The following is a 112,768-nucleotide window of genomic DNA, read 5'->3' on the forward strand; positions in this document are numbered from 1 at the left end:
TTCGAGCCGAAACTACCCGGGAAGTTCCCGATCGGCATACTCGCCCGATAGATCTTGCCGTTGTCACCGGCGAAGAACAGATACATGTTCGTACCGTCACCGATCACCGCCTGATCGATCGGACCCGTACCCGAACCCGTGATGCTCCCACTGAACAACGTCTGCGGCGACGACCAACCATTCGGGTTCGTCGGATCCGTCGAGGTCCGGTACGAGAACGCCGGCCCACCCCACTGATACGCCAACACCCAGATGTTGCGCGGCGCGAAGTAGAACAACGACGGCGCCACCGTCGCGCTGTTCATCGCGTTCTGACTCGCCGAAGCCATCTGCGAATAGTTCGAGAACAGACCGAAGTTCATCGAACCCCAGCTCGACCCGGTGTCGTGCGTGGTCGCGTAGACCAACTGCTGACCGTTGTACGGGGCGACGGTGAAGTCCTTCAACGACACCCAACCCGACCTCGGCGTCGCCAACTGGCCCGTCGACGACCAGCGGTACGTCGACGGAAGATCGCAGGTGCCGGACGGCGGCGGCGTCGTGGGGTTGCCCCCGCCGTCGACGCGGACGAGTTGCCACTGCTGGTTGGTGCCGTTCCAGTCGTCGTACTGCACGATGTTTCCGCCGTCGGCGGTCGAGGCGCCCTGCACCTCCATCACCTTGTTGCTGTTCCGGTTGATCAATCGGACGTAGCCGCTGTCCGAGTCGGCCAACCGGAACTGCTGGTTGGTGCCGTTGGCGTCGCTCCACTGCACGATGTTGGCGCCGTTGGCGGTCGAGAAGTTGTAGACGTCCAGCACCTTGCCGGACAGTCGCGACTTGAGTCGGTAGTAGCCACCACCCGAGTCGACGAACTGCCACTGCTGCTGGTTGCCGTTGTTGCGGGCCCACTGGGTGATCCGGGCACCGTCATTCGTGGCCAGGTTGTAGACGTCCAGGGCCTTGCCGCTGTTGCGGTTGATCAACACGTACCACGCGCTCGTGTCGACCGTCGCCGCGGCGGCGGGTGACGACACCACCGCTACGGCCGCGCCACCGACCATCAGCGCCGCCGCGCCGGCGGCGAGAACGCGGGGCAACCACCAACGTCGCCGCCGCGACGGCGGCGCGATCGATGGAGACCTATCGAGGGCAGACATGATCCTCCTTCAGTGACCAAGAGCCAAACGGCCTGCCCGAGGGTGGGCGTACCGCGACGCGTGGTCGAGCCCAGGCGCCGGAACGTTAGCGTTAACACGGCACCTGCGTGCCCGGACGCACGCCTGATTCGAGGTCGACGAAGCAGGGCTTGCCCGGAAAGCCAAGATGTCGTCGTCCTTAGGCATCGACTGTGAGCGATAACATGCCGTTCGTCAAGACGTAACGTGCTGGGAACATCGACCAGCTTCGCGTTGCGGCCCGCAGCACGACCGCTCCACACCGACCAGCCGCAGGCCAGCCCGCCGCCCGGCAACTCAGAGCGGTCGTTCGTTGACGTTAACATTGACAGCTATCCATGGAAACCTTCCGACGCCCACCCCGGCGACCAACGCGCCGCGACGATGCCGTCACCGCCTCGCGGCCCGGAAGACGGTGTCGCGCGCCGTACGGAACGGCCGCAGTCGCGCCATCGGTGCGGACGCCGGCCGGGGCGACAGACGCCGCCCGTCGTCAGCGGACGGCCGATGCGCCCGACGCCGGCGGCACCGTTCCTACCGATGCCCCTGGCCGGCTCCCGCCAGTTCGCGGTCGGTCGCGGAGGCGGAATCCCGACGGCGGGGTAGCAGCAGCGGGCTGGCGAGGATCAGCAGCCCGGCGACCGTGATGGCGGTGCGTGGGCTGGTGGCGGCGGCGAGCAGTCCGCCGAGCGTGCTGAGGATGGCGATGGAGGCGCTGCTGCTGATCGACCAGGCCGACAGGGTGCGGGCGACGCGATCTTCGGGGGTGCGTTCGAGCCGGTAGGTGGCCAGCACCGGGTTGTACAGGCTCATGCTGATGATGATCGCGAGTTCGACGACGATCACCGTGGCCAGACCTGCCAGCCCAGGCTGGACGAAGGCGAGGCCGACCAGCCAGACCGCGCGCAGTGTGCCGACGGTACGGATGATTCGGTGCTGGCCGTACCGGGCCACGGCGCGGCGGGCCAGGCGTGAGCCGACGAGCCCGCCGAGGCAGGGCGCGGCGAACGCGAGGCCGTACTGCCACGGAGGAAATCCCAACTCGCCGAGCAGGAGCACGGCGAGCAGCGGCTCGGTGGCCATGATCAGCCCTGCGACGAGCAGCTGGTTGAGGTAGAGCGCCCGCAGACCCGGATGAGCCAGGATGTGCCGCCAGCCGTCGAGCAGGTCGGCGAACCGGGTCCGGCGCCTGCCGGCACGCTGCGGGTGCTCCTCTCGACCGCCAATCGCGGTGATGCCCAGCGCGGACAGCAGGTAGCTGAGCGCGTCGACCGCCACGGTGGTGACCGGCCCGAACAGGCCGACCGCGGCCCCGCCCAGCGGCGGTCCGACGGCAATGGAACTCCAGTTCGTCGACTCGAAGCGCGCGTTCGCCACGAGCAGGTCCTCCGGCCGGACGAGGGCCTTGAGGTAGGCGCCACTCGCAGCACCAAAAGCGATCTTGGAGGTGGCGACCACGGCGGACACCGCCAACAGGTGGGCGAAGCTGAGCAGTTCGCAGGCGTAGGCGACCGGGATCGTCAGCATGGCCGCGAACCGGGCCAGGTCCATCGCGATCATGACGGGCCGCTTGCGGTGAAACTCCACCCACGGCCCGAGCGGCAACGCGACCAGCGCGCCCACCGCCGGACCCACCGCCGACAGCGCGGACACCTGGGCCGGGCTGGCGTCCAACACCAGCACGGCGATCAACGGCAGCGCCCCGAACCCCAGCCCCGAGCCGTAGGCGCTGACCGCGTACGACGCCCACAACCACCCGAACTGTCGGCCCAGCGATCGTCCGCCCAGCAAGCCCCACACCTTCCGACCCGAACAACGCAGCGTTGACCACGGCGATCCAAGCAATGCCTCGAACACGGATCAAACAACCAACTGGACGGCGAGCCACAACCAACTGTTGTATCTCTAGGCTTCGGGCGTGGATCTCAATGCCGTCCGTACCCTCGTCGCCGCCGCCGACGCCGGCCAGTTCCAGGACGCCGCCGTCGCGCTGTCGATCACCCAGCAGGGCGTGTCCAAGCGCATCGCCGCACTGGAGAAGGACCTGGAGGTACGGCTGTTCACCCGCACGGCCCGTGGAGCCCAGCTCACGATCGACGGCCAGGCGTTCCTGCCCCACGCCCGGGAGCTTCTGCGGGTGGCCGACCGCGCCGACGCCTCCGTACGCCCGGGTCGGCGTGCTCTCCGCATCGACGTCCACAGTCGACGGACCGCGCCCGCGGTGCTGCTCCAGGACTTCCACGGTACGTACCCGAGAATCGAGCTGGACGTCGTCACCCTCGACGCCGATGTCCACGCGGCGACAACCGCCGTCGAGGCGGGAACCGTCGACGCCACCTTCCACGCCGTCACCGTCGCCGCGCGCCACCTGCCGACCGCGATCAGGACCGCCCGCGTCATCGACGAGCACCACGAGCTCCTCGTCGGACCCCGCCACGCGCTCGCCGACGCCACGGCCGTCACGCCCGCACAGCTCGCCGAACACCGCATCTGGATGCCCGGGATGGCCCCCGGCACCGAATGGGCCGACTACTACGACGAGCTCGCCGCCGCGTTCGGTCTCACCATCGACCTGGTCGGGCCGGTCTTCGGCAACGAGGCACTGCTGGCCGAGATCGCCGACTCCGCGGAACTGGCGACGCTTGCCGGCGAACGCACCCGCTACCTGTGGCCGGACAGCTACGACCTGCGCCGCATACCGGTACGCGGCCCGGCACCGATCTACCCCATGTCGCTCATCTGGCGCGACGACAACCCGCATCCCGCGCTGCGCACCCTTCGGGACCACCTCGACGCCAGGCGGATGAGCATTCTCGACGAGGATGAGCAGGTGTGGCTGCCGACGTGGGGGTCGGAGCTGGGCGGGTTGCCGGAGTAGTTGCGGTCACCGATGCGGTGACGCGTACCGCGAGTCTTACCGAGGCGACGCCGACGGTCGGATCGTCACCGCCTGCTCGACGAGGCGATCCGACCGGCCGACGCCACCGGGTGAACTATCGGCGACTCCACTGCTGGTTGGTCTGGCCGGTGCAGGTCCAGAGAACCAGCTTCGTGCCGTTGCCGGTGCCCACGTTGTAGGGGTCCAGGCAGAGACCCGACTGCACCCCGGTGATGGTGCCGTTGGCGTTGACGTTCCACTGCTGGTTCGTTCCACCGTGGCAGTCATAGATGGTGACCAGGGTGCCCGGGGAGGTGCCGTAGCCGGCGGCGTCGAGGCACTTGTTGCCGTACACGGTGAGCGTCTTGGCGGACGTGTAGGTCCACTGCTGGTTGGTGCGGCCGTGACAGTCCCACAACTGCACCTGAGTGCCGTTGGTGGTGGACGAGCCGGGCACGTCGACGCAGCGACCGGAGAGGGCTCCCACGATCGCCGTGGTCTGTCCGCCGCCGCCGCTGCCCGGGTTGCCGATGCTGCCGGGCACCGACTGCAACGCGCTGTACCAGCGGGCCGCCATCTTGTCGTAGCCGCCGGACGTGGGGTGGACGCCGTCGATCAGGTCGGAGGTGGTGAGGGCGCTGTGCATGTCGACCAGGTGCACCCGCTTGCCGGCGTTCACCTTGCTCTGCACGATGCCCGGGATCGCCGCGTTGAAGGTACGTGCGGCCGCCTCCTGGTTGCTGTTGGAAAGCGGGATGATCTGCGCGACGAAAACCTCGGCGGTGGGAACGGTCGCGGTGATCCGGTCGATCAGGGTGGAGAGCCGGTTCGGCGCGCTGCTCACGTTGTAGTTCTGCAGGATGTCGTTGGTGCCGATGTGCAGCAGGACGGTCTGCGGCCGTTGGGTGTTCAGCCAGCCGACGATGTTCGCGTCGATCTGGTCGATGCGCCAGCCGGGATGCCCCTGGTGGTCGTGGTCGCCCAGGCTTGCCGGGCCGTTGAACTGCGAACCGACGAAGTCCACCGTGTACCCACCGCTGGCCAGACGCTGCCAGAGCCCGATGCGGTACCCGCCCGGCACCTGGGTGCCCTCGGTGATGGAGTCACCGAGGGGCATCACCCGCACCCCGCCGTTGGACTCCGCGCTGGCCGGACCGGCCGAGGTCAGCACCCCGGCGAGGACGACACCGAGTGCGGCGGTCGCCGCGAGCCATCTTGCCCTCGTTCGCATAGATTTCTCCCCTGCAGTGGTAGTGCTGACCGAGGAGTCAGGCCGTCGGGACCGGGCGCCACATCGGCATGACGACCGCCGTCGCAGCACCGGGACGGATTGTTAACGCTAACAGCGATCGTTGTAAATTCTTGTCGCTAACCTGACCCACGTCAAGCGCCGACCCTCGATCCCCGCGAGAACTCCGGCGCCGCTCGGACAGCACCGGACCAGCCGACCGCCCGTGCCACGTCGTCCACGAACAACGGTGCCGGCACGGGTGCGGATGGGCTCGCTGGTGCAGTCGGGGTGCGAGTGGCATGTACGCCGAATGTAGGGGTTTTTCGCATAAGACCGTTTGATGCGAGGATTGCTCGACTACCTTCGCCATGGGGGCGACAACCGATTTGTCGCTGTCTGCACTGATTACGGCGTGCAGAGACATGGTGCGCGGAGAAGGGCTAGGTAGCTCGATGTCCAACTATCTACACCCGAACATCAGCGAGGTAGCGGCAGATCAGTCACGTCGGCCGAAGCGGCGGCGGGCACGCTGGCTCGTCGCCGGGATGGCCGGGCTGACCGGAGTGGTCGGTCTGGCCGCCTTCACGTCGGCAGGAGTGAGCGGCGCGGCCGGAAAGAGCGGCGGCGACCCGTCGAACGCCGGCACGCAGATCCTCGCCGACGGCAACCGGGACAGCGGGGACGACCACGGAGGCCAGGACAGGGGCGGCCGCGACGGCAAGGACGACAAGAAGGACAACGACCGTCGGGACGGCAGGGGCGACGACTTCCGGTCCGTACCCTGCAACGCCGACGAGCTGATCGCGGCGATCGTCCGGGCGAACACCGGGTCCGGGGCGAAACTGCGGCTCGCCGAGAGGTGCACCTACACACTCACCAGGTCCGCGCCCCCTCCGCCCGTGCCCTACGGTGCGGTCGGCCTGCCGATCATCACCCAGCAGGTCACGATCGACGGAAACGGGTCCACCATCGTCCGCGCGGCCAACGCCACCCCGTTCCGGATCCTCGAGGTCGGCACCGGCGGTGACCTGACACTGCGCGACGTCACCATCAAGGGCGGCCTGGCCGAGGGCGGGCTCGGCGGCGGGGGCGGTGGCATCCGGATCGACGTGGGCGGCAGGGCCGTCATCGAGAACACCGACGTGGTCTACAACCACACCAACGGCCCGGGTGGCGGTATCGCCAACTTCGGTGTCACGAAGATCCTCGGCCGGAGCGACCACGGCGGCGACAAGGGCCGGGACGACAAGGACAAGAGCAAGAAGGACGGCAGCACCATCAGCAACAACAGCGCCGTGTTCGACGGCGGCGGCATCTTCAACAACGGCAACCTCACCGTGCAGAACACCCGACTGAGCTACAACAACACGATCGGGGTCTTCAACACCGTGCCCATCGGCGGCGCGGGTGGCGGGCTGTCGAACAGCAGCGTCGCCGTACTCGACAACGTCCACCTGGACAACAACACCGCCGGTTTCCGGGGCGGTGGCATCCGCGGCGGCATCGACTCCACCACCGAGGCCAGGAACGTCGAGGTCAACGACAACCGGGCCGGCAGCGAGGGCGGCGGAATCTTCACCGACGGCGTCTTCCACCTCAAGCACGGAAAGATCCACCACAACGAAGCCGGCCAACGCGGTGGCGGCGTCTACAACCAGATCGGCCAGTTCGTGGCCGAGGAGAGCCGGATCAGCGAGAACGTCGCCAGCACGAACAGCACCATCGAAAACGGCGGCGGCATCTACAACGGCAGCGGCACCGTCGTACTGCGGCGTAGCCAGGTCGACCGGAACAGGGCCATCGGCTCGAGCTCGCGGGCCGGCGGAATCTACAACAACGCCACGCTCAACCTCACCGAAACCACGGTCACCGACAACATCTCCACCCTGGCCCCCGGCGGGATCTTCAACGACGGCGGCCAGGTCACCGTGGACCAGAAGTCGGCCATCACCGGCAACCGACCCACCAACTGCACACCCAGCTCACCTCCGGTGCCGAACTGCTTCGGCTGATCATCCGATCGCCCCGGCACCCGGGTTGTCAGAGAGTCATCCGGTCCCGCACGGGTCCGATCACGAAGATCGGGCCTGCTGCGGGACCGGACGCCGTACGGCGGCGACGCGACACCGCTGACAACCGGTTCGTTGGGCACAAGGAAACGGAGGCGACGATGGCGGCGAGACCGGGTGCCGCACTGCTGCGTCCTCCCGAGAGCTCGGGCCGGGCCACGTTTTTGGAGCTCTTCTTCGACCTGGCGTTCGTGGTGGCCCTCACCCGGGTCTCGCAACGATTCGCCGGCCTGAGCGATGACACGGGCTGGACGCTCGCCGAGGGATTCGCCCGTACGCTGCTGCTGTTTCTGGCGCTCTGGCTGATCTGGTCGCACACCACCTGGATCACCAGTCGCTACGAACCGGAGCAGCCGCTCATCCAGGCTGTCGTGGTCGGCACCATGTTCGCCATCCTGGTCATGGCGGTCACGTTGCCACGTGCCATGGAGGAGCGAGCCGCGCTGTTCGCGGCCGCGTACCTCATAGTGATGCTGGTGCGGCCGCTGGTGGTCGCCGCCGCGCTGCGTGGCCATCCGCGGCGGCTGGTGCCGTTCCGGCTTGCCGCGTGGGCTGCGGCTACCGCGCCGCTCTGGCTGGGCGGCGCGCTGGGCCCGGACCACCTTCGCCTGCCGCTGTGGGCCGCGGCCCTCACCACCGACTACCTCGCCTGGACCCTGGGCTGGCCGCTTCCGGGACTCGGAGCATCGAGGATAAGCCGCTGGCGGATCGCGGGGACGCATCTCGCCGACCGTTACCAACAGGTGGTTCTCATCGCGCTCGGTGAGTCGATTCTGGTCATCGGCACGGTTTTCAGCGGCACGGACTACTCCGGGGAGCGGGCCGCCGCCTTCGCCGTCGCGTTCACGACCAGCGCGCTGATCTGGCGGATCTACTTCCACCGCGCCGGTCTGCTGCTGTCCGAGGCGTTGGACCGGGCGGCCATGCCCGGCCGGCTGGGTACGGCGTCGGAGCGGACGCATCTGCTGATCGTGTTCAGCGTGCTGGTCACCTCGGTCGGCTACGAACTGGTGATCGACGATCCGTACGGACCGCCTCGGCCGGGTTGGCTTCTGTTCGTGGTGGGCGGTCCGATGCTCTTCCTCGTCGCCCGAGCACGGCTGGAGTACGAGATCCTCGGCCGAGTTTCCCGATCCCGGGTGATCGGACTGGTGGCCCTGGTGCTGTTCACGGCGGCGTTGACCCGCTGGGCGCCGATGGTCGGGCTGAGCGTGGTGGCCGGGGTGCTGGCCCTGGTCGCGCTCCTGGACGCGCTGCGGGGTCGGGGACGGCCGCTGGAGGTGCCCGCCTCGCCGGTCGCGGGGGAGACACCTCGCGATCAAGACTCCGAGGCCTGACCCCTGGTGTCGTTACGAGCGGAACCCTGGTGTCGTTACGAGCGGGATCCTGGTGTCGTTACGAGCGGGCGGAATCGGTGGCCCGGCGCTCGGCACCGATCCGCAGGAGTTCCTCGATCCCGCGGAGGAAGGTGTCGGAGACCAGGGCGGGGTCGAAGAGGCATCCGGCCGCCATCGCGCCGTCGCGGAGCATCACGAAGTGACGCGCGGCGGGATCCGCCGTTTCGGGGTGGACCTGCGTCATCAATCTGGTGAGCGTGTCCAGGAACCATTGCCGATGGGCGATGATCTCCTGACGTACGGGGTGGTCCGCGTTCGGGTACTCCGCCGCGGCGTTGAGGAAGGCGCAGCCGCGGAACCCGGGAGACTGGATGTGCTGGGCGATGGTGTCGGCGATAGCCAGGAGAGGATCGACCGCCGAGGGGTTGGTGGCGATGGCCGCGTCGATCGTGCCGCGTTCCAGCTCATGGACTTCGCGCAGGTAGGCGAGGATGAGGTCTTCCTTGCTCGGGAAGTGCCGGTAGAAGGTGGCCCTGGTCACCTTCGCCTCGGCGATGATCCGGTCGACGCCCACGGAGTGGATGCCCTCCGCGTAGAAGATCCTGGTCGCCGTGGCCAGAAGCCGCTGTCGCGCCGCCGAGGGCCGGGTGTCGGTGTCGCCGCGCGTCATACCACCACTATAGCGGATAGAACGTTCGGTCTTTGTCTCTCCGAGCGTCCCCGCCTTCGGCGCGCCGGCGCTCCCCTGTGCAACAGATCACTCAGGAGGTAGAACGTTCGGTCTTGCATAGCTGGACCGGGGTGGCCATGCTGGGATCAGACAGAACGTTCGGTCTCCCGAGCATCCCCCTGGAAGGGCCACCGTGACCACCATTGCTGCTTCGCCCGGCATTTCCCAGACCGCTACCGCGCTGCGCCGGCTGTACTTCGTCCGCTTCGCGTTCGCCATCCTGTGGGCACTCGTGACGATCGCGACCGCCAAGGAGATCGGGCCGCTCACGGTGGTGCTCTTCGTGCTCTACCCGCTGTTCGACGTGGGTGCCGCCATCTACGACCTCCGCTCGTCGCGGACCACCGGCACAACGCCTACCCTGCTGTACGTGAACATCGCCGTCAGCCTGCTGACCGCGGTCGGCGTGGGTGTCGCAGCCGCGTCCGGCATTCCGGCGATGCTGAGGGTGTGGGGCGCCTGGGCGGTGGTGGCTGGTCTCGTCCAGCTCATCGTGGGTGTCACCCGTCGCCGGCTGGGCGGACAATGGCCGATGATCATCAGTGGCGGCATCTCGGTGCTGGCCGGTGGGTCCTTCATCATCGGTGCCTCCGCGGACATCCCGGCGCTGACCAACGCGGCCGGCTACGCGATCCCCGGCGCCATCTTCTTCCTCATCGCCGCCATCCGCCTCGGCCGCAGCGCGAAGGGCAACTGACATGACCACCAACGAGTACGACGTCGTCGTGATCGGTGCGGGCCCGGTCGGCGAGAACGTCGCCGATCGGGTCGTGCGGGGCGGCCTGACCGCCGCCATCGTCGAGCGGGAGTTGGTCGGCGGCGAATGCTCGTACTGGGCCTGCATGCCGACCAAGGCGTTGCTGCGCAGCGCGTCCGCGCTGCGGGCGGCGCGTCAGGTGCCGGGTGCCCGCGAGGCGGTGACGGGTGACCTGGACGTGGCGGCGGTGTTCGGTCGCCGGGACTCCTTCGCGTCGCACTGGAAGGACGACGGGCAGGTGGCCTGGCTGGAGTCGGCCGGCATCGCACTGCACCGCGGCCAGGGACGCATCCGTTCCCCCCGGGTCGTCGATGTGACCGGCGTCGACGGTGGCACGACGAGGTTGACCGCGCGACACGCGGTGGTCGTCGCGACCGGAAGCAGCGCCCTGTTGCCGGATATCACAGGTCTGCGGAAGGCGGCGCCGTGGTCCAGCCGGGAGGCCGCCTCGGCCGGGTCGGCTCCCCGCCGGCTCGCCATCATCGGCGGTGGTGTGGTGGCGGCCGAGATGGCGACCGCTTTCGCCGCTCTGGGCTCCTCGGTGACGGTGCTGGCGCGCGACGGTGTCCTGCCGTCGGTGGAACCGTTCGCGAGTGAGCTGGTCAAGGAGTCGTTGCAGGAGGCCGGCGTGGCGGTACGCGTCGGCGCGGAAGCCGTCTCCGTCCACCGGGACGACAGCGGAACCGTCCAGCTCACCACCGCTAACGGCGACCGACTGGAGGCCGACGAGGTTCTCGTCGCGGTCGGTCGTACCCCGAACACCCGGGACATCGGCCTGGAGAACATCGGGTTGGTGCCGGGCGGCTGGCTGGCGGTCGACGACACGTTGCGCGTCGTCGGCGGCGGGGAGTGGCTGTACGCCGCCGGTGATGTGAACCGGCGGGTGCTGCTGACGCATCAGGGCAAGTATCAGGCGCGTGCGGTGGGCGACGTGATCGTGGCCCGCGCGAAGGGCGAGGAGGTTCAGGACGGCCGGTGGGGTCGGCACGCGGCCACGGCCGACGAACGTGCGGTGCCACAGGTGGTCTTCACCGACCCGGAGATCGCGTCGGTGGGGCTGACCGCGGCGGCGGCCGAGGCGGCCGGACTGCGGATCCGGGTCGTGGACTACGACCTGGGCGCCGTTGCCGGCGCGTCCCTGCACGCCGACGGCTACAAAGGCCACGCACGCATGGTCGTCGACGAGGATCGGAAGGTGCTCGTCGGCTTCACCCTCGCGGGCCCGGACGTCGCAGAACTGATCCACGCCGCGACTGTCGCCATCGTCGGCGAGGTTCCGCTGGACCGGCTGTGGCACGCGGTCCCCCCGTACCCCACCATGAACGAGGTCTGGCTGCGGCTGCTGGAGACGTACGGCCGTTGACGGTGGCGCTGCGCTTCGCGCGTCCCGGATCAACGCTTCTGATCCCGCTCGACCGCCAGGGGCGTGCCTTTGGACGACGTGGTCAAGCGCCCCTCCCGGACCGCTCGCCGAATCAGATAGACGTCGACGGCCACGGCCCCGAACAGCGCGGCATTGGTGACCAACGAGATGGTCAACGGCTGGAGGAAGAGCAGTACGGGACTCAGCAGGCCGAGAATCGCCAGGCCCCGGAATCAGGTAACCGCGCCACAGCAGCACCACGTTGAGGAACCCCAGTCCGAAGGCGAGCGTGCGCAGCGCAGTGATCCCCGCGCTGGCATAGGCGAGGCCATTGACCAGGATCCCCTCGCCCAGGGCGATGATGAACACCTGCTGGTACCGCTCCGACAGATGCTCGCCGACATTACGCGGGCTTTCGTCCGGCACTCGGCCGAGCCCCGGAGTCGGCCAGCCGAGCCAGGCTATTCCGTAGTCGATGACCAGTGCGACCAGCCACAGCACCACCCGCTCGTCCTCCGGCCGGAAAGCACCGACCAGCCAGGGCACCGCGGAGATTGCGAACCAGATCATGATCAGCCACGACCGGCGTTGCAGCGGATGCCCGCGCAGCAGCGTAAGCAACACCGCACCCCGGATGACGTGGACGAGGACGTACGCCCCGGCAAACATGAATCCGTGCGAAGCGAACGCGGCCGGTATCGCGGCCACCATCACCAGGCCGACGAACATGATGGTGAGAACGAGCCCCTTGATGATCAGGTCGTTGGGGTTGTACCAGTCGGTCGCCGAGGCGGTCGCGATCCAGATCCAGTAGGTGCCGGCGAACAGAATCAACGTCTCGAACGTGTTGCCCCAATTGAGTTCGTGGAAAAGTCGCCTCGACAGCAGGGTCAGCCCGAGAATGAAGGACAGATCGAAGAACAATTCGAGAGCGGACGCCTGACGCGGATGCTCGCGCTTACGCAGCAGCCGCGCAATCCGGTTGTCCGCCACTGTTGATCCGCCTCACCCGATCCGTAGCACTCTTCGTATCACGGGGCCAGGATCGGGTGGGACGATACGGGGGGAACCCGAGGGAGACCTGGTGCGGGCGATCTTTGATCTTCGCCGTCGCCTGGACCGACCGGATCGAACGAGACCCGCGCCACACGGACACGGCGGGGCGGAGGTGGTGGAGCCGCCAGAGGTCCACAAGAGACGGGTACAGCAAAGGGCCCGACCCACGTTGCCGTGGGTCGGGCCCTCACGATCTTGTGCGCCCGAAGGGACTCGAACCCCTAACCTTCTGATCCGTAGTCAGATGCTCTATCCATTGAGCTACGGGCGCTTGTGCTCAGCCAGTGTACACACCCGGCTTTCGCGCGGAGACTCCGGGATTCGAACCCGGGAGGGGCTTTAAGACCCCAACCGCATTAGCAGTGCGGCGCCATAGACCAGACTAGGCGAAGTCTCCCATGGTGATCCGTAGACCACCGCGCCCGAGGATACAGGTCGGCACCCACCGCGAGCAAAACGACTTCCGGGGTACGCCCGGCAGGGCCCCCGGCCCCGTGTTTCGACGCTGTGCGCGGACGTGATCGGGACTACGCTCCATCGATATGCAGGAGCAGCCGCCCAGCGAGCCGACCCGTCGAGAGCCTGCTGAAAGAGCGCGTCGGCGCTCCCCACGGGCCACCTTCAGGCCGCCGACCGCCGCCGAGGAGCCGACCGAGACGACGGAGCCCGCAGCGACAGCGCCGCCGGCAGCGGCCCCGGCGAACCAGCGTCCTCGACGGGCCAAGGCTGCCCCGGCGGTGCTCTTCCAACCACCGGAACCGGACCGCCCGTTGCCCCGGCAGCCTCGACAGGCACCAGCCGACGTGACCACCGACCCGAGCGCGGAGCACCCAGGGCCGCCGCACAGCGACGAACCGGGCCCGCCCAACGGCGGAGCGGGCACCGGCCAGCCCTCCCCGCCACCCGGCGACCAGGCAAGCTCTCCGCCCGCGACAGCTGACGCCGGCCAGCCGGGCCCAGCGGAAGGCGTCGCGCCGGGGAATCTGCCACCGAAGGCCCGCACCACTCCCGTTCGCAAGGCTGCTGGCCGGAAGGCGGCCGAGCCGCCCACCGAGGTGACCCCGGCCACACCAGCACCGCGCAAGAGCGCCGCAAGCCCCTCCAGAACCGCGACGCCCTCCAAAACCGCGACGCCCCGCAAAGCCGCCAACCCGGCCAGAGCCGCGACGCCCGCCAGCACGACGGGTCCGACCAAAGCCGGGAGCCCCGCCAAGCGCGCGGCCAGCTCGCGCAGGAGCGCCACGCCGACCAAGCTCGCCCCCGAACCGGTGGTCGAGCAGATCCCGGCACCGCCCGCCGTCGCGCTGGCTTCGGGGCGTACCCCGGAATCGGAGCTGCGCGCGGTCGCCGCGCGCGTGCTCGACCACCCGGGCTTCGCGCCGGAGCTGTTGGCGTTGGCCGCGGTGCGGGCGCTCGGGCCGGGCGCGGCCGGGTGGGCCGCACGGTTGCGCACCCGGTATCCGGGCGCGTCGGCGGACGGCCTGGCCCGGTTGGCGACCCGGCGGTTCGTCCGCTCCGCGGGCGCCGGCGGAGCGACCGCTGCGCTGGCCGGTTTCTTCGCGCCGCTGACCGAGTTGGCCTCGGTGCTGTGGACGCACTCGGAGCTGGTGCTGCACCTGGCCGCGGCGTACGGCAAGGACCCGACACACCCCGACCGGGCCGTCGACCTGCTGGTGTTGACCCAGGTGCATCCGGACCGGGTGAGCGCGGAGGCGGCCCTGGCCGCCGCTCAGGCGGCGGGCGATCCGGTCGAGGGGGCGTGGCCGCGGGCGGCGGAGGCGGCCTGGCGGCTGGCCGCGCCGCTCACCGCGCAGGCCGGGGGTTGGGTGGCGTTGCGGCTGGTGGCCCGGTTGCTGCCGGGCGCGGCGGTGCTCGCGGCGGCGCTGGGTGACGCGGCGGCGGCCGACCGGCTCGCGGCCCGGACGGTGGCCGTCTACCGGCCCGGCCGGCGTTGACCGGTCAGAGCCAGTCGAACCACTCTCGGGGCAGCAGCGCGTAGCCGACGAAGGCGACCACGTCCAGCAGGGTGTGCGCGATGACCAGCGGCATCACCCGCCGGGTGCGCAGGTAGAAGAGGCTGAACACGACACCCATGATCGCGTTGCCGACGAACGCGCCGAAGCCCTGGTAGAGGTGGTACGAGCCGCGGAGCAGCGCGCTGGCCGCGATGATCGCGGCCAGTCGCCACTGGAGTTGGCGTAGCCGGGTGACCAGGTAGCCGACCACGATCACCTCCTCCAGCACGGCGTTCTGCACGGCGGAGAGGATCAACACCGGGACCGCCCACCAGACCGGTGGCAGCGCGGCCGGCACCAGCGTGGCGTTGAGGCCCAGGTGGGCCGCCACCCAGAACAGCGCCAGCCCGGGTAGGCCGATCAGCGCGGCCAGGCCGGCTCCGCGCGCCACGTCCTGGCCGGGCCGTCGGGCGTCCAGGCCGAGGGTCCGCGCCGGGTCGCCGGGGTCGCGGCTGAGCAGGTGTACGGCGAGCAGGACCGGCAGCAGCGCGAACGCGATGCCGAGCAGCTGATAGGTGAGGTCGAGCCAGGGTCGGGCCGACGCCGAGGTGTTCAGCGAGGCGGTCTGCTTGGACAGCGGACCCTCGGCGGTCAGCTTCGCGATGATCGAGACCACCGCGTAGACCGCGGACTGGCCGAGGGAGAGGCCGAGGACCAGCAGCGTCTCGGTGCCCAGTAGTCGGCGGGACACCGGACGGGTCAGCTCAACGGTCACCGCACCACTCTGCCCGACGGGTGGCACCGGCGGCACGGCCGACCGGCCAGCATGAGCCGATCGCACATTCTGTGCGACCAGTCGACACTCTCCGTGGAGATTCTATGGGCGCCCGATCCGATGCCGTCTGGAGAAGGAGCGTCCGTGGACAATCTCGCGCGGTTGCTGAAGGAGAGCTGGACCCTGGTCGAGGACGACCGGGTCCGGTTGAGCGGTCACTTCTACGCTCGGCTGTTCCTGCTCGACCCCGCACTGCGGCAGCTCTTCCCGGTGCAGATGACCGGCCAGGGCGACCGTCTACTCGAAGCGATCATCACGGCCATTCACACGGTCGACGACCCGGAGAGCTTCGACGAGTTCCTCCGGGCGCTGGGCCGCGACCACCGCAAGTACCACGTCGACGAGCGGCACTACGCCACCATGGGCGTCGCGCTGCTGGACGCCCTGCGCAGCACCGCCGGCGTCGGCTGGAACCTCGAGTACGACCAGGCGTGGCGGGAGGCGTACGCGGCGATCGCCGCACTGATGGTGGCCGGGGCGGCCGCCGACGACGACCCGCCGTTCTGGCACGCCGAGGTGCTGACCCACGAGCGGTACGGCCCGGACACCGCCGTGTTGACCTGCCGGGCGTTGCAGCATCCGCTGCGCTGGCAGGCGGGGCAGTACGTCAGCCTGGAGGTGCCGCGCTACCACCCCCGGGTGTGGCGCAACTACTCCGTGGCGAACGCCCCGAACGACGACAACGTGCTGGAGTTCCACGTGCGGTCTCCGGGCGCCGGTTGGGTGTCCGGTGCGTTGGTGCGGCGGGTGCGGCCGGGTGACCTGCTCCGGCTGGCGGCGCCGATGGGGTCGATGACCCTGGACCGCACCTCCGAACGGGACGTCCTCTGCGTGGCCGGCGGGGTCGGCCTGGCGCCGATCAAGGCATTGGTGGAGGAGTTGGCCAGTTACAACCGGACCCGCTGGGTGCACGTCTTCTACGGGGCCCGGCAGGCGGCGGACCTGTACGGCCTGGCCGGCTTGCAGGAGCTGGTGGCCGTACACCCGTGGTTGTCGGTGACCCCGGCGTGCAGTGAGGAGCCGGACTTCGACGGCGAGCAGGGCGACATCCCGGACGTGGTGGCCCGGTACGGCCCGTGGACCACGCACGACTGCTACGTCTCCGGCTCGGCCCGGATGGTCCGCTCCACCCTGCGGGTGCTCGCCGCGGACGAGGTGCCGCCGCCGCACATCCGCTACGACACCTTCGGTGACCTCTAGACGTTCCTCCCCCCACACCGGGGCGCGTGCCCCTGCCCCCTGGGGCACGCGCCCCGGTCCCCCCTCTGGTCAGTAGCGCCAGGGGTGCCCGGTCTCGCGGTATTCCTCCACCGGCACCAACGGCACTCCGGGTGCCATCCGGTCGACGTAGAGCCGACCCTCCAGGTGGTCGATCTCGTGGGCGACCAGTCGGGCCATTCCGAACTCGAACGAGGTGATGATCCGACTGCCGTCCCACTGGGCGTGTTCCACGTCGAGTCGGAGCGGCCGGGGCACCAGACCCCGATGGTCGAAGAAGGAGAGGCAGCCCTCGTACTGCTCGTCGGTCTCCAGGTCGGCGTCGACAACCCGGGGGTTGAGCAGCACGACCGGCTCCGCCGACCGGTCGGGGGGCCGCACCACGGCCGCCGCCCGGCCGATGCCGAACTGCGGGGCGGCGACACCCACCCCCTTGCTGAACGGGTGCAGTTCGTCGAGCCGGGCCAGCGCCATGGTGAGCCGGTCGACCACGTCCCGGGCGACCTGTTCCTCGCGGGGAAGGTCGAACGGGCGGGCACGCTGGCGGAGCAGGTCGTCGCCGCGTTGCACGATGCCCAGGCCGCGCATCCGGTCGCTGGGTCGGACCCGGGTACCGCCGGGGTCGTTGTCCGGTTCGGTGTCCGGGCGGGCGCGGAACCGCCACTGCATCCGGTAGCGGGCGTTCAGCGGCGGGTCGTCGGTCTGCCAGTCGTAGATCGCCCGGTCGCCCTCGTCGTGCCGCTGCGGCGCCCTGCGTAACGGGCCCTCCTCCGCCGAGAGCGAGGTTTCCACGCCCCAGACCTGCGGGTCGAGGGTCGCGGGCAGGTCCAGGCGTACGGCGAGCTGCCGGGTGGGCAGCCGGACGGCGCGCTGGAACCAGGGGCCCCATTTGTCGTGCCCGACGCTGTACGCGTACTCGATGGTGGCGCGGTCGCCCGGGTAGAGCGGAAAGCGCCGCTCCCCGTTCTCGAAGAGCAGCCAGATCTCCTTGAACGCGTCCCGGTCGTGTTTGGCTCGCCAGTGCATCGGCTCCGGGTCGCCGCCGCCGTCGTCCCGGTGAGCCTGTATCTGCAGCTCGGCGAAGGTCAGGGGGTGTTCGCGGTGGTGCCGGTTGGAGCGGCCGGGGTCGTTCGGGTAGCGGTCGACGGCGACCCGGACCAGGTAGCGGGTGACCGGTTCGGTGCCGGCGTTGTACAACTCGCGGTGGATGACGCACCGGTAGCCGTCCTCGGTGTGGGTGAGAGTGGCCAGCTCCCGTTCCACCACCAGGCCGGTGCCGGGTGGCAGCCACTGCCCCGGCAGGTACGGCTCACGGTGCCCCTGACCCACCCGGGCGTGCCGCAGGTCGTCGTACTCCCGGAAGCGCTGCCAGATCGCGCCGCTGGCCTCCAGGACGGCCTCGGCGCGGCGGGCGAAGTCCTCGGTCGGGCGGTGCCGGCGCCCCTCGACGTGACTCACGTAGGACGGGTCGAACCCCATCAGGACGGCCAGTTGTTTCTTGGAGAGCCCACGCCCGGTCCGATGACGGGCGAGCTCGGCCGCGAAGGAGTCGGCAGCCCGTTCGAGGGGTGAGGTCGTCATCAGCTTCCTCGTGGCCGGGGCTATAAGTTTCACGTTCTGTACGCGAGCGCACACGCATCTGGCACTTTGCCGACACTCTGCTTGACAATCCACCGACGACCATCGATCCTGCCGCCGTGTTTCCCAGCACATACGCCGGGTAGTACGCGGGGCACGCAGCGCTGCCGCACCGGCGGGCCGGGTGACCTGGGCCTCCAACCGAGCAAGGTGAGGCTTCCCTTAGACCCGGCGGCGTGGTTAGGCTAGCCTTAGCTCAGGACGGCGCTGGCCGTCCGCCGGGGCACACTCCTCGGCCACGCGGACGGGGGATGCTCAGGTGACAGCGGTGATGCCGAGGCGGGAGGCCGCCGCCATGCCGCTCGCCCCCGTCACCGCGGCGCTGCGGGCCATGTTCGGCACCGACGACCTTCCGGGTCTCGCCCGGGGCCTACTGGTCCACGACGAGTTCGGCTGGGCACCCGCGACCACCCTGATCGACGGCACTCGGCTGCCCGAGCTGCTGCGCGGCGCCGCCGTCCGCTGGGGCGGCACCCCGCACGCCTGCGCCGCGCTGGCCTGGAAGTCGTACAGCTACTGGACCGCCCTGCCGGTCGTGCTCGGCTGGGCCTCCGCCCGCCGGGTGCCGCTGCTCGACCCCGCCGACGTGCTGATCCACTTCGAGGACCACCGGCAACTGCTCACCCTGGGGCTCCGCCGGGGCACCACCGTGGCGGTGCTGCCGAACGACCCGCTGGCGCTCGCCGGCCTGCCGGAGGTACGCGTCGTCGCCGACGAGGCGGACCTGCTTGCCGCACTGCGCGGGTCACTGCTCGACGCCCACCTGGCACCGCTGATCACGGCGATCCAGTCCGAGGTCCGGGTGGGCACCCGGACGCTGCTCGGCTCGGTCGCCTCCGGCATCGCGCACGGCATCCTGCGGGCCGCTGACGGCCTGCCCGGCTCCACGGTGCAGAGCATCGACACCCTGCTCGGCGCACTCGACCTGACCGACCTGATCGAGCTGGTGCCCGGGCCGACCGGTGAGCCGACCGTGCAGCGGCGCACCTGCTGCCTCGCCTTCACGCTGCCCCGGCCGAAGGTCTGCCAGGGCTGCTGCGTCCGCTAGCCGGCACGACTCACTCGGTCAGCGGCCGGACGTCCCACACCCACACCCCGCCAGTGAAGACCGGTTGGATTCCGGTCAACTCGGTCATTCCCCGGCGGAGCGCGGCTTCGTGCTCGTGCGGGCCGAGGATGACCACCCCGGCCCGCCAGAACCGCAGGTCGTCGACGGCCTGGACCCGGCTCTGCGGGCTGATCGGTGGCACCGCCCCGGTACGGCGGATGGTGGCGAAGAAACTGCTGGTGGGGCGGGGCGGCGCACCGAACAGCGCCACCTTCGGTGGATCGGCGTTCGGGCGGGTGTCCGGGCCGAGGAAGTAGCCACGGGCCAGGGGCATGTCCAGCCGGGTCTGCGCGGACCAGCGCAGCGGGTCCGCGTACGTGGTGTCCGGCAGCGGCAGCGTCACCACACTGCGCCCACCGCTCACGTAGGGACGCCAGGCCCCACTGGTCACGAAGGTGGGAACCGGGTCGAGGCGGACCACCGGCAGCGGAGTGGGCACGATCGGCAACAGGGCCATGGTGAGCATGGTCGCGGTGACGAAGCGGATCTGCCCCCGGGCGGCCGGGTGCGCGCCGGCCAACTCCCGGGCACGTTCCGCGCCGAAGGCGAGCAGCAGCCCGATGATCGGGGTGATCGCCAACGCCCAACGCGTGGGCACCACCGAGTGCAGGATGGGCAGGTTCTCCAGCGCCGCCCAGGGCCCCGGCACACCCGTACCCCGGTTGTCGAAGCGGACCTCCCGGCCCAGCGACAGCACCGCGAAGAGCAACCCGAGCGCGGCCAGCGCGAGCACCACGACCGAGCGGCGCAGCCACCAGACCAGGGCGACCACCAGCACCGCCAGCGCCCAGCCGAAGAAGCTGTTCTCCTCGGTCGGGTTCTTGGCCAGGCCCGCGGCGGTGCGCGCGCTGCCGGCCAGGGATTCCCGGGAGTACGCGACGAACGAGGCCAGGTCGCTGGAGTAGCCGCGGATCAGGCGGGACAGCCCCGAGTACGCGCCCGGTCCGAAGAACTGGACGTACAGCGGGTAGGCCAGCAGCAGCCCGGCGACTCCGGCGGCGACGGCCAGACCGGCGAGGAAGGGCCGGGCTCGTGACCGCAGATCCGCGCGGCCGATGGCGAGTACGCCGACGATCACGCCGAGCCCGATCGCGGTCATCAGCAGGATCTCCAGGTTGAGGAACGCCTGCCAGACGATGACGAGCGCGAGGAGGACCCCGTTGCGCAGCCAGCGGCCCGGATCATCCAGTCGCAGCGTGCGCCAAATGATCAACGGGACGACGAACTGCGACACGATGTTCGGGTGCCCATTGGCGTGCGACACCATGGCCGGCGCGAACGCGCAGAAGCCGGCACCCAGCCAGGCCGGCCCCCGGGCGCCGATCAGGACCCGGGAGAGCAGGAAATACCAGGCGGCGGCGGTGGCAATCATGCCGGTGGTGAGAAAGACCAGGAATGACGCCCGCGGCCCGAACAGCAGGGTGATCGGCGTCATTGGCAAGGAAATGGATAATACGGACGTATTGGCCATCAGATTGACCCCGTCGGGGACGTTCATCTGATTGGTATGGAATGGATACGCAAAGTGCGTGACGACTCGCGCACCGTGGGCCATCATCCATTCGAACTGCGACTGATCGGACTGGTTGTCCCGCACATCGCTGCCCGGGTCCAACCAGAGTCGGCCAGTGATCCAGAAGCCGAGCGCCACGAAGCTCAGCACGGCGGCCAGATCGGCCCACCTCCCCCTGCGGGAGGGCCGCGCGGCGTCGGAGCCCCCCTCCGCCGACGACGCGGCGGCCGGGCCGCCGCTGTCGCTGGGCACGTCCGGTTCAGGAGTAGTCATGACAATTCATAGGGTAGTCAGCGTATGGCACCGCCGTGACATGTTTCGGGGTACTGCCGTACTATGTGCCGGGTTCGCCGACCGCCGATCACGAACCCACCCCCCGACCACAATTCGGCCACCCCGATGCCCCGATTCTTTCGCCGTCCCAGCGGATGATTCACACTGTCGGTCCAGGCACGGGTCGAGTTCATATCGTGAGGAATCGACGCATGGCAGAAATCACTGGGGATCAGCGCGTGCAGTCCGAGGTGCTCGAGGGCCTGGCAACCGCTGTCAACCACCGTCGCTGGTTCATCGAACTGGCCGTGCCGTACCTCGGCGACGACCCGATCGAGATCGGCAGCGGCCTTGGTGACTACGCGCTGGAATGGTCCGAGCGGCTGCCCCGGTTCACCGCCACCGAGGCCGACCCGGACCGGCTGGTGCAGCTCAAGGAGCGCCTCGCCGACCGTCCGAACATCAACGTCCGGCAGATGCTGCTGCCGCACAACGACCGGGGTGACTACAGCGCCGCGGTCTCGTACAACGTCCTGGAGCACATCGAGGACCACGTGGGCGCGCTGCGGAGCATGCGGGACCTGGTCCGGCCCGGCGGTGCCGTGATCATCATCGTGCCGGCGTTCCAGTTCGCGATGGGCCCGGCCGACATCGCCACCGGGCACGTCCGTCGCTACACCAAGAAGACGCTCGGCGCGGCGATGACCGAGGCCGGTCTCACCGTCGAGAAGATCCACTACGCCAATGCGCTCGGGCTGATCGGCTACTTCATGGCCACCAAGGTCTTCCGGCTGATGCCGAAGGAGGGCCCGATGGTGAAGGTGTACGACACCCTCGTCCTGCCCGCCACCAAGGCCGCCGAGCAGGTCGTCCTCCCACCCTTCGGCCAGTCCGTCTTCGCCGTAGCCCGAGTCCCAGCCTGACCCACCCCGGCTCCACCCCGGCCCCGCCCCGCGATCTTGCAGTTTCTGTGGTTCTTATGCCCTTTATGCCGGGCATGTCGGGACAGAAAGTGCAAGATCGCGGGAGCTGGGGGTGAAGGGGTTACTCCTTGACCTGGTACGTGGGGCGGATCACCGCTCTCGCCAGGGTGTGGAACGTGAGGTTGAAGCCGACGTAGGCGGGGGTGGCGTCCGGGGTCAGGTCCAGACGGTCGACGTCCAGGGCGTGCACCGCGAAGACGTACCGGTGCGGGCGGTCGCCGGCCGGCGGAGCCACCCCGCCGTAGCCCTTCTCGCCGTAGTCGTTGCGGACCGAGAACGCCCCACCGAGGTCGGTGCCCTTCGCCCCACCGGCGCCGGTGGGCAACTGGGTGACGGTGGCCGGCACGTTCACCAGCACCCAGTGCCAGAAGCCGCTGCCCGTGGGGGCGTCGGGGTCGTAGCAGGTCACCGTGAAGCTCTTCGTCTCCGCCGGGAAATCCGACCAGGTCAGCTGCGGCGAGAGATCGTCGCCCCCGATGCTGGCATTCGCGTGCCGCGCGTCCATCGGCTCGCCGTTCTGCACGTCGTCGCTGTGCAGCGTGAACGAGGGCACCGTCGGCAGCAGCTCGTACGGATCCGGGGCGATCGGTCGTTCCAGGGTCATGGGGACGTGTCCTTCCGATGTGCGGAGATGCCAACCCCTTCTTACCCCGCCGCGGCCCTCCCGACGATCGGAAGTGCGCGCTTACCCACAGTGGTTTCGCGGAGCTACGTTTGAGGTTCGGGCAGCGTTCCTCAGGGGGACATCGTGGCCGGCATCTGGCGGGACTTCGTGGTCGCCGTCTTCACCGCGTTCCGCCGCCGCGACGAGCGAGCCACCGCCGACGAGCGCCGACGAGCGGTGGAGCGACTGGCCGAGGAGACGATCCGCCGGCAGCGGCGGGCCACCGACCCGCCGAAGTGACCGGCACGCGGGGCCGGCGATCAACTCACGAGGCGGAGGGTGTGGGATTCGAACCCACGAAGACATCGCTGCCTTACCGGTTTTCAAGACCAGCGCCATCGGCCACTAGGCGAACCCTCCCGGGCCGCCACCCGTGGGTGTACGGCCACGCATAGTCTGCCACGGCTCACTCCAGGCGGCCCGGCGTCCCTCCCCGAAGCGCGGGCCCGGCGTTCTGTCGCGTCCACAGTGGGCCAGACGGTGCGCCTGCGGCACCTGGCGAGATCGGGAAGACTGGGCCCATGCGAGCCATCACGATTCCCCAGCCCGGTGGACCCGACGCACTGGTCTGGGCCGAGGTGCCGGACCCGGAGCCGGGCCCCGACGAGGTGATCGTGGACGTACGGGCCAGCGGGGTCAACCGGGCCGACCTGCTGCAACGACAGGGGCTCTACCCTCCGCCGCCGGGCGCGCCCGCGTACCCCGGGTTGGAGTGCTCCGGGGTCATCACCGAGGTCGGCGCGGAGGTCGCCGGGTGGGCGGTCGGTCAGCAGGTCTGCGCGCTGCTGGCCGGCGGCGGGTACGCGGAGCGGGTCGCGGTCCCCGCCGGGCAGTTGCTGCCGGTGCCGGCCTGCGACCCGGTCGACGCGGCGGCGTTGCCCGAGGCGGCCTGCACGGTGTGGTCGAACCTGGTCCAGGTGGCGCGGCTCGGCGCGGGCGACACGCTGCTGGTGCACGGTGGTGGCAGTGGGATCGGCACCTTCGCGATCCAGCTCGGGGCGGCCCTCGGCGCCACCGTGCTGACCACGGCGCGGGAGGCCAAGCACGCCCGGCTGCGCGAGTTGGGCGCGTCGCACATGATCGACTATCGGGAGCAGGACTTCGTCGAGGAGGTCCACCGGATCACCGACGGACGCGGCGTGGACGTCGTCCTCGACATCGTGGGCGCGTCCTACCTGGGGCGGAACGTCTCCGCGCTGGCCACCGGCGGTCGGCTCGTGGTGATCGGGATGCAGGGTGGGCGCAAGGGCGAGTTGGATCTCGGCGCGCTGTTGACCAAGCGGGCGAGCGTCGCCGCGACGTCGTTGCGCTCCCGGCCGCTCGCCGAGAAGACGGAGATCGTCCAGGGCGTCCGCGACGAGGTGTGGCCGCTCATCGAGGCGGGCCGGATCCGGCCGATCGTGGACCGGCGGCTGCCGATGACCGAGGCTGCGGAGGCGCACCGGCTCGTCGAGTCGAGCGATCACTTCGGCAAGGTGCTGCTCACCCGCCCGCCGGGTGGAGGGTCGGCCGTCAGTTGAGCGAGCTTGCCAGCGTCGGGTCGTCCGTCGGTCGGGGCAGCACCAGCCGGGCTCCCGGGCCCTCGCCGGCCAGCGTGTCCTCGGGGTTGTTGAGCGTGCAGCGCTGTAGGGACAGGCAGCCGCAGCCGATGCAGCCGTCCAGGTCGTCGCGGAGCCTGGTGAGCAGCCGGATCCGTTCGTCCAGCCGGTTGCGCCAGCTCGCCGAGAGCCGCGCCCAGTCCTGTGGGCTGGGGGTGCGGGCCTCCGGGAGCGAGTCGAGTGCCGCGCGGATCTCGTCGAGCGAGACGCCGACCTGCTGGGAGATCCGGATGAAGGCGACCCGCCGCAGCTCGGCGCGGGCGTACCGGCGCTGGTTGCCGCCGGTGCGGTCGGCGCGGATCAGCCCGAGCCGCTCGTAGTAGCGCAGCGCCGATGGTGCCACCCCGGAACGGGCGGACAGCTCACCGATCGTCAATGAGTCCGGCATCACCAGGTCCTTGAGTTGAAGTGCACTTCAACTCACACAGTAGTGGCATGACCACCACACTGACCACCGACCGCAGCGCCCGGCTGCCCGGGCTGATCCGACGACTGACCGGAGACGAGAAGCACGCGCCCAGCGCGCACTCCACCATCGACGTGCTCCAGGTGCTCTACGACCAGGTGCTGCGGGTCACCCCGGACACGGTCGACGACCCGGAGCGGGACCGGTTCCTGCTCTCCAAGGGCCACGGGCCGGCCGCCTACTACGCGGTGCTCGCCGCGCACGGCTTCATCCCGGACGCCTGGCTCGACGACCTGGCCGGGCCGGGCAGCCGACTCGGCCACCACCCCGACCGCATGCTGGTGCCCGGGGTCGAGATCAGCTCCGGATCGCTCGGGCACGGGCTCGGGCTGGCCGTCGGCACCGCGCTCGGCCTGCGTGCCCAGGGGCTGCACAAACCCCGGGTGTACGTGCTGCTCGGCGACGCCGAACTGGACGAGGGCTCCAACCACGAGGCGATCGCGTACGCCGGGGCCATTGGCCTGGACAACCTCACCGCGATCGTCGTCGACAACTCGTCGGCGAGCTACGGGTGGCCCGGCGGCATCGCCAGCCGGTTCACCGTCAACGGCTGGACCGCCGACACCATCGACGGACGGGACCACGGCGCCCTGTACACCGCGCTGACCGGGCACCGACCAGGACACCCGCACCTGGTGGTCGCCCGCACCGAGAGCAAGGGATGACCGACATGCGTGCCGCCTTCATCGACACCACCACCGCGCTTCTCGACGAGGATCCGCGTACCGCGCTCGTGCTGGCCGACATCTCGGCGAGCCAGTTCGCCACGGCAGGTCACCGACATCCCGACCGGGTGCTCAACGTCGGGATCCGGGAGCAACTGATGATCGGTGTGGCCGGCGGGCTCGCCCTGACCGGGTTGCGTCCGATCGCGCACTCGTACGCGACGTTCCTGGTGGACCGGGCGTACGAGCAGATCAAGTTGGACCTGGACCACCAGGGCGTCGGCGCGGTCCTGGTCAGCATCGGCGCGTCGTACGACGGGTCGGCGGAGGGGCGCACCCACCAGTCGCCCGGCGACGTGGCGCTCTTCGACTCCCTCGGCGACGGTTGGACAGTCCGGGTGCCCGGTCACCCGGACGAGGTCGCGTCGCTGCTCCGCGCGGCGGCGGCCACCGATGACCTGATCTATCTGCGGCTCACCGAGCAGCGCAACACCGGGGCGTACCCGGACGCCGACCGGCTACGGGTGCTCCGCCGGGGCGGGACGAACGCGCCGCTCGTGGTGGCGGTCGGCCCGATGCTCGACCCCACCCTGGCGGCCACCGAGGGGATCGACGTGACGGTGGCGTACACCCACACGCCCCGACCGTTCGACACGGCCGGGCTGCGGGCGCTCACCAACACCGAGGTGGTCCTGGTCGAGCCGTACCTGGCGGGAACGTCGAGCGCGGTCGTCAGCCGAGCGCTGGCGGACGTACCGCACCGGCTGCTGGCTCTCGGGGTGGGGCAGACCGACCTGCGACGGTACGGCGATCCGGCCGACCACGCGCGGTGGCACGGTCTGGACGCCGCCGGTCTGCGCCGGTCGATCAGCGCGTTCCTGGAATCAGTTGGCGGCTGAGGCGACGGGGCGGCGGCGAGCGCGCTCGCGCCCGAGGATCCAGATCGCCTCGACGCCGTCCTTCCAGGTGATCTTCTTGCCCTCTTCCCGGCCGCGAGCCCGGTAGCTGATCGGCACCTCGTACGGCCGGATGCGGCGACGCAGCAGCTTGCCGGTCACCTCGGCCTCCATGCCGAAGCCGCGCGAGCGCACCTCGAGCGACCGGTAGAGCGCCACCGGCATCAGCTTGAAGCAGGTCTCCAGGTCGCCGATGTACGAGTTGAACAGCACGTTGGCCGCCATCGTGACGCCCTTGTTGCCCATCACGTACCAGAAGCTGTAGGCGCTGTGGCTGCCGAAGGTGCGATTGCCGTAGACCACCGTGGCCCGCCCGTCGAGCACCGGGTCGAGCAGCTTGGGGATGTCCTGCGGGTCGTACTCCAGGTCGGCGTCGAGGATGACCATGTAGTCACCCTCGGCGCTGTCGACCGCCGTCTTGATGGCGGCACCCTTGCCGGCGTTGCGCTGGTGGGTGATGACCCGCAGGCGGGCGTCGTCGGCGCGACCGAGGACCTCACCGGTGCCGTCCCGGCTGCCGTCGTCGACGACGACCAGCTCGATCTCACAGGGGTAGTCCACCGCCAGTGCCTGCTTGAGGGCATCCGCGATGCGTTCTTCCTCGTTGTAGACCGGCATGAGGATCGAGAGCTTCACGGGAATCTCCACGGTGGCGGCAACACGTCGGCCATAGCCTAGCCTGGTTGGTTTGTTCACCGCGTACCGCCACCGCTGGGCAGTCGGCGCGGCAGGTTCAGGCCGATGGTGTTTACTTCCGCCATGTCGGCTGCCGGCTCCCTGCTCGCGGCGGTTCCTGCCGCCTCGGTGCTCCTGCTCACCGCTGCGGCGATGCCGCGCGACGCTGGCGCGTTGGCACCGCTGCGGCTTGCCGTGGTGCGCGCCGTCCTCATCAGCGGGGCGTACGCGGTGCTCGTCGTCGAGGTGCTCGGCGCGTCGCACGCGTTGACCCGACCCGCGTTCGCTATCGCCTGGCTGCTCTTCCTGGCCGCTGCCGCGACGGCCGCCGGTCTGCGCTGGCGACGGACGACCCGCCTCGGGCAGCCGCCCGCCGCCGCGTCGGTCGGTGCCGCGCCGCGACCAGTGCCGGTTGGCGCGGTGGTGTCCGGGGGTAGCTCCGAAACGCCGGCCCCGGCCGTCGAACACGGTGCGGACGAGCCCGACGCCGCGCCGACCCGGGCCGGCGGGGGGCCTGCCGGCCTGCTCGCCGCGGCGGTCCACACCTGGCGTACGGCCCATCGGGGCGAGCGCCTCCTCGCCGGCACGGTCGGCGGGCTGGTCCTGGTGGAGCTGCTGGTCGCCCTGTTGGCCGAGCCGAACAACTTCGACTCCCAGACGTACCACCTGCCGAAGGTGGAGCACTGGGTGGCCCAGGGCGACCTGGACTTCTGGCCCACCGCCATCCACCGGCAGGTGACCATCCCGCCGGGGGCCGAGTACCTGCTGCTGCACCTACGCCTGCTCACCGGCGGGGACCACCTGCACAACCTGGTGCAGTGGGCGGCCGGACTGGTCTGCCTCCTGGTGGCCGCGCGGATCACCGGGCAGCTCGGCGGTGGCCGCCGGGCCCAGTTGCTCACCGCTTTCGTGCTGGCGACCACCCCGATGGTGGTGCTCCAGGCGACCAGCACGCAGACCGACCTGGTCTGCGCGGCGTGGGTGGCCTGCGCGGCGACCCTGGTGCTGGACGGGCTGCGTCGGCGGACCGGCTGGGGCACGCTGCTCGGCTTGGGGGCGGCCACCGGGCTGACCGCGGTGACCAAGACCAGCGGCCTGATCGCGGTCGGCCCGCTGCTGGTGCTCTGGGGGGTGGCCCAGCTGAGGCTTTCCCGGACCGGGGGCACGGGTCCGGCTGACCCGGGAGTGACGGACCCGGCACCAGCCCATCCGGCAGCGGCGGGCGGGGGCCGGCGGTCCTGGCCGGTCGGCGGGCTGGCCCGCACCGTCGGCGGTTCGGTGCTGATCCTGCTGGTCGCGGCGGTGGTGGTCGGCCCGTTCCTGGCCCGGGTGACCGCCGAGTTCGGGCACCCGTTGGGGCCACCCCGGTTGCGTGAGTCCATCCCGATGGAACGGCACGACCCGGCGTCGATCCTGGTCAACGCGCTGCGGATCGGGCACACCGCGTTCGACACACCGCTGGCGCCGCTCCGTAGCGCCGGGGCCGACGTGATCATCAGTGGTGCGGAGGCGATCGGGGTCGACCCGCAGGACCGGGCGATCACCTTCGGGCGGGAGCTCTTCCCGGAGCCCGCCTGGTATCCGGACGAGGACCGGGTGGCGTTTCCGCTGGCCGGCGCGTTGGCGTTGATCGGCGCGGTGATCGCCCTCGCCCGACCACGGCGGGTCGCCCCCGGGCGGGCCGGGTCGCTGCGGGCGTACGCCGTGGTGGTGCTGACCGCCGTGCTGCTGCACACCGCGATGATCAAGTGGCAGCCGTGGGGGAACCGCCTGCTGCTCTACGCCGTGGTCCTCGCCGTACCTCTCGCCGGTCTCTGGCTGGACGCGCTCTTTCGCCGCGCCCACGCACGTCGTTCGGTGGCCACCGTGGCGGCTGTCACCGTGCTGGCCACCTCGGCGCTGGCCGGGGTGCTCGCCCTGTCGTACGGCTTCCCGCGCCGGCTGGTCGGCAACGGTTCGGTCTTCACCACCTCGGACTGGGACACCCGGTTCCTGCGCCGCCCGCAGTGGGCCGACGAGTTCCGCTGGGCGGCGACCGCGATCCAGGACAGCGGTGCCCGACGGATCGGGTTGGTGCAGCAGAACGACAACTGGGAGTACCCGTGGTGGCTGCTGCTGCGGCAGCCCGACGGAAGCTCACCCGACCTGGTGGCCTTGCAGTCGGTACTGCCGCAACGACCGCCGGAAGACCCGTCCTCGGTGGACGCGATCGTCTGCACCGGCAGCGAGGCGGCCTGCGCCAAACTCGTCCCGGCCGGCTGGAGGCTGGAGTTCCACGGCTACGTCGGCTACGCGCTGCCGCCGGGCCGCTGAGCCAGCGGGCCTGGCGGCCCTCGGGACCTGGGGCCCTCGGCCGACAGTCGACCGTCGTCAGGTCGAGGGCATGTTCCTGTTGACCGATATGACACACGGGCATAAATATGCCTGTGTGTCATAACGCCTCTCGTGGTGTCCGCGCCCACGGTCGATCCCCGCCGCGCGCAACATACGCCGACTGTCCCGTTCGCCCACCGACGGGCGGCAGCGCCGCGCGGGGATGGCGACGGCCACGCCCGCGCGGTGATCGTGCTCGATCCTTGTTGCAGTGGCCTCGCCTCTCGAAGAAGAGGGCCGACCGTCGTCAGGTCGAGGGCCGACTGTGGCCCGGACCGCCGGGCCGGGACGCCCGGATCGTCCGATCCGGGCGGTTCTGCATCCCGCGCGCAAGGACCTGAGGCGCATTCACATCTGTTGATCCGCACGTTACCGTCTGGTAACTCAATCGACGTCCCGCGATTGAGCCGAAAGGAGTGCGTCGATGCCTGCAATCCCCGCCAGGCCCGAACGCGCGACCCGACGACGGGCCAGCACCGTCGCCGTCGCCGTCGCCGCTCTCGTCCTACCGATGCTCGCCGGACCGGCTACCCCCGCCAGCGCCGCCGACCGGCCGGCTGTCCAACCACTCCCCGCCAACCTCGAAGCCGTCCGGGCCGCCGAGGCGACCGCCCTCTACGGCAGCCCGGCGATCCGCCCGATCGAACAACGCCGCACCTCGCTGATCACCATGGGCGACAGCGAGATATCCGGCGAAGGGGTCGGCAACTACGTCCCCGGCACCCACCAGGACGGCAACTGGTGCGACCGCTCGTACGACCAGGCGGTCTTCCGCACCGGCATCACGTCGGACGCGCAGTACAACATCGCCTGCTCGGGTGCGACCCCCTGGAACCTGATCGCCGGCGGCCCGACCCAGCACAACGAGCTGAACCAGGGCGACTACCTGGGCATCAAGGCGCGCAACACGCACGTGAAGCTGATCTGGGTGGTGGTCGGCGCGAACGGTGAGGGCACCATCCAGTTCGGTCCGGTGGCCACCGACTGCGCCGTCCGCCGGGTCTTCTTCCAGGGCGCCTGCTACCCCACCTACACCGACCAGTGGACGATCCGCACCGACGGCAGCCGGCAGGCCGTCGAGTCGGCACTGACCGACATTCGGCAGACCATGACCAACGCTGGCTACCTGCGGTCGGACTACGAGTTGGTGCTGATGTCGTACCCGAGCCCCGGCAGCCCCGACGTGGAGGACAACCCCAACTTCCCCGGCTGGTACTCCGGTGGTTGTCTGCTCTACCTCGCCGACGCCGCGTTTGCCCGGAACAAGGCGGTGCCGATGTTCGAGTCGGCGCTGCGCTCGGCCGCGGCGAACACGGGCACCCGCTACCTGGACGCCAGCCGCCTCTTCCACGGCCACGAGGTGTGCACCGACAACACCTCGGTCCGTGGCCTCTACATCGAGGTGGGGATCTGGAACGAGAACGCCGCCCGGCAGTCGTTCCACCCCAACGCCCGCGGACACGGCATGTTCGCCCAGTGCATCACCCAGTTCTGGAACTCCGGTCAGCAGCGGGCCAGCTGCGTCGACCCGGCCAGCACCGGCGGTGGAGTGCTCTACCCGGGGTTGCTTGAGTTCAAGCAACTGCGCAACCTGGCCACCGGCACCTGCGTCGACGGCAAGGGGTACGACTCCCGCAACGGCACCGCGCAGCAGCCGTACTCCTGCCACGGTGGGCGCAACCAGGGCTTCTGGTACGACTCGGCCCGGCGGTCGCTGCACTCGGAGCTGTCCCACGATCGCTGCCTGGACGTCGCCAACAGCTCGATGACCGCCGGCACCGCCGTCAACATCTACGACTGCAACGGCACCGGCGCGCAGCAGTTCGTCTTCGTGGGCAACCAGATCAGGCCGGCGAGCGCCGGCAACCTCTGCGTGGCGTTCGACAACCCGTTGCTGGGCAGTTCCCGCCTGCGGTTGGCGACCTGCTCCAGCAGCACCCGGCAGCAATGGTCGTTCGAGGCCCGGACCGCCGCCAACCCGGTCGGCTACGGTCACGACGACTTCATCGGCTCCCGCGTCTACTGACGAGAACGCGTTTGCTGACGAGCGCAGGGGGCCCTGGTCGACGCCAGGGCCCCCTGCGCTCACTTGGCGCGCGGTACGAGGATGAGCCGGGCCACGCCCTTGTCGCCGTCCTTCGCGCCGGCGACACCGAGCGTCGCGCCGACCTTGACCTCGCTCGGCTGCACGGTGGCACGCCGCTCGACCACCCGCAGGTCGTCACCGAAGCTCCAGGTCATGGTGAAGCCGTCGGTGGACTTGACGGTCATCGAGTCGCCGTCGATCGCGGTCACCTCGCCGCGTTGCACGGTGACGGTCTGCGTACCGCCGTCCTTCGTCTTCACCACCGCCTCGCCGTGCAGGGTGTTCTTGCGCAGCAGCACGCGGGCCTGACGGCGCTTGCGCCACTCTTCGCCGCGCTTCTCCCGGGCCTTCTCCCGGGCCGTGGGCGACGCGCCCGGCGTCGGAGTGGCCGGCGCGGCGATCGTCTGCACGTCCAGGTCGTCGGCGTCGAAGCCCATCGCGGCCAACGCCTGACCCTCGACCCCCATGGCCGCAGCGACCTCGACGGCGGCATCCCGGGCGGGCTGGCTGGCCACCTCGGCCGCGCCGCAGCCGCTGACGCCGAGCGCGACTGCCGCGAGCAGTGCCGTGGTGCCGGTGGCGATACCCCAACGTGGCATGACTCTCCCTCTCGTCCGTGGAGTCCTCAGCCTTCCCCGCGACGACGAGCGGAGCGTCAGGCCGATGTTCGGGCCAGGTAAGGATCACCGGGCAGCCGGACCGTGAAGGCGGCGCCGCCCTCCGGGGCGTGCCCGGCGGAGATCTCTCCGCCCAGCCGGCGGACCAGTCCGGCGGCCAGCGCCAACCCCAGCCCGCTGCCCACCTTGCGCACGCCCCGGTAACGCTCGTGCAGGGCGCCGCGCTCGAAGGCCACCGCCAGGTCGTCGTCGGTGAAGCCCGGCCCGCCGTCACGGACCTCCAACACGCCGCCGTGCGCCGGGTCCGCGCCGCCCGGCCGGACCGCGAGCACCACCGGCGACCCCGGGGGTACGACCCGCAGCGCGTTCTCCAGCAGCCCGTCCAGCACCTGCCGGATCCGCCCCGGATCGGTGTACGCGGGCACCGGCTGACCGGGCGTCTCCACCCGGAACGCCACGCCCACCGCCGCGCACCGGGCCGACCAGCTCGGCTCGGCGTCCAGGGCGAGTCGGGTGAGGTCCACCGGCACCGGTTCGAGGGGGAAGTCGGCGGCCTCCAGCCGGGCCAGTGCCAACAGGTCACCGATCAGTCGGTCCAGGTGTTGGGCCTCGACCAGCATCGTCCGACCGGTGTCCACCGTGTCGTCGGGGCCGAGCACGCCGTCGGCGAGCGCCTCGGCGTACCCCCGGATCGCGGTCAGCGGGGTGCGCAGCTCGTGCGAGACGGAGAGCAGGAACTCGCGCTGTCGGCCCTCGCTGGTGGCCAGTGCGGCGGCCAAGCCGTTCAACGCCTCGGCCAGGTCGGCGACCTCGTCCGGCGGCTCGACCGGCACCCGGACGGCGCGGTCACCGGCGCGCAGCCGGGCCGCGGCGGTGGCCGCGACGCGGATCGGCCGGGCCAGCCGACGGGCCAGCAGCAGGCCGGCCACCACACCTGCGGTCAACCCGGCCAGCAGCGGCAACCAGAGACTGAGCAGCACCCGGGCCCACAGCCCGTTGGCCAACGGACGGGACAGCACCACCCCGTTGCCGCCGGGCAGGGCCCGACCCTCGACCAGCGCTCGCTCACCGTTGACCGAGCGGCGGGCCGACACGTTGCGGCCCTGCCCGATGCGCTGCACCACCCGCTGTGGCAGACCCGCCCGGTCGACCGCCCCGCGCCGGATCAGGTACGCGTCGATGCCCTGGTCGCGCAGTTGCTGGATGAGCCGCTCCTCGTCGGCGGTGCGGCCCCGGTCGAGACGGGTCCGCAGCACCTCGGCCGCGAGCCGGGCCTGGGCGGCCAGCGCCTGCTGCTCGCTCCGCTCCGCCCCACGGATCGCCAGCGGCACCGCGACGATGGCGGTGACCAGCACCGACACCAGCGCCACCGCGCAGGTGACCAGCACCGCGCGGGCGGTCAGCGTACGGGCGATCCGGCCTCGTCGAGGTGTGCTGGGTGGGCCGGTGCCGACCACCGGCAGGGCCATGGTCGGCGACTCGACGGGCCAGGGGCGGTCAGGCATCGACCGCGTACCCCACGCCGCGATGGGTCCGGATCACGCTCGCCGGGCCGAGTTTGGCCCGCACCTGGGCGATGTGCACGTCCACGGTCCGGGTGCCGGCGTGCGCCGCGTAGCCCCAGACCCCGGCCAGCAACTCCTCCCGGGTGAAGACCCGGCCGGGCCGGGCCATCAGGTGGGCCAGCAGGTCGAACTCGGTCGAGGTCAGCTGCACCGGGGCACCGGCGGCGGTGACCGTGCGGCGAGCCGGGTCGAGCGTCACCGGGCCGACCACCCGGGGCCGGTCCGCGCCCTCCGGGCCGCCGGCGGAACGGCGCAGCACCGCGCGCACCCGGGCGACCAACTCCCGGGGGCTGAACGGCTTGGTGACGTAGTCGTCGGCACCCAACTCCAGGCCGACGATCCGGTCCACCTCGTCGTCGCGGGCGGTGAGGAAGATGACCGGGGTCCAGTCGCCGGCCTCGCGTAGACGGCGGCAGATCTCGGTGCCGGGCAGACCCGGCAGGGCGATGTCCAGGACGCAGGCCACCGGGCGCAGCCGGCGGGCCGCGCTCAACCCGGCCTCGCCGTCGCGTTCCAGGTGGACGCCGAACCCGTCCCGGGTGAGGTAGAGCCGGACCAGGTCGGCGATGGCCGGCTCGTCCTCGACGACGAGGACGAGACCGCGATGCGGTGGTTCGACGGTCACCGGCCCATGATTGCCGACCGGCCGGCTCGGCGCGATCGGTGCGTGTTCGAGTTCGGTAAAGGCGCCGCGACACCGGCGGTGGCGGCGTCAGCTCACCACGGCGGGGCGGAAGACGCCGGGCCGCACGGCGGCGGGCGCGTCGCCGATGGTGGCGACGATCCGCTCACGGGGTGCGCGCAGCCGGGTCCGGAAGGCGTGGTTGAGCAACGCGTCGAGCTGCCACACCTGCTTCGGGTGGCTGGTCCGGATCAGGAACCGCTCACGGATCCCGTCGATGGCGGTGGCCGCCATCTCGACCGAGTGCAGCCGCGGATCGGGGCTCCAGGTCACGTTGCTCAGCTCGCGTAGCTCGGTGTTGAGGTGCAGGCGCAGTCGGTGCAGCAGGCGGGTCTGCTGGGTCACCACCAGCCGACGGTGCGTGAGCAGCAGCAGGTAGTCGCCGGTGACCGGGCGGTCGGGGCGGCTGCATCGGGTGACCAGGATGGTGGCGTCACCGGAGCCGACGCAGCGTCGGAAGACCGGCATGTGCCGGCTCACCGTCTGCACGGCCAGGCCAGCCTCAGCGGCGGCCGGGAGGAACGTTCGGGAGAAGACGTCCATGATTTGCCCAACGACCTCGCCAGCGGGGTGACGTGGGTCACGCGGGTTTTTTGGAAGTTCCACGCGGCCTGTCGCACTGCCTGTCCGACTTCCGACTGGGACGGATCGTGGTCAGGAGTTGGGCTGAAGTGGACTGGCGGCGAACAGCTCCTCCAGCCAGCCCGGGACGGCGTCGGCGTACTCCGCGCGGGACTCCTCGGCGGTGTCCAGCGCACGACGCCAGGACAGCGACCGGCTGACCGGGCCCAGGCTGATCGCGAGGTCGGCGGCCTCGACGAGAGTGCGCCGGTCGTACCGGTCGGTCCACGCCTCCAGGTAGGCGTCGCGCAGCCGAACCAGCTGGGTGTCGTCGGCGGCGAGCTTCCTGGCGTGCCCGATGGAGCGCAGGGTCACCAGCAGCGTGCCGAACGGGTGCGCCACCGAGGCGTCGCCCCAGTCGAAGTAGCGGTACCCGGCCTCGCCGGCGAAGACGTTGCCGTCGTGCAGGTCGTCGTGTTGCACGGTGGCCGGAATGCCGATGTCGGCGAGCCGGCGGCACCGCTGCGCGTACGACGGCACCTCCGCCCGCAGCCGCTCGTACAGGTCCGGACCGAGCCCGCCCTCGGCCCCGATCAGCAGCGCCTCGCGATCGTCGAGCAGCTCGGCGAAGAGGCCGGGCAGCACCTCGGCCCGCTGGTCCGGCACGCCCCGGGCGACCAACTCGTCGGCCCGCGACGCGCTCGCCAGTTGCAGCGCCGCGTACCCGGGCAGCGCCCGCTCCCAGTGCGCCAGGTCGGGGTCGCGCGCCAGCACGTCCCGCAACGACTCGCCGCCGTCGGGCAGCAACGACCAGCCCTGCGCCGGGTCCACCGCGATCGGTGTCAGCACCCGGTCGGGTGTCAGCTGGGCGAGCGTCGCGATCAGGACGGCCTCGTGCGCCGTGCCCGGGTTGTTGGCCTTGAACCAGACCGGACCGTCGTCGGTGGGCACCCGCCAGACCAGGGACCAGGGACGCAGCCGAGGCTCGACCAGCCCGGTCACCCGCCGGCCGGCCCGACTCAACTGCGCGTCGACCCAGGACCGGGCGCGCACCTGCCACTGCTCGCTGGACCAGTCGGGGGCGGCTTCACCGGCGATCGTCGTCACGCTGGGCACCCTAGGCGGCGGTCACGCGGCGAGCGAGGAGTTTTCCCGCCGGTCAGACCAGCTCGACGATTGTCGCGTTGGCCATGCCGCCGCCCTCGCACATCGTCTGCAGGCCGTAGCGGATCCCGTTGTCCCGCATGTGCTGGAGCATGGTGGTCATGATCCGGGCACCGGAGCCGCCGAGCGGGTGCCCGAGGGCGATCGCCCCGCCGCGCGGGTTGAGTCGCTCCGGGTCCGCCTCCGTCTCCGCCAACCAGGCCAGCGGCACCGGGGCGAACGCCTCGTTCACCTCGTACACCCCGATCTCCTCGATGCCCAGCCCCGCGCGGCGCAGCGCCTTCGCGGTGGCCGGGATGGGCGCGGTGAGCATGGTGACCGGGTCGTCGGCGGCGACCACGGCGGTGTGGATCCGGGCCAGCGGGCGAAGGCCGTGCCGGCTGGCCCAGTCGGAGGTGGTCACCGCGAGGGCGGCGGCACCGTCGGAGATCTGGGACGCGGACCCGGCGGTCACCACGCCGTCGGCACGGAACGGGGTGGCCAGCTCGCCGAGCTTGTCCAGCGAGGTGTCCCGGCGGATGCCCTCGTCGGCGGCGAACTTGCCACCATCGCCGAGCGGCACCGGGGTCAGCTCCGGGTCGAACGCGCCGGCGTCCTGCGCGGCGGCCGCCTTCTCGTGGCTGGCCAGCGCGAACTCATCCAGCTGGGTACGCGAGAGGCGCCACCGCCGGGCGATCAGCTCGGCACCGACCCCCTGGTTGAACGGCAGCGGCGCGTCGTCGGCGAAGCCCTCGACGCCCCGGTAGCGGGCCCGCAACTGATCGCTGAACGGCATGCCGCCGGCCACACTGGCGCCCATCGGCACCCGGGTCATCGACTCGACCCCGCCGGCGACCACCAGGTCGGCCTGGCCGGAGAGCACCGTCGCGGCGGCGAAGTGCAGGGCCTGCTGGCTGGAGCCGCACTGCCGGTCCAGTGTCGTGCCGGGCACCGTCTCGGGCCAGCCGGCGGCGAGCACGCCGTTGCGGGCGATGTTCCACGACTGCTCGCCGACCTGGGACACGCAGCCCCAGAAGACATCGTCGACCTGTGCCGGGTCGAGCCCGGTGCGCTCGGCGAGAGCGCGCAGCACGTGCGCCGAGAGGTCGACCGGGTGGACGCCGGCGAGGCTGCCCTTGCGCCGCCCGACCGGGGTACGTACCGCGCCGACGATGACCGCGTCACTCATGTTTACTCCCCGGTAACTTGGGCTGACCCGATCCTACGTCGTCAATCGACCGGTCGTCGGCGAGGCTGCCCGGACCCGCCAGCGTCGATCATGGAGTGGTGGTGGGCAGAAGGTTCCGCTTCGCACCATATGCGAGGCACCACAACTCCATGATCGACCCAGGCGGCGCGGCGATCCGGCGGACCGCTGGCATGCTGGGCGGGTGGATGAGACCTCGGTCCGACAGTGGCGGGTGCCGTCGAGCCTGCCGGCGGCGAAACTGGCCGGCGCCGTCCTGCTCGTCGCGCTCGGGCTGCTCTTCGCCGACGGCGACCCGGTGCGCCTGGCGGTGGCCGTGCTGGCCGCCGCCGCGCTGGCCGCCTGGGCGGTACGCGACCTGGTCGCGCCGGTCCGGTTGGCGGTGGACCCGGTGGGGCTCACCGTCATCCACGGCTTCGCCGGCCGACGGTCGCTGCCCTGGTCGGCGGTCGAGGCGATCGACGTCGACCGGCGGCCCCGGCTGGGCCTGACCAGCGAAACCCTGGAGATCGACGCGGGCGACTCGCTGCACCTGTTCGGCCGGTACGACCTGGGAGCCACCCCGGAGGAGGTGGCCGCCGCGCTGCGGGCCGCCCGCCCGGTCAGCTGAGCAGTGGGCGATCGCCCGCCCGGCCCGCCCGGTCAGGTGAGCAGTTGGGCGGTCCGGAAGAGCACCAGCGCGAGCAGGACCGCCAGAATGATCGCCGCACCGGCGACCTGCACCAGCGTGCGCCGACCCCGCGGCGCGTACGCGAGCACCAACGCCATCAGCGCGCCGACCACCAGACCGCCCAGGTGCCCCGGGATCGAGATGCCCGGAACGGCCAGCGTGAACACCAGGTTGATCACCAGGATCGGGATGATCCGGGAGATGTCCCGGCCCAGCCTGCGCTCGATGATGATCAGCGCGGCGAAGAGCCCGAACACGGCGGTCGACGCGCCGACGGTGGCCGCCCTCGGGCTGCTGAACAGGTAGGCGGCGACGTTGCCGCCGAGGCCCGCGATCAGGTAGAGTGCGGCGAACCGCACCCGCCCGAGGTTGGCCTCCAACGAACGGCCGAGCACCCACAGCGCCCACATGTTGAGCAGCAGGTGCAGCACGCCGTAGTGCAGGAACATCGCGGTGATCAGCCGGTACCACTGACCCTCGGCGATCCCGCCGAGGGTGTAGTCGGAGAGGTAGGCCCGGCCGAGCACCGCACCCCACTCGGTCAGCGGCGTGCTGCCACCCATCAGGCCGCCGAAGCCGGACCCGCCCACCGCCGCGTCCCCACCCCGGGCCGAGGCGATGGAGAGCAGCAGGAGCAGCACGTTCACGGCGATCAGCGTCTTGGTGACATAGCCGTGCCGGCCGGCCGTACCGCCGCCGAAGGCGGTACGCGCCGGCCGGACACTGCGACGTCCCTCGTTGACGCACTCCGGGCACTGGTGCCCGACGGACGCCTCCCGCATACAGTCCGGGCAGATCGGCCGGTCGCAGCGGGTGCACCGGACGTAGGTCTCCCGGCCGGGGTGCCGGAAGCAGACCGGAGTGGTCGGCGGAGACTCGCTCACCGGGTCGACCCTCCGTCCACCGCCGCGCGATCCACCGGCACCGGCCGGTGCGGTGCTCCGGAGCGCTCAATCATGCGAGCAAAGGTACCTCGCGAGTCGCTCAGGAAGCGGACCGCTCGATCTCGACCCGCTCGATGACGACGTCCTGGAGCGGACGGTCGCTCGGACCGGTCGGGGTGTTCGCGATCGAATCCACGACCTTCACCGACTGCTCGTCGGCGACCTGGCCGAAGATGGTGTGCCGGTTGTTCAGGTGCGGCGTCGGGGACACGGTGATGAAGAACTGCGAACCGTTGGTGCCCGGTCCGGCGTTCGCCATCGCCAGCAGGTACGGACGGTCGAACCGCAGCTCCGGGTGGAACTCGTCGGCGAACTTGTAGCCCGGCCCGCCCCGGCCGGTGCCGGTCGGGTCGCCCATCTGGACCATGAAACCGCTGATCACCCGGTGCGAGATGGTGCCGTCGTAGTACGGACCACTGCCCGGCTGACCGGTGCGCGGGTCGGTGTACTCACGGTTGCCCTCGGCCAGGTCGACGAAGTTGCGGACGGTCTTCGGCGCGTGGTTGGGGAAGAGCTCCAGCCGGATCGGGCCAGCGTTGGTGTGCAGGGTGGCGTAGACAGCCTCGGCCACGGGTACTCCTCACTCGTTGGTCAGTTCCATGCGGATCCTCCCATGTGCCCGATCTGGCATCGCGGAGGCATCCGAAGGTGGAGGATGACGAAGGAACAACTCCCAGGAGGTAGGACCGTGTTTGGATTCGGGCGGCGTAAGTCCCAGGGGCAGTTGGCGAAGGCCGAGCTGAACCAGAGCATCAGTCACCTGATGCTGGCAGCCAACCACGCCGCGAAGGGCGCCGGCGCGACCGTCGGCCCGCGGGTCCAGGTGGCCCGGGGCTACGTCGGGCCGACCGCGGCGAAGGTACGCGACCACGCGTCGACCGGCTGGGGGACGACTCTCACCACGCTGGCACCGCTGGCGGCGGCGGCCCGTGACGGCGCCGCGCAGGCAGGGCCGCTGACCAGGAAGGCCAAGTCGAAGACCATGCGGATCACCGGTAAGAAGAAGCAGTCGCGCCGTCGCGGCCCGATGATGACCGGCCTGTTGGCGGCGGGTGCCATCGCCGGCCTGGCCGGCGCGGTCGCGCTGCGTCGCCGCCGCGAGCAGCAGGAGTGGGCCGAGTACGACCCGACCCGCGGCACCCTGGAGCCGATGCGTGACGACGTCGACTCGATCGAGGTACGCACGCCGTCCTCCGCCAAGGGATCCGACGGGTCCGCCATGACCGGCGCGGCGGGGATGACCGGCGCGGGCAGCTCGGCGGTGGCCGGCGGCAGCAGCACCAGCACCAGCACCACCGGCACGGCCAAGCAGACCGGTGTGCGCCCGACCGACAAGGTCCCCTCGGTCGCCGAGGGCGCCACGGACGTCTCCGGTCGACCGACCGACGACCTCACCAAGGCGCTCGGCAAGGACACGGCCCGCACCAACGGCCGCCGCTGAGGTCAGCAGCGCGTTCGGACGCCGGCGAGTGGGTTCCCCCGCTCGCCGGCGCTTCCGCGTCAGCGGCGGCGTCGGCGCTTCCGCGTCAGCGGCCCCCACCCCCGGGCCGATGCTCCCGCCGGCCGGTCAGAGCCAGCCGTTGCGGCGGAACCAGCGATAGAGGGCCAGCGAGACGCCGAGCATGAGGGCCAGGGCCACCGGATAGCCGTACGTCATCTTCAGCTCGGGCATGTTGTCGAAGTTCATGCCCTCGACGCCGGCGATGGACGTCCAGACGGCGGCGATGGCCGCCCAGGCGGCGATCTTGCGCATGTCGTTGTTCTGGTCGACGGTGACCTGGGCCAGCCGCGCCTGGAGGATCGAGTTCAGCAGGTCGTCGTACGAGTTCACCTGCTCAACGGTGCGGCTCAGGTGGTCCTGCACGTCCCGGAAGTAGCGGCGGATCTCCTTGGGTACGTCCCGGTTGACCTGGGAGGTCAGCGTCATCAGCGGTCGCTGCAACGGCACCACCGCCCGCTTGAACTCCACCAGCTCCCGCTTCATCTGATAGATCCGCTGGATCCGCCCGTGGCCGTGGCGGTCGAAGACCTCGGCCTCCAACACGTCCAGGTCGTCCTCGATCTGCTCGGCCACCTCCAGGTAGAGGTCGACCACCCGGTCGGTCACCCCGTACGCCACCGCCCACGGGCCGTGCAGCAACAACTCCTGCTTGGTCTCCAGGTCGGCGCGGATCGGGGCGAGCCGGCAGGCGTCCCCGTGCCGGACGCTGATCACGAAGTTCGGGCCGATGAAGAGCATCACCTGGCCGGTCTCCACCACCTCGGAGTTCTCGGTCAGCTCGGTGTGCTCGCAGTATCGGGCGGTACGCAGCACCAGGAAGACGACGTCGCCGAACCGCTCCAGCTTGGGACGCTGCTCGGCCTTGACCGCGTCCTCGACGGCCAGCTCGTGCAGGCCGTAGGTCTCCGCGATGGCGGTCATCTCGGCCAGCTCAGGCTGGTGCAGACCGATCCAGACGAAGCCGTGCTCCTCGCGGCGGGCCGCGGCAAGCGCGTCCGCGTACGTCCAGTCGCCGGGCTGCCGCTTGCCGTCGACGTAGAGCGCGCAGTCGACCACCGCGCTGCGGCCGGTGCCCGTCGGGGCCGGCACGGGCGGTGTGCCGTCGGCGTTGAGGATCCGGGTCATCGCCCGGACCGGTGAGGGCCACGCCCGAGGTCGCAGCACCCGACCGGTGGTCGACGGTGCCGACCGGTCCCGCTCTGTCCGATCCGTCATCGCGTCACCTCCCGCGCTCAGCTGCGGCTTGCAGGCTACGCCGACTGCGGTCGAGGACCGGTGTGACGGCGGTCGCGCGGGGGCGGCGCCGGGCGGGCCGGGCCGCATCGGGGGGTGTGCGGGGACGACACGGCCCACCCGGCACCTGTGGGGGCGGGAGGTGGTGCTGCCGCGTCACCAGGTCGGGGCCGGCCCGGGGGCCGGGCGGTGGATCTCCGCGGCTGCCGGGTGACGCTCGCAGCATTGTGGGGCAGCCGGCCGCCCGGAGGGGAGTCCCGGGACGGCCGGCATCGTCGTTCTGTCGGGAACCCGACAGATAAATCAGGCGCGAACCGCCTCGACGGCCTCCGCGAGACGACGAACGCCCTCGTCGATCCGGTCGGCGGTCACCGCCGAGAAGGCCAGCCGGAGCGCGTGCCGCCCGCCGTCCACCACGAAGTCGCTGCCCTTGACCACCGCGACCCCGCGCTCGGCCGCCGCCGGGGCGAGCCGGTCGACGAGCACGTCCTCCGGGAACTCGACCCAGAGGAAGTAGCCACCGTCGGGCTCGACGAACCGCGCCTGCGGCAGGTGCCGGCGCAACGACTCGGCGAGCACCTGGGCCCGCTCGCCCAGCGCCGCCCGTACCGTCGCGATCGAGCGGTCGATGTCACCCGAGACGCAGAACTGGTGCACGATCGCCTGGGACACCATGCCGGGCGAGATGTAGAGACTCGTCGCGTTCTTCGCGATGTCGGCGATCAGGTCGGCCGGGCCGACCAGGTAACCGACCCGTACACCCGGGCAGACCGTCTTGGTGAAGCTCGACGCGTGCACCACCACGTTGCGGGTGTCCAGCGACAGCATCGACGGCAGCGCCTCGCCACGGAAGCGGATGTCCGCGTACGGGTCGTCCTCGAAGATGGTGAACTCGTACTCGGCGGCCAGGTCGAGCAGCTCCCGGCGCTTCTCCAGCGAGAGAGTCATGCCGGCCGGGTTCTGGTAGTTCGGGATGACGTGCGCGAGCCGAGGCCGGACCCCGGACTCCAGCAGCTTGCGCAGCTCGGCGGTGTCCAGGCCGTCCGGCTGCACGGAGATGCCGTGCAGCTCGCTGCCCATCCGCTGGAGGTTGAGCAGCGTCCGGTCGTACGTCGGGCGCTCCACCACCACCGCGTCACCGGGGCGGACCAGGTGATCGAAGAGGAACGCGTCGGCCTGGAGCGACCCGTTGGTGACCAGCACCTGGTCGGCAGCGACCCCGTGCTTCTCGGCGATCCACTTCCGCAGCGGAAGATAGCCGACGGAGGTGCCGTACGCCGTTACCCCCGCGGGGTCGGCGTCGAAGGCGCGGACGGCGGCGGCCTTGAGCCCCTCGACATCAACGATGTCCAGCGAGGGAGCCCCACGGGCAAAGGAGATCAACTGCTCGGCGGTCATGAATGTTGAGCGTACGGGCGGCGGCGGGGAACGCGCGGTCGGCACGGCGATGTCCGCATCCTGAGCCACCGGGTCGGGTGACCCCACTGGACCGGTCGGCGGCAGATCAGACCGGAAGGGCGAGCGCGTCGTGCTGCGCCGCCCGGGAAAGTCCCTCCAGCTGCACGCCGAGGGCGTCGAGGAGCTGGCTCCAGTCGAAGTAGGAGCGCCAGGCGGTGATCCGACCCTTGCGGGCCCGGACCACGTCGGCGACCTCCCAGCTCACCAGACGACCGGTGGGCGCCACGGTGCCGTACGGCGAATGCAGCGTGCCGGTGTGGGTGCCGGTCAGCCGCACCTCGACGGCGGCGCCACCGCCGGTGCGGACCGCGCCCATCGGGTCGACCCGCAGGTCCGCGAAGGCGCCGGTCCAGGTCCGCAGAAGCGCGGGCAGCTCGATCGGACGGACCGTCAGGCCCGGCATGGAATAGAACGCCTCCGGGGCGTAGAGATCCGGCAGCCGGGCCACGTCCCGGCGCAGGAGCATGGCGTACTGCTGCTCGACCAGCCGCTCCGCGTCGCGCATCGGGACCTCCCGCACGGGCCACGGCACCTCCGCGCCCGCAAGGGATGCTTACCCATCGATCCGATCCCGCACACCACCCCGGGTCAGGTCGTGCTGACCGCCTGGCTCTCCGACCAGACCCGCATGATGTCCCGAACGGAGATCACGCCGGCGACCTCCCGACCGTCCAGCACCACCAGGTGCCGGAACCCGCCCCGGGCCATCGCGGCGGCGGCCTCGGCCACCGTCCACTCCGGCCCGGCGTAGACGACGTCCCAGGTCAGATGGGCTCCGGTGCGCTCCACGTCACAGTCCAGGCCGGCGCCGATGGCCTTCAGCACGTCGCGTTCGGTCATGATCCCGACGCCCTCGGAGTCCGGGTCGATCACGACCGCCGACCCGACACCACGGGCCGACATCATTCGGGCCGCCTGACGGAGCGTGTGCTCCGGACCGACGACGAGGACCTGGCTGGACATCGCATCCCGTACCTGCATCACACATCACCCCTTTGGGACGGTGGCATTCGGTACGGACATGGTGGTCCGTGGATGTTTCCGGGACAAGAGCGGCATCGCACATGCTGCGGGCGCTGGCTACTGTCGGGTGGTGTCCACCGAGCCCCTGCGCTGCGCCGGCGCGCTGATCGTCGACCACGACGGCCGCATCTTCTTCCAGCGCCGCTCACCCCACCGACGACTCTTTCCCGGTTGCTGGGACATCGTCGGCGGCCACCTGGAGCCGGGCGAGGGCATCGACGAGGCGCTACGCCGGGAGATCACCGAGGAGACCGGCTGGGTCCTCTCGCACGTCCTGGGCCAGGTGGGCGAGTACAGCTACGTCGGCGACGACGGCCTCGCCCGGACCGAGTACGACTTTCTGGTCCGCGTCGACGGTGACCTCGACCGACCGACGTTGGAAGTCGGCAAGCACACCGAGTACCGCTGGCTGACCGAACCCGAGGTGACCCTGCTGGACGAGCACCGCGACGTCAACGACGGGCTGATCCGGCGGATCGCGGAGGAGGGCTTCGCCGTCCTGCGGTCGATCGGTCTGTGAACACCGTCACGCTGGCCCCGCACCGGATCGCCGGGCTGCTCGCACCGGCCGTGGACCGGACCTTCCGCGCCGGCATGTCGGCCGGTCGCGACGGTGGTGGCGCCGAGCTGTCCCAACGTTACGGCGGGGTGGCCGCCACCGGTTTCCTGGTCGACCTGCGCACCCGGCTGGCCGCACCGGGTGGCACGGTCGACGGGCCCGGGTTCGCGGCGATCACCCGGTACCAGGACCCGGTCACCTGCCGGCGGGCCGTGGACAAGCAGGTGGCACACGGGATGATCTACCGAGGCCCGGACGGCGCGCTCGCCGCCACCGAACGTGGCACCGCCTTCCTCACCGAGCTGTACCAGGTGCACGCCGAGGTCACCGAGGAACTGTGGGCCGGGCAGGACGAGCGGGTGGTCCGGCTGGTGGCCCTGCTCGGCCGACTGCTGTCGTACGCCCTGGTGCTGGCCGACGAGGAGGGAGACCGGAGCGGCTCGGCCTTCGCCGCGCTGGCACCGCCGTACGAGCCGGACGGCACCCCGCCGGGCGTGCTGCTGCTCAACCGGCTCGGCACGCTGCGGTACCACCGGGCCGACGCGCACGCCGCCGCCTGGGCCGCCGCCGGGCACACCGCGTCGAGCATCACCGCGCTGCCGACCGGCCCCGAACGGCTCGCCATCGAGCTGGAGACCGACCGGCGGGCCGCCGGCCCGTACGCCGCGCTCAGCGCGGAGGAGCGGCTGACGATGCTCGCCGACCTGGCGGCGTTGCCCGGCTGACCCGGTTGGCCGGAGCGGTGCCGCCAGCCGGGGCTATCCTCCAGCGGTGACGGGGAGCAGGACGAGGGAGGATGTCGCGATGATCGGAATGGTGCTCGCGGCCGGCGCGGGACGACGGCTGCGCCCGTACACCGACACCCTGCCCAAGGCGTTGGTGCCGGTGGACGGCGAGACGACGATCCTGGACATCGCGCTGGGCAACCTCGCCGAGGTCGGGCTCACCGACATCGTGATCGTCGTCGGCTACGCGGCGGACGCGGTCCGCGAGCGGCAGGCCGACCTGGAGAAGCGGTACGGGGTCACGCTCACCCTGGTGCACAACGACAAGGCCGAGGAGTGGAACAACGCCTACTCGCTCTGGCTGGCCCGGGAGTACTTCGCCCGCGGGGTGCTGCTGGTCAACGGGGACACCGTGCACCCGGTGAGCATCGAGAAGACCCTGCTGGCCGAGCGCGGGCCGGGCATCCTGCTCGCCGTGGACACGCTCAAGCCGCTGGCCGAGGAGGAGATGAAGACCACCTTCGACGCCGCCGGCCAGCTCACCCGCATCACCAAGATCATGGATCCGGGCGAGGCGTACGGGGAGTACATCGGCGCGACGCTGATCGAGCCGCAGGTCGCCGACGCCCTCGGCGACGCGCTGGAGGCGACCTGGCGACGGGACCCGAACCTCTACTACGAGGACGGCTACCAGGAGTTCGCCGACCGGGGCGGGGAGGTGCGGGCGGCGCCGATCGGTGACGTCCCGTGGGTCGAGGTCGACAACCACGCCGACCTGGCCCGCGCGCGGGAGATCGCGTGCCGCTACTAGCTCGGAGCGTCCTCACCCCGCTGCACATCGACGTGCGACGCGGGGCGGTCGCCGACCTGGGCGCGATCCTGGCCGACGGGCGGATCTCCTCCGGTGGCGACGTCGCCGTGGTGGTCGGGCCGGGCCAGGGCGCCCAGATCGCGGAGCTGATCCGCCCGTCGCTGCGCTCGGCGGACGTGTTCACCGTCTCCGGGGGGACGCTGGACGCCGCCGACGACCTGGGCGGCAAACTGCGCGCCCGGTCGTACGACGCGGTAGTGGGCATCGGCGGCGGCAAGACGATCGACGTGGCCAAGTACGCGGCCACCCGCCGAGGGCTGCCGATGGTGTCGGTGGCGACCAGCCTCGCCAACGACGGGATCGCCTCCCCGGTGGCCAGTCTGATCACCGACGGGCTCAAGGGCTCCTACGGGGTGCACATCCCCATCGCGGTGATCGTCGACCTGGACTTCGTGGACAGCGGCCCGGACCGGCACAACCGGGCCGGCATCGGCGACGTGATCAGCAACATCAGCGCGTTGGCCGACTGGGAGCTGTCCCGGCAGGTACGCGGTGAGCTGGTCGACGGGCTGGCCGCGTCGCTGGCCCGGGCGGGCGCCGAGGCGGTGCTCAACCACCCCGGCGACATGAGCGACGACGCGTTCGTCACCGTGCTCGCCGAGGCGTTGATCTCCAGCGGTCTGGCGATGGCGGTCGACGGCACCAGCCGCCCGTGCAGCGGCGGTTGCCACGAGATCATGCACGCGGTCGACTCGCTCTTCCCCGGCACCGCCTCGCACGGCGAGCTGGCCGGGCTGGGCGCGCTGTTCTGCACCTGGCTGCGCGGAGACCTCCGCCGCTTCGGGGAGATGTCGGCCTGCCTCGCCCGGCACGGTCTGCCCCGACTTCCCGCCGAGGTGGCGCTCACCGACGACCAGTTCGTCGAGGCGGTGCAGTTCGCGCCGCGTACCCGACCGGACCGCTACACCATCCTCGAACACCTGGCACTGTCGCCTACCGAGACCCGGGAACGGCTGGCAGACTACGCCGGTGCAATCCGCGACCAGCTTGGCTGACCCCCGTCCCACCGTCGCCGACTTCCACCGGGTGAACCGGGGCGGCGGCCTGTTCAGCGAGTCGATCAGCCAGTGGCTGGGCGCCGTCTTCGCGCTCGTCGCCCAGCGACTCGGGCTGCGACCGACCGCGTTGACCATCACCAACCTGGTGCTCGGGCTGGCCACCTCGGTCACCGTGGTGGCGCTCGCCGGCCCGGTCGCCGCCGGGGACGTACCGGCCTGGGTGGTCGGCCTGCTCGCCCTTCTCGGCTGGCAGGTGGCGTACTCCCTGGACTGCGCGGACGGGCAGCTGGCCCGGGTGACCGGCCAGGGCAGCGCGGCCGGCGCCCGCGTGGACGTGCTCTGCGACGTGGCCGCGCAGATCGCCCTGGTGGCAGCCCTGGCCGCCACCGCCGTCGCGCAGCAGCCGTCCACGCCGACCTGGCTGGTGGCGACGTTCGCGGGCACCTGGATGGTCAACCTGGTGACGTCGGTGATGCAGGCCGGCCCGAACGCGGCCAGCATGGTCACCTCGACCTCGCTGCCGGTACGCCTGGTGAAGCTGGTCCGCGACTACGGCGCAGTGGTCTTCGTGGCCGCCCTGGTGCTCGCCCTGGCCCCGTCGCTGATCCTCTGGGTGATGGTCGCCTTCACGATCGTCAACGGTGGCTTCCTGCTGGCGAGCATCGCCTTCTCGGCCCGCGCCTCCCTACGCTGACGCGCCCCGCCCGCCCAGACGCCCGCCGGCTCGGACGCCGGCCCGAGCGGGACGCCCGCCGGCTCGGACGCCGGCCCAGACGCCCGCCCGCCCGGACGCCCCCGCCTGCTCGGATTCCCGCCCGCCCGGACGCCCGCCCAGACGCTCGAAGGCTCGGCCCCGTCCGCCCGCGCCCGCGACGCCGTGGCGACACGCCCGCGCGGCACGCTCGCAAGATCCGCCCAACTTCCCTGAAGTTGCTGTCTCCGGCCTGCGGGAGACCCCAACATCCCTGATGTTGCGCGGATCATGCGCGCTCTCCCGCAAGGGCCTGGCGGTGGAGCGCCGCCGGTTGCCCGGACCCCCGCCAGCCGGCGCCCTGGGCTCCGTGGGCAGGCGCGCGCTCAAGATCGCACTCGATCCAGGAAGTAGTTCCATCCGACTGCTCCGAGGCCACTACATCCTGGTTCGAGCGCGATCTTGACGAAGTCGCCCCGCACGACGGGCACGCCCCGCAAGCCCCGCAAGCCCCGCGAGACGCGCACCGCCCCGCACGCGCCGCCAGACGCGCGGGTGAGGGCGCCGCTCTCGCCGGGGCGGTGCCGGCGTCGGCGTACCGGCCGGTGGTGTTGGTCGTGTGCACGCCGCACGCCCCGGCGCCCGTGCCCCAGTTCTGGGGCAGCTCGACAGGGCCCGTGCAATGGAGGGGGAGACGAGCATTGCCCCGCTCGCCCCGCGAGACGAGCATTGCCCCGCACGCCCCCGCGAGACGAGCACGCCCCGCGGGACGCGCCGCACGACAGGCACGCGCCGCACGGCGCGCACCCCGCTTACGGCGGGCACGGCAGGCACGGCACGGCACGGGGCGGGGCGGGGCGGGGTGCGCGGTCAGACGTGGTTGGGGGTGCGGGCCAGGCCGGCGTAGACGTCGACGAGCTGCTTGGTGACCACATCGGGGTGGAACGTGCGCTCGTAGCGGGCACGGGCGGCCAGGGTCAGCCCGGACGCACCGGCGCGGGCGACCGGCAGGGCGGCAGCGAGCGCGGCCGGCTCCGGGGCCACCACCCAACCAGCCTCGCCCAGGCCGATCCCCGCTGGCACGGCCGACCCACCACCTCCGGTGACCGCCGAGCTGATCCCCGCCGGCATGGCCGACCCGCCACCGCCGGCGACCGCCGAGCTGGTCTCGGCCGGCCCGGTGCCGGCGGGTTCGTGCGGGGCGTCCGCTCCGACCAGGTAGGGGATGCCGCCCAGCGCGGTGCCGAGCACCGGTCGGCCGCTCGCCAACGCCTCGATGATCACGGTGGGCAGCACGTCGTGCCACATGGCGGCGGCGATCACCACGGCGCTCGCCTCGACTGCGGCCCGCACCCCGGCCCGGTCGAGCTGACCGAGGTAGACGACGTCGGGGCGCTCGGCGGCGGCTGCCTCCACGAGGTGGCGCAGCTCGCCGTCGCCGGCCACCCGCAACGTGCCCAGCGAGCCCACCGGGTGCCGACGCCAGGCGTCCAGGAGCAGGTCGACGCCCTTCTCCGGGGAGAGTCGGGCCATGAAGAGAAACCCGTCACCGAGCGGCGCCGGGCGGCCCGGGTCGGGTACGGAGTTCGGCTTCACCACGAGGCGTTCGTCCGGAATGCCGTAGTCGCGGAGGTGGTCGGCGATTGCCGAGGTGAGCGCGATGTACCGATCCACCGAACGCCAGGTGCCCCGGTGCACGGCCAGTGTGGTCGCCATCAGCGCGCTCTGCACCGCCGAGTCGCGGTAGCAGCGGTGCTTGATCGCCGGCACCCCCAGCGCGCGCCCCTTGCAGTCCTGACAGATCACACCGTCGCGGAAGTAGATCCCCGACGAGCAGACCTGCCGGTAGTTGTGCACCGTCTGCACCACCGGCACGCCGTGCCGGTGCGCGGTCCGCACCACCCAGGGCGAAATCAGGGGGTACGGGTTGTGCAGGTGCAGCACGTCCGGGCGGTGCTCGGTGAGCAGCCGGCTGAGGTCGTGCTGGGCCCGCGGAGCCCAGATCGGCGAGATCGGCAGCAGCGCCTTGGCGGCCTTCGACATCGACGGGATCTCGTCCGAGCTGCGGATGAAGGGCAGCACCTCGACACCGGCGGCGGTCAGCTGAGCGATCTCCGAGTCGACGATCGTGTTCTCGCCGGAGGGCTGGGCTTCCCGGTACCGGTTGTGCGCCACCACGATTTTCACAGAGCTCGCCTTTCGTTCGCGATTGCGGTACTCGCGAGCTCATTCCTCACGCTCACGGGAAAGAAGGCTACCGTTGTGTCGTGCCCGAACTACCGGAGGTTGAGGCGCTCGCGGGTTACCTGCGTCAGCGCGCGGTGGGGCGGCGTGTCGATCGGCTGGAGATCGCCGCGATCAGCGCCCTGAAGACGTACGAGCCGGCTCCGAGCGAGGTCGCCGGCAGGGCGGTGGTCGACGCCAGTCGGCACGGCAAGTTCCTCGACGTCCTCTTCGAGGGCGGTCTGCACCTGGTGGTGCATTTGGCGCGGGCCGGCTGGCTGCACTATCGGGAGGCGTTCCCGGCCAGCACTCCGCTGCGTCCGGGCAAGGGCCCGATCGCGGTACGGGTACGCCTCGATGACGGCTCCGGCTTCGACCTCACGGAGGCGGGCACCCAGAAGAAGCTGGCCGCGTACCTGGTCACCGACCTCGCGGCGGTCCCCGGGGTGGCCAAGCTGGGCCCGGACGCGCTCGCTGCGGATCTGCCCACCTTCGCCGAGCGGCTGCGGAGCCGGCGGGGGCAGGTCAAGGGGGTGCTTACCGACCAGTCGGTGCTGTCCGGGGTGGGCAACGCGTACTCCGACGAGATCCTGCACGCCGCGAAGCTGTCTCCGTTCGCGATCACCGATCGGCTCACCGACGCCCAGATCGCCACCCTGCACGCCGCGACCCGGCAGGTCCTCGGCGACGCGGTCGAGCGGTCCCTCGGTCAGCGGGCCGCGGAGCTGAAGGGCGAGAAGCGCTCCGGGTTGAAGGTGCACGCCCGCACCGGGTTGCCCTGCCCGGTGTGCGGGGACACCGTGCGGGAGGTGTCGTTCGCCGACTCCAGCCTCCAGTACTGTCCGACCTGCCAGACCGGCGGCAAACCGCTCGCTGACCGTCGGTTGTCCCGTCTCGTACGGTGAGTAATTCCACTCGACGACTACGGAGCGGAATCGCCCGCACTGAGTGGAAGCTCCGGTCCGCCGTTCTCGCCAGGCGCGCATCCATCGGTATAGTGGCCCGGTCCCCGGCTTCTGAAATGGTGCGGAGCCGGCCAGATCCCGCCGGCACCATCGGTCGCCAATCTCCTTCGGGGCGACGACCGGGTCGGAGTCTGCGTGGGAGACTGGGACGGTGGGCGACCGGGCCATCACGCCGAGTGAGCGGCCCGTGTCATGCGGGAGGACATGGGTGAGGTGACGGCAAGCCTCCAGCGCCCGGTAACCAACGAAGGCCGGAGCAGACTCGTGCGGCACGTCGACAGCTTCGAGATCCAGCCGCCGACGCCGCCGTCCCACAACGGCGTCCCTCGGTCGGCGTGGACCAGGGCGCGACGCCGTGTCTCCCGTTGGCACCGCCCCTACATCGCGATCCTGCTGCTGCTCGACTTCGCTTCGGCGGCGTTCGCCAGCTGGATCGCGATCCAGCTCTTCGACCAGGCCGCTTCCGGGTTCTCCGGCACCAAGCAGGACCCGACCTGGTTCCACACGATCTCGTACCTGCTGCTCCCGCTCGGCTGGGTGGTCATCCTCTGGAGCAACCGGGCGTACGACCGGCGCTATCTGGGGCTCGGCCCGGACGAGTTCAAACGGGTGATCCGGGCGTCGGTGACGGTTGCCGCGAGCGTCTCGTTCCTCGCCTTCTCCACCGTGACCCAGCTCTCCCGGTTCACCGTGGGCACGGCGCTGGTCGGTGCGACGCTGCTGATCCTCTGGGGCCGTTTCGTGGCCCGCTGGGCGCTGCACTACATCCGGCGGCGGGCCGGCCAGGCCGCGCACCGGATGGTGCTGGTCGGCACCCTGCCCGAGTGCCTGGAGGTCTACGCGGCGGTCACCCGCAGCCCGGCCGCCGGGCTGATGCCCGTCGCCATCCACATCACCGACGGGTACGCGGCGGCCCGCGGGATGCCCACCCCGGTCCCGGTGTACGCCGGGCGCGACGTTCTGGCCCTGGTCCGTGAGGTCGGTGGGGACACCATCGCCGTCTGCGGGTCGGCGAGCGCGGAGCCGGGCGAGCTGCGCCGGCTGGCCTGGCAGTTGGAGGGCTCCGGCGTCGACCTGGTGGTCGCCCCGCAGCTGACCGACATCGCCGGCCCCCGGGTGCACATCCGCCCGATCGAGGGTCTGCCGCTGCTGCACGTCGAGGAGCCGACCCTCTCCGGGCCTGCGCTGCTGGCCAAGAACCTGATGGACCGGGTGGCCGCCGGCCTCGGCCTGCTGCTGCTGATCCCGCTGTTCGTGGCCATCGCGGTGGCGATCAAGGTCTCCGACCGTGGGCCGGTCTTCTTCCGGCAGCCCCGGGTGGGGCACGAGGGGCGCACGTTCCGGGTGTGGAAGTTCCGGACCATGTACGTCGACGCCGAGGACCGGCTGGCCAGCCTGGTCGACCGGAACGAGACCGACGGCATGCTGTTCAAGATGAAGGAGGACCCTCGGGTCTTCCCGGTCGGTCGCTTCCTGCGGGCCACCTCGCTGGACGAGCTGCCTCAGCTGATCAACGTGCTCTGGGGTGAGATGTCGCTGGTCGGACCCCGCCCGTTGCCGGCCGACGACGGCGACTTCCTGGGCGACGTCCGCCGCCGCCTGCTGGTCCGCCCCGGGATGACCGGGTTGTGGCAGGTCTCCGGCCGCTCCGACCTGTCCTGGGACGAGTCGGTCCGACTGGACCTCTACTACGTCGACAACTGGTCCCTCGCGTACGACCTGAGCATCCTGTGGCGGACCGTCGGGGTGGTGCTCGCCCGCAAGGGCGCGTACTAGGGGTTGGCGCGCCGGCCCGCAGGGGCAAGGATCGCTGCGTGGCTGCCAACCTCTCCGCCGTGGTCGGCGTCGTCTCACTCGTCACCGCGCTGACCGCGGCCCTGTTGGCGGTGCTGCGACTGCGCGCCCGCCGGGGCATCGCCACCGCCACCCAGCGGGCCACCTATGAGGTGCTGCACACCGCCGGCCTGGCCGCCGAGCCACTCCGGGCCGGCCTGAGCGAGGCGGGCGCGGCGAAGGCCGTACGCCATCTGCGGGCCCTGGTGGGCGCGGCCGGGCTGGCGCTCACCGACGCCGAGCGGCTGCTGGCCCTCGACGGGCGCGGCACGCACCACGGGGAGCAACTGCTCGCGGCGGCCCGGCGGACGGTGGACACCGGCCGTTCGACGGTGCTGGGTGAGCAGGAGCTGCACTGCGACCGGGTCGACTGCCCGATCCGGGGGGCGGTGGTCGCGCCGTTGCTGGGCGCGGACGGCCGGGTGGTGGGCGCGCTGGTCGCGGTCGCCGACAGTCCACCACCGCCGGGGTTGGTCCAGGCCACCCTGGAGACGGCGCACTGGGCCGGCAACCAGCTCGCCCTGGCCGAGCTGGACTCGTCGCGGGAGCGGCTGGCCCGTGCCGAGATCCGCGCGTTGCGGGCGCAGATCAGCCCGCACTTCATCTACAACGCGCTGACCGCGATCGGCTCCTTCGTGCGCACCGACCCGGAGCGGGCCCGCGAGCTGATCCTGGAGTTCGCCGAGTTCACCCGGTACTCGTTCCGGGCGCACGGGGAGTTCACCACGCTGGCCGAGGAGCTGCGGTCGATCGACCGTTACCTGACCATCGAGCGGGCCCGGTTCGGCGACCGGTTGCAGGTCCGGTTGCAGATCGCCCCGGAGGTGCTGCCGGTGACGCTGCCGTTCCTGTGCCTTCAGCCGTTGGTGGAGAACGCGGTTCGCCACGGGTTGTCCCGCAAGCCGGGCACGGGCATGGTGAGCATCGAGGCCCGGGACGCGGGTGCCGAATGCCACATCACGGTGGAGGACGACGGAGTGGGAATGGATCCGGCCACGCTGACCGCCGGCATCGCCGAGCTGGCCCGCGGCACCGGCGACCCGGGCGACGACACGGGCCAGCACGTCGGCCTCTCCAACGTCGACGAGCGGTTGCGGTCGGTCTTCGGGGATCGGTTCGGCCTGGTCGTGGAGACCGGGTTGGGCTCGGGCACGAAGGTGAGCATGCGGGTGCCGAAGTTCCATCCGGGCGTGCGGGCGGGATCGTGAGCGAGCGGACGGGGACGGGTTCGGTGAACACGTCCGGTTTCCTGCGGGTGCTTGCGGTGGACGACGAGCCGCCCGCGCTCGACGAGCTGGCGTACCACCTGCGGGCCGACCCCCGGGTGGCCCGGCTGCACACGGCCGGGGATGCCACCGAGGCGTTGCGGCTGCTGCGCGACGGCGACGTGGACGTGGTCTTCCTGGACATCCGGATGCCCGGCCTGGACGGCATGGAGCTGGCCCGGGTGCTGCGCCGCTTCGCGCGACCACCGGCGATCGTGTTCGTCACCGCGTACGACGACGGTGCGGTGGACGCCTTCGACCTGGGTGCCACGGACTATGTCCGGAAGCCGGTCCGGGCCGATCGGCTGGCCGAGTCGCTGCGCCGGGTGATCGGCTCGCGGGTGGTGCCGTCGCACCCGGCGGCGCTGGCCCGCGCGGAGGAGGACCCGACCATCCCCATCGAGTTGGCGGGCACCACCCGGATGCTGCCGCGCTCGGCGGTGCGGTGGGTGGAGGCGCAGGGCGACTACGCCCGGTTGCACACCGCGGAGGGGTCGCATCTGGTCCGGGTTTCGCTGGCCACGTTGGCGGAGCGCTGGGCCGATGCCGGTTTCGTTCGGGTGCACCGGTCGTACCTGGTGCAGTTGAAGTTGATCGCGGAACTGCGACTGGTCAACTCCGGCTACGTCGTGGTGGTCGATTCCACCGAGCTGCCGGTGAGCCGCCGGCACACCCGGGAGTTGAAGGACAAGCTGGTCAGGGCGGCGAAACAGGACTGGAGTCGCTGAGACGGGAATGCGGGCAGCCCTACCGTACGTTGTACGCTAGTCCGTACGACTCCGGGAGGCCGCCGTGACCGAGACCCCGTTCGACATCGAGACCGAGTTCGACCGCCAGCTCGACCGACTGGTGCAGCTCGGCTACCCCGCCCTCGCCGAGCTGACCGAGAACGCCTTCCGCGACCTGCTCGCGCCACTGCGGGCCAGCGCGGTCGAGGGCGCCGCCGGGCTGCCCGCCCCCACCGACGCCAGGGTGCCGTTCCTGCTGGTCGTCACCCGGGACCTGATCGGGGTGCCGGAACGGGTGCAGCTCACCACGCTGGCCGGCAAGCGCAAGCCCGGCGTCGTCGACCGCAACTACGCCGAGGACGACCTGCCCCGCTTCGACCCGATCAAGGAGCTGGAGGTACCGGCCGGGCCGGCGTACCTGCTCTTCGACGTCGACCGGGGCGAGGAGTTCCGCAACCTGGCCCCGGCGACGGCCATGGAGGGAATCACCGCCCAGAGCCGCCTGCCGCTCAGCATCGACGAGGGGCTCGCCTTCGTCACGCTGCACCCGGCCGCGTTGGCCAGCAACCGGTGCTTCTCGCTGGTCGGCTCGCGCTGCGGTGACAAGCGGGTGCCGGCACTGTGGATCAGCCAGGGCGCCCCGAAGCTGGGCTGGTGCTGGTACGGCAACCCGCACACCTGGCTCGGCTCGGCCTCGGCCCGGCCGGAGCGCATCGGCCTCGACTGATTCCACCGGGACGGTGTCCCCGATCGGCCGATCCACTGGCCATCGTCGGTGACCTATCCTTCGTGTGCCGATCCCGTACGGGGCGCAGGGTCGGTGCGGGCGGAGCCTGCTCAGGCCGCCCCACCGCCCTCACATTGGGACCACAATGCAGCTTTTGCCAGCCCGCCGCGCCCTGCTGGCCGGTGCCGTCGTGGCAGCACTCGTGCTGCCCGGCGCCACCCCGGCCCAGGCCGCGGCAACGGGCGCGGTCAGCGGACGACTGACCACCAGCGCAGGCGCACCCGCCACCGACGTCCAGGTGCAGCTCTACGAGAGCGACACCTACAACTACGCCGGCTCCACCACCACCGACGCCGACGGCACCTACACCGTCGGCGGGCTGCAAGCCGGGTCGTACGTGGTGGGCTTCTTCCCCTGGGAGAAGCCCGAGCAGTACCACCACCAGAAGGACAACGCGTTTGACGCCGATCCGGTGACCGTCACCGCGGGTGGCACCACCAGCGTCGACGAGCAGCTCTTCGGCACCGGCACCATCACCGGCCGCATCGTGGACACCAGCGGTCAGCCGGTGGTGGACCTGACCGTCGACGCTCGGGAGACCGACACGTACGCAAGGGCGTGGGGTCGCACCGACGACCAGGGCAACTTCACGATCGCCGCCCGACCGGGCCGTTACACCGTGAGCATCCAACCGATCGAGGGCTCCTACCAGGAGCAGTACGTGCCCGGGAAGCTCGACCAGGAAAGCGCCGGCGTCTTCGAGGTAAAGCTGGACGAGGCGATCGTGGTCAACGAGACGGCGCTCCCAGCGGGCAGCCTGACCGGCCGGTTCACCACCGCCGCCGGCGCCCCTCTCGCGAACGCCGAGGTCAACGTCACCACCGCCAACTCGTACGGTGGGGCCTGGACGCAGACCGACGCGAACGGTGAGTTCGCCGTGCAACTGCTCCAGGGCTCCTACAAGGTTGGTGTGACCGCCGGTGAGCGGCAGCAGTACTACCGCGGCAAGCTGACCCCGGAGGAGGCCAACCTGGTCGAGGTGCGGGGTGGCCGGCGGACGACCATCGCGGACAGCCTGCTCGGCACCGGCACGGTCACCCTGTCCGCCATCGACTCGGTCACCGGAGCGCCGATCGCCAACTTCTGCGCGCAGTCGATCTGCAGCAACGGCACCGGCACGGTGACCGTCACCGACCTGCCGCAGGGCAGACACACCATCTACCTGGACGCGCCGGACAAGCTGCACTTCTCCCGGGAGGTGACCGGGGTGCGGGTGACGGCGAGCGCCGACACCAAGTTGACGGTGAAGATGCGGCCCGGCGCGGTCATCAGCACCACCATCGTGGACCGGCAGAGCGGCGCGCCCGTATCGAACGTCTGCTTGGACACGTTCCTGCCGAAGCAGGCGTCGCTCCAGGACGGCTACGGCGACTGTAGCGACCGTAACGGCAAGATCCAGGTCGGGCCGCTCGCGGCCGGCAGCTACAAGCTCTTCGCGGTGCCGCGCACCGACACCTATGGCCGCCAGTGGGTGGGCGCCAACGGTGGCACCGGCGACGAGCGGGAGGCAGCCGTGGTCGCCGCGACCGCCGGTCAGGTCGTCACCGCGCCGCAGGTCCGGATCGATCGGGCCGGCTCGGTCACGGGCACGGTCACCAACGTGGCCGGCGAGCCGGTGCCGAACGCCAGCGTGTCGGTGCTGACCGGTCACCCCGGGGTCGGTGCCGAGGATGCCACCGCCGACGAGCACGGCGTCTACACCATCAAACGCCTCGGCCCGTACGCCTGGCCGCTGGTGTTCGGTGCCAACCCGTACGCCAGCGAGTGGTCCGGCGACGGGCCCAGCCGGTTCACCGCGACCCCGGTGCCGGTGACGGCCGGGGCGACCGCCACCCACAACGCCCAGCTCGACCAGGGCGTCGCGCTGACCGGCACCTTCCGTACGCCGGACGGCGCACCCTTCACCGGCGGGTTCGTGATGGCGCGCAGCGCCGACACCGGCGACATCGCGGGTAGCGGCTGGATCACCGACGGGCAGTTCACCATCCGCCTCAAGGGGTCGCAGCGGATCTTCTTCACCTACAACGCCTACCTCGGCGAGGAGCAGCAGGTCGACGGCCGCTACCTGGTGACCCAGCCGGACGGCACGCGCAAGCTGGGGCTGTTCACGGTCCCGGCCAGCGGCGGCATGTCCGTGGACCTGGTCGTACCGACCAGCTGACGGATCGACGGGGCGGGTCCGGTGGCGCGGTGCCACCGGCCCCGCCCCGTGTCAGTTCACACAGGCCAGCCTGCCTCGTCGCCGGGTTATCCACAGGGGTGAGCGGTTGTCCACAGGTTATGCACAATGCCGCCCACCGCTGGGCGCGACGCCGGTTGGCGGCCCTGCTTGACAAACGCGCACGGCGGGTGAGACTGCCGGGGTGGCCAAGCAACTCCCGGACGTGGGGTCGGGCGGTACGGTGCCGCCGGCCCGGCGGTCCCGGATCGTCCTGGCCGAGATAACCCGGCAGGACACCCGCGCCGAGCGGACCCGCGCCGAGTTGGCCCAGCAGACCCAGGTCGGTGAGGCGCTGGTCCGCGGCCTGGTCCGGGCCCAACTCGCGCTGGCGCTGCGGTTGTCCCTGGTGGTGGCGATCGGGTTGGGCGGCCTGCCCTGGCTGTTCGCGATCGCGCCCTCGCTCGGCCGGACCACCATCGCCGGCGTCAACCTGCCCTGGCTGCTGCTCGGGGTGGCCTCCTTTCCGTTCCTGATCGGGGTGGGCTGGGCGTACGTGCGGCTGGCCGAACGCAACGAGCAGGACTTCATCGACCTGGTGCAACGGCCGGAGCACTGAGGTGGGCAACGACTTCGTGGTGCCGGCCATCGTCGCGGTCACCCTGGTGACCGTCGGGATCGGCTTCTACGGGCTGCGGCTGGCCCGGACCACCTCCGACTTCCTGGTGGCGTCCCGGGCGATCAGCCCGACCTGGAACGCCGCCGCCATCGGCGGGGAGTACCTGTCGGCGGCGAGCTTCCTCGGCATCGCGGGGCTGGTCCTCAAGTACGGCGTGGACGTGCTCTGGTACCCGGTCGGGTTCGCTGCCGGCTACCTGGCCCTGCTGCTCTTCGTGGCGGCGCCGCTGCGCCGCTCCGGCGCGTTCACCCTGCCCGACTTCTGTGAGCTGCGGCTGGGGTCACGTCGACTCCGCATCCTGGCCACCGCGTTCGTGATCTTCATCGGCTGGCTGTACCTGGTGCCGCAGCTCCAGGGCGCCGGGCTGACCCTGGCCACGGTGGCCGGTTCCCCGTACCCGCTGGGTGCCCTGCTGGTGGCCACCGTGGTCACCGCGAACGTGGCGCTCGGCGGGATGCGCGCGATCACCTTCGTGCAGGCGTTCCAGTACTGGCTCAAGCTGACCGCGCTCGCCGTACCGGTGATCTTCCTGGCGTTGCAGTGGCAGGCCGACGGCCGCCCGGCGGTGACCCCACCGGACGGTCCGACGTTCCGGGCCGCGACCACCGTCGTGGTCGAGCACCGCGCGACCCTCACCCTGCCCGACGGCGAGATCCGGGAGGTACGCCCCGGCGACGAGCTGACCTTCGCCGCCGGCGACCCGGTGCCGGACGTTTCCGGGGTGGCCACCGAGGCCGGCGACTGGCTGCTGCCCAGCGCCGCCGGCAACGACGACCGGGGGCTGTTCGCCACGTACTCGCTGATCCTGGCCACGTTCCTGGGCACCATGGGCCTGCCGCACGTGCTGGTCCGCTTCTACACCAACCCGGACGGCGCGGCGGCCCGCCGGACCACCCTGGTCGTGCTGGCCCTGGTCGGCGCGTTCTACCTGCTGCCCACCCTGTACGGGGTGCTCGGCCGGATCTACACCCCGCAACTGCTGGTCAGCGGGCAGACCGACGCGGTGGTGGTGCTGCTGCCCGGCGCGGTCCTCGGCGACGGGACGGTCGGGCGGCTGCTGGCCGCGCTGGTGTCGGCGGGCGCGTTCGCGGCCTTCCTCTCCACCTCGTCCGGGCTGCTGACCAGCGTCGCCGGCGTGATCTCGACGGACGTGCTCGGCCGGGGTTCGGTACGCGGTTTCCGACTGGCCACGGTGATCGCCGGCGCCGTGCCGGCGGTGTTGGCGCTGCACGTCTCCGGACTGGACGTGTCGCAGGTGGTCGGGCTGGCCTTCGCGGTCGCCGCGTCGAGTTTCTGTCCACTGCTGGTGCTGGGCATCTGGTGGCGGGGGTTGACCGATCTGGGCGCCGCCGCCGGGGTGCTGGTCGGCGGCGGGGCGGCGATCGGCGCGGTGCTGGTCACGGTGCTCGGCCCGCCGCTGACCGGCTGGCCGGCCACGCTCACCACGCAGCCGGCCGCCTGGACGGTGCCCCTGGCCTTCACCGTGATGGTCGCGGTGTCGATCGCCACCCGTCGCCGCGCCCCGGCCGACGTCGCGGCCACCATGCTCCGCCTGCACACGCCGGAGACCCTGCGCATGTAGTCGGCGGAGCGGAACAAGAGCCGCCAGCGCCCGGACCAGGCGTTCTGCGGGGCTCGTCCACCTCAGGGATGATCACCGTCCACTCTCCGCCGGACGGCGGAACTGGCGACCGACGGATAACGTCGGCGCATGACTGTTGAGCACCCCGCGCTCGCACTGCGTGGCCTGGCCAAGCGGTTCGACGGCACGATCGCGGTGGCCGGCGTCGACCTGGACGTCCCCGCCGGCTCCTTCTATGGCCTGCTCGGGCCCAACGGCGCCGGCAAGACCACGACGCTGTCGATGGCGGTCGGGCTGTTGCGACCGGACGCCGGCGCCGCCTGGGTGCTCGGGCACGACGTCTGGCAGGACCCGGTCACCGCCAAGCGGCTGCTCGGCGTGATGCCCGACGGGGTCCGGCTGTTCGACCGGCTGACCGGGGCGGAGCTGCTGGCGTACAACGGCTTGTTGCGGGGGATGGACCCGGCGGTGGTCGACCAGCGGGCCGCCGAACTGCTGGACGTGCTGGCGCTCGGCGACGCCGGTCGGACGCTGGTGGTGGACTACTCGGCGGGCATGAAGAAGAAGATCGGTCTGGCCTGCGCGTTGCTGCACGGCCCTCGGGTGCTGGTGTTGGACGAACCGTTCGAGGCGGTCGACCCGGTCTCCGCCGCGCTGATCCGGGACATCCTCACCCGCTACGCGGCCGGCGGCGGCACGGTGGTCTTCTCCAGTCACGTGATGGAGGTCGTCGAGCGGCTCTGCTCGCACGTGGCGATCCTGGCCGGCGGCACCATCAAGCGGGTCGGGGCCCTCGACGAGGTCCGCGGCGACCGCTCGCTGGAGCAGGTCTTCGTGGAGGTGGTCGGCGGACGCACCGCGACCGGCGAGGAGCTGTCGTGGCTCTCCCAGTGAGCGTGGACACCACGCCCGCCGCACCCGTGCGCGCGGTCTCCGCTCGACACTTCGTACGGCTCAAGCTGCGGGTGATGGGCAACAACTTTCGGGGCCAGGGCTGGCGGATCGCCCTGTTCATCGGCGGCGCGTTGCTCGGGCTCTGGTTCGCCGCCAGCGGTTTCTTCCTCTTCGCCGCGCCGGGCCTGGCGGGCGACGGCCGGTACGCGGTGCTGGTCGCTGCGGCGGGAGGCGGTCTGCTGGTGCTCGGCTGGCTGCTGCTGCCGCTTGTCTTCTTCGGTGTGGACGAGACGTTGGACCCGGCCCGCTTCGCGCTGTTGCCGCTGCCCCGCCGCACGTTGGTGACCGGCCTGTTCGCCGCGGCGCTGGTCAGCGTGCCGGTGCTGGCGGTGCTCATCGCGTCGTTCGGGCTGGTGCTGACCGCCTGGTCGTTGGATGGCTGGTCGGCGGGGTCGGTGGCGGTGGTGGGTGTGTTCGCGGGGCTGCTGCTCTGTGTGGCCGCGAGTCGGGCGGTGACCAGTGCCTTCGCCACCATGTTGCGGTCCCGGCGGGTCCGCGACCTGGCGGCCGTGCTGTTGGCGGTGACCGCCGCGCTGCTCGGCCCGTTGCAGGTTTTCGGCCTCGCCGCGCTGCGTGAGGCGGACTGGGCCAGGCTGACCGACGTGGCGACCGTGATCGGCTGGACGCCGTTCGGCGCGCCGTGGACCGTCGGCATCGACGTGGCGCAGGGGCGGGCCTGGGCGGCGCCGGTCAAGTTGTTGATCACGGCGGTGGCGCTCGGCGCCCTGCTGGCCTGGTGGTCCCGGTCGCTCGAGTCGGCGATGGTGGGTGCGGTGAGTGCCGGTAAGGCGCCGGTGCGGCGCGGCGTCGCCGGAGGTGCGGTCGCCCAACTGTTCCCCCGGGTCGCCGGCTGGGCCCGCCGGGACCGGTTCGGCGCCCTGGTCGCCCGGGAGGCCCGGTACTGGTGGCGGGACGCTCGCCGCCGGGCCAACCTGATCACGATCGCGGTGGTCGGCATCTTCGTGCCCGTGATGATCAACGTTACGGGTGGCGACTTCGCGGCCATGAACGACGAGGGGCTGACGGCGGCTGCCAGCGAAAGCTCACCGGTCGTGGTCACCATCTCGATGGTCTTCGTGGGCGTGCTCGCCGCGGTCACCCTGGCCAACCAGTTCGGCTTCGACGGCAGCGCGTACGCCGCGAACGTGGTGGCCGGGGTGCCGGGCCGGGTCGAGTTGCGGGCGCGGATGACGGCCTTCTCGCTGTACGTGCTGCCGATGCTGGCGGTCGTCGCGCTGGTGTTGACGGTGCTGCTCGGCCGACCGGGTTGGATCGGGCTCACGGCCGGCAGCCTGGTCGCCACCTACGGCGCCGGGCTGGCGGTGAACAGCCTGGTCTCGGTGCTCGGGGCGTACTCGCTGCCGGAGACCAGCAACCCGTTCGCGATGAACAGCGGTGCGGGCCTGACGAAGGGGCTGCTCACCCTGCTGTCCATGCTCGCCTCGGCGGTCGCCGCGGTGCCGATGGTGGTGGCCGCCGCGTTGCTCGGTGACGCGTGGCTCTGGGTGGCCCTGCCGGTCGGAGTGGCGTACGGGCTGGGCGTGGCGCTGCTGGGCGCGTACCTGGCCGGCGACGTGCTGGACCGACGCCAGCCGGAGTTGCTGTCCACGGTCACCCCGCGCCGCTGACCAGCGGGTGATCCGTCCGGGCGAACACCGGTCGGGTGCCGTCATCCCTCGTTATGGTGCGAGCAGTCGGGACGAGGGGCGGTCGGGATGGGCTCGCACACGCGCTACCGCAGTGTGGTCGTCGACGGGGTCTGCGTCTTCTACCGGGAGGCGGGGCCACCGGATGCGCCCGTGCTGCTGCTCCTGCACGGTTTTCCGTCCTCGTCGCGGATGTTCGAGCCGCTGTTCGATCGGCTCGCCGACCAGTTCCGGCTGATCGCGCCGGACTACCCCGGCTTCGGGCACAGCGCGGCCCCCGAGCCGGGGAGCTTCCCGTACACCTTCGACCGGCTCGCCGAGACGATTGCGGGTTTCGCCGCAGCCGTCGGCGCCGAGCGGTACCTGCTCTACGCGCAGGACTACGGAGGGCCGGTGGGGTTCCGGATGGCCCTCGCCGACCCGGGTCGGCTCCGCGGCCTCATCGTGCAGAACGCGGTGGCCCACGACAGCGGGCTGAGCCCGCTCTGGGGCACCCGTCGGGCCTTCTGGCAGGACCGGGCCGGGCACGAGGCGGCGATCCGGGAGAACATCCTCTCGCCGGCGGCGATCCGCACCCGGCACGTCGGCAACGATCCGGACCCGGAGCGGTACGACCCCGACCTCTGGGTCGACGAGGAGTGCTTCCTCAATCGCCCCGGGGTGATCGAGCGGCAACTGGACCTCCAGTACGACTACCGGACCAACGTCGCCTCGTACCCGGCGTGGCAGGACTGGCTCCGCCGGACCCAGCCGCCACTGCTTGTCGTCTGGGGCCGGTACGACACCTCGTTCGAGGTCGGCGAGGCGGCGGCGTACCGCTCCGACGTGCCGGGGGCGGAGGTGCACGTGCTCGACGGTGGGCACTTCGTGCTCGACACGCGAGCGGACGAGGTGGCCGCCCTGATCCGGTCGTTCGCCGGTCGGCTTCGGGCGACGGACGGAGCGGGTCACAATGTTTCACGTGAATCATGAGCCGGGCGCGGAGATCCACCACACCGACCCGTTCGCGGCGCCGGCCGGGCAACGGTCGCCGGTCCGCCGGCTGCGAGGTCGCCTCGCCGCACCGGTGACCGTCTGGACGGCGCCCGGCCCGGCTGGGCTGACCGTCTCGTCCACCCTGGTGGCCGAGGGGGAACCGGACCGGCTGCTCGGGCTGATCGACGCGGAGTCCGACCTCTGGGCCGCCATCGAGGAGTCGGGGCGGTTCGCGGTCACGCCGCTCGGCCCGCCACACCGGCAACTCGCCGACCGGTTCGCCGGCCTCTTCCCCGCCCCGGGCGGACTCTTCGCCACCGGCGCGTGGATCGAGACGCCGTACGGGCCGGTGCCGGCGGACGCCGGTGGCTGGGCCGGGTGCCGACTGGACACCGCCCGGGAGTACGGCTGGGCCCTGCTCGTGGAGGCCACGATCGAGGCGGTCGACCTGGCCGAGGAGGCCGCTCCGCTGCTGCACTACCGCGGTCGGTACCACGAGTTGCCGGCCTGAACGGACGCCTCGCCCGGCGACCGATCACCGCAGTGACCTGAGTCACTTGGCGCAGCCAGTCAACCGCTCGGCGCACTCGCCGACCGGCGCCGATCTCGGCCTTCCCTGCCGGGGAGTGCGCTCTTTACGGTGCGCGAAACTCCTCTGACGCCTGTGAAGGTGGTGATCCACAGATGTCCACGGACACACCCGCTCCGGCCGCTTCCCAGTCGGACAAGTACCTGGCCGTACAACGGTCGGACGAGTTCGCCGGGCTGCGGCGTGCGCTGCGCGGCTTCGTCTTTCCGATGACCGTCGCGTTCTTCCTGTGGTATGCGCTCTACGTCATTCTCTCCGCGTACGCCCGGGACTTCATGGGCACGAAGCTGTTCGGCAGCAACATCAACGTCGCGCTCGTCTTCGGCCTGCTCCAGTTCGTCTCCACGTTCCTGATCGCCTGGCTCTACTCCCGGTACGCGGACCGGAAGATCGACCCCATCGCCGACCGGATCCGCGCCGAGATCGGGGAGGTGACCCATGAGCAAGGTCCTCGCGGTTGAGACGTTCCTCGCGGCCGAGGCGGGCAACCACACCGCCCGCAACCTGACCATCACGCTCTTCCTGGTCTTCGTGGCGGTGACCCTGGCCATCACCATCTGGGCCAGCCGGCAGACCAAGACGGCGACCGACTTCTACGCGGGCGGCCGGTCCTTCTCCGGCTTCCAGAACGGCATGGCGATCGGCGGCGACTACATGTCGGCCGCCTCTTTCCTCGGCATCGCCGGCATCATCGCGCTGTACGGCTACGACGGCTTCCTCTACTCGATCGGTTTCCTGGTCGCCTGGCTGGTGGCCCTGCTGCTCGTCGCCGAGCTGCTGCGTAACTCGGGCCGGTACACGATGGCGGACGTGCTGGCCTTCCGGATGCGTCAGCGTCCGGTGCGTACGGCGGCGGCGGTCTCCACCATCACGGTGTCGATCTTCTACCTGCTCGCGCAGATGGTGGGCGCCGGCGCGCTGGTCGCGCTGCTGCTCGGCATCAAGCCGGGAACGACCTTCCTCGGCATGGACGCGTCCACCGCGAAGGTGGCCACCATCATCATGGTCGGCGCTCTCATGATCATCTACGTCACCGTGGGTGGCATGAAGGGCACCACCTACGTGCAGATCGTCAAGGCGTTCCTGCTCATGGGCGGCGCGCTGCTGATGACGATCCTGGTGCTGGCGAAGTTCAACTTCAACCTGTCCGCGCTGCTCGGCCAGGCGGCCGAGGCATCCGGCAAGGGCGGCGCGTTCCTCGAACCCGGTCTGCGCTACGGCGTCGAGGTCGCCGGCAACTCGACGCAGACCTTCTACAACAAGGTGGACCTGCTGTCGCTGGGCATCGCCCTGGTGCTCGGCACCGCCGGCCTGCCGCACATCCTGATCCGCTTCTACACGGTGCCGACCGCGAAGGCGGCCCGCAAGAGCGTGCTCTGGGCGATCGGCATCATCGGCACCTTCTACCTGCTCACCCTGGCCCTCGGCTTCGGTGCGGCGGCGCTGGTCGGCAGCCAGGCGATCACGGCGCAGGACAAGGCCGGCAACACCGCCGCGCCGCAGTTGGCCGAGGCGCTCGGCATCGACTTCTTCGGCGGCGAACTCGGTGGCGCGGCGCTGCTGGCGATCATCGCGGCGGTCGCCTTCGCCACCATCCTCGCGGTGGTCGCCGGGTTGACGCTCGCCTCCTCGTCCAGCCTGGCGCACGACTTCTACGCGAACGTCCTGAAGAGGGGTGAGACGTCGGAGCGGCAGGAGGTGCGGGTCGCCCGGATCTCCGCCCTGGTGATCGGCGCGGTGTCGATCGCCCTGTCGATCTACGCGCAGAACCTCAACGTGGCGTTCCTGGTGGCGTTGGCCTTCGCGGTCGCCGCCTCGGGCAACCTGCCGGCGATCCTCTACAGCCTCTTCTGGCGGCGGTTCAACACCTCCGGCGCGGTGTGGGCGATCTACGGCGGTCTGCTCTCGGCCGTGCTGCTGGTGTTCTTCTCACCGGTGGTGTCGGGCGCGGCGACCTCGATGTTCCCGGACCACGACTGGCAGTGGTTCCCGCTGTCCAACCCGGGCATCCTCTCCATCCCGTTCGGTTTCCTGTGCGGGTGGATCGGCACCGTCATCTCCAAGGAGAACGACGAGGACAAGTACGCCGAGCTGGAGGTGCGCGCCCTGACCGGCGCCGGCGCCCACTGATCGCGGCACCTGTCCCCGGGGCCCCCTGTCGACGCGCGACGTCAACAGGGGGCCCTTCCGCGATTTCGGGGCTCGGTAGGCTGACCAGTATGAAGGTTGCTGAGCGCTTTGGTCCCGGTCACCGCGTCCTCGTCACCGGCGGAGCTGGCTTCGTCCCGTCCCACCTGGTCGACTCGCTGATCGCCCGCGGCTGCACGGTGGTGGCGCTGGACAACTTCGTGACCGGCTCGAAGGAGAACGTCGCCCACCTGCTGGACCGGCCAACCTTCACCCTGGTCGAGGCGGACATCTCCGAGGGTCTGCCGACCCATCACCCGGCGCTGGCCGAGCGGTTCGACGCGATCCTGCACATGGCCTCTCCGGCCAGCCCCACCGACTTCGCCCAGCTGCCGGTGGAGATCCTCCGGGTCGGCTCGGTGGGCACTCTGCACCTGCTGGAGCGCGCGGTCGCCGACGGCGCCCGGTTCCTGATGGCGTCCACCTCCGAGGCGTACGGGGACCCGAAGGAGCACCCGCAGCGGGAGACCTACTGGGGCAACGTCAACCCGATCGGGGTTCGTAGCGTCTACGACGAGGCGAAGCGTTTCTCCGAGGCCGCGACGATGGCGTACCACCGCTACCGCGGGCTCGACGCGGCGATCGTCCGGATCTTCAACACCTACGGCCCCCGGATGCGCCCGGACGACGGCCGCGCGATCCCGACCTTCGTCTCCCAGGCGCTGCGCGGCGAGCCGATCACCGTGCACGGCACCGGCAACCAGACCCGGTCCATCTGCTTCGTCGAGGACCTCGTGCGGGGCATTTTGCTGCTGCTCGACTCGACCGAGACGGGCCCGGTCAACTGTGGCACCGAGCACGAGCTGACCATGCGGCAACTCGCCGAGTTGATCGTGTCGCTCTCCGACAGCACCTCGAAGGTGACCTATGTCACCCGCAGCTCGGACGACCCGGAGATGCGTCGACCGGACCTCACGCTCGCTCGCGAACTGCTCGGATACGAGCCGACGGTCGCGCCCGAAGATGGCCTGCGACGCACGATCGAGTACTTCCGGGCGCGGCTAGGGTAGCCGGATCTTTGCGTACCGCCTGCCGCTGAGTGTCGCCTGAAGGCGGCGGTGGCTCCCGCTACGTACCCTGAGTTACATGTCCGCGACCTCGTCTGCCGGCGTCCCGCATCCGCACCTGCACCGCAGCGCCGGGCGCGCCTCGGTGCCCGGCCCCGACCGGGGCGCCTCCGGGCGTGCCCGTCCGACCGAGGCGCGCTTCTACCCGTCGTACGACGAGGAGCAGCCTCGGCCCGGCGGCCCGGTGGGGCCCACTGGGCCCGGCGGGTCGGGTGGCGCCGGCGGGCCGGGGCGGCGGGGTCCGCGACCGCGCTGGGGGCGGATCGCCCTCGTGGCCGGGGTCGCGGTGCTGGTGCTGGCGCTGCTCGGCAGCGTCGGCGCCTGGTTGTACGCCCGCAACCTCAACGGTGACCTGGCCCGCACCGACCCGTTCGCGGAGATCACCGGTGGCCGGCCGGCCAAGACCGTCGATGGTGCGCTGAACATTCTGCTGGTCGGCAGCGACTCGCGGGACCCGGACGCGCCGGTCGACACCAAGAGTCAGTGGCGCGCCGACACGATCATCGTCATGCACATTCCGGCCGACCACCAGGAGGCGTACCTCGTCTCCATCCCGCGCGACCTCTACGTGCCGATCCCGGAGAGCGCCGGGGCGGACTGCGGCTCCGGCCAGCGCGCGAAGATCAACGCGGCGTTCGCCTTCGGTGGTCTGCCGCTGGCGGTACGCACCGTGGAGTGCTTCACCGACGTTCGGATCGATCACGTGATGGCGATCGACTTCGGCGGCTTCAAGGAGGTCACCGACGCCCTCGGCGGGGTGGACCTGAAGGTGGAGCGGACCATCACCTCGATCCACAAGCCGTACCGGACGTTCACCAAGGGCACCAATCACATGGACGGCGCGGAGGCGCTGGACTGGATCCGGCAGCGCAAGCAGTTCCCGGACGGTGACTTCGCCCGGATGCGGCACCAGCAGGAGTTCCTTCGGGCGTTGATGGACAAGGCGGCCAGCACCGGCACGCTGGCGAACCCGAAGAAGCTCAACGACTTCCTCCAGTCGGTGACCGCGGCCGTAACCGTCGACCAAGGTTTCTCGGTTACAGACATGGCGCTGCAGTTCCGAAACCTGCGCGGCCAGAACCTCACCTTCGTGACCAGCCCGAACTCGGGCAGCGACACGATCAACGGCGAGTCGGTGGTGGTGTCCGACCGGGAGAAGGCGCTCGCGATGTACCAGGCCATGTCGGCGGACACCATGGCCGACTGGGTCAAGGCCAACCCGCCGAAGAGCAACGACGGGGGCTGACCTCGGCCCGACGCGCACCAACCGTTCGGCTCATCGAGCGGCGACGATCGACTGAGTCCGCCAAATTCGACGTCCGGATTGACCCGGGATGAACTCGCCAAGTCGATTTGATGTACGTACAGTGGTGCCGCCCCCTCCTGATCACGAGCTGGAGCACGAATGCCGGTTCAGGCCAGTCGTCGCCCTTCTTCCCCCGGATCCGCCGCTTCCAGCGGTCGAGTCGCCGCAGCCATTCCCGCGCAGACCCGCCCCTCCGGCGGTGGTCCGGGCGCTCGCCCGCCGGGTGGTGGCGGCGATGGTGGCCGCCCGGGTGGCGGCGGTGGGTCGAAGAAGCGGAACAAGCGCAAGGACCCGCTCTGGGCGAGGCTGACCCTGGTCTTCGGCGCTGTGCTGATGCTGAGCAGCGGGGTGGCCATCGTCGGCAGCAAGGTGCTGATCGGGCAGGCGACCGGCGACATCGCGAAGGGCAACCTGCTGGGTGATGCCGGCAAGTCCGACGCCGAGGGCGGCGCGAGCCTGGACGGCCCGATCGACATGTTGCTGCTGGGCGTGGACGCGCGGGAGCGCTGGGCCGCCGACGACGTCCGCTCGGACAGCATCATCATCCTGCACATTCCGGCCACCCACGACCAGGCGTACCTGATCTCGATCCCCCGGGACACCGAGGCGCAGATCCCGGCGTTCAAGAAGAGCGGCTACGGCGGCGGCTCCGGGAAGATCAATGCCGCGTTCCAGGCCGGTGCCGCCAACGGGGGCGGCTGGGAGGGCGGCGCCCAGCTGATGGCCCAGACGATCAAGCAGCTCACCGGGATCAGCTTCGACGGCGCGGCGATCATCAACTTCGGTGGCTTCAAGAACGTCATCGACACCCTGGGCACGGTGCGCATCTGCGTCACCCAGGAGGTCAAGTCGCTGCACATGTCGTACGTCGACGGCAAGCCGATGTGGAACGCGGACGCCAAGAAGACCGGCAAGCCGCGGACCCCGGTGGTGCACAAGAAGGGCTGCCAGGAGATGGAGGGTTGGGCCGCGCTCGACTACTCCCGCCAGCGCAAGACCCTCAAGAACGGTGACTACGACCGGCAGGCCAACCAGCAGCAGTTGATCAAGGCGATGGCCAAGAAGGCCACCGAGGGCGGGATGTTGTCCAACCCGGCCAAGATGAACAACCTGATCAAGGCGGCGGGTAAGGCGTTCGTGCTGGACACCGGCGGCGTGGCGATCGAGAACTTCATCTTCACCATGCGCGGGGTGACCGGCAACGAGCTGACCATGCTCAAGACCAACAACGGCACCTTCAACGCCAACGGCAACAACACCGAGGGCTTGAACGAAGAGACGATGGCCATGTTCCGGGCGGTCAAGCAGGACAAGCTCGCCGAGTTCGTCTTCACCCACCCCGAGGTGATCTCCACCCGCAAGTGAGGCCGGCCGGGAGTCGCGGAAAGCCAGCGACGGTGCCGTCACCGCCCGTAGCCTGACGTGAGCAGATTTCACGTATCGGCTGCGGGGAGGCGGTCACGTCCAGGTGGGGACGGAACGCGGCGGGCCGGGCCGGAGCGGCCCCGGCCGCCCGATCACGCGGCGCCCGCGGGTCCCGGATCATGCTCGGCGTCGGACTGGCCCTCCTCCTGCTGGCCGGGCTCGCCGTGGCCGGGCTCAAGACGCTCAGCCACCGGTACGACCGCACGGTGACCAAGGAGCAACTGCTCGATCCCGACGCCCGCACCGAGCGCACCAACCTGGACGGGCCACTCAACTATCTCCTGGTCGGCTCCGACCGTCGGCCCGGCGAGAGCGGCCCGGACCAACGCTCGGACACCATCCTCATCGTGCACGTTCCCGCCGGTCAGCGGGAGGCGTACCTGATCTCCATCCCGCGTGACCTGCTGGTCGCCATTCCACCCGCGAACGGCTTCGGCGGTGGCCAGGACAAGATCAATGCCGCGTACGAGCACGGTGGCGGCGGGCAGGCCGGCGCCCAACTGCTCTCCGCCACCCTGCACCGGCTCACCGGAATCCGGTTCGACGGTGCCGCGCTGATCGACTTCTCCGGCTTCCGGAAGGTCATCGACCTGCTCGGCGGGGTGGAGATGTGCGTGGACACCGAGGTCCGCTCGATCCACACCAACCGGCTCTTCTCCACCGGCTGTCAGCGGATGGACGGGGCGCAGGCGCTGGATTACGTACGACAGCGCTACGACCTGCCCGGGGGTGACTACGACCGTCAGCACCACCAGCAGCAGTTACTCCGGGCGATGCTCGACAGCGCCGGAAAGGCGGACCTGCGGAGCAATCCGGTCAAACTGGACCAAGTGCTCCGGGCGGTCGGCGGCTCGCTGACCGTCGACACCAACGGCGTACCCCTGGAGGACCTGCTGCTCGCGCTGCGCGCGCTGCCGCCCGACGGGATGCGCGGCGTCCAGGTGCCCTCCTCGCCGCAGACCATCGACGAGGTCTCGTACGTGGTGCTGGACAACGGGGGCAACGGTCTCTTCGAGGCGCTTCGCGGCACGCGGGTGCCGGCCTGGGCGCAGGCCAACCCGCACTGGGTGACCCGGTTGTGACCGTGCCGACGGCCCGGTCGGTGCCGAACCGGCCCGCGAGGATCTAGTGTTGCTTCCTGTGTTCGGACCCCAGGTTCCCACCGTGCCCGTGACCGAGATCGCCGACGAGACCTACCTGCTGGATGTGCGGGAGGACGACGAGTGGGCGGCCGGCCATGCCCCCACCGCCCACCACCTGCCGATGATGGAGCTGCCGGCCCGACTGGCCGAGGTGCCCACCGACCGGGAGGTGGCGGTCGTCTGCCGTTCCGGCGGGCGCTCCGCCCAGGTCGTCGCCTACCTGATCAACAACGGCTGGGAGCAGGTGCGCAACGCCGACGGCGGAATGCGCCAGTGGGCTGCGGTCGGCCGACCGGTGGTCGACGCGAACGGGCAGCCCGGCCAGGTCATCTGAGGCCGGCGCAATGGGCGGGCCACTGGTCTTCGCGCACCGCGGCGCCTCGTTCGACCTACCCGAGCACACTCTCGCCGCGTACCTTCGTGCTCTCGACGAGGGCGCCGACGGTCTGGAGTGTGACGTCCGGCTGACCCGGGACGGACACCTGGTCTGCGTGCACGACAGACGACTCGACCGCACCAGCAACGGCCGCGGTCTGGTCAGCGCGCGTACCCTCGCCGAGCTGGACGCCCTGGACTTCGGTTCCTGGCACCCGGGCAGCGCGCCGAGCGGCGACCTGCCGCCGGACGAGTCGCACACCCGGCTGCTGACCCTGGCCCGGCTGCTGGACGCGGTGCTCGCCGCCGGCCGGCCGGTCCGCCTGCTGGTCGAGACGAAGCACCCGTCCCGCTACGGCTCGAACGTGGAACGGCGACTGGTCAACCTGCTGCGCCGGTACGGGCTGGCCGACCCCGGGCCGGACGACCCGGTGCAGGTCACCGTCATGTCGTTCTCCCCGCTGGCGGTCCGCCGGGTGCGCGAGCTGGCGCCGACGCTGCCCACCGTGCTGTTGCTGGAGGTGTTGCCGCGCTGGTTGCGGTTGGGTCGGCTGCCGTTCGGCACCCGGATCGCCGGGCCGGGCATCGGCCTGGTCCGGGCCCGACCGCAGCTGCTGCCCGCACTGCGCGCGGCCGGCAACCAGGTGTACGTCTGGACGGTCAACGAGCCGTCCGACCTGGAGCTGGTGCTGGCCGCCGGGGTGGACGGGGTCATCACCGACCGGCCGGCGTACGCCCTCGCCCGGCTGGACCGCTGACCCCGTCGGTCGGGCGGGGGTGCCCAAAACCGGGCCGGCGGGGCACACTCGGCACATGCCGGAGCGTATCGATTTCCCCGCTCTCCTCGCCGGCCACACCGTCGTGATCGAGATGATCAACTCTGGGGACGCGGGCCTGCCGGTCCTCACCCAGCTGCTCCGGGTGGCCCAGCCGGCGCTCGGCGCGACCGGGATGGCGTTCGTCGAGTTCGGTCCGACCGGTGGTCGCGTGATCGCCGCGACCGGCGCGGCGGAGTGGGCCCTCGGTCGACCGTTGGCGGTCGACGATCCGGACACCGTCTGCCTGCTCTCCGGGCCACGGGTGCGCCAGGCGCGGGTGAGCGACCTCAACGGGAAGCTGGCCGGCGAGCTGGCCGGCAGCGGCCTGCGCCGGATGGCGGTCTCCCGGGCCGAGATCGGCGGTCACACCGTCGGCAGCCTGCACGCGCTCTATCCGGGCGACGACGAGCCGGACGCGGAGCAGCAGGGGGTGGTCGGCTACCTCGCGTCCTGCGTCGCGCACATGTACGGCGATCAGTTCGGCCTGCCGGTGCACGGCGACGGCCCGGTGGTGGCGGCCCTCGCCGACGGGCTGGCGGTCGTCGACCGGGACGGGCACGTCCGGCTCTGGAACCCGGCCGCCGCCCAGGTCACCGGGCGAACTGTCGAGCAGGCACTGAGCCGCCCGCTGCCGTTCCCGCTGCCGCCCTCCGGGCAGGTTCGGGACCACCGGATGCCGGACGGCCGCTGGCTGCGGATCACCTCCGGCGAGCTGCCCGGTCCGGGCACGTTGCGGGTGGTCACCTTCCGCGACATCACCGACCAGCAGCGTCGCGACCACGACCGCGAGCTGTTCGTGGCGGTGACCAGCCACGAGCTGCGCACCCCGGTCACCGTGATCAAGGGGTACGCGGACACCCTCACCGACCACTGGGAGTCGCTGACCGAGACCGACCGACGGCAGGCGGCCCGGGTGATCGGGCAACGCGCCAACGAGTTGGCCCGGTTGGTCGACCGGCTGCTCAGCTCGGCGGCCGAGGTGGGGCCCGGCGACGACCCGCCCACCCCGTTCGACCTCGGCGAGGCGCTGCGCTCCGCCGTCGTCGACCTGCCGGCGGAGTTGCGTCGCCGACTGGTGCTCCTCCTCCCGAGCGATCTGCCCAAGGCGCTCGGCCACCGACCCAGCCTGGCCACCGTGCTGACCGAGCTGACCACCAACGCCGGCAAGTACTCCGCCCCGGATTCACCGATCGAGATCACCGCCTCCATCGATGGGCAACTGGTGGCGTTCCGGGTCAGCGACCGGGGCATCGGCATCCGGCCCGAGCACGTGGAGCGGGCGTTCGACCGGTTCTGGCAGGGGGAGTCCGGCGACCGTCGCGGCTATCCGGGGGCCGGGCTCGGCCTCTATCTCGTCCGCCGGATCGTTGAACAACAGAATGGATGGGTATCCCTACGTCCGAGGACCGGCGGCGGTACGGTCGCAGAGGTGCGGCTACCACGCGGTTGACCGAGGTGGCGCGACGTGGAGGCGACGGTGGCAGCGGCAGTGGCAGCGGCGGCGAAGGATCGAGCGTGGTGTGTGGTGGTCCCCCACCATCCGGGCGGGGCACGGCTGGCCCGGCATCGGCTCGCCGCGGAGCTGGCGGACGTCGTACCCCCGACGCTTCTCGCCGATCTGATCGCGGTGCTCGCGGAGCTGGTCGGTAACGCGGTGCGGCACGCCCGACCGCTGCCCGGCGGCGTGATCCGGGTCGCCTGGCGACTACGGCCCTCGGCCGGGGGCGCGCTGATCCAGCTGCGCGTCACCGACGGCGGCGCGAGCACCGGGCCACGGCTGCGTACGGCCAGCCCGGACGCGGCGGACGGACGCGGGCTGCACATCGTGGCCGGTCTGGCCAGCCGCTGGGGTGTCGAACAGGACGGCATGGGCCAGCGCGTCTGGGCCGAGTTCGACCCGGTGCCGGCAGCCCGACCCGCGCTGGTGCCGGCGGGCTGAGTGCGGCTCGGGCGGGTCCCGGCCACGGCGGGCCGGTCGGGCCTCTAGGCTGTGACGCCGTGAGTAAGCGTCGAAAGAGCCAGCGCACCGCCACCGACACCACTCCCCGTCGCGACAAGGTGCGGGACGTCTTCGTGCCGCGTCCGTTCGACGGGCTGATCGACGAGCCCGAGTGGATCGCGCTTCGCGAGTTGGTGCCCGCCGCCTCCGCTCCGCTGCGACTGGCGCCCGCCCTGGTCGAGGAGTTCGGCGACCGGGCCGCGACGCTCGCCACGGTACTGCCGATGGCCGCCCCGGCGATCACCAAGCCGGACGGCCGCGTGCTCATCGGTCTCCAGCGCCACCAGCAGTCCGGCGACGTCTCCCGGGACCTGGCCGACGCGTTGCTCAGCGCGCTACGCGCCGAACCGGGTGGCCAGGTGACCGTGGCGCCACTTCCCGGCCCCGGCCCCCGCCTACAGGACATCCTGCTGGACGGTCCGTTGGACATCACCATGCACGACGGCTTCGACTTCTGGCTCGACCCCGGTGCCGCCGACGATCCGACCGTCCAGGCGTCGCTGGAGCGGGCGAACGCGGCCATCTACCCGACGGTGCGGCTGACCGCGGCGAAGGCCGCGTACTGGTGTCAGGTCCCGGAGAAGGCCCACGTGCGCTGGGTGCTGCCGGACGACGAGGACGCCGCCCTGGACGCGCTGGCCCGGCTCGGCGCGGCCGGCACGCTGACGCTCGGCGAGAAGACCAAGTTCGCCGGCATGTTCCGCGCGCACGGTCGGCTGGTGCCGGTCTGGGATCTGCCGGAGGAGACCCCGGCGGACGAGTGGGAGGAGCCGGTGGCCCAGTTCGCCAAGCGGTACGCCGAGGCGCTCACCGTCACCGACGCACTCGACTCCGCCGGCCGCAGGGCCCGCCAGGGGCTGCTCGGCCGCCAGCTCACCCTGCGCTGAGCCGAGCGGTCCCGCTCAGCCGGCGACGGATCGTCGTTCCGCTCAGCCGGCGACGGATCGTCGTTCCGCTCAGCCGGCGACGGATCGTCGTTCCGCTCAGCCGGCGGCGGGTAGCGGGTCGCGGGTGATCGGGCAGGACATGCAGCGCGGGCCGCCCCGGCCGGAGCCCAGCTCGGAGCCGGCGATCGGGATCACCTCGATGCCGGCCCGCTCCAGTTGGGCGTTCGTCTCGGTGTTGCGCTCGTAACCGACGCAGAGCCGGGGGGCCAGCGCGAGGGTGTTGTTGCCGTCGTCCCACTGCTCGCGTTCCGCGGTGACCGGGTCCAGCCCGGTGTCGATGACCCGCAGCAGGTCGAGGTCCATCGCGTCGGCGGCGGCCCGCAGGAACGGCGCGGGCCCGTCCACCCGGGGGTCCTCGCCGTCCGCTCCGGCGATCACCGTGTACGCGGACAGCGTGCTGGCGATGTTGGGATACATCAGTACGGCGTCCACGTCGACCATCGTGCACACGGTGTCGAGGTGCATGGTGGCGCGTTTCTGGGCGATCGGCACCACCAGGATGGTGTGGGCCAGGCCGGCGGCGAAGACCTGCCGACCGAGGCGCTCGGCACCGGCCGGCGTCGTCCGCTCGCCCACCCCGACCGCCAGCACCCCGGGTGCGAGCAGCAGCACGTCCCCGCCCTCCAGGTGCTCAAGGTTGGGACGGTAGACGAACTCGGTGCCGGCGAATCGGGGGTGGTGGCGGTAGATGGCGTCGGTCAGGGTGGTTTCCCGACGGCGGGCGGGCATGGCCAGGCTGGTGACACCGACCCGATCGCCGATCCACAACGACGAGTCGCGGGTGAACAGCAGGTTGGGCAGCGGGTCGATGACGAAGTCGTGCCGGTCCATCAACGTGTAGACCAGTCCGCCCGGTCGCTCCGAGCTGATCCGCAACTCCTCGTGGGCCAGCCCGGCGGTGAGCACGTCGGCGAGGGCGGCCGGGTCCAGGTAGGAGAGGTGATCGGCGACGCGGGCGCGGAGGGTGTCGCCGAGCCGGCGGGAGCGCAGCACCTGTTCGGTGAGTTCGGCCCGGGCGTCCGCGACGGCAAGCGTCTCGGCCAGCAGGGTGGCAAGGTAGAGCACCTCGACGCCGCGCTCGCGCAGGGCGGCGGCGAACGCGTCGTGCTCCTCCTGGGCGCGCCCCACCCAGGGGATCGCGTCGAACAGGAGTGAGTCGTTGTTGCGTGGGGTGAGCCGGGCCAGTTCGGGGCCGGGCCGGTGCAGCAGTACGGTGCCGAGCCGCCCGACTTCACTGTCGACGTAGTGGGTCACTCCCGCAGCGTAGGGCAGGGTTTAGCGGCATCCGAGAAAAGAACTGTGGATGAATATGGCATTCATCCACAGTCACTCCGGCGCTCCGGCTTGCCGAACACCGGTAGTGGCAACGTAGGGTAGTGAGGACATAACTTCGAGGGACCTTTTGCCGGAGGTCGCGATGACTGTCTTTCCCGCACGACGAGCCGTACCGTCCGCTCGGGCACTGCCGCCCGTCGCGGTGCCACACCCCCGCGTCGAGTCGCCGGGGGTTCTCGAACCGGTCCGTCCGACACCCCTCGAATGGGCCCGCCGTCGTCGGGCCGAGCGGGGTGCACGCCGCCTGGAGGCGGCCGGGGCCCGGGCGTTGGGCCAACTCGACCACCTCGGGCCCGCCTGGCACGTGATCGAGTGGCCCCGCACCGACGTGACGGACGTCCTCGACCGCGCTCAGGACGACCGGGCCGGGTTCCTCGCCATCGGTCCGAGTGGCCTCTTCGCCGTGACCATCGCCGACCACGGCCGGGCCCGGGTGCTCGTCGCCGGAGACGTGGTGCAGATCAACGGCAAGCGGCCGCCGTACGTGGCCGAGGCTCGCCGGGACGCCAAGCGGGCCAGTAAGGCGCTCTCCGACGCGGTGGGGTTGCCCGTTCCGGTGACGCCGGTGCTGACCTTCGTCGGGTCTGGCGTGATCAGCGTCTACGGCCTTCCGAAGGACTGTCTGATGGCCACCCACCGGGAACTGGACCGGCTGCTCGTGGCCGGTGGCAGCCGGATCAGCCCGGCGACCGCCGAGAAGCTTTCCCGGGTCGCACAGCATCCCGGCACCTGGCTGAACGGCACGTACCGTCCAACGGCCGACTACCGGTGGTATGACGAGGGCCGAACGGCCGCTGACAAGCCGGCCCACCGCCGGTAACGTCATCGGCGACGCCACGCGGCTCCGGTCCCCCCTTCACCTCACCGGTTTCCGCGCCGTCACCGGTCGCCTCGGTTCACGCTGCGCGGCCCGGTGACCCGGTGCGCTCGGTGATACCGTCGGCGACCCGCTAGCGTGGACAGTCGATCGGTGCACATAGGAGGCGCGGTGGCCCACGTCGAACTTTCGCTCTCGGAAGCGTTCGTGCCGGCGGTGCGGGCCTCGACAGAGCCGGAGTCCGGCAACGTCGGCCAATGGTCCTCGACAGTGTCCCGGGCCGACGAGCCGTGTCTGCTGATCGACGCCGACACCCGGGTGGTGGCGATCTCCACGGCCGGCTGTGAACTGCTCTGTCTGGGCGAGCCGGCCGGGCTGATCGGGCGACCGCTGCTCGATGGCGGGCTACGCCTGCTCGACTTCACCGCCAACCGCGGCGAGCTGACCGAAGCCGAGATCGACAAGATTCCGCCGCTGTTGGCGCTCTCCTCCGGCCGACTCGCCCGTGGACTACTGCGGGTGCAGGCCGCCTCGGCGAACAGCTCCGACGCGACGGTCGACGCGATCTCCACCCCGGTGCTCACCGAGGGCACCGTCGCCGGCTCACTCACCTTCTTCTCCGAGGTCTGACCTGCGGCGGAGTGTGTCCTTCGCCGCACGCGGCGTTGCCGGGGTCGGCCCCCACGAAGGCCGTAGGGTGCCTTCATGCTCGATATCGCTCTGCTGCCAGGGGAATACGCTGTGTGCCGGCTGGCCGCCGGCACCACCCTGCCGTACGCGTTGTCGAGCGGGCTGCGCGGCACCGACGTGGTGACGGTGAGCTGGACCGCCGACGGGATCTCCGTGATCTGCCCGGCCGACCGGGCACCGGCGCAGGCGGTGGTGGAGACGACCTGGCGCTGTCTGCGGGTCACCGCACCGGTGGAACTGCCCGGCACCAGCCTGGCCGCGCTCGTCAACCCGCTCGCCGAGGCTCGGGTCAGCGCCGTCACGTTCTCCACGTTCGACACCGACTACCTGCTGGTGCCGGCCGTCCGGCTGGCCGAGGGCACGGTCGCGCTCCAACGGGCCGGGCACCGCGTCACCGGCTGACCTTCACCCGACCGGCCGCTCACCCTACGATGGGCTCGGCCACCCCGGCCGCGACGAATTCTCCGATGTCCCGAGGATCGGCCCGTGCCGTTCACCCCGCCTCACCCCGCGTCCCCCCCACCGCGGGCGACGACGCACGTCTCTCCGGCGACTCGTGGCCCGGCAGCCGATCGCGTCGGCGGGCGGGCCGCCACCCGGGCCCTGCCGATGGCGCTCGCGTCGCTCGTCGTCGCCGCGCTGGCCGGCTGTGGCGCCCCACCCGGGCTGAACGAGCCGACCGGCTTACCCACCCACGCCGCGACCCCGGCGACACCCGGCCCGAGCACGGCACCGGCCACCCCGCCGGCCACCGCACCATCTCTCGGCACGAGCACGCCCACTCCGGACGCCGGGTTGGTGGCGACGGCCTGCCGCGGCGGGCCGAGCGGGCAGCGGGTGGTGCAGCTGCTGCGCGGCCGGGCCGGAGTGCTGCCGACGAACGTCCGGGTTCAGGTCCACACCGGGCCACTCTGTGCCGGCGACTGGCAGTTCACCGTGCTGGAGGTGACCGGGCACGAGGAACTCCAGGTGGTCACCCGGGGTAAGCCCAGCGCCCCGGTGCTGGTCACCGCCGGCACGGACGTGTGCACCATCGAGGTACGCGCCACCAGCCCGGCCGGGATCCGCACCCTCGCCTGCGACGCCGGCCCGGCCGCCGGACCAGGTGCGTAGGCTGATCGGCATGCCGGGAACACCGCCGACGCGTTTCGTCTACCTCGGGCCGGAGGGCACCTTCGCCGAGCAGGCCCTGCGCTCCGTACCCGCCGCCGAGCGGGGCACCCGCACGCCCGCTCGAAGCGTCGGGGAGGCGCTGGACAGCGTCCGGGCCAGCGACGCCGACGCCGCGCTGGTCCCACTGGAAAACTCGATCGGCGGCGCGGTGGGCGTCACGCTCGACGAGATGGCCGAGGGCGAGCCACTGGTGATCACCCGGGAGGTGATCCTGCCGGTGGAGTTCGTGCTCGCCGCGCGGCCCGGCACCTCGCTGACCTCGATCCGCAGCGTGGCGGCCCACCCGCAGGCGTCCACCCAGTGCCGGGGCTGGTTGCGCGACCACCTGCCCGACGCCGTGGTGGTCGACGTGCTGTCCAACGGCGCCGCCGCCGCCGGCGCCGGCACGGGCGAGTACGACGCGGCGATCTGCGCACCGATCGGAGCGTCCCGGCACCGGCTCACCACACTCGCCGACAAGATCGCCGACCACCCGGACGCGGTGACCCGGTTCGTGCTGGTGTCCCGCCCCGGGCCACCACCGCCACCGACCGGTGACGACCTCACCTCGCTCGCGGTCTACATCGCCCACGACCGCGTCGGCGCGCTGCTGTCCGTGCTGATGGAGTTGGCCGTCCGGGGCGTCAACCTGACCCGGATCGAGTCCCGTCCGACCGGCGAGGCGCTCGGGCGCTACGTCTTCTTCCTCGACTGCACGGGCCACGTGGCCGACGTACGCCTGGGCGAGGCGTTGCAGGGGCTCCACCGGGTCTGTGCCGAGGTGCGCTTCCTGGGCTCGTACCCCCGGCACCGGTGGGCCGAGGCGGCGGGCGAACGACCGGTGCCCGCGCCGGTGGGGCTCTCCGACGTCGACTACGCCGACGCGGCGGCCTGGCTGGCCCGACTGCGTACCGGTGCGTTGACCTGACCGGGCCGGGCGCCCCCAAGAACCGGGAGCGCCCGCGCCGCTGGCGATCGGCTCAACACATCGGGAGCGCCCGCGCCGTCGTGGTCAGCTCAGCAGACCGCCGAGCAGCCCGCCCTCCTGCTGCTGCTGGCCGCTGCCCAGCACCGGCGGCTCCTCGGACGGCTGCACCACCACGAAGCCCTGACCGGCGAAGCTCATCGTGAACGACTCACCGGTACGACGGCCGAGCAGTGTGCCGAGGCCGAGCTGCTCGGCCCGGTGGTAGCCGGTCTGGAGGTTGGCCGACCAGCAGACCGCGGCCTGCGGGTCGACGTACGTCGGGGCGTCCACGTTGAGCACGACCGGAGTGCCCTTGGTGGTGATGGCGATCCGGCCGTAGCCGCTGAACACACAGTTGAACAGGCCGGACGACGAGGCCATCCCGGCGCCGCCGACCATCCTGATGTCGTACTGGAGGGTGGAGTCGAAGGCGAGCACGCTGGAGCCGTTGATGGAGAGGGCGTCGCCCGGTTCCAGGTCGATGATGTGCACGTCCTTCGCCAGCTCGGCGAGGAAGACGTCGCCCTGGCCGGAGACCTTCATCAGCGGGACGCCCTCGCCGGTGAGCTTCTGCTTGAGGAACTTGCCGAGCCCGCCCGAGCCCAGCGCCTGGAACTGCACGTTCCCCTGGTAGGCGACCATCGACCCGACCCGGGCCATCGCCTCGCCGTTCAGCTCGATCTTCAACATCTTGGAGTTCTGCAGCCGCATGCCGGGCTGCGCGGACTCCTTCTCCAGATTCTCCGCGGAGAACAGCTCGCTGCGCATGAAAGGGCCTCCTGAATAGGGTCGCGTTCGCTGCACCGACGGTAGGCGACCTCGGCAACCACCGGCCATCGGCCGTGCGGCGCGGCGCCTGGTCGTCGAGTTGGCTGACCGTCAAGCGCGCCGGCCGCCGAGTGGCTGGCCATCGACCGTCTCGGCCATCGAGCGTCTCGGCCGTCGAGTGGCTGGCCGTCGAGTGGCTGGCGGTCGAGTGGCTGGTCTCAGCCCCAGCCGAGCGCGTGCAGTCGCGCGTCGTCGATGCCGAAGTGATGGGCGATCTCGTGCACCACGGTCACCGCCACCTCGTCGATGACGTCCTCGTCACTGTCGCAGATCCGCAGGATTGGACGGCGGTAGATGAAGATCCGGTCCGGCAGCACGCCGGAGTAGTCCCAGCCGCGTGTGGTGAGCGCGTGCCCCTCGTAGAGGCCGAGCAGCTCGGCCTCTCCCGGTGGTGGGTCGTCCTCGACCAGGATCACCACGTTGTTCATCAGGCCGAGCAGTTCCTCGGGCACCTCGTCGAGGGCTTCGCCGACCAACTCCTCGAAGCGCTCACGGCTCATCTCCACCGGCACCTCGCCCATTGTGCCCGATGCGAGGGCATCGGGCCGGTGCTGAGGGACACCGTGGCCGGGATCCGCACGTGCACGGAGGAAGCGACCACCCGGGACCGGGCGGAGGCTCCATCCGTGGACGTGCGGTGTTGGTCGAGCGGCTCAGGCGGCCAGGCGGGCGCTGAGGGTGATCTCGGCACCCGGGGAGAGCAGGCGGGAGATCGGGCAGTTGGCCTTGGCGGCCTCGGCGAGCTTCTGGAACTCCGCGTCGTCGATCCCCGGGACCTGGCCGACGGTCTCCAGATCGATCCGGGTCACGGTCATGCCGGCGTCGGTCTTGTCCAGGTGGACCTTGGCGGTGGTCTCGACCGAGGTGGCCGTCGTGCCCGCGTCGGCGAGGGCCTTGGAGAACGCCATCGAGAAGCAGCCGGCGTGCGCTGCGGCGATCAGCTCCTCGGGGTTGGTGCCCTCGCCCTCCTCGAAGCGCGACTTGAAGGAGTAGTTGCCGGACAGGCCGCCCTTTCCGGTGCGGACAGTGCCCGCGCCCTCGGTCAGATTGCCCTGCCATTGTGCTGAAGCGGTACGGATAGGCATGAGGCAAACGCTAGCGGAAAGGCGACCGTCGAGCGACAGACCGGGAAGCTCGCCTACCGTGCGATTCCCGTCACCATCAGGTGACTGTGCCATGATGCGACCCAGGTCCGTGACCGGCGGAAGGATGGCCGATGTCCGAGGAGCTTCCGATCCCACGGCAGGGCGACCGGTCCGAAGCCCCGGCCGTGATCGAGTGGGGCGTCGGCGATTCGACCCCGCGACGCCGGTTCGGTTGGTCGCTGGCCGGCTTCGCGCAGGATCCTCGGCTGCCTCTGCTGCTCGCCGGTCTGGGCGCGGTGGCGGCGGTCGCCTCGCTGATCGGCGAGTGGCTGGTGATGAGCCTGCCGAACGGCGGCCCCGAGGGGAACGCGACGATCGAGGTGCCCGCCGGGGTGTCCGAGGTCGGCGGCTTCGGAGTCGGCTACCTGGTCGGGCTTCTCGCGCTGGTCTGCACGGTCGCGCTGGCACTGCGCGGCACGGCGGCGGTGCGGCCGAACGCCCGGCTGGTTGGTCTCACCCTGGCTGGCGCTCTGCTGATGCTGCTGATTGCGGCCACGGCCACCCTCAACGACCCCGGTCAGCGAAATTTCTTCTACTCCCCGCAGGACGGCTTTCGAGCCGAGTACGGCCGTGGCCTGGTGATGGCGTTCGCCGCCTGCGTGCTGTTCGCGGCTGCCCTGCGGTTGACGCCGCCCGGCGCGTCCGCCGGAGCACCGGACGATGACCGCCCCGCCGACGCGCCAGCACCCCAGATCTGGCGCCGCCGCCGAAACCCCGACCCGGTCAACGACGGCCCACCCGCCCCAATCGACCTGACGGTGACCCCAGCCGCCCCCTTCACCCACCCCAAATCCCCGTCCTAGCCCACCCCACCCCACCCCCACCCCACCCCACCCCCGCCGATCTTGCAGTTGCTGTCCCGACATAACGCGCATAAAACGCGAAACGGCAACTGAAAGTGCAAGATCGGCGCGGTCGGGGGTGGGTGGCGCACGGGAGGGCACGGGACACCCTGTGGGTGCCGGTCGTTGGCGTCCGATTCGCCTGGAAGCCATGGTTGGGGCCCGTTTCGCGAGGTACGGTTGCTGCCCGCCGTCACGCCGGGCCTGGGATTCCTCGGCCGTGGCAGGTGCGACGGCGGCGGGCGAAGGAGGAACGATGACCCGCCCGGGACTGCCCAAGTTGATCGCAACCGACCTCGACGGGACGCTGGTCCGCAGCGACAACACCGTCTCCGCGTACACCCATGGGGTGCTGGACCGGGTGCGCGCCGCCGGAATTCCGGTGGTCGGCGCAACCGGGCGCGGCCCTCGGTTGACCGAGTTGACCCGCAACGACATCCGGGCCGCCGATTTCCTGGTGATGGCCGGCGGTGGCCGGGTGGTCGACCAGAGTGACCCGACCGGCCCGGTGGTGCTCCGCGACGCGCGACTGCCCGCCGAGGTGCTGGCCCGGCTGCTCGCCGACCTGGAGGCCGAGGTCGGTCCCCTGACGGTGATGGTCGAGGCGTCCGACGAGCATGATGCCCCGCTGTGGGGCGACTACGACGAGAGTTGGCCCTTCCAGGATCGCTTCGAGGCGCGCAGCCGTGCCGAGTGCCTCGCCTGCGACGTGATCAAGGCGTTCGCCCGGACCGCCGACCACGACGTGGACGAGCTGCTGGCGGTCGCCCGTCGGATCGTCTCGCCGCGGGTCGCCACGCTCACCCAGGCCGGGCTCGGCTTCATCGAGATCTGCCCGCCCGGCGTGGACAAGGCGACCGGGCTGACCGTGGTGGCGCAGACCCTCGGGGTCGACCCGGCCGACGTGCTGGTGTTCGGGGACATGCCCAACGACCTGCCGATGTTCGAGTGGGCCGGGTGGTCGCGGGTGGCCGTTGCCAACGCACACCCCGCGTTGCGCGCCGCCGCCGACGAGGTGACCTTGCGCAACGACGACGACGGGGTGGCGGTGTATCTGGACCGGCTACTGTCCCGGTAATGGGAGACACGCCCCGCCTCATCGCCACCGACATCGACGGCACGCTGATCCGCGACGACCACACCGTCAGCCCACGCACTGCCGACCTGCTCGCGCGGATCTCCGCGCGAGGCACGCCGGTCGTCCTGGTCACCGGCCGGCCGGTCCGCTGGCTCAAGATGGTGTACGACCAGCTGGCCAAGCCGCTGCCGGCGGTCTGCGCCAACGGCGCGGTGGTCTACGACCCGTTCGAGGACGAGGTGGTGCGGGCGGACCCGCTCGCGCCGCACCACCTTGCCGAGGTGGCCCGGAGGCTACGGGCCGAGGTGCCCGGGATCAGCTTCGCCGTGGAGATCGCGGACAGCCGGGAGATGCGGCACGAGGCGCACTACCCGCTGCGCTGGGACGTCGACCCGGAGGGCATCCGGCCGATCGAGACGCCGGAGGAGTTGCTCTCGGCGCCGGCGGTGAAGCTCCTCGCCCGAGCCGGGGAGCAGGACCCGGATGCCTTCGCCGAGCTGATCGCCACGGCGGTGGCGGGGTTGGCCGAGGCCACGCACTCGTCGTCCTCGGGGCTGGTGGAGATCTCCGCGGCGGGGGTGACCAAGGCGGCCGGGCTGGCCTGGTACTGCGACCAGCTCGGGGTGGCCGCGGCGGACGTGTTGGCCTTCGGTGACATGCCCAACGACGTGCCGATGCTGACCTGGGCCGGGCGTGGGGTGGCGGTGGCCAACGCGCACCGCGCCGTCCTGGCGGTCGCCGACGACGTGACGACGGCGAACACCGAGGACGGCGTGGCGGCGTACCTGGAGAAGGTGTTCGGGGTGGACTGAGGTCAGAGGTACTGACCGGTGTTGTGGCCCTCGCCGCCGCCGGGCTGGCCGATGCCCGGCATGCCCGGCACGACGCCGCCGGGGCCGCTGGGCAGCGCCTGCCGGCCGCCGCGCATCTGCTCCAGCTGCACCCGGGCGGCCATCTGCTGCGCCACCAGCGCCGCCTGGATGCCGTGGAACAGGCCCTCCAGCCAGCCGACGAGCTGGGCGTGCGCGATCCGCAACTCGCCCTCGCTGGGGGCCTTGTCCTCGGCGAAGGGCAGCGAGATGCGCTCCAGCTCGTCGCGCAGCTCGGGGGCGAGGCCCTCCTTGAGTTCGACGATCGACCGCTCGTGGATCTCCCGCATCCGGTTGCGGCTGGCGTCGTCGAGAGGCGCGGCCTTCACCTCCTCCAGCAACTGCTTGATCATGCTGCCGATCCGCATCACCTTGGCCGGCTGTTCGACCAGGCGGGTCGGGTCCTCGCCCTGGCCCTCGTCGGTCTGCATCGTGCCGATCGGCCGGCCGTCCGGGCCAACCACCACAACGGTGCCGGAGTGGCCGGACTCGTCCGGGCCGGGCTCGTCGTTCTGTCCAGCGGAGCGCGCTTCGGTCATGGGGTCCATCTTTACCCAGCCGGCGCGAGCCATGCCGCCCGGGACCGACTCCCCGGGGCCGAACCACCCGGGCGGGGCGCGCTACCGTCGCGCCATGCCTGCCGACCCGCGCGCCGTGCTGACCCGGCCCGCACCGGAGCCCGACCGGACCGTGGCGTACGGCGACGACCCGAATCAGGTGGCCGACCTGCGCCTGCCGGCGGGCGCCGGGGTGGCGCGGCGGCTGGTCGTCGTACTGCACGGCGGTTTCTGGCGGGCCGAGTACGACCGGCTTCACACCGGCCCGCTGGCCGCGGCGCTCGCCGCCGCTGGCTACCCGGTGGCGCAGCTGGAGTACCGCCGCACCGGGCAGCCGGGGGGTGGCTGGCCGGGCACCCTGACCGACATCCTGAGCGGGGTGGCCGGGCTGCCCGCGCTGGCCGCCGCGGCGCTGCCCGGTCGGGTGAGCCGGGCCGCGCCGATCCTGCTCGGGCATTCCGCCGGTGGCCATCTGGCGCTGTACGCGGCGGCCACCGCCCCGGCGACGGTGGGCGGGGTGCTCGCCCTGGCGCCGGTGGCCGATCTGGGCGAGGCGTACCGGCGGGATCTGGACTCGGGCGCGGTCGCCGAGCTGCTCGGCGGCGGCCCGGCGGAGGTCCCGGATCGGTACGCGGCTGCGGATCCACGGATGTTGGTACCGATAAGGACACGCACAGTAGTCATGCATGGCTCGGAGGATCAGCAGGTTCCGGCGGAGATGAGCCGGAACTTCGTCACATCGGCGCGTGCCGCAGGATCCGATATTTCCCTTGTTGAGCTGCCCGGATGCGAGCATTTCGGGCTGATCGACCCGGAGTCCGCCGCCTGGCCCGAAGTCCGTGCTGTGTTGCGGTCCCTGCACGATGATCACTAGCCATTGACGCAGCGTCGCCGACCAGGTAGAACGCCGGATGGGCGGTGTTCGGCCCTGTAACGCTCCTTGGAAGGAACTCGGTGTCGCAGATGAATCGCAGGCGGGCGCTCCAACTGTTGGCCGCGCTCGGTACCACCGGGTTCGTCGCCGGATGTGGCTCCGACAGTGACGCCGAACCGACCGCCAACCGCAGCCCGATCAAGATCGGGTTGATCACGCCACAGGCCGGTGGTTTCAAGAGCATCGGCGACGACATCACCAACGGCTTCCAGCTCTTCCTCGACTTGCACGACCAGCGGCTGGGCGACCACCCGGTGGAGCTGTTGACCGCCGACGAGGGCGACACCGCGAAGACGGGCAAGGCCGCCGTCGAGGGCCTGCTCAAGCAGGGCGTGCTGGCGCTCACCGGCGTGGTCAACTCGGCGGTGATGGTCGGCATCCGGGACACCGTGGAGCAGGCCCGGGTTCCGTTGATCGGCTCCAACGCCTCACCGAGCAGCCTGCAGAGCGTCTTCTACATCTGGCGGACGTCGTACGTGCTGGACGAGGCCGGCCGGGCGCTGGGCCGCTACCTGCGCGACCAGCTGCCGGCGAACGGCCGGATCGCGATCATCATGCCGGAGAACGTCGGCAGCCCGGACGTGGTGCGCGGCTTCCGGCAGGAGTTCGGCGCGACCGACCCCCGGATCGCCGACCCGGTGACCTACACCAGCGCCACCCCCAACCCGGGCAAGACGACGTACGCCTCGGACATCACCAAGGCGCTGGCCAAGAAGCCCACCGCGGTCTTCTGCTTCTTCGCCGGGGCGGCCGCGATCGAGTTCATCAAGCAGCTTCGGGAGAAGTTCGCCGGCCCGATCTACGCGCCCGGGTTCCTCACCGAGGGGACGGTGCTGGAGAACCTGAAGGACAACGCGCTGGGCATCCAGACCGCGCTGAACTACTCGGCCGACCTGAACAACACGTCGAACCGGGTCTTCGCCTCGGCGTACCGCAAGAAGTACCAGGTCACGCCCACCACGTACGCCATGGCGTCGTACGACGCGGCGCAGGTGCTCGACCAGGCCATCCAGTTGGCCGGCGGGAATCCGACGCCGCAGCAGGTCAACCTGGCGCTCGGCAAGATCGGCCAGATCGACAGCCCGCGCGGCATCTGGCAGTTCAACCAGCCGCGTACGCCGCAGCAGAAGTGGTACCTGCGCGAGGTGCAGCGCGACGGTCAGGTCATGTCGAACGTGCTGATCAACGAGCTGGCCACCCTGGGCTGAACGTCCACCCGGAGCACGATTCGGGGCCGGTCTCCCACTGGGAGGCCGGCCCCGAGACGTTCGCGGGTCAGTGCCGCAGCTCGGCGATGCAGCACTTCACGCTGCCGCCGCCCTTCTTCAGCTCGGCCAGCTCGACGGGGACCGGTGTGTACCCGGCGGCCTTGAGCTTGCCGGCCAGGCGGGTGGCCTCGCTGTTGAGCACCACGTTCTTGCCGTCGCTGACCAGGTTGAGCCCGAAGGCCATCGCGTCCTCGTCGTCGGCGATCACCGCGTCCGGGAAGAGTTGGGTGAGCACCCGCTGGCTGGCCGCGGAGAACGCACCCGGGAAGTAGACGACGTTCGCGTCGTCGATGGCGGCGAGCGCCACGTCCAGGTGGTAGAAGCGGGGGTCGATCAGCCGCAGCGACACCACCGGACGACCCAACGCCTCCTGCGCCTCGGCGTGTGCCGGGATCTCGGTGCGGAAGCCGTGCCCGGCCAGGATGAGCCCGCCGTGCGCCTCCGGCACGTACGCGAAGTCACCCTCGCCCTCGTTGGTCTCGTTGGGTGCGATGAACCGCCAGCCCTGCGCCTCGTAGAAGGCGTGGTGGGCGGCGGCCTCGTCGGCCCGCTGCTCGTGCTTGAACCGGGCGCCGTACACGCTGCCGTCCACCACGAACCCGCCGTTGGCGGCGTAGACCATGTCGGGTAGGCCCTGCTCCGGGGTGAGCAGGTGCACCTCGTGGCCGAGGCCGAGCAGCGTCTCGCGCAGCCGGTCCCACTGCTTGACGGCCAGGTCCCGGTCGACCGGGGTGGTCACGTCCATCCACGGGTTGATCGCGTACTCGACCGCGAAGTAATCCGGCGAGCACATGAGATATGTCCGCTTTCGCGGGAATCGCTGCTGGTCCACGGTCACCAAGAGTAGGTACCGTGGAACGTTGAAAACAGCCACAACCGTTGCTTCCCAGAGGCGGAACGTTGCAGATAGATGCGGTAGACCAGCGGATCATTGCGCTACTCGTCGCGGACGCCCGCGCGTCCTACGCCGACATCGGCGCGCGGGTGTCACTCTCCGCCCCGGCGGTCAAGCGTCGCGTCGACCGGCTCCGCGCCACCGGCGTGATCAGGGGATTTACCGCTGTCGTTGACCCGGCCGCCGTCGGCTGGACCACCGAGGCGTTCGTCGAGCTGTTCTGCGCCGGCCGGACCACCCCGGCGCAGATCGGCGTGGCCGCCCGCCGGCACCCCGAAGTGGTCGGCGCGTACACCGTCTCGGGTGAGGCGGACGCGCTCGTGCACCTGCGTGCCGCCGACATCGCCCACCTGGAGGCGGCGCTGGAGCGGCTGCGTGCCGAATCCTTCGTGACCTCCACCCGCAGCACCATCGTGCTCTCCCGGCTGGTCGAATCGCCGGGCGTCGGCCCGTCTTCCGGCACCCCTTGACCTCAACCCAGGTTGAGGCGGTGGACTGACCCCGAGTGGGCGGGGCCGCCCATCGCGGTCGAGGGGGATCTGATGCGGGCGATCTGGCTACGTGAGTTCGGTGGGCCCGAGGTGCTGGTGCTCGGTGCGGCACCCGATCCGACGCCCGGCCCCGGCCAGGTGCTGATCGACGTCGCACACGCGAACATCACGTTCGTCGAGACCCAACTGCGCTCCGGCCGCCCCGGCCCGTTCCGCGTCACCCCACCGCTGATCCTCGGCAACGGCGTCGGCGGCGTGATCACGGCGGTGGGTCCGGACGTCGACCCGGCACTGATCGGGCAGCGGGTGGTCAGTGCCACCGGAGGTTCCGGAGGGTACGCCGAACGCGCGGCCGTGGACGCGTCCGTGCCGATCGTGGTGCCGGCCGGGTTGGCGCTGGACGAGGCGGTGGCGCTGCTGGCCGACGGGCGCACCGCCACCATGCTGATCGAGGCGGTCGGCGTCCGAGCCGGTGACCGGGTGCTGGTGGAAGCCGCAGCCGGCGGTGTGGGCAGCCTGCTGGTGCAGCTGGCGGCCCGAGCGGGTGCGCGGGTGATCGGCGCGGCCGGCGGACCCCGCAAGGTGGAACTGCTACCGGGCCTGGGTGCCGCGCTCGCCGTCGACTACCTGCGGCCGGAGTGGGCCGACCGTGTCCGAGCCGCGGTGGGCGGGGTCGACGTGGTGCTCGACGGGGTCGGTGGGTCGATGGCCCTGGCCGCCTTCGAGCTGCTCGCCCCGGGTGGTCGAATGGTCAGCTTCGGGTTGGCGAGCGGGGACTGGTCGCCGGTGTCGGCGGAGACCGCCGCGGCGCGCGGGGTCACCCTGGTCCGGCCGGACGTGCCGCCGGCGCGGCTGCGCGCGTACACCGAACAGGCCCTGGCGGACGCGGCGGCCGGACGCCTGCGACCGCTCATCGGTCAACGATTCCCGCTGGAACGCGCCGCCGACGCGCACGCCGCCATCGAGGCGCGCGCGACGGTCGGCAAGACCCTGCTGGACGTCGCCTGATCGGGGCTCAGAGGTACATGCCGGTGCGGTGTTCCGACTCGTCGCGTCGGACCGGCTTGTCGCCCTCACCGAAGAACCGCTTGCCGCCGAACTCGCCGTGCAGACGGTCGTCCAACTCGTCGGCGAGGCCGGTCATCACCTGCACCGCCAGCATGAGATGGGTGGCCTGGAAGTTGCGGCCGAAGACCGGGATGGACGCCCAGACGGTGTCGTCGGCGCAGTAGAGGCGGCCGATCGGCATCCGGTTCGTCAGCTCGGAGAGCTTGACGTAGAGCCGTTCGGTCGGCTCGACCTCGGTGAGCACCGGGGAGAAGACGTCCACCAGCGGCGGGTTGTCGCGTACCCGCACGAAGACCATCGCCGAGCCGGCGCGGATGTTGATGTCGCCGTCCGAGTCGACCTGCAACCGGTCGGTGTCCGATTTCAACATCGTGGAGACCACGGTACGGACCCGATCGGCGAGGTCGAGCACGTCGTCCCGCTCGACCTGCGCGGCGGCGGCCTCGGCCAGCGCCTCCTCCAGGTCGGCCTCGACGTCGGCATCCGGGCCGAACTCGCTGCGCGCGGTGCCCAGTGGGTCCACGGCGAGCGGTTCGCCCTCGGCGTCCTGCACGGAGTAGACCAGGAAGGCCGGGTGCGGGGCACCGTACACGTCGCGCAGCGTCCGGGACAGCAGCGCGGCGATCCGGGTCGACTCGGTCGTCGTACCGTCCAGACCGAAGGAACCGCCGGAGCCGGCGACCACCCCGGGTGGGGACCAGCCGAGCGCGATCATGTCGGCCACCGCGCCCCGGTCCAGGCGGTAGCCCGCCGGCAGGGCGGCGTTGCCGACCGCACGGGCGGACAACACGCCGTCCGCGTCCACGTCGACACTTATCGAATAGACGGCATCCCCGGTGCCAGAGGCGGTGGGGTCCAGGGTCACGTCGAGGTGCGCGCCGACGGGGAGTTCCCGCAGCCGTACGGCGAGAGCGCGGGCGAACTCCCGCCACGCCTCGGTCACCTTCGCCCGCAGGTCGGTGGTGCTGGGCTCGTCGAGCAGGATCGATTCCGCCGGCTCGGTCGAAGCGCCGGGCAGCTCACCGTGCGGCGCCGAGGGGTGGTCAGCCGTCATGATCGCCTCCGTCCGTCACGATCACCCTACCCAGGCCACCCGTGCGTCGAATCAGCCCGGACCGGGATCGGACAGCGACGGTCAGGGGGCCGTCGGGTCCGCGGGATCGGCGCCCAGCTCGACCGGCCAACTGCCCGCCAGCGCGCCGAGCCGGGCCGCGACGTCCGCCGGGTCCGCGCCCCGGCCAACCGCCAACCCGAAGAGGTACGCGGTGACCGGCGCGCCCGGCCGCAGCACCTGGTGGGCGACGTCCCGGGCCAGATCCAGCACCGCCGGCACGGGAACCGCGCTCGGGTCCAGATCCAACTCGGCGCACACCGCCGTGACCCAGTCGTCCATCACCGTCATCGCGCCCACTCCTCCGCCCGGCGTACGTCCTCGTCAGTGTCGCAGTCGAACCAGGGCGGCGGGCCCTCGCCGGACCACGGCACCTCCCGCACGACGAGACCGGCCAGCAGCGCCCGGACCGGGGCTCCGGAGAGGGTGCCGCCCCGCTCGACCGTCAACCGGTGCAACGCCGCCCGCAGCGCGGTCACCCGCCAGACACCGCAGAGCGACTGCCGCCGGCCGTCCCCGTCGACGAAGCACGCCCCGTCGGGTCGCCGCTCGCCCCCGGTGGTGCCGACGCGGGCCGGTTGCGCCGAGGGAGGGTCACCGCCCGGGATCTCGGCCGGCGGTGGCCCGGCGAGGTGGTGCAGCAGATCGCCGATCGCGGCCCGGGTGAGCAGCGGCAGGTCGGCGGCGAGCAGCGCGACCAGGGTCGTGCCGGGTCCCAGCAGCGCCAGGCCGGCAGCGGCTGCGGCGACCGGGCCGCCGCCGGGCGGATCCTCCCGGACCACCCGGACGCCCATCGGAACGACGTCGGCCGCACCGACCAGCACCCGTGGCGTCGCGTCGGCGACGGCGGCCAGCACCCGGTCGCGCATCGGCCGGCCGCCGACCGGAAGAGCGGGCTTGTCGACCCCACCCATCCGCCGGGCGGCCCCGCCCGCGAGCACCACAGCGGCGTACGTCTCCACCCGGCCACGGTAGCCGGGACTGATTGTCAGGCGGCTGCGCGAACCCGGCACGGCGGACGACCACCATGATCGACTCGGATTTGCCGAAGTCGCGGTGTCCCGGTGCCCGGGATACCGCGACTTCAAGGAACACGAGTGGATCACGCCTGGAGCAGCGCGCCTCCCGGCGCGAACCTCACTCACGCGCCGTCACGCCCTCTCGGACGGCAGCCGGGCGGGCGGGCGGGACGGCGGGCGGGCGGGACGGCGGGCGGGCGGGACGGCGGGCGGGCGGAGGGCGCCGCCGGGTGCCTGATGGCCGGTGGCCGTGCGTGTGTGCCGGGGGCGGGTGGAGGATGGCGGGATGGGACGGGCAACTGATCGACGGGGCGTACTCCGGATCGACCTGGACGCTGCGACCGCCGGGCGTGGGTCGGTCCGCCGCCCGGACACGCTCGCGGTGGAGGAGCCGCTGGAGATCCGGGTCGGCGCGGCCGGGCCGGGCCGGCGTAAGCCGCTCGCCGTCACCATGCGCACTCCGGGTGACGACCTGGACCTGGCCATCGGGTTCCTGCTGACCGAGGGGCTGATCAGGTCGACCGACGACGTGTTGACCGCGCAGCTCTGTGCCGGCGCGGAGACGCCGAACACGTACAACGTGGTGGACGTGGTGCTCACCCCCGGCGTACCGGAACCGACCACCGACCCGTCCCGGAACTTCTACACGACCAGTTCCTGCGGGGTCTGCGGCAAGGCGAGCATCGACGCGGTACGCACCCGGTCGCTGTTCCCGGTCTCGGCGGACCCGCTCAGCGTGCCGGCCACCCTCCTCGCCGAGCTGCCGGACCGGTTGCGCGCCGCCCAGCGCGGCTTCGATCGGACCGGCGGGCTGCACGCGGCGGGGTTGTTCACCCCCGACGGTGAGCTGGTGGTGCTCCGGGAGGACGTGGGCCGGCACAACGCGGTGGACAAGGTGATCGGCTGGGCCGTGCGGGAACGCCGGCTGCCGCTGGCCGGGCACCTGCTGCTGGTCTCCGGGCGGGCCAGCTTCGAGCTGACGCAGAAGGCGTGGATGGCGGGTTTGCCGCTGCTGGCCGCGGTGTCCGCCCCGAGCACCCTCGCGGCCGAACTGGCCGACGAGGCGGGGATGACGCTGGTTGGCTTCCTACGCGGCCGGACCATGAACGTCTACACCGGGCCGCACCGGATCACGCTGGAGCAGCCGGCCTGACGCGCGCCGGCTGCGGTCGCCGCGGGTCGGGCCGCCGTGAGCGCAACGGCAGCGGTCGCCGCGGGTCGGGCCGCCGTGAGCGCACCGGCAGCGGCCGGTCGGTCAGAACAGGGCCAGTCGCGCGGCGGCGTCCCGGGCGATCAGGAAGCCGGCGATGCCGAGGATCCAGCCCAACGCGCTGCCCGCCTTCGTGACGATCCAGGTGTTCAGGCGGGCCAGCACCGGCTCGACCAACTGCGGGCGGGCCAGCCTGGCACCGAGCAACAACACCGCCGGCAGCACCATGACCACGCAGTACCCGGCGAGCAGCGCCACCACAGTCGCCGCGCCGACGCCCGAGGTGGCCAACAGACCCACCGCGCCGAGGTACGGAAGCATGGTCGCCACCTCGGCGAGCGCGGCGAGCAGCGCGAGACCCACCAACCAGCGGGCCGAGGAGTCACCGGCGGTGGCCCGGTCCCGCCACCGCAAAACGCCACCGGTACGCGGACGCCGCTTGCCGTCGTAGCGGAAGCTGAGCGCCAGCATGCCCACGCCCAGGACGAGTTGCGCCCAGAGGACACCCCGGTTGTCCAGAGCGCCGCCCAGCGCGTCGCCCAGCGTGCTGCCGCCCCAGACCAGCAGCAGCCCCACCGCGAGGTAGAACGCCGCGATCGTGGCGAGGTAGCCCAGGATCCGCCGGGCGTTGACCGGCCCGGGGGCGAGCAGCAACCAGACCGGGATGAAGAGGGTGCCGATGCTGGTGCTGTCGACCAGTGCCAGCCCGGCCAGCGACAGCAGCAGTTCGGGGGTCATGTCGTACCAACGCGGAGAACGGCCACGAGATCATTCTCCGGCGGTGCTGGCGCTGCCGCCTCGGCCGTGGACAGGAGCAACGCGTACATCCTTCGACGGACTATCGAGGGTCGACCCAGCCGGTGAAGCGTTCGGTCAGGCCGTCCGGCGTCCTGCCGCCGTACAGCTCGGTCAGGTGTTCGGTCGCTTCGGCTTGCAGCGCCTTCAGGTGCGCGATCAACTCGTCGGGTCGACCGCGGTACCGACCGAGCAGGCGCAGTTTCGCGGTCGAGCAGGGCCAGGCGATCCCGCACGTACGGCAGCGCCAGGCCGGCTTGAGCAGGGGGTGGTCCGCGTGATCGGTCATCGGCCGGCCCGCGCCTCGTGCCGGGACGGCTGGTTGGTCGGAGCGCAGGCCAACCGGTCGACCCCTTCGCGCAGCACGAACAGCTCCCGCTTGGCCCGTGCGGTGCCGTCCGGTCCCAGCTCGTACGCCTCGATCCAGGTCCAGCCGTGGTAGGTGTGCCGGTCGGTCAGCTCGCGGATGACCCGGACCGTGATGGGCGTGACGAACTGTGGGCTCGCCGCGCGGGACAGGCGAACGAGGTCGCCGGCCGTCATGGTCCCGGTCGTCGCGCCACCGCTGGCGTGGCCGCCACCCCGGCGTGCTGCGGGCTGGTTCGTGCGCTTGTTCGGCATCGCTCCCCCTGCTCGTTGGGAGGGGCCGCCCCTGAGTGCTCGCCCGCGAGGCGGCCCCGGCACGAACGCGACCGCCGGGTCTCGGGTGGTCCCTGCCGGCCGCGCCGTCTCAGAGGCACACTGCCAAGGGTTGTTATCCGAATACACTGCGTAGGAATATCTCCTGTGGACGTCCCGGACGTACTAGAGGAGACACGGATGAATCGCGCAGTCGCTGAGGCCATGTCGAAATCCGGCCTGACCGCCGACCGGCTCGCCGCCCAGATCGGGGTGGATCCCAAGACGGCGGCCAAGTGGGCGAACCCGGGACGGATTCCGCAGACTCGTCACCGGTCGAAGGTCGCCGAGGTGCTGGGCCGCGACGAGGAGGACCTCTGGCCCGACCTGTACAAGCGGCGCGAGCCGGCGTGGTTCCGGCCGTGGACGGACATCGAGCGCGAAGCGGTCGGGCTCCGGTACTACGAGTCGGCAGTCGTTCCCGGTCTCCTACAGACCGAGGCGTACGCGCGAGCCGTGCTGAGCAGCGGGCTCTGGGCCGACGACGACCTGGAGGCACACGTGGAGACCCGCCTCCGCCGGCAGGCCGCCGTGTTCGATCGGCCTCGGCCGCCGTTGAGCGTCTTCGTCATCGACGAGGCCGCGCTGCGCCGGGGAAGACCCGACATCATGACCGAGCAGCTCGACCACCTGATGACGCTCGCCGAGCGGCCGGCGGTGATGATCCACGTCCTGCCCTGACGGCCGGGTTCCACCCCGGCCAGGCCGGGCCGTTCGTCATCGCCAGCACACCGGATGGCGGCGACGTCGGCTACCTCGACGACCAGGCCGCCGGACGCCTCAGTAATGACGTTGCTCCGCTCTGGGCGGTCTGGGATAGCGTGAGGTCGTTAGCGCTACCGCGAGACCTGACCATCGACCTGATGAGAGCGCGAGCATGGATAACCTGACCGGCGCCCGTTGGCGCAAAAGCACCCGCAGCAGTTCAAACGGTGGCAACTGCGTCGAGGTGGCCGACAACCTGCCCGGGGTCGTGCTCGTGCGCGACACGAAGGACCGGGATGGCGGCACGCTGACGTTCGGGCCGGCCGCCTGGGCGAGCTTCCTCGGGCTGGCAAGGACGATCGGCCCCGTCGGCTGACGCAGCCGGCGATCTCGGCGACGGGGCACCGACGTCAGTTGACCAGGACGATCCTTCCGGGTGCGTGGCGTGCCTCGCTCAACTCGTGTGCGGCGGCGGCCTCGGTCAGCGGAAACGTGGCGGCGACGGGGATGCGCAGCCGACCGGATTGGGCGAGGTGCACCGCGATGTCGAGGCCGTGTACCGCGAGCGGGTCGGCACCGGAACCCACCGCCCTGCCAGTCCGATCCGTAAGTGCGCCGTGCGACAGGTGGACGCCGTGGGCGGCGGCCGCGAAGTCGGCGATCGTCACCACGCGTGCCGCGTCCCCGGCGATGGCGATCAGGTCGGGAAGTGCGCCTCCGGCGCAGTCGAACACCGCGTCCACCCCGCCGGTCGCCAGCCCGCGGATCCGGTCCGGCAAACCGGGGCCGTACGTCGTCGGCACCGTGCCGAGCGAACGCAGAAAGTCGTGGTTGCCTTCACTTGCCGTGCCGATGACGACGGCGCCTCGGGCGGCTGCGAGCTGAACGGCGACGCTGCCGACCGCGCCGGCCGCGCCATGCACCAGCACGGTGTGCCCCGCCGCGACCCCGAGCCGATCGAGAACGCGGGTGGCCGTCTCGACACTGCCGGCGGCACCGCCCGCCTCCTCCCAACTCCAGGCGTCGGGCTTACCGGCCCACGCGCTCAGCACCACCTGGTCGGCGTTGGCGCCACGCGTGGCCGGCGAGGCCATGCCGAACACCTGATCGCCGACGGTTACGCCGGTGACGCCGGCACCGACCTCGTCGACCACTCCGGCCGCGTCGAAGCCGGTCCGGTGCGGGAACGTCACCGGCACCAGGTCGGCCAGCTTGCCGGAGCGAATGAGCACCTCCCCCGTCGAAACCCCGGACGCCCGGACGGCGATGCGGACCTCACCCGGCCCGGCGTGCGGGGTCACGACCTCGCTGACGTGCACAACGCTGGGCGGCCCAAACTCGGCAAATACGACAGCTCTCATGGCCGGAACCGTAACGGATCACCCCGTCCGGTTAGCTAAAGTGAGACCGGTGACGGCGGAAGTGAGACAAGGTCTGCGTTCGGATGCCCGCGACAACCGGGAACGCATCCTCGCCGTCGCTCGCCTGGCGTTCGCGACCGACGGCCTCGACGTGCCGATCCGCGAGATCGCCCGGCGGGCCCAGGTGGGCGCCGCCACGGTCTACCGGCACTTCCCCACCAAGGACGCGCTGCTCGCCGAGGCGTTCGCCGAACAGATGACCCTGTGTTCGGCGATCGTCGAGGAGGGCCTCGCCGAGCCCGATGCCTGGCTGGGCTTTCGCGTCGTGGTGGAGAGGCTGATGGAGACGCATGCCCACGATCGCGGCTTCGCCCGCGCCTTCATCAGTCAGCTGCCCCGGGAAGCCGGCTTCACCGCCGATCGCACCAGAACGCTGCGCATGCTTGCCGAACTCGTCGACCGCGCCCGAGCGACAGGGGAACTTCGCGACGACTTCGTGCTGGAGGACCTGGTCCTGGCGCTGATGGCCAACGAAGGCATCCGAGCCGAGTCGACCGCCAGACGTCTGGCAGCCGCACGTCGCTTCGCGGCGTTCATGATCCAGTCATTCCAGACAAGTCCGGCGCGGGCGCCACTGCCACCAGCCGTACGCCTGCCGCTGTCGACGCCCTGACCAGCCGTACGCCTGCCGCTGTCGACGCCCTGACCAGCCGGGGCGGCGACGGTGTCGGCGTCCGGCCAGGTCGAGGATGCTCCAGTTGCCGGGTGATCGGGCCGGTCAGCGGCGGCCACGTCGACCCCGTTTACGCGGCCGGATGACCCCGGGCATGCCGACCGACGGCCAGCCGTCCAGCTCGGATGGGGGCACACCGCGCCGGAGCAGGTCGTCAAGCAGCACGGCGAGCGAGTAGTCAGGGTGCAGGGTGAGCGTGCGTTCGATCGCGACAGCCGCCAACGCGCCCTGCCCCGCGCGCCAGGCGGCGAACGCCAGCAGCGCACCCGGAGCGGCGGCCACCTCCGGCTCGGCCCGGCGCAGCACGTCGGTCCAGAGGGCGATGTCCCGGTCCCGACCGTCGGTGCGCTCCCAGGCGTGATCGCGGACCGGCAGGTGGGTCATCAGCAGGCTCAACCAGGCCACCTCGTCGTCGTCCAGCCGTTCACCACGCCGCTGTCGACGCTGGGCCTCGCGGACCGCCGCCACCCCGGCGGAGCGCAGCGCCCGACCGCCGAGCAGGTCACTGTCGGGCGCCTGTTCCAGCAGCTCGGCGAGTCTCCGCTCGGCGCGGAGGGTGGCCGCGCGTGCCGCGTCGCGGGCCGGGCCGTGCACCGGTGCCACCTGCGCCACCAGGGCCGCCCGGTCGGGGAGCGCGACCTGGCCGGCGGAGACCGCCGAGGCGGTCACCGCGTTGGCGCTCGGGTCGTAGCGGCGGCCCTCGGGCGGGCAGCAGTCGGGCTCGGTGCAGAGATAGGACCACCAGCGGCCGTCGGTCACCCGCAACGCGTCGAGCACGTGCAGCCCGGTGACGTTCAGCGCGTTACGTACCGCGTCCACGGCCGGGGTGACCCGATCCGGTTGCCCGTACCCCACCACGGTGGCGGCCTCCGCGCCCTGCCGGCGGATCACACCGGCCAGGTGCCCGGCCAGCCCGCCCGGATCGGTCGACGGCTCGGGCAGGTCCGCGCGGGCGGCGAAGATGATCTGTCGACCGTGCAGCGCCACGGCGACCACGCTGTCAGTGGGATGGAAGCCGAGCAGGTACGGCACGGCGGCGATCAGGTCGGCGGGTGAGCGGACGGCGAGCTGGGGGCGTTCGGTCGAGGTCATGTCGAAAGCCTGCGGCGGGGGTACCCGGCCTCGCCGCCCCTGTGGACGACACGCGGCTTATCCACAGTCACTGAGCGTGTTATTCCTGCTCACGGCGTACCCACGGGTGCGAAAAGAGCGACGATGTCCTCGGGCGACACCTGGCTGTCGTAAGGAGCGGTTACCGTGCGCTGATGGACCTGGCGTACCTGCGCGCGCACCCGGCACACCTGCCGACCTTCCGGACCCATCAGCGGCTCCGGGAGACGCCGGTCGCCGGTGGCAACATCTGCGCCGCCGCCCGACTCACCCTCGACGACGGCCACTCCGTCTTCGCCAAGTCCTGGCCGGAGGGGGCCGACCGACCGGTGCCGGAGGGCTTCTTCGCCGCCGAGGCAGCCGGCCTGCGCTGGCTGCGGGAGGCCGGCGCGATCGGCGTACCCGAGGTGATCGTGGAATTGCCGGAGCTGCTGGCGCTCGACTGGGTGGAGCCCGGCGAGCCGACGCCGGAGGCCGCGGACCGCTTCGGCCGGGAGTTGGCCGGGCTGCACCGGGCGGGCGCGACCGCCTTCGGCGCGAGCTGGCCCGGTTTCATCGGGTCGCTTCCGCAGGACAACACCCCCAGCGACGGGCCCTGGTCGACGTGGTTCGCCGAGCGTCGCCTCGCCCCCCACCTGCGACGTTCGGTCGACCGTGGCGCGCTGAGCGGCGCCGACGCCACCCTGGTCGAGCGGGTGATCGGCCAGCTCGACGGGCTCGGCGGCGACGAGCCGCCCGCGCGCATCCACGGCGACCTGTGGCCGGGCAACGTGCTGTGGGGGGCCGACGACCGGGCCTGGCTCGTCGACCCGGCCGCGCACGGCGGGCACCGGGAGACCGATCTCGCCCAGCTCACCCTCTTCGGTGGCATCCCCCACCTCGATCGGGTGCTGGCCGCCTACCAGGAGAGTTGGCCGCTTCCGGACGGCTGGCGCGAGCGGGTGCCCCTGCACCAGCTGCATCTTTTGCTCGTGCACACCGCGCTCTTCGGCGGCAGCTACCGAGACGCGGTCGTCCAGTCCGCCCGTGCCGCCCTGGGCCGGGCCGAGCGCGCTACGGTCGACAGGTGAGCGCCGCCCCGGGGACCGACGGCGTCCTCGTCGACCGGTATGGCCGCGTCGCCCGGGACCTGCGCGTGTCCCTCACCGACAAGTGCAACCTGCGCTGCACCTACTGCATGCCGGCGGAAGGGCTGCCCTGGCTGGCCGGCCCCGAGTTGCTGACCGACCAGGAGATCATCCGGCTGGTCCGGGTGGCCGTCGAGCGGCTCGGTGTGACCGAGGTGCGGTTCACCGGTGGTGAGCCGCTGATCCGACCCGGGCTGGTCGACATCGTGACGGCGGTCGCCGCCCTCGACCCCCGCCCCCGGGTCTCGCTGACCACCAACGGCATCGGCCTGGACCGGCTGGCCCCGGCGCTGCGCACGGCCGGCCTCGATCGGGTGAACGTCTCACTGGACACCCTGGACCCGGCCCGGTTCACCGCGCTCACCCGCCGACCCCGCCTGGACGCGGTGCTTGCCGGGCTCGCCGGAGCGGCAGCCGCCGGGCTCGACCCCGTGAAGATCAACTCGGTGCTGATGCGCGGTGTCAACGAGGACGAGGCGCCGGCGCTGCTCCGATTCGCCCTCGACCACGACTACCAACTGCGGATCATCGAGCAGATGCCGTTGGACGCCCAGCACGGTTGGGCGCGGGACACGATGGTCACCGCCGAAGAGATCCTGGCGTCGCTGCGTACCACCTTCGACCTCAGTCCCGACCCGACCGAGCGAGGGGCGGCACCGGCGGAGACCTGGCTGGTCGACGGAGGCCCCGCCCGGGTCGGTGTGATCGCCAGCGTCACCCGCCCCTTCTGCGGAGACTGCGACCGCACCCGGCTGACCGCCGACGGTCAGGTCCGCGCCTGCCTCTTCGCCACCGAGGAGTCGGATCTGCGCGCCGCGCTGCGCACCGGCGCGGACGACGACGAGTTGGCCCGACGCTGGCGCACCGCGATGTGGGGCAAGCGCGCCGGGCACGGCATCGACGACCCCACCTTCCTCCAGCCGACCCGTCCGATGTCCGCGATCGGCGGCTGAGCATGACGTCGACACCGCTGACCGTCCGCTACTTCGCGGGCGCCCGCGCCGCCGCCGGCCGCACCGAGGAGGCCCTGCCAGCAGGGCGGTCACTCGACGACCTGACGGCCGAGCTGACCCAGCGCCACGGCGACCGACTCGCCGCGGTGCTGCGGGTGGCGAGTTTCCTGGTGGACGGCGTCACCTGTCATGATCGTCAGGCACCCCTGCCGGCCGGGGCCACGATTGATGTCCTGCCCCCGTTCGCGGGCGGCTGAGGGAGGCGCACACACATGGCGGTTCTGGGGTTCGTGGCTGTCCTGGCGCTGGCCACCGGTCTCATCCACCTCTACCTGTGGAAGCGGCTCGTTCGCGACACCACCGCGCCGGGCCGCTGGCGACGCGTCGGTGGCATCGCCGCTCTGGTGTTGGCACTTCTCGTGCCGGTCACCCTCGCCGGCACGCAGGCCGGTCTCTACTGGCTCGCCTGGCCGGGCTACCTGTGGCTCGCGTTGATGTTCTACCTGCTGGTCGTGCTGGTCGTGCTGGAAGTCCCGATGCTGGTCGCCCGCCTGGTGCTGCGCCGCCGGGTGATCGCCGCGGAGCCGACCACCGCCGCGCCCGAGCCGGTGCTGGTCGGCGCCGCCGGGCCGACCGAGCCGCCGGCCGCCGGCGCCGTCGCCGCACCGGACCACGACCCGGCCCGCCGGCTGCTGCTGGCCCGCGGGGCCGCCATCTTCGCCGGCCTCACCGCCACCGGCATCGTGGGGTACGGCGTGCGCACCGCCCTCGGCCCGCCCCAGCTCGACCGGGTGCGCATCCCGCTCGCCAAACTCCCCCGCAGCATGGACGGCCTGCGCATCGCCACCGTCTCCGACATCCACCTCGGCCCGCTGCGCGGCCGGGCGCACACCGAGCGAATCGTCGCCGCGATCAACCGGCTCGACGCCGACCTCGTCGCGGTCGTCGGTGACCTGGTCGACGGCTCCGTCGCCGAGCTGGGTTCCGCCGCCGAGCCGCTGCGCGACCTACGTTCCCGCTACGGCAGCTTCTTCGTCACCGGCAACCACGAGTACTACTCCGGGGTGGAGGAGTGGGTCCAGGAGGTCGACCGCCTCGGCCTGCGGGTGCTGCAGAACCACCGGCAGGAGATTCAGGCCCGGGGCGGCGTGCTCGACCTGGCCGGCGTGAACGACCTCACCGCGGCGGGCACCGGCCTCGCCGCCGGGCCGGACTTCGCCGCAGCCCTCGGTGACCGCGACCCGAGCCGTCCGGTGGTCCTGCTCGCGCACCAGCCGCTGGCGGCGAAGGAGGCGGCCCGGTACGGCGTCGACCTGCAACTGTCCGGGCACACCCACGGCGGCCAGATGGTGCCGTTCAACCTTGCCGTCAAGCTGGAGCAGCCGGTGGTCAGCGGGCTCGGCGAGGTCGACGGCACCAAGGTCTACGTGACCAACGGCGCCGGTTTCTGGGGGCCACCGGTCCGGGTCGGCGCGGAGCCGCAGATCAGTCTGGTCGAGCTGCGCTCGGCATAGCGGACGTCACGTCCGCGCGTGGCGGCAGGCGGCCGGCGCGGCGGGCGTGACAGGATGCGGCGTGCCCCCGTTCAGCGCCGTACCCCCCGGTGGCCTCCCGCCATTCGTCGCGGACCTGCACATCCACTCGAAATACTCGCGCGCGTGCAGCCGCGACCTCACGCTGCCGAACCTCGCGTGGTGGGCCCGGCGTAAGGGCATCGGCCTGCTCGGCACCGGCGACTTCACCCACCCCGGCTGGTACGACCACCTGCGGGAGACGCTGCGCCCGGCCGAGCCGGGGCTCTACCGGCTCGACCCGGAGGCGGAACGGGACATCGCCCGCCGGCTGCCGCCCCGGCTCGCCGGGGCGGCAGAGGCGGACCCGGTCCGGTTCATGTTGAGCGTCGAGATTTCCACCATCTACAAGCGGGACGACCGGACCCGCAAGGTGCACCACCTGATCTACCTGCCGGATCTGGACGCGGTGGCCCGGTTCAACACCGCGCTGGGCCGGATCGGCAACCTCGGCTCCGACGGTCGGCCGATCCTCGGACTGGACTCCCGCGACCTGCTGGAGATCACCCTTGAGGCCAGCCCCGACGGCTACCTGGTGCCGGCGCACATCTGGACGCCCTGGTTCTCCGCGCTGGGCTCGAAGTCCGGCTTCGACGCGATCGCGGACTGCTACGCCGACCTGGCCGAGCACATCTTCGCGGTGGAGACCGGGCTCTCCTCCGATCCGGCGATGAACTGGCGGGTCGGCAGCCTGGACGGCTACCAGCTGGTGTCCAACTCGGACGCCCACTCGCCGCCGGCTCTCGGCCGGGAGGCGACCGTACTGACCGCCGAACGGGACTACTTCGCCGTTCGGGAGGCGCTGCGGACCGGTGACGGCCTGGCCGGCACCATCGAGTTCTTCCCCGAGGAGGGCAAGTACCACGCGGACGGGCATCGGTTGTGCGGGGTCAAATGGTCTCCGGAGCGCACCCGGGCGGCCGAGGGGCGCTGCCCCGAGTGCGGCAAGCCGCTCACCGTGGGTGTCCTCAGTCGGATCGAGGAGCTGGCCGACCGCCCGGAGGGGCACCGGCCGGCACACGCCCGGAACGTCACGCACCTGGTGCCGCTGGCCGAGATCCTCGGCGAGATCAACAAGGTGGGCGCCCGGTCGAAGAAGGTCGAGGGGCGGTTCAACGAGCTGCTGGCCGCACTCGGTCCCGAGCTGGAGATCCTGACCACGACGCCACTGGGCGACATCGCGCAGGCCGGTGGCGAACTGCTCGCCGAGGGCATCGGGCGACTACGGCGCGGCGACGTCCGCCGGGTCCCCGGTTACGACGGCGAGTACGGCGTGATCACGCTCTTCGACCCGACCGAGTTGGGCGCGCAGGAGACGCTGTTCGACGTACCGGTGCCGGCGCAGCGGCGACCCTCGGAGCCGGCGCCCCGGGCCACGGCCAAGCGCCCGGCGGCGGCAAAGGCGGAGCCGAAGCGTAAGCCGGTCCCGGCGCCCGCGCCTCCGATCGCACCGCCGCCGTCTCCGCACGAGCCGTTCGAGCCGATGCTCTCCGGAATGGAGGAGGTCGGCACCGGTCTGCTGGACCGACTGGACGCGATGCAGCGGGTGGCCGCCTCCGCACCCGGCGGCCCGCTGCTCATCGTGGCCGGTCCCGGCACCGGCAAGACCAGGACGCTCACCCACCGGATCGCGTACCTCTGCGCGGAGCTGAACGTCTTTCCCGAGCGATGCCTCGCCATCACGTTCACCCGCCGGGCCGCCGAGGAGCTGCGGCACCGCCTCGACAGCCTGCTCGGCCCGGTCGCCGAGGACGTCACCGTGGGCACGTTCCACGCGCTGGGGTTGACCATCCTGCGGGAGAACGCCGACGCGGCGGGCCTGCCCACCGACTTCCGGATCGCCGACGACGCCGAGCGGGCGGCGGCCCGATCGGAGGCCGGCGACGACCGGGCCGCCTACACGACGCTGCTGCGCAAGCAGGACCTGGTCGACCTGGACGAGTTGGTGAGCCTGCCGGTGGAACTGCTGCGGGCCGACCGGCACCTGGTCGAGCGGTACCGGGACCGCTGGCGGTGGATCTTCGTGGACGAGTACCAGGACGTCGACGAGGTGCAGTACGAGCTGCTGCGGCTGCTCAGCCCCGCCGACGGCAACCTCTGCGCGATCGGCGACCCGGACCAGGCGATCTACTCGTTCCGGGGTGCCGACGTCGGCTACTTCCTGCGCTTCTCCGAGGACTTCACCGACGCCCGACTGGTCCGACTCAACCGCAACTACCGCTCGTCGGCCCCGATCCTGGCCGCCGCCGTGCAGGCCATCGCACCGTCCTCGCTGGTCCGGGGGCGACGACTGGACCCGGCGCGACTCGACCCGGAGGCCCCACTGGTCGGGCGCTACCCGGCGGCGTCGGTGGCCGAGGAGGCCGACTTCGTGGTGCGTACCGTCGACGACCTGGTCGGCGGTCTGTCGCACCGCTCGCTGGACTCGGGCCGCATCGACGGCCGCTCCACCTCGCTGTCGTTCTCCGACATCGCCGTGCTGTACCGCACCGACGCGCAGGCCGCCCCGATCGTGGACGCGCTGACCCGGGCCAACATCCCGGTCCAGAAGCGGTCCCACGACCGGTTGCGCGACCGCCCCGGGGTGACGGCCATCGCCCGCGAGCTGCGGCACGCCGACGGTCTGGACGGGTCGCTGGCCGCCCGGGTCCGGCTCGCCGGTCAGGTGGTCGCGGAGCGATTCGCCGTGCCCACCCTGGACGGCGCGGGCAGCACGGTCCGTCCCGAGGACGTCCGCTCGGCCGTGGACCTGCTGACCCCGCTGGCCCGACGCTGCGGCAACGACCTGGAGAGCTTCCTGTCCCAGTTGGCCACCGGCGCGGAGGTGGACGCGCTCGACCCGCGCGCCGAGGCGGTCACGCTGCTCACCCTGCACGCCGCGAAGGGCCTGGAGTTTCCGGTGGTCTTCCTGGTCGGCGTCGAGGACGGGTTGCTGCCGCTGCGCTGGCCGGGCGCGACGCCCGACGAGGACGCGGTCGCCGAGGAGCGCCGGCTCTTCTTCGTCGGCCTCACCCGGGCCCAGGACCGGCTGTACGTCAGCCACGCCGCTCGCCGGATCCGCCACGGCGCAGAGCGGGAGTGCGTCCCGTCGCCGTTCCTCGGCGCCATCGACGCCGCCCTGTTCGAACGCTTCGGCGAGACCGAACCCCGCCGCCCCAAAGACCGCCAACTCCGCCTGATCTAACACCCCGCCCCGCCCCGCCCCGCCTGCCCGGCGTGGCCTGCCCGCCCCGCCCCGCCCCGGCCCGCCCCGCGATCTTGCACTTTGTGTTGTCGAGTTGCGCGGAGATGCGCCGTATGTCGCCGCAGAAACTGCAAGATCGGCGTGCGGATGGAGGGAGAGCGCGGGGTGGGAGGGAGAGAGCGCGGGGTGGGAGAGGGAGAGCGCGGGTGGGTTTTCAGGTGAGGAGGGCGGCGAGCCAGGCACCGGTCAGCAGGGCCGGGCCGAGGGGCAGCAGGGTGTCGCGGCGCACCCGCCGGGCGGCGAGCAGACCGAGCACCAGGCCGCCGTGCAGCACGTGCGGCAGCAGCAGGCCGGCAAGCAGGGCGTCCCGGCCCAGCCACCCGAGCGGCAGGCCGAGGACGGCGGCGAGTTTCACGTCCCCGAAGCCCAGTCGTGAGCCCGGCAGCAGGGCCAGCAGCACGTGCGCCGCCCCGGCGACCGTCGCACCACCCAGCGCGCCGGCCAGCCGCCCGGGAGTGCCGGACAGCAGCGCCGCAGCGGTCAGACCCCCGAGAGCCAGCAGCCCGGCACCGAGGACCAGCGGGTCGGGCAGCCGCAGGCAGACGAGATCGACCCGAGCCAGCACCAGCCCCACCGCCGCGACCACGAGGAAGACCGGCAGCGCCGGGTCGTCGGCCTGAGTGACCGCGAGCCCGGCGAACACGCCCGCCGCCAGCAGCGGGCCGAGCAACGCCCGGGGGTCGCGCCGATCCCTCCGCAACGCCTCCGTGCCGAGGTTGCCGTCGCGCCGACGTCGCGGCCCGACCGGTGTGGCGGTGAAACGCCGGGCCAACCGGGGTACGACGAAGCCCACCAGCGCGCCGAGCAGGGCGAGCGACACCAGCGCGGCGGTCGACATCCGCCGGACGTTACTGGCGGTCGCTCACCAGCGTGGCCCCCGATCGCGATTCCGTGCCCGGCCGACGGGGCCGTTCGGTGCTCACCACCAGGGCGACACCGGCGACGATGACGGCACCGCCGAGCAGCACCTGCGGGGTGATCGGCTCGGCCACCAGCAGCGCACCGAGCGCCACCGCGACCGCCGGGTTGACGTAGGCGTACGTCGACACCAGCGAGATGGGCGCGGTGTGCAGCAGCCAGACGTACGCGGTGAAGGCCACCAGCGAGCCGGCCACCATGAGATAGCCCAGCGCCAGCCAGGACCGGGTGCTGACCGCCGCCGGATGGAAGTCGGCCAACTCGCCCCGACCGGCGGCGATGACCGCCAGCACCAGGGCACCGGCCGCCATCTCGTACACCGTGGCAACGAAGGGGTCGGCGGGCATCCTGATCCGTCCGGACAGGAACGACCCGACCGACCAGGAAACCGCGGCCGCCACGACGGTCAACGCCCCGAGCAGCGGCACCGCGGCCGAACCACCGCCGGGCAGCACCAGCAGGATGAGGCCGACGAAGCCCAGGGTGACCCCGACGAACGTCCAGAGCGGCGGGCGGTCCCCGGTGCCCGAGCGCAACAGCACCACCAGCAGCGGCACCGTGGCCACCAGCAGCGCGGCGATCCCGGACGGCACCGCCACCCCGGACGGCCCGGATTCGGCGAGCACCACCAGTCCGTTGCCGCCGGCGAGCAGGAGCACCCCGACCAGCGCGGCCGAGCCGAGTTGCCGTCGGTCCACCCGCAGTGCGCCGGGACCTCGACGCAACCGCAGCACCACCGCCAGGACCAGCCCGGCCACGGCGAACCGGAGAGCGGCCGACAGCAGCGGAGGCAGCGTCTCCACGGCGATCCGGATGGCCAGGTAGGTGGACCCCCAGAGCAGGTAGACCACGATCAACGCGGTCCAGATTAGGGTCGGCGTGGTGCTGGCGGGACGCCCGGCGAGGGCCGTGGCGCTCGGTGAAGGTGAGCTCATCAGTGGACCACGCTACGGTGACCTCGGAGTCGGCGTCCCGCTTTGGTGGCCGGCCTCTCACCACTCGTGCAGGAGGGCGGCATGACGAACTACGGACAGCCGGGGGGCGGACACCCGGGGCCGTGGCGTGGGCAGCGACCCGACGAGCCGCCCGGACGCCCGGTGCAGCAACCCTATCCGCCGGCCCCCGAGCCCTACCCGCCAGCGGTCCCGCCGTACCCGCCCACCGCGCAGGAACAGCCCAGCCCGTACGGCGGAGCGCCCGGCGCGCCCTATGGAGGCGGCACGGGAACGCCGTACGGCGGAGCGCCCGGCGCGTCCTATGGAGGCGGCTCGGGAACGCCCTACGGCGGAGCGCCCGGCGCGCCGTACGGCGGAGGAACGCAGACTCCCTACGGACACGAGCCCGGCCCGCCCTACGGTGGCGCGTACCAGCCGACCTCGACGATCCCGACGTACGGCGGGCAGCCGTACCAGCCCGACGACCCGTACGGCGGCGATCCGGCACCGGGCCGGCGTGGTCGGGGCCCGCTGATCGCGATCCTGGCCGTCGTCCTGCTGGTGGTGGCCGTGGCCGGCGTGTTCTGGTTGCGCCGTGGGCCGGACGACCCGGCGCCGGTAGCCGCGCCGAGCAACTCTGCCGCCGCCGCTGACCCCAGCGCGGACGCGGTGCAGCCCGCGCCGAGCGCCGCCGCCCCGGAGTCGTCGGCTGATCCACGCTTCGCCAAGGTCGGCCAGTGCGTCCGCAACGAGGGCGCGGCCGGCGGTAAGCCCAAGCTGGTGATCAGCGGCTGCGCCGCGAAATCGTACGAGGTGCTGAGTCGGATCGACGGTCCGACCAGCGGCGAGCGGGACGCCGAGGCCAAGTGCGGCAAGGTCGAGGGTTACACCAACTGGTATTTCTTCGACAGTGAGCTGGACACTCTCGACTTCGTCCTCTGCCTCAAGCAACGCTGAGACCACCCACCCCCGGGGATGACATGACGACCTACGGACCTACGGGATCCGATCAGCCGGACGACCCGTACCAGCGCCCGCCCACCGGGCCCGACAGCTCGCCGCCGGTCGATCCCACCGTGCCCCAGTGGAGCCCTCCGCCGACGGCCGAGGACCCGACCCGGCAGCAGTGGGGTCCGCCGCCGACCGGCGCCGAGCCGCCGACGGCACCCATGTGGGCGCCGCCGCCCACCAACCCGGAGCCGCCGACCGCGCCGATGTGGGCACCGCCGCCCACGTCTGGCCCGGATTACCCGCCACCCGGGCCATTCCCGCCCGCCGGGCCCACGCCGGGTCAGCCAGCGGGGCCATTCCCGCCCGCCGGGCCGACGCCGGGGCAACCAGGAGGGCCATTCCCACCCGCCGGACCCATGCCGGGCCAGCCAGGAGGGCCGTGGGGTCAGCAGCCTCCCGGCGGCTACGGGATGCCGCCCGCCGCCCCGGTGAAGAAGACCGGCGGCAAGGTCGCCCTCATCATCGTGCTGGTGGTGCTGCTCGTGCTCTGTCCGTGCCTCGGCCTGGCCGGTTGGGCGGTCTGGCGGGTCGCCGACGCCGGCAGGGACGCCACGCCCACCCCGTCGACGAGTGCGCCGGCCCTTCCTCCCGCCCTGCCGAGCGACGCGCCGACGTCGGCCGCACCGACCCCGGACGAGGAGTTCGCGAGGGGTGACTGCGTGGTGAACGACGGCAGCGAGGACGACGCGGAGCTGCGCAAGGTGCCGTGTGGCCCGAACACCTACCAGGTGCTGCTGCGGATTCCGGCGACCACAGACGGAGACCGGTGCGAGACGCTCGCGCCGCAGGCGACCGCGAACTACGTGCACGACAACTCGATCGACCTGTTCGACTACGTGCTCTGTCTGAAGAAGCGGTAGCCGATCGGGCGGGGTATTAGCCGATTGCCAAAACTAGGGCTGTCTAGCGTGGACGCTAGACAGCCCTAGTTTGTTGTCGAGGGTCTCAACACGCCGGTAGCCCCATCTATCCATGTCTAGCCTCGCAGCTAGATGGCCCGATACTCTGCGATGCGTGGATCCGGTCCGCAACCCGTACGCGCCGGGCGCCGGTCAGCGTCCGCCCGAACTCGCCGGGCGGGGGCGGGAGCTGGACGTCTTCGACATCGTGCTCGAACGCATCGCGCGGGGCCGACCCGAACGCAGCCTGATGCTCACCGGGCTGCGTGGCGTCGGCAAGACGGTCCTGCTCAACACCCTCCGGTCGCAGGCGATCAACCGGCTCTGGGGCAGCGGCAAGATCGAGGCTCGGCCGGATCAGTCGTTGCGCCGCCCGGTCGCCGCCGCGCTGCACATGGCCGTCCGGGAGCTGGCCCCCCGGCACCGCGCGCCGGACCGGATCGACGCGTTCCTCGGCGTGCTCAAGGCGTTCGCCCAACGGTCCGCCCCGACCGGCCGGGCCGGTGCCGCCACGAAGCTGCGGGACCGGTGGCAGCCCGGCATCGACGTCCCGGCGGCGAGTGGCCGGGCCGACTCCGGCGACATCGAGATCGACCTGGTCGAGCTGTTCAGTGACGCCGCCGCCGTGGCCAGTGACGTCGGCACCGGCATCGCCATCTTCATCGACGAGATGCAGGATCTCGGCCCGGAGGACGTGTCGGCCCTCTGCGCCGCCTGTCACGAGCTGTCCCAGCTGGGCGCGCCACTGATCGTCGTCGGCGCCGGCCTTCCGCACCTGCCGGCGGTGCTCAGCGCCGCGAAGTCGTACTCCGAACGGTTGTTCCGCTACCAGCGCATCGACCGGCTCGACCGGATCGCCGCCGACCGGGCGCTCTGCGCGCCCGCCGAGCGGGAGGAGGTCGAGTACGAACAGAAGGCACTCGACCTGCTCTACGAGAAGTCCGGCGGCTACCCCTACTTCGTCCAGGCGTACGGCAAGGCCACCTGGGACCACGCGCCGCGCTCGCCGATCACCGCCGCCGACGTGCGGGTCGCCGCGCCCGAGGCGGAAGCCGAGCTGGCCGTCGGGTTCTTCGGGTCCCGGTTCGAACGGGCCACTCCCGCCGAGCGCGAGTACATGCGGGCGATGGCCACGATGTCGGCGGTCGAGGGCGAGCCCGGGGCGGTGGTCCGCGACGACATGGACGCCGCGGTGCCGACGGCGGAGATCGCCCGCGCCCTCGGCCGCAAACCGGCCAGCCTCTCCCCGGCGCGGGACGCGCTGATCAAGAAGGGGTTGATCTACTCCGGAGAGCGGGGCACCGTCGCCTTCACGGTCCCGCACTTCGGCCGCTACCTTCGCACGCAGCCGGCCTGAGCCCGGTCAGACCCTCGACCAGGGCGCCGGAAAGAGCACCTCGCCGGGGGGCGGTGGCCCCTCCTCGCTGGTGGACGGCGGCAGCACCAGCGCCTGCCAGGGCTCACCGAGACCGGCCCACGGACCGGTCAGGCCCAGCTCACTCGCCGGGCCGAACCCGAACCGGCGGTAGAAGGCCGGGTCACCGAGGACGACGACGAGCCGCTCGCCCAACTCGGTGGAGGCGTCCAGAGCGGCCTGCACGACCGCCGTGCCGTGCCCGACACGCTGTCGGTGCGGCGCGACCGCGACCGGGCCGAGCGCCAGGACGGGCACGTCCGAGCCACGCTCCGGCCGCAGACGCACCCGGGTGAGCAGCGCGTATCCGACCACCTCACCGCCGTACTCGGCGACCATGGCCAGCCGCGGCAACCAGGCAACGGTGCCGCGCAGCTCGTCGACAAGGCTGACCTCCGGCGGCGTCGTCACGTCCGGGCGGGCGAAGGCGGCGGCCAGCACCCGGCGGACCGGGCCGGCGTCGGCCGGGTCCTCGGGGCGTAGCCGCAGCGTGGTCACCCGCGCGACGTTACCCGCCAGCGCCCGTCCATCCGTGACGGTCGCTTGATTCGGCGTGGCGCACGTGTACGAACACCAATCCGATCCGGCGGTTGCCGGGGTAGCAAACGCCGCGACGGGGTATGACTGATCCATGACGCCCGTACGCTCCCTCGCCCGCGCCATGTTGAGCGGCATCTTCGTGGTCAGCGGGTATCGAAACTTCCGCAATCCCGGCCGGCTCACCACGGCGGCCAAACCGGTGACCGACAAGGTCGCGCCGATGCTGAAGAAGGCACACCCGAGCTTCCCCACCGAGACCGAGACGTTGATCCGGCTCAACGCGGCTGTGCAGGTCAGCGCGGGCCTGATGCTGGCGAGCGGCCGGTTCAGCCGACCCGCGGCGCTGGTGCTCGCCGGCACGCTGGTGCCGGTGACCATCGCCGGGCATCCCTTCTGGAACAACGACGACCCGACCGCCAAGAACAACAACCAGATCCACGTTCTGAAGAACCTCGGGATCCTCGGCGGTCTGCTGCTCGCCGCGGCGGACACCGGCGGCAAGCCGGGTCTGCGGTGGCGGACCGGTCATCGCATCGGCCACTCTCGACGTTCCATGCAACGCGCCGTCCGTACCGCCCGCCGCGAGGCCCGGATCGCCGTCCGGTCGGCGTCCACCGCACGTCGACTCCCCGGCTGACCTGCGGCTGACCTGCGTCGATCCGTCTCTGCCCCACCCCCACCCCCCCGCTAAGGCCACGAATTACCTGAACCACCCGGTAGGCGTTAACGCGGTGGAAATGTCAAAAACATGTGTGGGATCGGACACGGTCGCATAACGCGGGAGGCACTGACGTGAGGCGCCGTTCTAGGCTCCGT

Annotated in this window: 110 protein-coding genes, 3 tRNA genes and 2 pseudogenes; 70 read left to right on the forward strand and 45 right to left on the reverse strand. The window is 71.5% G+C overall.

All coding sequences use genetic code 11. From position 1 onward, the window contains the following. Together AB0J33_RS00005 and AB0J33_RS00010 are read right to left on the reverse strand one after the other, a co-directional pair. Window positions 1–1,139 (reverse strand): non-reducing end alpha-L-arabinofuranosidase family hydrolase (locus AB0J33_RS00005; protein WP_363608216.1); only part of this gene is annotated, 1,139 nt, incomplete at its 3' end. A 552-nt stretch (window positions 1,140–1,691) separates the two neighbouring features. Beyond that, window positions 1,692–2,948: an MFS transporter gene (locus AB0J33_RS00010; protein WP_363608218.1), complete on the reverse strand. Its 1,257-nt coding sequence runs from the start codon at window positions 2,946–2,948 to the stop codon at window positions 1,692–1,694. 127 nt (window positions 2,949–3,075) lie between these two features. Between AB0J33_RS00010 and AB0J33_RS00015 the strand changes: the two genes are divergently transcribed. Next, entirely contained in the window at window positions 3,076–4,035 is a 960-nt protein-coding gene (locus AB0J33_RS00015; RefSeq protein WP_363608220.1) for a LysR family transcriptional regulator, read from the forward strand. A 115-nt stretch (window positions 4,036–4,150) separates the two neighbouring features. On the opposite strand, the gene AB0J33_RS00020 is transcribed toward AB0J33_RS00015, so the two are convergent. After that, the gene (locus AB0J33_RS00020) at window positions 4,151–5,266 is read right to left on the reverse strand and encodes a ricin-type beta-trefoil lectin domain protein (RefSeq protein ID WP_363608222.1); all 1,116 of its coding nucleotides are present in this window, start codon (window positions 5,264–5,266) and stop codon (window positions 4,151–4,153) included. A 452-nt stretch (window positions 5,267–5,718) separates the two neighbouring features. Here AB0J33_RS00020 and AB0J33_RS00025 point away from each other — a divergent pair, with 452 nt between their 5' ends. Then, a complete protein-coding gene (locus AB0J33_RS00025; RefSeq protein WP_363608224.1) occupies window positions 5,719–7,278 on the forward strand; it encodes a hypothetical protein in 1,560 nt (519 codons plus the stop codon). 158 nt (window positions 7,279–7,436) lie between these two features. Continuing rightward, window positions 7,437–8,672 carry a low temperature requirement protein A gene (locus AB0J33_RS00030; protein ID WP_363608226.1) on the forward strand — a complete coding sequence of 412 codons (1,236 nt, stop codon included), beginning with the start codon at window positions 7,437–7,439 and terminating at the stop codon, window positions 8,670–8,672. Between the two features lie 58 nt (window positions 8,673–8,730). Here AB0J33_RS00030 and AB0J33_RS00035 read toward each other — a convergent pair whose 3' ends face one another. Beyond that, window positions 8,731–9,342, reverse strand: a complete 612-nt coding sequence (locus AB0J33_RS00035) for a TetR/AcrR family transcriptional regulator (RefSeq protein ID WP_363608228.1) — start codon at window positions 9,340–9,342, stop codon at window positions 8,731–8,733. A 193-nt stretch (window positions 9,343–9,535) separates the two neighbouring features. Between AB0J33_RS00035 and AB0J33_RS00040 the strand changes: the two genes are divergently transcribed. Together AB0J33_RS00040 and AB0J33_RS00045 are read left to right on the forward strand one after the other, a co-directional pair. Next, window positions 9,536–10,099, forward strand: coding sequence for a hypothetical protein (locus tag AB0J33_RS00040; protein ID WP_363608230.1), 564 nt, complete (start codon window positions 9,536–9,538; stop codon window positions 10,097–10,099). A gap of 1 nt (window position 10,100) precedes the next feature. Beyond that, window positions 10,101–11,522, forward strand: coding sequence for an NAD(P)/FAD-dependent oxidoreductase (locus AB0J33_RS00045; protein WP_363608232.1), 1,422 nt, complete (start codon window positions 10,101–10,103; stop codon window positions 11,520–11,522). A 29-nt stretch (window positions 11,523–11,551) separates the two neighbouring features. On the opposite strand, the gene AB0J33_RS00050 is transcribed toward AB0J33_RS00045, so the two are convergent. The 4 genes and pseudogenes from AB0J33_RS00050 to AB0J33_RS00065 all read right to left on the reverse strand — a co-directional run bounded on the left by AB0J33_RS00050 (window position 11,552) and on the right by AB0J33_RS00065 (window position 12,975). After that, complete coding sequence (locus tag AB0J33_RS00050) at window positions 11,552–11,698, reverse strand: hypothetical protein (protein WP_363608234.1); 147 nt, start codon at window positions 11,696–11,698, stop codon at window positions 11,552–11,554. A 118-nt stretch (window positions 11,699–11,816) separates the two neighbouring features. Then, a pseudogene (locus AB0J33_RS00055) lies at window positions 11,817–12,515 on the reverse strand (low temperature requirement protein A); the annotation flags it as partial. Between the two features lie 261 nt (window positions 12,516–12,776). Next, window positions 12,777–12,849 (reverse strand) — tRNA-Arg (locus tag AB0J33_RS00060). A 35-nt stretch (window positions 12,850–12,884) separates the two neighbouring features. Further along, a tRNA-Ser gene (locus AB0J33_RS00065) sits at window positions 12,885–12,975 on the reverse strand. An 871-nt stretch (window positions 12,976–13,846) separates the two neighbouring features. On the opposite strand from AB0J33_RS00065, the gene AB0J33_RS00070 reads away from it, so the two are divergent. Further along, a complete protein-coding gene (locus tag AB0J33_RS00070) occupies window positions 13,847–14,533 on the forward strand; it encodes a hypothetical protein (protein WP_363608236.1) in 687 nt (228 codons plus the stop codon). A gap of 4 nt (window positions 14,534–14,537) precedes the next feature. Here AB0J33_RS00070 and AB0J33_RS00075 read toward each other — a convergent pair whose 3' ends face one another. Beyond that, complete coding sequence (locus tag AB0J33_RS00075; protein WP_363608238.1) at window positions 14,538–15,308, reverse strand: CPBP family intramembrane glutamic endopeptidase; 771 nt, start codon at window positions 15,306–15,308, stop codon at window positions 14,538–14,540. Between the two features lie 144 nt (window positions 15,309–15,452). Here AB0J33_RS00075 and AB0J33_RS00080 point away from each other — a divergent pair, with 144 nt between their 5' ends. Next, window positions 15,453–16,568 carry a globin domain-containing protein gene (locus tag AB0J33_RS00080; RefSeq protein WP_363608240.1) on the forward strand — a complete coding sequence of 372 codons (1,116 nt, stop codon included), beginning with the start codon at window positions 15,453–15,455 and terminating at the stop codon, window positions 16,566–16,568. Between the two features lie 69 nt (window positions 16,569–16,637). Here the strand turns inward: AB0J33_RS00080 and AB0J33_RS00085 are convergent, their stop codons facing one another. Beyond that, window positions 16,638–18,167 carry a peptide deformylase gene (locus tag AB0J33_RS00085; RefSeq protein WP_363608242.1) on the reverse strand — a complete coding sequence of 510 codons (1,530 nt, stop codon included), beginning with the start codon at window positions 18,165–18,167 and terminating at the stop codon, window positions 16,638–16,640. 328 nt (window positions 18,168–18,495) lie between these two features. Between AB0J33_RS00085 and AB0J33_RS00090 the strand changes: the two genes are divergently transcribed. Next, window positions 18,496–19,272 (forward strand): hypothetical protein, encoded by a 777-nt coding sequence (locus AB0J33_RS00090; protein WP_363610130.1) that lies wholly within the window; start codon window positions 18,496–18,498, stop codon window positions 19,270–19,272. A gap of 10 nt (window positions 19,273–19,282) precedes the next feature. Here AB0J33_RS00090 and AB0J33_RS00095 read toward each other — a convergent pair whose 3' ends face one another. Continuing rightward, window positions 19,283–21,118 carry a hypothetical protein gene (locus AB0J33_RS00095; RefSeq protein ID WP_363608244.1) on the reverse strand — a complete coding sequence of 612 codons (1,836 nt, stop codon included), beginning with the start codon at window positions 21,116–21,118 and terminating at the stop codon, window positions 19,283–19,285. Between the two features lie 212 nt (window positions 21,119–21,330). Here AB0J33_RS00095 and AB0J33_RS00100 point away from each other — a divergent pair, with 212 nt between their 5' ends. Further along, window positions 21,331–22,041: a class I SAM-dependent methyltransferase gene (locus AB0J33_RS00100; protein ID WP_363608246.1), complete on the forward strand. Its 711-nt coding sequence runs from the start codon at window positions 21,331–21,333 to the stop codon at window positions 22,039–22,041. 121 nt (window positions 22,042–22,162) lie between these two features. On the opposite strand, the gene AB0J33_RS00105 is transcribed toward AB0J33_RS00100, so the two are convergent. Further along, a complete protein-coding gene (locus AB0J33_RS00105; protein WP_363608248.1) occupies window positions 22,163–22,705 on the reverse strand; it encodes a YbhB/YbcL family Raf kinase inhibitor-like protein in 543 nt (180 codons plus the stop codon). A gap of 144 nt (window positions 22,706–22,849) precedes the next feature. On the opposite strand from AB0J33_RS00105, the gene AB0J33_RS00110 reads away from it, so the two are divergent. After that, window positions 22,850–23,005 (forward strand): hypothetical protein, encoded by a 156-nt coding sequence (locus AB0J33_RS00110; RefSeq protein WP_363608250.1) that lies wholly within the window; start codon window positions 22,850–22,852, stop codon window positions 23,003–23,005. 33 nt (window positions 23,006–23,038) lie between these two features. On the opposite strand, the gene AB0J33_RS00115 is transcribed toward AB0J33_RS00110, so the two are convergent. Then, a tRNA-Ser gene (locus AB0J33_RS00115) sits at window positions 23,039–23,125 on the reverse strand. 161 nt (window positions 23,126–23,286) lie between these two features. On the opposite strand from AB0J33_RS00115, the gene AB0J33_RS00120 reads away from it, so the two are divergent. Beyond that, window positions 23,287–24,285: an NAD(P)H-quinone oxidoreductase gene (locus AB0J33_RS00120; RefSeq protein ID WP_363608252.1), complete on the forward strand. Its 999-nt coding sequence runs from the start codon at window positions 23,287–23,289 to the stop codon at window positions 24,283–24,285. Here the strand turns inward: AB0J33_RS00120 and soxR are convergent. Further along, the gene (soxR, locus tag AB0J33_RS00125; protein WP_363608254.1) at window positions 24,278–24,751 is read right to left on the reverse strand and encodes a redox-sensitive transcriptional activator SoxR; all 474 of its coding nucleotides are present in this window, start codon (window positions 24,749–24,751) and stop codon (window positions 24,278–24,280) included. The two genes, AB0J33_RS00120 and soxR, sit on opposite strands and share 8 nt — an antisense overlap. 47 nt (window positions 24,752–24,798) lie before the next feature. On the opposite strand from soxR, the gene AB0J33_RS00130 reads away from it, so the two are divergent. Continuing rightward, window positions 24,799–25,494: a transketolase gene (locus tag AB0J33_RS00130; RefSeq protein WP_363608256.1), complete on the forward strand. Its 696-nt coding sequence runs from the start codon at window positions 24,799–24,801 to the stop codon at window positions 25,492–25,494. A gap of 5 nt (window positions 25,495–25,499) precedes the next feature. After that, complete coding sequence (locus tag AB0J33_RS00135) at window positions 25,500–26,393, forward strand: transketolase (protein WP_363610132.1); 894 nt, start codon at window positions 25,500–25,502, stop codon at window positions 26,391–26,393. Here AB0J33_RS00135 and AB0J33_RS00140 read toward each other — a convergent pair. Next, complete coding sequence (locus AB0J33_RS00140; protein WP_363608258.1) at window positions 26,379–27,086, reverse strand: glycosyltransferase family 2 protein; 708 nt, start codon at window positions 27,084–27,086, stop codon at window positions 26,379–26,381. The two genes, AB0J33_RS00135 and AB0J33_RS00140, sit on opposite strands and share 15 nt — an antisense overlap. A 105-nt stretch (window positions 27,087–27,191) precedes the next feature. Between AB0J33_RS00140 and AB0J33_RS00145 the strand changes: the two genes are divergently transcribed. Together AB0J33_RS00145 and AB0J33_RS00150 are read left to right on the forward strand one after the other, a co-directional pair. After that, entirely contained in the window at window positions 27,192–29,438 is a 2,247-nt protein-coding gene (locus AB0J33_RS00145; protein WP_363608260.1) for a glycosyltransferase family 39 protein, read from the forward strand. A 484-nt stretch (window positions 29,439–29,922) separates the two neighbouring features. Next, window positions 29,923–31,524 carry a ricin-type beta-trefoil lectin domain protein gene (locus AB0J33_RS00150; protein WP_363608262.1) on the forward strand — a complete coding sequence of 534 codons (1,602 nt, stop codon included), beginning with the start codon at window positions 29,923–29,925 and terminating at the stop codon, window positions 31,522–31,524. 59 nt (window positions 31,525–31,583) lie between these two features. On the opposite strand, the gene AB0J33_RS00155 is transcribed toward AB0J33_RS00150, so the two are convergent. From AB0J33_RS00155 to AB0J33_RS00180, 6 genes are all read right to left on the reverse strand, one after another. Further along, window positions 31,584–32,183 carry a hypothetical protein gene (locus AB0J33_RS00155; protein ID WP_363608264.1) on the reverse strand — a complete coding sequence of 200 codons (600 nt, stop codon included), beginning with the start codon at window positions 32,181–32,183 and terminating at the stop codon, window positions 31,584–31,586. 56 nt (window positions 32,184–32,239) lie between these two features. Then, complete coding sequence (locus AB0J33_RS00160) at window positions 32,240–33,706, reverse strand: HAMP domain-containing sensor histidine kinase (protein ID WP_363608266.1); 1,467 nt, start codon at window positions 33,704–33,706, stop codon at window positions 32,240–32,242. After that, the gene (locus AB0J33_RS00165) at window positions 33,699–34,391 is read right to left on the reverse strand and encodes a response regulator transcription factor (protein WP_363608268.1); all 693 of its coding nucleotides are present in this window, start codon (window positions 34,389–34,391) and stop codon (window positions 33,699–33,701) included. Before AB0J33_RS00165 ends, AB0J33_RS00160 begins: the two co-directional genes overlap by 8 nt. An 87-nt stretch (window positions 34,392–34,478) precedes the next feature. Beyond that, a complete protein-coding gene (locus AB0J33_RS00170) occupies window positions 34,479–34,991 on the reverse strand; it encodes a hypothetical protein (protein WP_363608270.1) in 513 nt (170 codons plus the stop codon). Between the two features lie 111 nt (window positions 34,992–35,102). Beyond that, on the reverse strand, window positions 35,103–36,116 hold the full coding sequence (locus tag AB0J33_RS00175; RefSeq protein WP_363608272.1) for an aminoglycoside phosphotransferase family protein: 1,014 nt from the start codon (window positions 36,114–36,116) through the stop codon (window positions 35,103–35,105). 52 nt (window positions 36,117–36,168) lie between these two features. Further along, window positions 36,169–37,341, reverse strand: a complete 1,173-nt coding sequence (locus AB0J33_RS00180; protein WP_363608274.1) for an acetyl-CoA C-acyltransferase — start codon at window positions 37,339–37,341, stop codon at window positions 36,169–36,171. 202 nt (window positions 37,342–37,543) lie between these two features. On the opposite strand from AB0J33_RS00180, the gene AB0J33_RS00185 reads away from it, so the two are divergent. Beyond that, window positions 37,544–37,969 carry a PH domain-containing protein gene (locus AB0J33_RS00185; RefSeq protein WP_363608276.1) on the forward strand — a complete coding sequence of 142 codons (426 nt, stop codon included), beginning with the start codon at window positions 37,544–37,546 and terminating at the stop codon, window positions 37,967–37,969. Window positions 37,970–38,001: 32 nt separating this feature from the next. Here AB0J33_RS00185 and AB0J33_RS00190 read toward each other — a convergent pair whose 3' ends face one another. Both AB0J33_RS00190 and AB0J33_RS00195 read right to left on the reverse strand, forming a co-directional pair. Next, window positions 38,002–38,913, reverse strand: coding sequence for a rhomboid family intramembrane serine protease (locus tag AB0J33_RS00190; protein WP_363608278.1), 912 nt, complete (start codon window positions 38,911–38,913; stop codon window positions 38,002–38,004). A 100-nt stretch (window positions 38,914–39,013) separates the two neighbouring features. Continuing rightward, window positions 39,014–39,544 carry a peptidylprolyl isomerase gene (locus AB0J33_RS00195; protein WP_130405633.1) on the reverse strand — a complete coding sequence of 177 codons (531 nt, stop codon included), beginning with the start codon at window positions 39,542–39,544 and terminating at the stop codon, window positions 39,014–39,016. Between the two features lie 84 nt (window positions 39,545–39,628). Here AB0J33_RS00195 and AB0J33_RS00200 point away from each other — a divergent pair, with 84 nt between their 5' ends. After that, window positions 39,629–40,414 carry a hypothetical protein gene (locus tag AB0J33_RS00200; RefSeq protein WP_363608280.1) on the forward strand — a complete coding sequence of 262 codons (786 nt, stop codon included), beginning with the start codon at window positions 39,629–39,631 and terminating at the stop codon, window positions 40,412–40,414. Between the two features lie 126 nt (window positions 40,415–40,540). Here the strand turns inward: AB0J33_RS00200 and corA are convergent, their stop codons facing one another. From corA to AB0J33_RS00220, 4 genes are all read right to left on the reverse strand, one after another. Further along, window positions 40,541–41,689, reverse strand: coding sequence for a magnesium/cobalt transporter CorA (gene corA / locus AB0J33_RS00205; protein WP_363608282.1), 1,149 nt, complete (start codon window positions 41,687–41,689; stop codon window positions 40,541–40,543). Window positions 41,690–42,010: 321 nt separating this feature from the next. Further along, on the reverse strand, window positions 42,011–43,105 hold the full coding sequence (locus AB0J33_RS00210) for a PLP-dependent aminotransferase family protein (RefSeq protein WP_363608284.1): 1,095 nt from the start codon (window positions 43,103–43,105) through the stop codon (window positions 42,011–42,013). A gap of 106 nt (window positions 43,106–43,211) precedes the next feature. Continuing rightward, window positions 43,212–43,670, reverse strand: coding sequence for an ester cyclase (locus AB0J33_RS00215; protein WP_363608286.1), 459 nt, complete (start codon window positions 43,668–43,670; stop codon window positions 43,212–43,214). 83 nt (window positions 43,671–43,753) lie between these two features. Beyond that, window positions 43,754–44,146 (reverse strand): CBS domain-containing protein, encoded by a 393-nt coding sequence (locus tag AB0J33_RS00220; protein WP_363608288.1) that lies wholly within the window; start codon window positions 44,144–44,146, stop codon window positions 43,754–43,756. A gap of 112 nt (window positions 44,147–44,258) precedes the next feature. On the opposite strand from AB0J33_RS00220, the gene AB0J33_RS00225 reads away from it, so the two are divergent. The 5 genes from AB0J33_RS00225 (at window position 44,259) to AB0J33_RS00245 (ending at window position 48,035) form a co-directional block, all read left to right on the forward strand. Beyond that, the gene (locus AB0J33_RS00225; RefSeq protein WP_363608290.1) at window positions 44,259–44,708 is read left to right on the forward strand and encodes an NUDIX domain-containing protein; all 450 of its coding nucleotides are present in this window, start codon (window positions 44,259–44,261) and stop codon (window positions 44,706–44,708) included. Beyond that, window positions 44,705–45,472, forward strand: coding sequence for a hypothetical protein (locus AB0J33_RS00230; protein ID WP_363608292.1), 768 nt, complete (start codon window positions 44,705–44,707; stop codon window positions 45,470–45,472). Before AB0J33_RS00225 ends, AB0J33_RS00230 begins: the two co-directional genes overlap by 4 nt. Before the next feature lie 79 nt (window positions 45,473–45,551). Then, the gene (locus tag AB0J33_RS00235; protein ID WP_363608294.1) at window positions 45,552–46,283 is read left to right on the forward strand and encodes a phosphocholine cytidylyltransferase family protein; all 732 of its coding nucleotides are present in this window, start codon (window positions 45,552–45,554) and stop codon (window positions 46,281–46,283) included. Next, window positions 46,271–47,338, forward strand: coding sequence for an iron-containing alcohol dehydrogenase family protein (locus tag AB0J33_RS00240; protein WP_363608296.1), 1,068 nt, complete (start codon window positions 46,271–46,273; stop codon window positions 47,336–47,338). The genes AB0J33_RS00235 and AB0J33_RS00240 overlap by 13 nt, the downstream gene beginning before the upstream one ends. Beyond that, on the forward strand, window positions 47,313–48,035 hold the full coding sequence (locus tag AB0J33_RS00245) for a CDP-alcohol phosphatidyltransferase family protein (RefSeq protein ID WP_363608298.1): 723 nt from the start codon (window positions 47,313–47,315) through the stop codon (window positions 48,033–48,035). Before AB0J33_RS00240 ends, AB0J33_RS00245 begins: the two co-directional genes overlap by 26 nt. An 867-nt stretch (window positions 48,036–48,902) precedes the next feature. Here AB0J33_RS00245 and AB0J33_RS00250 read toward each other — a convergent pair. Then, a complete protein-coding gene (locus AB0J33_RS00250; RefSeq protein WP_363608300.1) occupies window positions 48,903–50,219 on the reverse strand; it encodes a glycosyltransferase family 4 protein in 1,317 nt (438 codons plus the stop codon). Window positions 50,220–50,299: 80 nt separating this feature from the next. On the opposite strand from AB0J33_RS00250, the gene AB0J33_RS00255 reads away from it, so the two are divergent. From AB0J33_RS00255 to AB0J33_RS00365, 23 genes are all read left to right on the forward strand, one after another. Then, window positions 50,300–51,160: a DNA-formamidopyrimidine glycosylase family protein gene (locus AB0J33_RS00255; protein ID WP_363608302.1), complete on the forward strand. Its 861-nt coding sequence runs from the start codon at window positions 50,300–50,302 to the stop codon at window positions 51,158–51,160. 264 nt (window positions 51,161–51,424) lie between these two features. Then, window positions 51,425–52,996 carry a sugar transferase gene (locus tag AB0J33_RS00260; RefSeq protein WP_363610134.1) on the forward strand — a complete coding sequence of 524 codons (1,572 nt, stop codon included), beginning with the start codon at window positions 51,425–51,427 and terminating at the stop codon, window positions 52,994–52,996. Window positions 52,997–53,034: 38 nt separating this feature from the next. After that, on the forward strand, window positions 53,035–54,261 hold the full coding sequence (locus AB0J33_RS00265) for a histidine kinase (RefSeq protein ID WP_363608304.1): 1,227 nt from the start codon (window positions 53,035–53,037) through the stop codon (window positions 54,259–54,261). Between the two features lie 23 nt (window positions 54,262–54,284). Then, complete coding sequence (locus tag AB0J33_RS00270) at window positions 54,285–55,046, forward strand: LytTR family DNA-binding domain-containing protein (RefSeq protein ID WP_363610136.1); 762 nt, start codon at window positions 54,285–54,287, stop codon at window positions 55,044–55,046. 64 nt (window positions 55,047–55,110) lie between these two features. After that, entirely contained in the window at window positions 55,111–55,773 is a 663-nt protein-coding gene (locus tag AB0J33_RS00275; RefSeq protein ID WP_363608306.1) for a DUF5701 family protein, read from the forward strand. Window positions 55,774–55,918: 145 nt separating this feature from the next. Continuing rightward, entirely contained in the window at window positions 55,919–57,994 is a 2,076-nt protein-coding gene (locus AB0J33_RS00280; protein WP_363608308.1) for a carboxypeptidase regulatory-like domain-containing protein, read from the forward strand. A gap of 202 nt (window positions 57,995–58,196) precedes the next feature. Beyond that, window positions 58,197–58,610, forward strand: a complete 414-nt coding sequence (locus AB0J33_RS00285) for a hypothetical protein (protein WP_363608310.1) — start codon at window positions 58,197–58,199, stop codon at window positions 58,608–58,610. A 1-nt stretch (window position 58,611) separates the two neighbouring features. Next, complete coding sequence (locus tag AB0J33_RS00290; protein ID WP_363608312.1) at window positions 58,612–60,252, forward strand: cation acetate symporter; 1,641 nt, start codon at window positions 58,612–58,614, stop codon at window positions 60,250–60,252. 129 nt (window positions 60,253–60,381) lie between these two features. After that, window positions 60,382–61,146, forward strand: a complete 765-nt coding sequence (locus tag AB0J33_RS00295) for an ABC transporter ATP-binding protein (protein ID WP_363608314.1) — start codon at window positions 60,382–60,384, stop codon at window positions 61,144–61,146. Continuing rightward, a complete protein-coding gene (locus tag AB0J33_RS00300) occupies window positions 61,143–62,834 on the forward strand; it encodes an ABC transporter permease (protein WP_363610138.1) in 1,692 nt (563 codons plus the stop codon). Before AB0J33_RS00295 ends, AB0J33_RS00300 begins: the two co-directional genes overlap by 4 nt. A gap of 87 nt (window positions 62,835–62,921) precedes the next feature. Then, window positions 62,922–63,824: an alpha/beta hydrolase gene (locus AB0J33_RS00305; RefSeq protein ID WP_363608316.1), complete on the forward strand. Its 903-nt coding sequence runs from the start codon at window positions 62,922–62,924 to the stop codon at window positions 63,822–63,824. After that, entirely contained in the window at window positions 63,805–64,338 is a 534-nt protein-coding gene (locus AB0J33_RS00310; protein ID WP_363608318.1) for a flavin reductase family protein, read from the forward strand. The genes AB0J33_RS00305 and AB0J33_RS00310 overlap by 20 nt, the downstream gene beginning before the upstream one ends. Window positions 64,339–64,511: 173 nt before the next feature. Further along, window positions 64,512–64,877 carry a DUF485 domain-containing protein gene (locus tag AB0J33_RS00315; protein ID WP_124853905.1) on the forward strand — a complete coding sequence of 122 codons (366 nt, stop codon included), beginning with the start codon at window positions 64,512–64,514 and terminating at the stop codon, window positions 64,875–64,877. Further along, on the forward strand, window positions 64,855–66,546 hold the full coding sequence (locus AB0J33_RS00320; RefSeq protein ID WP_363608320.1) for a cation acetate symporter: 1,692 nt from the start codon (window positions 64,855–64,857) through the stop codon (window positions 66,544–66,546). Before AB0J33_RS00315 ends, AB0J33_RS00320 begins: the two co-directional genes overlap by 23 nt. 89 nt (window positions 66,547–66,635) lie before the next feature. Beyond that, entirely contained in the window at window positions 66,636–67,613 is a 978-nt protein-coding gene (locus AB0J33_RS00325) for an NAD-dependent epimerase/dehydratase family protein (RefSeq protein WP_363608322.1), read from the forward strand. A gap of 76 nt (window positions 67,614–67,689) precedes the next feature. Beyond that, a complete protein-coding gene (locus tag AB0J33_RS00330; protein WP_363608324.1) occupies window positions 67,690–68,916 on the forward strand; it encodes an LCP family protein in 1,227 nt (408 codons plus the stop codon). Between the two features lie 159 nt (window positions 68,917–69,075). Further along, window positions 69,076–70,341: an LCP family protein gene (locus AB0J33_RS00335; protein WP_363608326.1), complete on the forward strand. Its 1,266-nt coding sequence runs from the start codon at window positions 69,076–69,078 to the stop codon at window positions 70,339–70,341. Between the two features lie 179 nt (window positions 70,342–70,520). Next, a complete protein-coding gene (locus AB0J33_RS00340; protein ID WP_363608327.1) occupies window positions 70,521–71,483 on the forward strand; it encodes an LCP family protein in 963 nt (320 codons plus the stop codon). 58 nt (window positions 71,484–71,541) lie between these two features. After that, window positions 71,542–71,877: a rhodanese-like domain-containing protein gene (locus AB0J33_RS00345; protein WP_030487745.1), complete on the forward strand. Its 336-nt coding sequence runs from the start codon at window positions 71,542–71,544 to the stop codon at window positions 71,875–71,877. 10 nt (window positions 71,878–71,887) lie between these two features. Then, window positions 71,888–72,676, forward strand: coding sequence for a glycerophosphodiester phosphodiesterase family protein (locus tag AB0J33_RS00350; RefSeq protein WP_363608330.1), 789 nt, complete (start codon window positions 71,888–71,890; stop codon window positions 72,674–72,676). Window positions 72,677–72,731: 55 nt separating this feature from the next. Further along, complete coding sequence (locus tag AB0J33_RS00355; protein ID WP_363608332.1) at window positions 72,732–74,186, forward strand: PAS domain-containing sensor histidine kinase; 1,455 nt, start codon at window positions 72,732–72,734, stop codon at window positions 74,184–74,186. Between the two features lie 72 nt (window positions 74,187–74,258). Continuing rightward, on the forward strand, window positions 74,259–74,675 hold the full coding sequence (locus tag AB0J33_RS00360) for an ATP-binding protein (protein ID WP_363610140.1): 417 nt from the start codon (window positions 74,259–74,261) through the stop codon (window positions 74,673–74,675). Window positions 74,676–74,734: 59 nt separating this feature from the next. Then, on the forward strand, window positions 74,735–75,622 hold the full coding sequence (locus AB0J33_RS00365; RefSeq protein ID WP_363608334.1) for a DUF5926 family protein: 888 nt from the start codon (window positions 74,735–74,737) through the stop codon (window positions 75,620–75,622). Window positions 75,623–75,718: 96 nt separating this feature from the next. Here AB0J33_RS00365 and AB0J33_RS00370 read toward each other — a convergent pair whose 3' ends face one another. Next, the gene (locus tag AB0J33_RS00370) at window positions 75,719–76,936 is read right to left on the reverse strand and encodes an arginine deiminase (RefSeq protein WP_363608336.1); all 1,218 of its coding nucleotides are present in this window, start codon (window positions 76,934–76,936) and stop codon (window positions 75,719–75,721) included. Window positions 76,937–77,099: 163 nt separating this feature from the next. On the opposite strand from AB0J33_RS00370, the gene AB0J33_RS00375 reads away from it, so the two are divergent. From AB0J33_RS00375 to pheA, 5 genes are all read left to right on the forward strand, one after another. Next, window positions 77,100–77,837, forward strand: a complete 738-nt coding sequence (locus tag AB0J33_RS00375) for a hypothetical protein (RefSeq protein ID WP_363608338.1) — start codon at window positions 77,100–77,102, stop codon at window positions 77,835–77,837. 168 nt (window positions 77,838–78,005) lie between these two features. After that, window positions 78,006–78,464 carry a hypothetical protein gene (locus AB0J33_RS00380; protein ID WP_363608340.1) on the forward strand — a complete coding sequence of 153 codons (459 nt, stop codon included), beginning with the start codon at window positions 78,006–78,008 and terminating at the stop codon, window positions 78,462–78,464. 75 nt (window positions 78,465–78,539) lie between these two features. After that, window positions 78,540–78,926: an ACT domain-containing protein gene (locus AB0J33_RS00385; RefSeq protein ID WP_363608342.1), complete on the forward strand. Its 387-nt coding sequence runs from the start codon at window positions 78,540–78,542 to the stop codon at window positions 78,924–78,926. 207 nt (window positions 78,927–79,133) lie between these two features. Beyond that, entirely contained in the window at window positions 79,134–79,637 is a 504-nt protein-coding gene (locus tag AB0J33_RS00390) for a hypothetical protein (RefSeq protein ID WP_363608344.1), read from the forward strand. Between the two features lie 10 nt (window positions 79,638–79,647). Next, window positions 79,648–80,604, forward strand: coding sequence for a prephenate dehydratase (pheA, locus tag AB0J33_RS00395; protein WP_363608346.1), 957 nt, complete (start codon window positions 79,648–79,650; stop codon window positions 80,602–80,604). A gap of 84 nt (window positions 80,605–80,688) precedes the next feature. On the opposite strand, the gene AB0J33_RS00400 is transcribed toward pheA, so the two are convergent. From AB0J33_RS00400 to AB0J33_RS00410, 3 genes are all read right to left on the reverse strand, one after another. Further along, on the reverse strand, window positions 80,689–81,411 hold the full coding sequence (locus AB0J33_RS00400; RefSeq protein ID WP_196920294.1) for an AIM24 family protein: 723 nt from the start codon (window positions 81,409–81,411) through the stop codon (window positions 80,689–80,691). A 218-nt stretch (window positions 81,412–81,629) separates the two neighbouring features. After that, complete coding sequence (locus AB0J33_RS00405; protein ID WP_363610142.1) at window positions 81,630–81,977, reverse strand: metallopeptidase family protein; 348 nt, start codon at window positions 81,975–81,977, stop codon at window positions 81,630–81,632. A 147-nt stretch (window positions 81,978–82,124) separates the two neighbouring features. Continuing rightward, window positions 82,125–82,556 (reverse strand): OsmC family protein, encoded by a 432-nt coding sequence (locus AB0J33_RS00410; protein WP_363608348.1) that lies wholly within the window; start codon window positions 82,554–82,556, stop codon window positions 82,125–82,127. Between the two features lie 131 nt (window positions 82,557–82,687). On the opposite strand from AB0J33_RS00410, the gene AB0J33_RS00415 reads away from it, so the two are divergent. The 3 genes from AB0J33_RS00415 to AB0J33_RS00425 all read left to right on the forward strand — a co-directional run bounded on the left by AB0J33_RS00415 (window position 82,688) and on the right by AB0J33_RS00425 (window position 85,348). Continuing rightward, entirely contained in the window at window positions 82,688–83,419 is a 732-nt protein-coding gene (locus tag AB0J33_RS00415) for a hypothetical protein (RefSeq protein WP_363608350.1), read from the forward strand. A 295-nt stretch (window positions 83,420–83,714) separates the two neighbouring features. Then, the gene (locus tag AB0J33_RS00420; RefSeq protein WP_363608352.1) at window positions 83,715–84,536 is read left to right on the forward strand and encodes an HAD hydrolase family protein; all 822 of its coding nucleotides are present in this window, start codon (window positions 83,715–83,717) and stop codon (window positions 84,534–84,536) included. Further along, window positions 84,536–85,348: an HAD family hydrolase gene (locus AB0J33_RS00425; protein ID WP_363608354.1), complete on the forward strand. Its 813-nt coding sequence runs from the start codon at window positions 84,536–84,538 to the stop codon at window positions 85,346–85,348. Before AB0J33_RS00420 ends, AB0J33_RS00425 begins: the two co-directional genes overlap by 1 nt. 2 nt (window positions 85,349–85,350) lie before the next feature. On the opposite strand, the gene AB0J33_RS00430 is transcribed toward AB0J33_RS00425, so the two are convergent. Continuing rightward, window positions 85,351–85,953 (reverse strand): bacterial proteasome activator family protein, encoded by a 603-nt coding sequence (locus AB0J33_RS00430; RefSeq protein WP_124823513.1) that lies wholly within the window; start codon window positions 85,951–85,953, stop codon window positions 85,351–85,353. An 85-nt stretch (window positions 85,954–86,038) separates the two neighbouring features. Here AB0J33_RS00430 and AB0J33_RS00435 point away from each other — a divergent pair, with 85 nt between their 5' ends. Beyond that, on the forward strand, window positions 86,039–86,836 hold the full coding sequence (locus AB0J33_RS00435; RefSeq protein WP_363608357.1) for an alpha/beta hydrolase: 798 nt from the start codon (window positions 86,039–86,041) through the stop codon (window positions 86,834–86,836). Window positions 86,837–86,916: 80 nt separating this feature from the next. Then, window positions 86,917–88,104 carry an ABC transporter substrate-binding protein gene (locus AB0J33_RS00440; RefSeq protein ID WP_363608359.1) on the forward strand — a complete coding sequence of 396 codons (1,188 nt, stop codon included), beginning with the start codon at window positions 86,917–86,919 and terminating at the stop codon, window positions 88,102–88,104. A 67-nt stretch (window positions 88,105–88,171) separates the two neighbouring features. Here the strand turns inward: AB0J33_RS00440 and ddaH are convergent, their stop codons facing one another. Then, window positions 88,172–89,005: a dimethylargininase gene (gene ddaH, locus AB0J33_RS00445; protein WP_363608361.1), complete on the reverse strand. Its 834-nt coding sequence runs from the start codon at window positions 89,003–89,005 to the stop codon at window positions 88,172–88,174. Between the two features lie 59 nt (window positions 89,006–89,064). Between ddaH and AB0J33_RS00450 the strand changes: the two genes are divergently transcribed. Together AB0J33_RS00450 and AB0J33_RS00455 are read left to right on the forward strand one after the other, a co-directional pair. After that, window positions 89,065–89,529 carry an Lrp/AsnC family transcriptional regulator gene (locus AB0J33_RS00450; RefSeq protein ID WP_124823507.1) on the forward strand — a complete coding sequence of 155 codons (465 nt, stop codon included), beginning with the start codon at window positions 89,065–89,067 and terminating at the stop codon, window positions 89,527–89,529. Window positions 89,530–89,601: 72 nt separating this feature from the next. Continuing rightward, window positions 89,602–90,558 carry a zinc-binding dehydrogenase gene (locus AB0J33_RS00455; protein WP_363608364.1) on the forward strand — a complete coding sequence of 319 codons (957 nt, stop codon included), beginning with the start codon at window positions 89,602–89,604 and terminating at the stop codon, window positions 90,556–90,558. Between the two features lie 7 nt (window positions 90,559–90,565). On the opposite strand, the gene AB0J33_RS00460 is transcribed toward AB0J33_RS00455, so the two are convergent. The 3 genes from AB0J33_RS00460 to AB0J33_RS00470 all read right to left on the reverse strand — a co-directional run bounded on the left by AB0J33_RS00460 (window position 90,566) and on the right by AB0J33_RS00470 (window position 92,691). Next, window positions 90,566–91,672: a hypothetical protein gene (locus tag AB0J33_RS00460; protein ID WP_363608366.1), complete on the reverse strand. Its 1,107-nt coding sequence runs from the start codon at window positions 91,670–91,672 to the stop codon at window positions 90,566–90,568. A gap of 81 nt (window positions 91,673–91,753) precedes the next feature. Continuing rightward, window positions 91,754–92,020, reverse strand: a complete 267-nt coding sequence (locus AB0J33_RS00465) for a DUF6457 domain-containing protein (RefSeq protein WP_363608368.1) — start codon at window positions 92,018–92,020, stop codon at window positions 91,754–91,756. Next, a complete protein-coding gene (locus AB0J33_RS00470) occupies window positions 92,017–92,691 on the reverse strand; it encodes an NTP transferase domain-containing protein (protein WP_363608370.1) in 675 nt (224 codons plus the stop codon). Before AB0J33_RS00470 ends, AB0J33_RS00465 begins: the two co-directional genes overlap by 4 nt. Window positions 92,692–93,034: 343 nt before the next feature. Here AB0J33_RS00470 and fdhD point away from each other — a divergent pair, with 343 nt between their 5' ends. After that, on the forward strand, window positions 93,035–93,901 hold the full coding sequence (fdhD, locus tag AB0J33_RS00475; protein ID WP_363608372.1) for a formate dehydrogenase accessory sulfurtransferase FdhD: 867 nt from the start codon (window positions 93,035–93,037) through the stop codon (window positions 93,899–93,901). 102 nt (window positions 93,902–94,003) lie between these two features. Here the strand turns inward: fdhD and AB0J33_RS00480 are convergent, their stop codons facing one another. The 3 genes from AB0J33_RS00480 to AB0J33_RS00490 form a co-directional block, all read right to left on the reverse strand. After that, the gene (locus AB0J33_RS00480; protein WP_363608374.1) at window positions 94,004–94,696 is read right to left on the reverse strand and encodes a GAP family protein; all 693 of its coding nucleotides are present in this window, start codon (window positions 94,694–94,696) and stop codon (window positions 94,004–94,006) included. 100 nt (window positions 94,697–94,796) lie between these two features. After that, the gene (locus tag AB0J33_RS00485) at window positions 94,797–95,042 is read right to left on the reverse strand and encodes a flavin reductase (RefSeq protein WP_363608376.1); all 246 of its coding nucleotides are present in this window, start codon (window positions 95,040–95,042) and stop codon (window positions 94,797–94,799) included. Continuing rightward, window positions 95,039–95,374 carry a hypothetical protein gene (locus AB0J33_RS00490; protein WP_363608378.1) on the reverse strand — a complete coding sequence of 112 codons (336 nt, stop codon included), beginning with the start codon at window positions 95,372–95,374 and terminating at the stop codon, window positions 95,039–95,041. Before AB0J33_RS00490 ends, AB0J33_RS00485 begins: the two co-directional genes overlap by 4 nt. A 198-nt stretch (window positions 95,375–95,572) precedes the next feature. Between AB0J33_RS00490 and AB0J33_RS00495 the strand changes: the two are divergent. After that, window positions 95,573–96,321: pseudogene (locus AB0J33_RS00495) on the forward strand (Scr1 family TA system antitoxin-like transcriptional regulator). Beyond that, complete coding sequence (locus AB0J33_RS00500) at window positions 96,309–96,512, forward strand: DUF397 domain-containing protein (RefSeq protein WP_363608380.1); 204 nt, start codon at window positions 96,309–96,311, stop codon at window positions 96,510–96,512. Before AB0J33_RS00495 ends, AB0J33_RS00500 begins: the two are co-directional and overlap by 13 nt. 34 nt (window positions 96,513–96,546) lie before the next feature. On the opposite strand, the gene AB0J33_RS00505 is transcribed toward AB0J33_RS00500, so the two are convergent. Beyond that, entirely contained in the window at window positions 96,547–97,497 is a 951-nt protein-coding gene (locus AB0J33_RS00505; protein WP_363608382.1) for an NADP-dependent oxidoreductase, read from the reverse strand. Between the two features lie 49 nt (window positions 97,498–97,546). Here AB0J33_RS00505 and AB0J33_RS00510 point away from each other — a divergent pair, with 49 nt between their 5' ends. Further along, window positions 97,547–98,170 (forward strand): helix-turn-helix domain-containing protein, encoded by a 624-nt coding sequence (locus AB0J33_RS00510; protein WP_363608384.1) that lies wholly within the window; start codon window positions 97,547–97,549, stop codon window positions 98,168–98,170. 105 nt (window positions 98,171–98,275) lie between these two features. Here the strand turns inward: AB0J33_RS00510 and AB0J33_RS00515 are convergent, their stop codons facing one another. Beyond that, window positions 98,276–99,322, reverse strand: coding sequence for a DUF4192 domain-containing protein (locus tag AB0J33_RS00515; RefSeq protein ID WP_363608386.1), 1,047 nt, complete (start codon window positions 99,320–99,322; stop codon window positions 98,276–98,278). Between the two features lie 173 nt (window positions 99,323–99,495). Between AB0J33_RS00515 and AB0J33_RS00520 the strand changes: the two genes are divergently transcribed. From AB0J33_RS00520 to AB0J33_RS00540, 5 genes are all read left to right on the forward strand, one after another. Beyond that, the gene (locus AB0J33_RS00520; protein WP_363608388.1) at window positions 99,496–100,410 is read left to right on the forward strand and encodes a fructosamine kinase family protein; all 915 of its coding nucleotides are present in this window, start codon (window positions 99,496–99,498) and stop codon (window positions 100,408–100,410) included. Further along, window positions 100,407–101,420 carry a GTP 3',8-cyclase MoaA gene (gene moaA / locus AB0J33_RS00525; RefSeq protein WP_363608390.1) on the forward strand — a complete coding sequence of 338 codons (1,014 nt, stop codon included), beginning with the start codon at window positions 100,407–100,409 and terminating at the stop codon, window positions 101,418–101,420. The genes AB0J33_RS00520 and moaA overlap by 4 nt, the downstream gene beginning before the upstream one ends. A gap of 2 nt (window positions 101,421–101,422) precedes the next feature. After that, entirely contained in the window at window positions 101,423–101,677 is a 255-nt protein-coding gene (locus AB0J33_RS00530; protein WP_363608392.1) for a MoaD/ThiS family protein, read from the forward strand. 15 nt (window positions 101,678–101,692) lie between these two features. Beyond that, window positions 101,693–102,934 carry a metallophosphoesterase gene (locus tag AB0J33_RS00535; RefSeq protein WP_363608394.1) on the forward strand — a complete coding sequence of 414 codons (1,242 nt, stop codon included), beginning with the start codon at window positions 101,693–101,695 and terminating at the stop codon, window positions 102,932–102,934. Between the two features lie 61 nt (window positions 102,935–102,995). Next, window positions 102,996–106,175, forward strand: coding sequence for a UvrD-helicase domain-containing protein (locus AB0J33_RS00540; protein ID WP_363608396.1), 3,180 nt, complete (start codon window positions 102,996–102,998; stop codon window positions 106,173–106,175). A gap of 214 nt (window positions 106,176–106,389) precedes the next feature. Here AB0J33_RS00540 and AB0J33_RS00545 read toward each other — a convergent pair whose 3' ends face one another. After that, window positions 106,390–107,073 (reverse strand): prepilin peptidase, encoded by a 684-nt coding sequence (locus AB0J33_RS00545; protein ID WP_363608398.1) that lies wholly within the window; start codon window positions 107,071–107,073, stop codon window positions 106,390–106,392. A gap of 10 nt (window positions 107,074–107,083) precedes the next feature. After that, entirely contained in the window at window positions 107,084–108,088 is a 1,005-nt protein-coding gene (locus AB0J33_RS00550; protein WP_363608400.1) for an EamA family transporter, read from the reverse strand. Window positions 108,089–108,535: 447 nt separating this feature from the next. Here AB0J33_RS00550 and AB0J33_RS00555 point away from each other — a divergent pair, with 447 nt between their 5' ends. The 3 genes from AB0J33_RS00555 to AB0J33_RS00565 all read left to right on the forward strand — a co-directional run bounded on the left by AB0J33_RS00555 (window position 108,536) and on the right by AB0J33_RS00565 (window position 111,355). After that, window positions 108,536–109,045: a hypothetical protein gene (locus AB0J33_RS00555; protein ID WP_363610144.1), complete on the forward strand. Its 510-nt coding sequence runs from the start codon at window positions 108,536–108,538 to the stop codon at window positions 109,043–109,045. 464 nt (window positions 109,046–109,509) lie between these two features. Beyond that, a complete protein-coding gene (locus tag AB0J33_RS00560) occupies window positions 109,510–109,959 on the forward strand; it encodes a hypothetical protein (RefSeq protein WP_363610146.1) in 450 nt (149 codons plus the stop codon). A gap of 154 nt (window positions 109,960–110,113) precedes the next feature. Continuing rightward, the gene (locus tag AB0J33_RS00565) at window positions 110,114–111,355 is read left to right on the forward strand and encodes an ATP-binding protein (RefSeq protein ID WP_363608402.1); all 1,242 of its coding nucleotides are present in this window, start codon (window positions 110,114–110,116) and stop codon (window positions 111,353–111,355) included. Window positions 111,356–111,361: 6 nt separating this feature from the next. Here AB0J33_RS00565 and AB0J33_RS00570 read toward each other — a convergent pair whose 3' ends face one another. Continuing rightward, window positions 111,362–111,910 (reverse strand): N-acetyltransferase, encoded by a 549-nt coding sequence (locus tag AB0J33_RS00570; protein WP_363608404.1) that lies wholly within the window; start codon window positions 111,908–111,910, stop codon window positions 111,362–111,364. 133 nt (window positions 111,911–112,043) lie between these two features. On the opposite strand from AB0J33_RS00570, the gene AB0J33_RS00575 reads away from it, so the two are divergent. After that, the gene (locus tag AB0J33_RS00575; protein ID WP_363608406.1) at window positions 112,044–112,589 is read left to right on the forward strand and encodes a DoxX family protein; all 546 of its coding nucleotides are present in this window, start codon (window positions 112,044–112,046) and stop codon (window positions 112,587–112,589) included. Window positions 112,590–112,768 lie beyond the last annotated feature (179 nt).

This window comes from Micromonospora sp. NPDC049645, assembly GCF_040675155.1.
GTDB lineage: Bacteria > Actinomycetota > Actinomycetes > Mycobacteriales > Micromonosporaceae > Micromonospora.

Excerpts from the sequence above, each read along its gene's own strand:
- AB0J33_RS00020 (WP_363608222.1), bottom strand. The coding sequence starts at position 5,266 with ATGCGAACGAGGGCAAGATGGCTCGCGGCGACCGCCGCACTCGGTGTC.
- AB0J33_RS00120 (WP_363608252.1), top strand. The coding sequence starts at position 23,287 with ATGCGAGCCATCACGATTCCCCAGCCCGGTGGACCCGACGCACTGGTC.
- AB0J33_RS00425 (WP_363608354.1), top strand. The coding sequence starts at position 84,536 with ATGGGAGACACGCCCCGCCTCATCGCCACCGACATCGACGGCACGCTG.
- AB0J33_RS00330 (WP_363608324.1), top strand. The coding sequence starts at position 67,690 with ATGTCCGCGACCTCGTCTGCCGGCGTCCCGCATCCGCACCTGCACCGC.
- AB0J33_RS00025 (WP_363608224.1), top strand. The coding sequence starts at position 5,719 with ATGTCCAACTATCTACACCCGAACATCAGCGAGGTAGCGGCAGATCAG.
- AB0J33_RS00575 (WP_363608406.1), top strand. The coding sequence starts at position 112,044 with ATGACGCCCGTACGCTCCCTCGCCCGCGCCATGTTGAGCGGCATCTTC.
- AB0J33_RS00385 (WP_363608342.1), top strand. The coding sequence starts at position 78,540 with ATGCTCGATATCGCTCTGCTGCCAGGGGAATACGCTGTGTGCCGGCTG.
- AB0J33_RS00135 (WP_363610132.1), top strand. The coding sequence starts at position 25,500 with ATGCGTGCCGCCTTCATCGACACCACCACCGCGCTTCTCGACGAGGAT.
- AB0J33_RS00090 (WP_363610130.1), top strand. The coding sequence starts at position 18,496 with ATGCCGAGGCGGGAGGCCGCCGCCATGCCGCTCGCCCCCGTCACCGCG.
- AB0J33_RS00150 (WP_363608262.1), top strand. The coding sequence starts at position 29,923 with ATGCCTGCAATCCCCGCCAGGCCCGAACGCGCGACCCGACGACGGGCC.
- AB0J33_RS00490 (WP_363608378.1), bottom strand. The coding sequence starts at position 95,374 with ATGCCGAACAAGCGCACGAACCAGCCCGCAGCACGCCGGGGTGGCGGC.
- pheA (WP_363608346.1), top strand. The coding sequence starts at position 79,648 with ATGCCGGGAACACCGCCGACGCGTTTCGTCTACCTCGGGCCGGAGGGC.
- AB0J33_RS00400 (WP_196920294.1), bottom strand. The coding sequence starts at position 81,411 with ATGCGCAGCGAGCTGTTCTCCGCGGAGAATCTGGAGAAGGAGTCCGCG.
- AB0J33_RS00030 (WP_363608226.1), top strand. The coding sequence starts at position 7,437 with ATGGCGGCGAGACCGGGTGCCGCACTGCTGCGTCCTCCCGAGAGCTCG.
- AB0J33_RS00155 (WP_363608264.1), bottom strand. The coding sequence starts at position 32,183 with ATGCCACGTTGGGGTATCGCCACCGGCACCACGGCACTGCTCGCGGCA.
- AB0J33_RS00320 (WP_363608320.1), top strand. The coding sequence starts at position 64,855 with ATGAGCAAGGTCCTCGCGGTTGAGACGTTCCTCGCGGCCGAGGCGGGC.
- AB0J33_RS00280 (WP_363608308.1), top strand. The coding sequence starts at position 55,919 with ATGCAGCTTTTGCCAGCCCGCCGCGCCCTGCTGGCCGGTGCCGTCGTG.
- AB0J33_RS00200 (WP_363608280.1), top strand. The coding sequence starts at position 39,629 with ATGACGAAGGAACAACTCCCAGGAGGTAGGACCGTGTTTGGATTCGGG.
- corA (WP_363608282.1), bottom strand. The coding sequence starts at position 41,689 with ATGACGGATCGGACAGAGCGGGACCGGTCGGCACCGTCGACCACCGGT.
- AB0J33_RS00260 (WP_363610134.1), top strand. The coding sequence starts at position 51,425 with ATGGGTGAGGTGACGGCAAGCCTCCAGCGCCCGGTAACCAACGAAGGC.
- AB0J33_RS00100 (WP_363608246.1), top strand. The coding sequence starts at position 21,331 with ATGGCAGAAATCACTGGGGATCAGCGCGTGCAGTCCGAGGTGCTCGAG.
- AB0J33_RS00560 (WP_363610146.1), top strand. The coding sequence starts at position 109,510 with ATGCCGCCCGCCGCCCCGGTGAAGAAGACCGGCGGCAAGGTCGCCCTC.
- AB0J33_RS00160 (WP_363608266.1), bottom strand. The coding sequence starts at position 33,706 with ATGCCTGACCGCCCCTGGCCCGTCGAGTCGCCGACCATGGCCCTGCCG.
- AB0J33_RS00105 (WP_363608248.1), bottom strand. The coding sequence starts at position 22,705 with ATGACCCTGGAACGACCGATCGCCCCGGATCCGTACGAGCTGCTGCCG.
- AB0J33_RS00170 (WP_363608270.1), bottom strand. The coding sequence starts at position 34,991 with ATGGACGTCTTCTCCCGAACGTTCCTCCCGGCCGCCGCTGAGGCTGGC.
- AB0J33_RS00420 (WP_363608352.1), top strand. The coding sequence starts at position 83,715 with ATGACCCGCCCGGGACTGCCCAAGTTGATCGCAACCGACCTCGACGGG.
- AB0J33_RS00095 (WP_363608244.1), bottom strand. The coding sequence starts at position 21,118 with ATGACTACTCCTGAACCGGACGTGCCCAGCGACAGCGGCGGCCCGGCC.
- AB0J33_RS00315 (WP_124853905.1), top strand. The coding sequence starts at position 64,512 with ATGTCCACGGACACACCCGCTCCGGCCGCTTCCCAGTCGGACAAGTAC.
- AB0J33_RS00310 (WP_363608318.1), top strand. The coding sequence starts at position 63,805 with ATGTTTCACGTGAATCATGAGCCGGGCGCGGAGATCCACCACACCGAC.
- AB0J33_RS00130 (WP_363608256.1), top strand. The coding sequence starts at position 24,799 with ATGACCACCACACTGACCACCGACCGCAGCGCCCGGCTGCCCGGGCTG.
- AB0J33_RS00520 (WP_363608388.1), top strand. The coding sequence starts at position 99,496 with ATGGACCTGGCGTACCTGCGCGCGCACCCGGCACACCTGCCGACCTTC.
- AB0J33_RS00220 (WP_363608288.1), bottom strand. The coding sequence starts at position 44,146 with ATGCAGGTACGGGATGCGATGTCCAGCCAGGTCCTCGTCGTCGGTCCG.
- AB0J33_RS00480 (WP_363608374.1), bottom strand. The coding sequence starts at position 94,696 with ATGACCCCCGAACTGCTGCTGTCGCTGGCCGGGCTGGCACTGGTCGAC.
- AB0J33_RS00465 (WP_363608368.1), bottom strand. The coding sequence starts at position 92,020 with ATGACGGTGATGGACGACTGGGTCACGGCGGTGTGCGCCGAGTTGGAT.
- AB0J33_RS00375 (WP_363608338.1), top strand. The coding sequence starts at position 77,100 with ATGACTGTCTTTCCCGCACGACGAGCCGTACCGTCCGCTCGGGCACTG.
- AB0J33_RS00295 (WP_363608314.1), top strand. The coding sequence starts at position 60,382 with ATGACTGTTGAGCACCCCGCGCTCGCACTGCGTGGCCTGGCCAAGCGG.
- AB0J33_RS00415 (WP_363608350.1), top strand. The coding sequence starts at position 82,688 with ATGTCCGAGGAGCTTCCGATCCCACGGCAGGGCGACCGGTCCGAAGCC.
- AB0J33_RS00390 (WP_363608344.1), top strand. The coding sequence starts at position 79,134 with ATGGCGCTCGCGTCGCTCGTCGTCGCCGCGCTGGCCGGCTGTGGCGCC.
- AB0J33_RS00210 (WP_363608284.1), bottom strand. The coding sequence starts at position 43,105 with ATGACCGCCGAGCAGTTGATCTCCTTTGCCCGTGGGGCTCCCTCGCTG.
- AB0J33_RS00530 (WP_363608392.1), top strand. The coding sequence starts at position 101,423 with ATGACGTCGACACCGCTGACCGTCCGCTACTTCGCGGGCGCCCGCGCC.
- AB0J33_RS00335 (WP_363608326.1), top strand. The coding sequence starts at position 69,076 with ATGCCGGTTCAGGCCAGTCGTCGCCCTTCTTCCCCCGGATCCGCCGCT.
- AB0J33_RS00325 (WP_363608322.1), top strand. The coding sequence starts at position 66,636 with ATGAAGGTTGCTGAGCGCTTTGGTCCCGGTCACCGCGTCCTCGTCACC.
- AB0J33_RS00305 (WP_363608316.1), top strand. The coding sequence starts at position 62,922 with ATGGGCTCGCACACGCGCTACCGCAGTGTGGTCGTCGACGGGGTCTGC.
- AB0J33_RS00085 (WP_363608242.1), bottom strand. The coding sequence starts at position 18,167 with ATGACGACCTCACCCCTCGAACGGGCTGCCGACTCCTTCGCGGCCGAG.
- AB0J33_RS00430 (WP_124823513.1), bottom strand. The coding sequence starts at position 85,953 with ATGGACCCCATGACCGAAGCGCGCTCCGCTGGACAGAACGACGAGCCC.
- AB0J33_RS00550 (WP_363608400.1), bottom strand. The coding sequence starts at position 108,088 with ATGAGCTCACCTTCACCGAGCGCCACGGCCCTCGCCGGGCGTCCCGCC.
- AB0J33_RS00500 (WP_363608380.1), top strand. The coding sequence starts at position 96,309 with ATGGATAACCTGACCGGCGCCCGTTGGCGCAAAAGCACCCGCAGCAGT.
- AB0J33_RS00535 (WP_363608394.1), top strand. The coding sequence starts at position 101,693 with ATGGCGGTTCTGGGGTTCGTGGCTGTCCTGGCGCTGGCCACCGGTCTC.
- AB0J33_RS00340 (WP_363608327.1), top strand. The coding sequence starts at position 70,521 with ATGCTCGGCGTCGGACTGGCCCTCCTCCTGCTGGCCGGGCTCGCCGTG.
- soxR (WP_363608254.1), bottom strand. The coding sequence starts at position 24,751 with ATGCCGGACTCATTGACGATCGGTGAGCTGTCCGCCCGTTCCGGGGTG.
- AB0J33_RS00485 (WP_363608376.1), bottom strand. The coding sequence starts at position 95,042 with ATGACCGATCACGCGGACCACCCCCTGCTCAAGCCGGCCTGGCGCTGC.
- AB0J33_RS00215 (WP_363608286.1), bottom strand. The coding sequence starts at position 43,670 with ATGCGCGACGCGGAGCGGCTGGTCGAGCAGCAGTACGCCATGCTCCTG.
- AB0J33_RS00180 (WP_363608274.1), bottom strand. The coding sequence starts at position 37,341 with ATGAGTGACGCGGTCATCGTCGGCGCGGTACGTACCCCGGTCGGGCGG.
- AB0J33_RS00045 (WP_363608232.1), top strand. The coding sequence starts at position 10,101 with ATGACCACCAACGAGTACGACGTCGTCGTGATCGGTGCGGGCCCGGTC.
- AB0J33_RS00545 (WP_363608398.1), bottom strand. The coding sequence starts at position 107,073 with ATGTCGACCGCCGCGCTGGTGTCGCTCGCCCTGCTCGGCGCGCTGGTG.
- AB0J33_RS00235 (WP_363608294.1), top strand. The coding sequence starts at position 45,552 with ATGATCGGAATGGTGCTCGCGGCCGGCGCGGGACGACGGCTGCGCCCG.
- fdhD (WP_363608372.1), top strand. The coding sequence starts at position 93,035 with ATGGGACGGGCAACTGATCGACGGGGCGTACTCCGGATCGACCTGGAC.
- AB0J33_RS00355 (WP_363608332.1), top strand. The coding sequence starts at position 72,732 with ATGCCGGAGCGTATCGATTTCCCCGCTCTCCTCGCCGGCCACACCGTC.
- AB0J33_RS00350 (WP_363608330.1), top strand. The coding sequence starts at position 71,888 with ATGGGCGGGCCACTGGTCTTCGCGCACCGCGGCGCCTCGTTCGACCTA.
- AB0J33_RS00035 (WP_363608228.1), bottom strand. The coding sequence starts at position 9,342 with ATGACGCGCGGCGACACCGACACCCGGCCCTCGGCGGCGCGACAGCGG.
- AB0J33_RS00455 (WP_363608364.1), top strand. The coding sequence starts at position 89,602 with ATGCGGGCGATCTGGCTACGTGAGTTCGGTGGGCCCGAGGTGCTGGTG.
- AB0J33_RS00515 (WP_363608386.1), bottom strand. The coding sequence starts at position 99,322 with ATGACCTCGACCGAACGCCCCCAGCTCGCCGTCCGCTCACCCGCCGAC.
- AB0J33_RS00435 (WP_363608357.1), top strand. The coding sequence starts at position 86,039 with ATGCCTGCCGACCCGCGCGCCGTGCTGACCCGGCCCGCACCGGAGCCC.
- AB0J33_RS00460 (WP_363608366.1), bottom strand. The coding sequence starts at position 91,672 with ATGACGGCTGACCACCCCTCGGCGCCGCACGGTGAGCTGCCCGGCGCT.
- AB0J33_RS00505 (WP_363608382.1), bottom strand. The coding sequence starts at position 97,497 with ATGAGAGCTGTCGTATTTGCCGAGTTTGGGCCGCCCAGCGTTGTGCAC.
- AB0J33_RS00145 (WP_363608260.1), top strand. The coding sequence starts at position 27,192 with ATGGTGTTTACTTCCGCCATGTCGGCTGCCGGCTCCCTGCTCGCGGCG.
- AB0J33_RS00410 (WP_363608348.1), bottom strand. The coding sequence starts at position 82,556 with ATGCCTATCCGTACCGCTTCAGCACAATGGCAGGGCAATCTGACCGAG.